Source organism: Aridibaculum aurantiacum (genome assembly GCF_017355875.1).
Taxonomy (GTDB): domain Bacteria; phylum Bacteroidota; class Bacteroidia; order Chitinophagales; family Chitinophagaceae; genus Segetibacter; species Segetibacter aurantiacus.
In genome coordinates this window covers 408,701-524,043 of the sequence record NZ_JAFEWC010000003.1, presented here as the reverse complement: position 1 = coordinate 524,043, position 115,343 = coordinate 408,701, and the positions used below count along the sequence as shown (strand labels likewise).

The following is a 115,343-nucleotide window of genomic DNA, read 5'->3' as shown; positions in this document are numbered from 1 at the left end:
TATACCTTTTTCATGTAAATACACACTGAACAGACGCGTACTTAATAATTCGCCTTGTGCAAGAATATCTTTATTAAGCGCTTCGCTGTAGGATATCTTAAAAATGATGTTGAGAAATTCAAAGTGCTCAGCTACTACGCGGTGACCTTCTTTTCTACCTTCTTCAGTAGCAAGCAGTTCATCTACAAATTTTGCATAATGCTGCTGCAGTTGTTCCACCTTTTCACGTGCTTCATCCCTATAGCTACTGCTCAGGGTTTCACTTATCTGAACCAATGCATTGGTGGTTCCACTTAATGCACTTAAAACAACGATAGCAGGTTCCTGCTGTTTGGTTACAAGATCAGCTACGCCAAACATACGCTCAGGCTTGCCAACGCTGGTACCACCAAACTTCATCACTTTCATAATAATCCAAATTTTTAAGGTTAGCAAAGATAGCAGACAACACAACACTGTCACTTTTATAAATCAATAACAATTGCATGTTATCTCTTTTGAAGTACGGGTTGATGTTCTGTATACTTTTGCCGCAAAGTGGAAAGTAATGATAAGATTGGCATTATGGTTAATATGCATGTGTTCACTGGTAGACCTTCAAGCTCAGAAACAACCTGCTGCAGCCAAACCTAAGCTGGTAGTGGGTTTGGTGGTAGACCAAATGAGGTGGGATTATTTACAACGTTATGCTGATCGCTATTCCAACGCAGGCTTTAAGAGATTGATGAACGATGGCTTTAACTGCAACAATACATTTATCAACTATACTCCTACGTACACTGCAGCCGGCCACGCTTGCATCTACTCAGGATCTGTTCCCGCTCATCATGGCATTTTGGGCAACTACTGGTATAGCAGGCAGTTGCAGCGAAACGTTTATTGTACAGAAGACACAACCGTACAAACCATAGGTAGCACTTCTACAGCCGGCATGATGTCACCTGCCAACATGTGGGCCACCACCATCAATGATGAATTGAGAATGGCTTCTAATTTTCAAAGTAAAGTGATAGGCATAGCATTGAAAGACCGAGGTTCTATACTGCCCGCTGGTCATTCGGCTAACGCAGCTTATTGGTTTGATGATGTATCAGGTGGTTTTATCAGCAGCAGTTACTACATGCAGGATTTGCCACAGTGGTTAAAACAGTTCAATAACCAGAAGCTGCCAGACAATTACTTATCTAAAAATTGGAATACATTATATCCAATAGAAACTTATAAGAATAGCTCAGCTGACAATAAACCTTACGAGAATAATCTACCTGGTGAAGACAATACATTCCCGCACATCACCAACAACATAAGCAAAAACAAATACAACAGCTTTCGGTATACGCCACATGCTAATAGTTATGTAGTAGAAATGGCGAAGGCCGCTATAGAAGGAGAAAAATTAGGTAAGGGTGCTCATACAGATGTACTGGCTTTAAGTTTTTCATCTACCGATTATATAGGTCATGAATTTGGACCTAATTCAATAGAAATAGAAGACACTTACTTGCGGCTGGATAAAGACATTGCAGAGCTGCTCTCCTACCTTGATAAGAATATTGGAAGCGGCCAGTATTTAGTATTTCTTTCTTCAGATCATGGTGCTACACATATACCGGGTTATTTAAAAGAAAATAAAATACCTGCAGGCTTAGTAAAAGCAAGAGAGGTAGAAACACTTATCAATAATTACTTGAAAGAAACATTCAACATCAGCAATGGTGTAAGCAAGGTTGTTAACTACCAGGTTTATTTAAATCATGCGGTAATAAAACCAGAACAACTGGAAAGAATAAGACCAGCAGTTGTACAGCAACTGCTAAACATACATGGTGTAGCCAATGCTTTTGTACTTAACGATCTGAATGCTGCACCAATTCCTGAAGTTTTGAAAAGCATGATGATTAATGGCTATAACCAGAAGCTTAGTGGCGACATTCAATACATTCCAAAGCCGCAGTTCTACGACGGTTGGGAAAAAGGCACCTCTCACGGCACCTGGAATCCTTACGATTCACGTATTCCACTTATCTGGTATGGCTGGGGCATAAAGAAAGGAAGCACATGGCGCAACACGTACATGACAGATATTGCCGCTACGCTTGCTGCAATATTGAAAGTACAAGTGCCAAGTGCCAGCATTGGTAATGTGATACAGGAAGTATTCAAGTAAATACTGATAAAGGGTTATTCTTTGTTAGTTGCAGGTAATGAAATAAAAGCTGATCATCATTATTAGATCTTACACTGCTTTTATATCTTGAGGTAGTACAGCAGCCATACGCTGGAAACAACATCAAAAACTACCTGTATGAGAACGCTTTACCTACTGTTATTCCTGCAGTTGATTTATTGTGCTGTTGATGGCCAAACTTCTGACAAAAAGAAGTTGTATAGCATAGCAGTATCCAATTCACACAGCAGCTATCCTTTTTCTACTGGTGTTGCTTTGGTCACTGGTCCTTACAACCCGGGCTTCGAGCTAGCATATAATCCCACATTACGCCAAAGACAAAAGCATGAGTGGGTAGCAAATTATGCTGCCTCCTATCTCTTCCACCGTTTCAATCAACATGCAATTTCATTGTATGCACAATTTGGCTACCGCTACAAGTTTACCAGCCGCTTTCATGCAGATGGAATGGTTGGTGGTGGATACTTGCACAGCATACCTGCCACTGCTCAACTAAAGCTGAACGAAGAGGGTGAGTATGAAAATGCAAAAGGCATTAGAAGAATGCAGGCGACGGTAAATGCTGCTCTTGGAATACGTTATTACCTCTCTACTTCGCCAGGCAATAAGAATGTATTTCTCCGTTACCAAACTTCTATTCAAACTCCTTTTGTAAAATCGTATGTGCCTATGCTTCCATACAACACGCTTTTACTTGGAGTTGCTTTTTCTATTCAACGTTAATCCTGCACAATGAAATACCTATTCCTACTTTTTGCTGCAATACTGTTAATGAACTTTGGCTGTAAAAAAGCCCAGGTTGTGGCAACAGAAGCTGTTACAATACCGGCACCATGGACAGATACAAGCACTGTTCATCCAAAGAATGCAGCGTTCAGATCTTTGATAGAAAAATATAGAGCTAAAGGATTACCGGGCATTTCTTTGCTGGTGACGGATGCAAGTGGTACCTGGATTGGCGCTACAGGAAAAGCAGATATTGAGAGAAACATCCCTTTTACAACGGGACAGGTCTCAAAAAGTGCCAGCATCACTAAACTTTTCATGGGTACACTCGTATTCAAAATCATAGAAGACTCAGCGCGTACAGGTGTTGGTTATAGTTGGCTTCAACAGCCTATCAGCCGCTATCTTCCAACTGCTATAACTTCTAAAATTGCTAACGGCAGTGTAGTAACATTAGGCCAATGTCTGAAACATGAAACAGGAATACCAGACCTGATAGAAGAGTCCAAATTTTACCTGGCGGTACTAAATCATCCCAACAGGAAGTGGAAACCTGAAGAATTGCTGGAATTTATTTACAACAAACCTGCGCTATTTGCACCGGGCGATACAGCTATATACTCTAACACCAATACTACTTTGGTGGCTATGGTTATAGAAGCTGCTACGGGTAAAAAACATGCTGACCTGCTAAGGCAATACATACTGCAGCCACTCAATCTAAAGAACACTTATTATCAACCACACGATGAACTACCTACTCATGCAGCACAAGGATATTACGACCTCTACAATAATCAAACGATCTTAAATGTTTCCAATCTTGTAACAGGCAGTGGAAATGGATATGGCGGAATGTATTCAAACATCTTTGACCTGAAAGTTTTCATAGAAGCATTACTAATAAACAAGACTCTGCTTTCTGCCAGATCATTAACTACCATGCAGACCTATGGCAAACAGGATGGACCCAATGAGTATGGCTATGGTATCATGAAGAAATTTGTTAGTCGCGGTGCTAATGCAGGCATTGGACATTCAGGCAGAGATCTTGGTTATTCAGCAAACCTCTTTCACTTCCCGGCGCGTGGCGTTACCCATATCTTCTTTATCAATTACGGCACTGATGCAGCAAGTACCCTACGCGACGTCTTCAATGCATTCCAGGAGGAGCTTTTAAATCTTACACTGCAGTAAGCATCAGTTGGGCTGAATTATTTCTTAGAAAAAGAGAAGCCATGCGTGGTGCATGGCTTCTCTTTTTCTTTCGAACCAGTTACTTGAATGTTTCCTGGTTATCTACTATCCTTACATTGCTGATCTTTAATTCATACTTAGCTATCTCATTATCCTCGGCCACCACTTCTTTTGGAAGCCCGGCCTTCACAAGATTAGAATAACTCATTGGCGACGGCGTGTTGTTCAACAAGGCATCAGCCAGCGGTTGCGCTTCGCTATCGTCTGTTACTATAGCAACGTGCATATTCTCTACCTGCCAATACTTTCTTATAGCACGATTTACATCATCTACAGTTAGTTTAGCAAGCAGTGCATCCATTTCTTTTATGTAGTCTTTCCTGCCATAGAATTTTGAGTCCATCAGGAAACCAAGTTGACGCTCTGGCGTTTGCGTATACAGTTTGTTGTAGCTGCGCAAGAAATCTCTTGTCAGTTCAAAATCCTTCTTTGTCATACCCTTCTTGATAAGATTATCAACTTCGCGAACAGCTAGACGCAATGCAAAATGTGCATGTCCTATAGGTATACTTCTAAGTTCTACATATTGGCTTCTTAGCCCTTCTCCGGTTTGCACAGGGCGTATCCACAGCGAGAAATAATTAGACCGACGAGGAACTCCGGGCACAGGCAGCATATTACTTCCACCTGCTTCATACCATTCTATATACGAGTAGTCACCATAGTTCATAGAGCGGATGGTGCGTATCTTATCGTACAACTGGCCATAGCTCTTACGGTGTTCACCGAGGAATGAATTAGCAACCATGAGCGCAGCGAACTCATCATTTTTGCGCGTTACAGGCATTGGAAAACCAGCAAAAATTGCAGAACCCAAAGCATCTGTTTTAGAGATGATCTGAACATTGATGCCTTCTGGCTTGGCAGGCACAACGGCTGCCGTTGTATTTGGTTTACCCGCTGGCAAGCGTTGCAGATCTTTCTTCAATTGCTCCAGGAATTCAGCAGGATAATTACCAGCAATACCGATAGAAAGATTGCTTAGCGTAAACTGGTTCTTGTAATACTGGCGTACATCTTCTAATGAAATTCCCTGTACAGTAGCCCTGTTGCCTGCTACCATGTGCTGGTAAGCTGTGCCTCTGAAAAGCAGATGCTCCAGCGCAAATTTGCTATAGTCTTCATCAGAAGAGGCGCGTATCACCTGGTCAACATAGTTCTGTTGATTTGATTTTACTCGGCTAAAATCTTCTTCAGCAAAAGAAGGTGTAAGTACCAATCCTTTCAACACAGGATAAAATTTTTGTAGAAAATCCCTGTGAACAGCAAAAGTAAAAGTGGTAACTTCTTTATCTACCAACGCCGAATAACTAGCAGCCATTGGGTAAATAAGTTCCTGTATTTGCTTACTGGTTAATTTATCTGTACCTCCACGTACCAATGTATTAGCGGTGGTATAGGTAATGCCTTCTTTTCCTGCAGGATCACTTACTGAACCATTCCTGAACATTAACTTGATAATGATCTTATTAGACTGTGGCAGTTTTAGTTCAGTTACTTCCTGGCTTGTTCCAATATTACTTACAGCCAGTAAAGCAATAAGAAATGTATACTTGATTATATTTTTCATGATGTAGGCTTCAACTTTAGATTAATGAACGCCACCTTCTTTGCCAGGTCCTATGGTAGCAACTGTAAGAGTGGATGGAATGAAATATTCATTGGCAACACGCATAATATCTTCTGCGGTCACTTTATCAAATAAGGCATAGAACCTGTTGATCGACTCCGGATCGCCGGTAAGCCATACAGCCTGCGATACTGCATTAGCTATCTGGTCAGGACTATCCATACTCATTGCAAAACTGTACTTGTAGCGCGACTTCGTATCAGCCAGTTTCTTAGCATCTACAGGCGTGGTTTTAGCTGCCTCTAAAGCAGCTACTATTTCATCTTTTACATATTGCATGTCTTCAGCTTTCTTCACCGAAGAAGTAATAGTGATCAACTGCGGATCGCGGGTCGAACTGGCGCCACCAAAAATATTACGCACCTTCTGCTCTTTTACTACCAGCTTCTGGTACAGGTCTGATGTTTCGGAGAATAATATCTGCGATAAGATATTCAATGCCGGCAGATCTACTGACTGATCAGAGAATGCAGGGCTCTTGTAGTGCAGCCTGAGTAATGGCGGGTAGGAAGCATGTTGTATATGAGCATACCTTGTAGACCTTTGGTCAGGCTCAGTTTCTATGGTTGGCTGGTATGTGCCTCGCTTCCACTTTCCAAAATATTTTTCAGCATATCGATTTACATCTTCCTGCTTCACATCGCCTACCACAATGATGGTGGTATACTCTGGCCTGTAAAAACGGTTGAAGAATTCAATAGAATATTCATACTGGTTCGGCATATCTACTACATCTTCGAAAAAACCCATGGTAGTATGCTTGTACGTGTGCTTATCAAAAGCAGTATTCAGCGCCTTCTCGTACAGCTGCTGCGTTACATCAGCATAGTTCTTTGTGTACTCTCCTTTTACTGCACCGGCTTCTGTTTTAAAGTCATGCTCACTGTAGTTCAGGTTTTGAAAACGATCGGCCTCAACCTCCATCATTTTCTCCAGCTTAGCAGCGTTACCAGTCATATGATAAACCGTACGATCTAGGGAAGTATTTGCATTGGCAGAAGCACCAATAGACTTCAGCACTTCGTCGTATTGTTCTTTAGAATATTTGTCGGTGCCTCTAAACATCATGTGCTCAAAGAAATGCGCAAAACCTGTTTTACCTTTCTCCACTTCTTCACGCGAACCTACACGCACCACCAGGTATAGCGAAGCAAGTCCGGGGCTATTGAAAGGAACAGTAACTACGTTCAGGCCGTTAGGCAACATCCGTTGCTGGATAGGATAAGGCAATATCTTTTGACCAGCATCCTTTTGTGCATCTTGTGCCTGCGCAGGCATTTGCACCACGGTAGTTTTACTTTTGTTCACCACAGGTTTTTTTGCCTGGGCAACTGCATTGCCTGCGGCTACACCCGCCACTATGGTGAGCAACCAGAATTTTCTTTTCATGTTAGGAATAAATTTAAAAGCCTCCCTGCATTTTTTGCAAGGAGGCTAATTTACAGCAAAGCCCTTCACTTACTGCACAAATAAGTTAAAGATGGACCTGTGCATTGGATAAGTGGCCAATCGTGCTTTCGCAGCTGCTAGATATTTGAAGTTTGCTTGTTACGTACGTAAACGTGTTTCACATTTCCTTTTCCAGTATCTCTTTCATCAATTTCAAAGAGGCCTATGCGTTTTATCAGTAACAGTAATTTTTTGAAGCCGTAATTACGTGGATCAAAATCAGGATGCTTCTTTAGGATCAGGTTGCCAAGATCACCTAAGAATACCCATCCTTCTTCGTCGGCAATATCGTTAATGCTGTTGGCAATCGTTCTTATCAAAGGATTGGTAACAGGCGCAAATCCTTTGGCTGTGGTCTCTTCACTCTTTATAGATTCTTCTTGTTTGGGTGCTTCCTCGGTTTTACCAGGTTGTTTCTTGATGTTCCTGGCAGCCTTCACCGGCTTTGGCTTCTGCTCTTCGTGTACATCTTCGCCGGCTTTTAGTATCTCCAGGTAGATGAACTTGTCACAAGCAGATATCATTGGAGTAAGCGTTTTTCTTTCTCCTATACCAATCACCTTCATCCCTGCTTCGCGTAGCCTGGTGGCAAGCCTGGTGAAATCGCTATCGCTGGATACAATGCAAAATCCATCTACCTTACCGCTGTATAGAATGTCCATAGCATCTATAATCATGGCTGAGTCAGAAGAATTCTTTCCGGTAGTGTAGCTATATTGTTGGATGGGTGTGATAGAATTCTCCAGGAGCACCTTCTTCCAGTTGGTCATCGAAGGCTTGGTAAAATCAGCATAGATCCTTTTGAAAGTTGGCGTCCCATATTTAGCAATCTCCTGCAGCATCTCTTTTACATAATGCGCAGGAATATTATCAGCATCTATCAGAACTGCAAGCCGCAGGTCTTTTATACTTTCCATTGTTCGTGTTCTTTTTTATGAAGGTAGTTAAACTGAACTTGTTCAGGCTGCACCTCATCGTTTGCCATTACATAAAAAAAATGCCCCGCGGTATGCGAGGCACTTTCTATTGATGTTGGTTTATTGTCCCAGTTTCGCTTTCAGGTTTTGATCCAGCGCCTCCAGGAATTCTTCTGTATATAAATAATCAGTTCCGTGCTCTACATTTGGCTTCACAGTTATAGCAAGGTCTTTGGTCATCTTACCACTTTCTACTGTTTCTATACAAACTTTCTCCAGTGTCTGGCAGAAGTTGATCAACTCCTGGTTGCCGTCCAACTTACCACGGAATTCCAAACCTCTTGTCCATGCAAAAATGGATGCAATTGGATTGGTAGATGTCGGCTTTCCTTTCTGGTGTTCGCGGTAGTGACGTGTTACTGTTCCGTGTGCAGCTTCTGCTTCCATCGTCTTTCCATCAGGAGTAACCAGTGTAGAGGTCATCAATCCTAGTGAACCGAAACCTTGTGCTACAGTGTCGCTTTGTACATCACCATCGTAATTTTTACAAGCCCATACGAAGTTACCATTCCACTTTAGTGCGCTGGCAACCATGTCATCTATCAGGCGGTGCTCGTAAGTAAGACCTGCTTCAGTAAACTTAGTTTTGAATTCTGTTTGGTAGATCTCTTCAAAGATGTCTTTGAAACGACCATCATACTTCTTAAGGATAGTGTTCTTTGTAGAAAGGTAAAGCGGCCAGCCTTTCATCAACGACTGGTTGAAACATGCACGTGCAAAACCTTTGATGCTCTCGTCGGTATTGTACATAGCCAGTGCTACACCATCACCTTTGAAGTTGTACACTTCAAACTCCTGTACAGTTCCGTCTTCACCTTCAAATTTTACAGTAAGTTTTCCTTTGCCTTTGGTTACAAAATCAGTAGCACGGTATTGATCACCAAATGCGTGACGACCAATACATATCGGTGCAGTCCAGTTTGGAACCAGGCGTGGTACATTGCTCATCACGATTGGCTCGCGGAAAACTGTACCATCAAGAATGTTGCGGATAGTACCATTTGGCGACTTCCACATTTGCTTCAGGTTAAATTCTTTTACCCTTTCTTCATCAGGAGTAATGGTAGCACATTTGATACCTACGCCATATTGTTTAATGGCATTAGCTGCATCAATGGTCACCTGGTCATTGGTCTCGTCGCGGTACTCAATACCAAGGTCATAATATTTTATATCAAGATCCAGGTAAGGAAGGATCAGTTTATCTTTTATGAAACGCCAGATGATTCGTGTCATCTCATCGCCATCCAGCTCTACAACCGGATTGGCTACTTTAATTTTCTCAGCCATGGTTTTGATTTTAAAAATTTAAAACGGCTACAAAAGTAAGCTCTCCTCTATTCCATGCGGTAAAAATTTTATATAGCCTTTGCATGCTTATAACATCTATTGCTACAGCGGGTACGTATGTTGTATAAATGCTTCTATGCGAGTTTTTTCAGTTATACAAGTCACCATTGTAACCTTACTAAGCGCAGCTTTATCCATGGGTTGCAAAAAAGCGGCTATCTCTGCTACGGTTGAGCAACCACCCGTTGTTGTTGCAGGTTCTAAAACTTACCTCGCCCTCGGCGACAGCTATACCATTGGACAGGGTGTAGCCACTGCAGATCGTTTTCCGCACCAGGTGGCCGCGCAGTTAAAACAGCAAAATATTCCCATACAAAACCCAGTGTACATAGCAGCCACAGGATGGACGACGGCTAAACTTCTTGCCGCCATCAATGCTCAAAACCTGGCTGGACCATATGACGTAGTAACCTTACTCATAGGTGTAAACGACCAGTACCAGGGTGTAGATACTGCTGTTTATCGAACAAGATTTACTGAAGCACTCAATAAAGCGCTCAGCCTTGCTGGCAATAAAAAGTCAAATGTATTTGTGCTATCCATACCTGATTATAGTGTAACACCCTTTGTACCGGCATCACAAAAAGAGAGAGTAGAACGGGAGATCAACTGGTTCAATGCCATCAATCTGCAGGTAACGCAGCAGATGGGAATAAGTTATACGGACATAACACCTTCTACCAGGCAAGCTGCAAATAATCCTGCTCTATTAGCTAATGATGGACTTCATCCTTCAGGACTGGAATATAAGAAATGGGCGGATATGGTGGTGCCAAAAATGCTGTCGGTACTGCGCTAGATGTTCACCTTTTCGCACTCCATTGTACAAAAGCGGCTGTATAGTTTTTCATATACCGGTATGACATTCTGAATATCAAACGTACACGCCAGCTCATAAGCCTGTGCTTTGAACTGCGCATGCTTTTCAGGATCGCTCAGTATTTCGATGGCAAAGGCACTCATAGATTCTACATCACCCACATCAGCCAGGAAGCCTGTTTTTCCATGAATATTTACTTCAGGCAAACCACCTGCATTGGTACTGATAACCGGCATGTGTGCTGCCATTGCTTCCAATGCTGCCAATCCAAAACTTTCATATTCGCTCGGCAAAATAAACAGGTCGCTCACCACCAGTATCTCCTCCATTTGCTCCTGCTTCCCTAAAAACCTTACATCATCAGATACGCCCAGTGCATCAGCCAGGTCTTCCATTGCCGGGCGTTCAGGACCATCACCTACCAGCAACAGCTTTGCAGGCATTTCCTTACGCACCTTAGCAAAAATCTTTACCACATCCTGTACCCTTTTCACCTTTCTAAAGTTCGATGCATGCACCAGTATCTTCTCATTATTAGGTGCTATCACTCGCCTAAATGCATCAATCGGTTTCTTGCTAAACCGCGCTACATCCACAAAGTTGTGGATCACATCTATTTCCTTCTTTATCTTAAATGAACGGTAGGTTTCATCGCGCAGGTTGGCACTCACCGCTGTTATTGCATCACTTTCGTTGATGCTGAACGTAACTACCGGCGCATAAGTTTTATCCTTGCCTACAAGTGTTATATCAGTGCCATGCAGGGTAGTGATAACAGGAATATTTTTCCCTTCTTTTGCCACTATTTGTTTGGCCATATAAGCAGCCGATGCGTGTGGTATGGCATAATGCACATGCAACAGGTCAAGATCGTGGTGCAGGATCACATCAACCATGGTGCTCGACAACGCTACTTCATAAGGCGGGTAATCGAACAACGGATACGTAGGTACCCGCACTTCATGATAGTAAATATTTGCATTGAAGACATTCAACCTTACCGGTTGCTGGTAAGTGATAAAATGTACCGAATGACCTTTATCAGCAAGCGCCTTTCCCAGTTCAGTGGCCAGTACACCACTACCTCCAAAGGTGGGATAACAAACTATTCCTATACGCATGATAGCAGGTAAGATTTTATGTTTCCGGCATAAGTATATGTTTCAGCATTTGTTGCGTCGCACACTTGTACCGCAGAAAGCAAATGCACCCCAGGTTTCCTGTGCTGCAGTTACCTCCATTCAAAAAGCCTGCTAAGTAACAATAATTATCCGGATTGGTTTTACCAGCCATGTAGAAATGACAATCACCTAACCTGTAGTTGATGATAAGAACAAGAATATCACTACAACTAAGAATAAATCCATCACATCCTCATGCAACTCTTCTTCTTTTTTATCATAAAGAATGTCCATTAAACTCTCTTCGCCTCCCTTTCCCATTGTTTGTATAAATTGCCACAAAAGCACATTGGATGAAAAAACTGTTATGCCTTATAGCTGTTATTCCTGCATTATCATTTGCACAAAAAGATGATTCGATCTTCATAAGAAAATTAGCCAACGAGATACTGGTGAATGGAACTGCTTATGAGAACCTGCGCCACCTGACAAAGAATATTGGTGGCCGCCTGGCAGGCTCACCACAAATGACGATGGCAGAAAATTGGGGCGCTGCGGTTTTAAAACAAGTAGGCGCCGACACAGTCATCATGCAGCCATGCATGGTGCCACACTGGGTTCGTGGCGGCACGGACAAAGCATCTATAACCAGCGTAAACAGCAAACGCACCAGGAGACCATTAGATGTAGTGGCATTGGGCAATACTATAGGCACAGGTAAAAAAGGAGTAACAGCACAGGTGATCGCTATATCTTCTTTTGATGAATTGGAAAGACGGAAAGATGAAGTAAAAGGCAAGATCGTGTTTTACAATGCGGCGTTCAATCCTGCTAATGTTCGACCATTCACATCCTACAGCGAGATGTCGGCATACAGAACCCGCGGCGCATCAAGGGCAGCAAAATATGGTGCGGTAGCAACCATCGTTCGCTCTATGAGCGAAGGCACCAATAATCACCCACACACCGGCTCCAATAACTACAACGACTCATTTCCTAAAATACCAGCTATTGCTATTGGATTAGAGGATGCTGATCATTTGTGGAATGTGTGCAAGAGCAATGCAAATGTGCAGGTATCAGTAACTACACACGGTTATTTTCTTCCTGATGCGCAGGCTTATAATGTTATCGGTGAATTGAAAGGTTCCGGAAAAGATGTGACCTATTTAACCGTTGGTGGCCACCTAGACAGCTGGGACAATTGCGAAGGCGCACACGACGATGGAGCAGGCATTGTACAAACCATGGAGATCCTTCGTGCATTTAAAGCCTTAGGATACAAACCAAAGAATACCATTCGCTTTGTACTTTTTGCCAACGAAGAAAATGGATTGCGCGGCGGCAACAAGTATGCTGAAGAAGCCAAAGCTAAAAATGAAAAGCATGTATTTGCGCTTGAAAGTGACGCAGGTGGTTTTACACCACGAGGCTTTGGTTTTACCATAGATGCAGAAAAGCTAAGGAAGATACAGCCGTGGGTAGCACTGCTAAAGCCTTATGGTGTATATGAATTATCCAGTGGCGGAGGCGGTGCCGATATAGGGCCATTGAACAGGGCTTTTGGTACTCCCCTTGCAGGGCTGCAGCCAGACCCGCAGCGCTATTTCGACTTGCACCATGCACGAAACGATGTATTTGAAGCAGTGAACAAAAGAGAACTTTTACTTGGCGCCATTAACATGGCTGCATTGGTTTACCTGGTAGATAAACATGGCTTGTAAAGACAACAGTTCACAACATACATCTACGCCAGTAAAAGGAAAATAGCCAGTCGCTTGTGAATATCAGGCAACTGCTTGTTCCAGTCGTTGATGGTTTTGGTAACAATGGTTTCTGCTGGCGCTGTAATATCCACGGCTATACATAGCTGCGTTTGCGGCTTGCAATGGGCTACTATGTCTTTTATCAGCTGGTTGTTCCTGAAGGGCGTTTCAATGAATATCTGTGTACATTTCTTTTTCGCAGACTCTAGTTCCAACTCCTTTATTGCCTGCTTGCGATCGTTGCCATCAATTGGCAGGTAGCCATGAAACTGGAACTGCTGGCCGTTCATTCCGCTGGCCATCAAAGCAAGTAATATAGAACTGGGACCGACTAGTGGCTTAACCAACGCACCTGCCTTTTGGGCCACATTTACCAATAGCTGACCAGGATCTGCCACGCCAGGACAACCGGCTTCGCTAATTATGCCAATCGTTTTATTTTGTTGCAGCAACTGCCTGAACTGCTGCTGCACTTCAGCTTCAGCCTTATGAATAGTAAACCATTGATAATCGTCAATCACCATTTCACGCCATAGCTTTTTCAGGTAGCGCCTCGCCGACCTTTCATTTTCTACAAAAAATACCTGGCACTGCTTTACCGCATCCAATACATACGGTGGTATGGTTTCAGGCGCATCTTCATGAAGTACAGTAGGTATAAGAAAAACGGTGGAAGACATTTTTAGATTTCGGATTTTGGGATTTCGGATTTTAGATTTAATGCACTTTGATTTCTAGTTTCTGTTCTCTGATCTCTGACCACTGATCTCTGACCTCTGCTTCAACTCACACTTTCTTCAATCCTCGCATGCTAAGGGTAGCCGCTATCACAGCGTATGATGGTGCCAGCACCCAGCCCAATACAGGCACCCAGTGCATCAGGTAAAACATGATGCCATTGCCTATGGCGAGACCTTTTCGATTACCAATGAATTCAATGCTTTCAGCTGCTGTTAGTTTATGTCTTTCGCAACTGTAATCCAGCATCGAGAAACCATAATAGTAACTTTCTATAAGCAAGGCAAAAACAGGTGTTATCCAACCAACAATTGGTATAAGCGACAAAATTAAAATAGCAAATAGGTAAACACTTTGCCACAGCATATTTCTTACAGATATACCAATTCCCCTGATGATATCTTTTGCCAATTGCCTGAAGCTGAAAGGAAAATCTTTACCCTCTAGTATTGCTTCCGTTTTTTCGCTTAAATAAGCAAACACAGGAGACCCAACGATCAACCACACATACTTAAACAGGGAGAAGTAAAACAACATTAGTATCAGCCAGAGTATCAAACCCGCCAGTGTAAAAAAGAAACCAAGCAGCTGGCTGCGCATGCTTTGTATCCAGGTATTGAGGCCAGAGCGCACGCCTAAATATTCAATAACTGACGTGGCGCTTTTTCCAAAAAAATACATGCTTACCACGAAAACGATCATGTAAATGATGCCGGGTATAATGATCCATTTCCAAAGATTGTGCTTGCGGATGAAACTATGAGCCTGCCCATACGCCTGTATTGCTATCACTATGTCTTTGAACAAAAGCTATTGGTTTTGAGGCATAAAATTAGCGTGTATAAATTGGTTTACAGGAACAAATAAACAAAACGATGAGCGAGGATATAAGAACAACATTATTACAAGAACCAACATTGGCAACCGGTTCTTCAGAAATGAAAAAACTTCCACCTGAATTTTACAGAAGAAGTGATGTAATAACTATAACAAGAGACCTGATTGGAAAATTGGTGGTGACCACCTTTGATGGGTTAACCACTTCAGGAAGAATAGTGGAAGCCGAAGCGTATAATGGTCCGCATGATAAAGCAGCGCATTCATACAATAACAGGCGCACCAACCGAACCGAAGTGATGTTTGCTGAAGGTGGTGTAGCTTATGTGTACTTATGCTATGGCATCCACCAAATGTTCAATATTGTAACGAACCAAAAGGATATACCAAATGCTATATTGATACGTGCACTAGAGCCGGTGGCAGGTATTGATACCATGTTGCTCAGGTCAGATAAAATTACTCATGGCTACGACCTCACCCGCGGACCAGGCAATGTGGCCAAAGCACTCGGCATATACACACGCCACTCAGGAATGAGCCTGCAGGGCAACGAAATATTCATTGCTGATGATGGAACAACCTATAGTGATGATGAGATTGCCATTACTCCACGTATTGGTGTAGACTATGCTGGCGAGGACGCACTTCTGCCCTACCGGTTTATATTGAAAAGCAGTAAATACTTAAGTGGTAAATGCAGCCTGAATGCGGGAAAGTAGAAAGAACAGCTTACTGGAAAGATAAAAAATGAATGCTTTGCTTTCCTCCTAATCTTTTGATCCCACAAATCGTGGTTCTCTTAAAACTTAGGACAAGGCATGCTTCGCTGCTCTGGTGGACGACGTGTATAGATGAGTGATATTTCCATACCGCCACGCGCCTGTGAGGCAGGTTTGAGTGAAGAAGTATTTACATCGTATGTAGCACCCAACCTAAAATCATTGAATTCTAAACCTACATATGGAATGATGGCATCATTCAACCTGTACCAGCTACCCAGGTAAAGGCTGGTTGGCTTTTCGCCGCTTTCATCCACCACGTATTGCCACGCACCACCGATAACAGCTTCCGATGCACCAGCCTGCATGCTGTACAATCCACTGAGGTGAATGGTTGATGATTGCCCTACAGGAAAGTAACCACCAGAATGGAAAGTAGTACGCGGGTTTAGCAAATACAATGCACCTGTAAACTGCTGCCTTGGCCTGTTGATGTGATACATAGACACGCCAGCATAAAAATGATTTTGGTCGCTGGTGCTGCCGGTATACAACAAACCTGCATTCAGATCCCAATACTTTGTTTGCAGTGTAGAATTGTCGAATAATTCAGTGGTAGTACCAGTAAATCCGAATGGAGTAAGTTGATCTTCAAATTTTAGATTAGCCACGTTCACCAGCATATTAGCATAAGTAGCCTGGAAGCCTGCACCAATCTGGTGATAGCCATCTTCATCCAATCCTTTATGATATGCAGTAGAAACAGTAAGGTAATTGAACTTAACTGTGCTATTGGCACTTTGATCGGAGAAACCCATGAAGCCCAGGCCCCAGATATCATTAACACCAATATGATTTCTCATGATTGGAAAATCTACAGAAAGTGTAGTGGTATTGAAAGCACGGTTGAACGCAGGCCATTGGTTACGATAATTTCCAGCAACCCTGTAAGTACCATCAATTTTACCGGTGAATGCCGGCGACAGTGTAAGAGGTGAAGCAAAAAATTGTGAGAAATGCGGATCCTGCGCAATTGCGGAGTGCATGCCCGAGCAAAATAGTACGACGAAGATTAAAAGTTTATGCATCTGCGACGAAATTAATTATAAGACACTTCACTTATTATAAATGTTGCGCATTTCACATCAATATGTGGTGCTTACTGCTGCATCTTGCTGCCAAATGCCAGGTCGCCTGCATCACCAAGACCTGGTACAATATAACCTTTTGCAGTCAGTTCTTCATCAATCTCTCCACACCAAATTTTTACATCAGGCTGTTCTAACTGTACGTATTCTATACCTACCGAACATGCTATGGCAGTAACCACATGAATTTGAGAAGGCGCACCTTCATTCTTCATATACTGGATCGTCTTTACCAACGAAGCACCGGTAGCCAACATAGGATCGCTGATGATAACTACACGACCTGCTATTGGCGGACAGCTCATATATTCTAAACTGATCTCAAATGTTCCGTCGCGGTGATGCTTGCGGTATGCAGAAATGAATGCGTTGTCTGCATGATCGAAATAATTCAGCATTCCATTGTGCATAGGCAAACCTGCACGTAATATAGTAGCTAATACAGGCTGATGCTTTAGTTTTTTACAAGTGGCAGTTCCAAGAGGCGTTTGTATCTCTGCTTCTTCCCATTCAAGCTCCTGGCTGATTTCATAGGCTGCTATCTCTGCAATCCTTTCCAGGTTGCGTCTAAAGCGCATCCTGTCTGTTTGAACTTCTATACTACGTAACTCACCCACCCAATTACTCACAAGGCTGTGGTTTTGGCTTAAATTAATGACCATAATTGTTTACAGATTTCTAAGTGTAGATTGCGGCGGGAAAATTACGCCAAATATGTTTTGGTAGCCGATAAAACTTGAACAATTATGATCTACAGAGTGATAGGTTTAATGAGCGGATCATCGCTTGATGGGTTGGATATCGCTTTCATTGAATTTGAAGAAATAAGAGGAACATGGAATTACGAGATAAAAGCAGCTGATTGTATTGCTTACTCTGATGAGTGGAAACAACAATTGGAAGGGGCCACTTCTCTTAATGCATATGATTATTTGCTACTGCACTCAGCATATGGGAAATATATAGGTGAGCAGGTAAATGCATTTATAGAAAAGCACAACCTGTATCACCAGGTACAGTTGATAGCATCGCATGGGCATACTACTTTTCATTCGCCAGCGCAAGGCACTACGGCACAATTGGGTGATGGTGCTGCCATAGCTGCCACTACTGAGATTAACGTGGTAAGTGATCTTCGTGCTATGGATGTTGCTTTTGGCGGACAGGGAGCACCTATAGTACCAATTGGTGAAAAATATCTTTTCAGTGAATATAGCTTATGCCTGAATATTGGCGGCATAGCCAACATCTCTCATCGTACTGGTGATAATTATGTAGCTTTTGATATTTGCGCAGCCAATCGTGTTTTAAACATGTTGGCGCAACAGGAAGGAAAAGAGTATGATGAGAATGGTGCACTAGCGGCTTCAGGAAGTATCATCACTCCATTGCTTACACAATTAAATGCTTTGGATTATTATGCTGCTTCGTTTCCAAAATCTCTTTCTAATACTTTTGGAACGGATACAGTCTTCCCGCTTATCCAATCATTCGAAGGATCCACTGCTGATAAATTAAGGACATATACTGAGCATATTGCCATGCAGGTTTCATATGCCATTCAAAACCTGCTAAAACGCCCATTGCAGGAACGTGGAAAAATGCTGATTACTGGCGGAGGCGCTTTTAATCAATTTCTCATCAAACGCATTCAGCAAGCAATTGATCTTTTTAATGTAACTCCCGAAGTACCGGATGCAAAGCTGGTGAATTTTAAAGAAGCCCTGGTTATGGGGCTGGTGGCTGTACTGCGCTGGCGCGAAGAATACAATGTACTTAGCACGGTTACCGGCGCAAGACGCAGCAGCATTGGTGGGGCTGTTTACATTGGCCAGGAAGCATAAGGATTAAAATTTGCGAAAGAAATTCAATTGAAAAAAAAGATCTTATTCTATAGTTTATAAAAGAAAAGCCGTGACAATTGCCACGGCTTTTTCATTTATGTAAGATGCTATTATTCCCAGATCTCGTCTTTACCTTCTAACCACGCTTTTACAAGCTCTGTGGTTACACTCTTAGGTCTTTCAAGCGGCATACCCAATGCTCTATCCCAGCAAAGGCTGGCAAGAACACCCAAGGCACGGCTAACACCAAATAGAACAGTATAAAATTCGTATTCTACCATTCCATAGTGTACCAATAGTGCACCGCTGTGTGCATCTACATTCGGCCATGGATTTTTTATTTTACCCAGCGACTGAAGGATCGGTGGAACTGCTTCATAAATGTTCCAAACAGTTTGCACTAACGGATCATCAGGCATGTGTTTCTTACCAAACTCCATTTGTGCAGTGAAACGTGGATCGGTTTTACGCAATACTGCGTGACCATATCCAGGGACAACTTTTCCTGATGTTATCGTTTTTTGAACATACTCTTCTATCTGCTCTTTCGAAGGACTTTCTGTACCCAGCTCTTCGCGCATTTCATATATCCACTTTATCACTTCCTGGTTAGCCAGTCCGTGTAGTGGACCTGCAAGACCATTCATAGAAGCAGCAAAGCTCAGGTAAGGATCGCTAAGCGCAGAGCCAACAAGATGCGTAGTGTGCGCACTTACGTTTCCACCTTCGTGGTCGGCATGGATGGTCATGTACAAACGCATCAATTCAAAGAAGCTCTCGTCTTTATAACCCATCATGTGCGCAAGATTACCGCTCCAATCCAGCAAACCATCCGGCTGAATGTGTTGGTTATTCTTGTACTTGCGACGATAGATATAAGCTGCTATTCTTGGTAGTCTGGCTATAAGATCCATAGCGTCGTCGAAAGTGGCATCCCAATAATCTTTTTTGTTCAGACCTTCTTTGTACCTACGGGCAAAGTTGCTTTCAGTTTGCAGTGCCATGATACCCACAACAAACATGGTCATTGGATGCGTATCTAAAGGCAATGCATCGATAGTAGCAAATACGTGGTTAGGTACGTGGCTGCGACGCTGCCATACATCTGTTATATGCTCCACATCAGCCTGCGTAGGCAATTCGCCGATCAGCATCAGGTAAAAAAGTCCTTCTGGCAGCGGCTCGTTTCCGCCTTCAGCTTTTGGAAGTTTTTCCTGCAATTCAGGAATAGAATAACCACGGAAACGGATACCTTCCTGGGCATCCAGGAGGCTTGTTTCTGTAACAAGGCCGGTAATACCACGCATTCCCTGGTATACCTGGGCAAGTGTTACTTCACCTATTTTCTTGCTTCCATGTTCCTTTAGTATTTCCTTGATCTCTACGTTAGCTTGTTCAGCTTTGGCCTTAAACCTGTCTTTGATAATTCCCATGACAAGACACTTTATTTGTTTTATGACAATGGATGAATAGTATCATTTCTTCTGTAGATGAAATGATGTAGGATGGCTAAGGTAAAACAACTTAGTATGAGCAACAAAAGTATTGTGAAAAAAGCAGTACGATTGATTGATGATCAACTACTTCGGTGCTTTCCTGTAAAACCAGACAGCAACAAAAAAGAAGATAATATTTGGCGTCCATGCCGCCAGCATTGGGTGCAGATTTCCTTTTGTAGAAAAGATGGTAGAGAACCTGTCTGCCAGTATAAACAACGCACAGGTAATAAATCCTACCGCAAGATGAGATCCACTTCCACCTCTTACCTTCCGACTGGCAACCACGGCACCAATTAGAGTAAGTAATATCACAGCGGCAGGTGTGGCGTCTCGTCTATACCTTTCTACTATCAATGCGTTCAATCCTTCTACCCCACGCTTTTCTTCCAGCTTTATAAACCTGTCAAGCTCCGGTGTGGTCAACTTGTCTTTTACATATTGATCGCGCTTCAGGTCTTTGGGAGTAAGATTAATATCGACATGCATGCTGGGGATCATGGTTACTGTTTCTTCAATGCCTTTAATCTTACGTTCAATCACATTTTCCAATAGCCATTTTTTAGCTGCCGTATCCCAACTGATAGACTCTGCACGCAGGTTGTAGTCAATCTTGTTGCCTCTTACATGCTGCAGGAAAAAATTGCCACCTGTCTTGCTCGTGGTGTCGTAGCTCATCCCTACATAACGTACCGGGTCTACCTGCAGGTAAATAGCTGTTCGTTGTCCAAACAAGCTATTGTACGACGAGTTCATATCTACATACCTGGCCTGAAAACTAACGCGTATATCATTGGCCATGGGAATGAACGTGCGGTTGCCGAACCACAACACCACAGCCAGCAAACAACCAGCTAAAAAGAACGGGCGCAGGTAACGGTTGAAACTGGTGCCGCTGGCTAAAATGGCTACAACTTCACTGCGGCCAGCCATTTTACTAGTAAAATATATAACTGCTATAAAAACGAACAGCGGAAAAAGTAAAGCCAGGATGTGCGGCACAAAACCAATATAGTATTGGCGAATGATCTCCATTGCACTCAGCTTGGAGCGGACGAAATCATCAGCTTTTTCGCTGATATCAACCACTACAGTAATGAATGTAAATAGCAGGATAGAAAAAACGAACGTAACGAGAAGGTTCTTAAAAATGTACCAATCTATTTTTTTCATGCTGCCTGATGGAGGCGCCAAAGATAGCAGTAAGCCCGCACAGAAGCAGAAACAAGTTGTTAATAGCAACAGGCATAAAAAGAAAAAAGTAGCCTTAACTACTTCTTTCTATGCAACTTAAACATCCATAGAGGATGGACGTGGGGGTTATTGGAAATCATAGATACAGGACCAGATCAGGGGGTGTGATACAGTAAATATAACCCGGCTGTCACGTTGATGGTGCAATAGCAACTGAAAGTGTATAATATCCTGATTATGAGATGATTTTCCACATTCAGCTAATATGTATCTTCTTCCCTTCAAGTTAATCCTGTAGCAGTATAAAAACGTACTATTCCTGCGAGAAACCTTACCCCGCACGGCAATCACTTCCAGCCTATAATCTTGTCTGCAAAACAGGTAAAATATCATCTTTCCAACTAGCAAAATCGCCAGCCAAGATATGCTCTCTTGCCTGCTTTACCAGCCATAGGTAAAATGAAAGATTGTGTATGCTGGCTAGTTGCAAGCCCAGTATTTCATCTGATACAAAGAGGTGGCGCAGGTATGCTTTCGTATAATAGTTACTGGCATTATTATCCAGTTCATCATCTAATAAAGAAAAATCAGAAGCCCATTTTTTATTACGGATATTGATAACGCCTTTCGTGGTGAAGAGCATACCATTCCTGCCGTTGCGGGTTGGCATAACGCAGTCAAACATGTCTACTCCCAGGTGAATACAATTCAGGATATTCCATGGAGTACCTACACCCATCAGGTAGCGCGGCTTATTTTCCGGCAGCTCTTCGCAGCAGAGCTGGGTGAACTCGTACATCATCTCCATTGGCTCGCCCACACTTAGTCCACCAATGGCATTTCCCACCGCATCTTTACTGGCAATATATTGGCACGATTCAACCCGCAGGTCCTTATATGTTCCACCCTGCACTATTGGGAAAAGGTTTTGCGTATAGCCATATTTATCCTCAGTAGAGTTGAACCTTGTGAAGCACCTGTCGAGCCAGCGATGGGTAAGGTGCATACTATTCTTTGCATACTTGTAGTCGCTTGGATAGGGCGGGCATTCGTCAAAAGCCATCATGATGTCGGCACCAATGGTGCGTTCTATATCCATTACTCTTTCCGGTGAGAACATATGCCTGCTGCCATCTATGTGCGACTGGAACATCACACCTTCTTCAGTGATCTTTCTACTGGCTGCTAAAGAAAATACCTGGTAGCCGCCACTATCAGTCAAAATGGGCTTGCTCCACCCGTTGAACTTATGAAGACCACCGGCAGCTTCCAGCACTTCCAGTCCGGGGCGCAGGTAAAGGTGGTAGGTATTTCCAAGAATGATCTGTGCTTTGATATCAGTGTTCAATTGCTGCTGGGTAACCGCTTTTACACTACCCACTGTACCCACAGGCATGAAAATAGGTGTTTCAATCTGGCCATGATCTGTTGTTATCACACCAGCCCTTGCCTTAGAATTATCATTGGTTTTTTGAAGCTCGAATGTTAGTGCCGCCATAAGCCGGCAAAAGTATTAGAATGAAATTTTACTTTCTGAAAATTAACAGAGGAAAGGAAGCAGACATGTAAGATTTGGGATTGTAGATTTTGGGATTTGGGATTTCGGAATGTAGAGATTTAGAGATTTCCATTTCGCTATTTCAGGAACAGCAAAGCCATTTCCCATGATCCTATTGCCTTGATTTTGCTTTTTACTTTTTGACTTTTGAATTTTGAATTTTGACTTCCAACTCCCATCTCCCTATCGCTGCTTTACACTTTTATCATAATAACCTGGTTCTTTTTTCTGCAGCCAGCGTACAAACTTCTTTATCTCATCATGTTCCAGCAGGCGATCGATTGTGTGGTAATAGCGCTTCAGTTCTATTTCAGCAAAAACGGCATGGATCTTATCGTGGCAGATTTTATGAAGAAGAATGGTAGGCGTGTTCTTCCCGCCTTTGCTCAACGGCATCAGGTGGTGCTTGTTGGCTGGCTCTGCTAATGGTCTTTTGCACAATGGACATTCCTCTGCTGATCTCATCTATCCCAATTCTGGTATAACAATGGAAACAAAAAAGTAAAAACTATACCATTAGCCAAAACAGCCAGTCATCATTATTGCTCGGCAGCATTCAGATCGCGCACATAACGTGCAGCCAGCGAATCGCCTGCTACCATAGCCTCTACTAATAGTTTAGAACCTTTTGGAAGATTTTTTGAAAAAGTACAACGTGCATAGTAATTGTTTTCTTCAAGTATGTAACGGTCTTCAGCAAAAACGTATAGAAAACCCAAAGTGCGCTTAGCCACTGTATGTCCTGCATTGCTAGCTTTCTGCAGCAGTTCAAAAGCAGATTTACAATCGATCCTTTTGTTTTCGTTGCGCAATGCAAGATCAGCGTAGTGATACATGGCTTCTGGTACATTTTCCTGCAACAGGTTCTCATATATTGGAAGCGCCTCCTGCACTTTGCTGCTATTGATGAGCTGCTGTGCGGTGCGCAGTTGCGCCTTCACGTCTTCATCATTAAGCGCCGGTGTAGTATTGGCATTATTGGCAGGCGGCGGCGAAGTAGTCCGACCTGCCTCCTGGACAGTTTTCAGATCTTCCTTTCTCAGCCAACCTTTGGAAACCTGGTTTCTATGGTTGGTGATCTCTGTATAGATAAATCCATTTCGTTCGTCTAAAGCTTTGATGGTAGAATCCGAAGGAATAGCCCATGCATTACGACGGGTTGTTTCATCTGGCTGATCGTGAAAATAAGCACGAGGAACTACCACTTTATATTCTGCTACCAGCGCCTTACCACTGCTTGTTGTAGCAGGTGTCCTTTCAGCCAAAGGCAATTCTTTTTCTTTAAAGAAGATAAAATACACGGCAACTGCAAGTCCTGCAAGCACCAATAGCGCAAACAGCCATGTACCGGAGGATGATTTTTTAGAGCGGTATGCAGTATAATAATCTGAATTCTCAGAACCTTGTAAAGTAGTGGGTGCAGCAGCAGAGGAAACGATTGCAGTGGAAGCCTTTTCCTGCTGCAATTTTTTCAATTGAAGTTGCAGCTGTTCATTCTCATGGCGCAAACGGCGGTTTTCCTGTGCCAAAGCATCTGCATTAGCACCTACAACAGCCAGGCTGGTAGAGCCTCCCAGGTTATGCCAAATGAAATCATGAAGCACATCGCCATTCTCAAACCGCTGCTGTGGCTTTTTCTCCAGGCACCGATAGATCATATTTACAAGCCATGCCGGCACCTGCATTTCCTGCACCTTCTTTTCATCGCTCCACGCTGCCGGAAGTGCCTGCTTACGCAGCTGCAGCATATCAGGAGGAGCTGTTTCTAAGTGCGCCACCATTACCTGGTTGCGCGATGTTTCACTCTTATCTTTTAATGGAAAAGGAACAGTGCCTGCCAGCAATTCGAACAGGATGACTCCAAAGCTGTAAACATCTGTTTCAAAAAGCGTTGTTCCTTCTGCCTGCTCAGGAGCCATAAACTCGATAGCACCTGCATGACGAAGACTTGTTCTTCTTTGTTCATCACTCATGACAGCAAGACCAAAATCCAGCAACATGTAATTGCCTGTGTGAATATTATATTTCACGTTGTTGCTCTTAATGTCACCATGCTTAATGCCGATCTTATGACAATGGGCCAAAGCATTAGAAAGATGATTGGCAACTTTTACTACTTCTTTTATAGTAAATAAAGGCTCGTGCGGAGGCTGCAGCAGTTCTTCCAGGTCAGGGCCTTCTATGTACTCCATTTCTATAAATGGAAGATTGCCGGTATCAGTTATCCCTGAGCTAAGGATCTTTACAACATTAGGATTGGGCTTTTCATTTACCTTTTTCAGCTTTTCTACTTCGTTGGTAAATGCAATAAAATTTTTATCGGCATCGCTCTCACTATGGATGGGTGTAGGCAATAACTTGATGGCAGTGATGATCTCACCGATCCTTTTTCCTTTATACACCGAACCCTGGCCACCAGTTTTCATGGCGCCCATGTTTTCAAGTCCTGCAGTAATAGTAAAAACTCTACTCATGATAAATTATTCAGAAGAACCGTTTGCTGGAAGTGGTGAATTTAATTCTTCTGAACAATGCAATTGCAGTGGTATCACCTGTAAGTACAGCAAACTGGTTACAACGCGCCAATTTACTTGATTGTTCTATGTGAGGCTTGTTAATTTGCCCTTGCCAGGTCTTTCTTTCGTATCCACCCTGTTGTGGTCTCTCCCTGGTCGTCTTTAAAATTCACCAATATAAATTCTCCTTTATCTTCTATAGCTCTTACAATAACATTTCCTGGAATTATAAATTCATTGGTACGGCTGCTTTCATCGGCTTTGCTGTGAAAATATGCTTTGGCAGCAACCCTATAGCGAGTGCCTGGTCCTGCTGGTTTATCTTGTTGATCTTTGGCAGTTTGCTCCTCAGGCTTTTCTACTTTTTTAGAGGTATCAGCTACGGGCGCTTGCGAAGTATCAACAACCGTTACATTGGTTTCTTCAGGTTTTCTTTCTGTAACCTGGACCGCATCTGCTTCCGTTAGCTGCTCCACAGGTTTATTCTCCACATCGTCTGTTTGTTCTGAAAATAATGGCGCACCACCTTGTACACTATCCAGCGAATCATTACCTACTGCATAGCTGGCAGCTACGGTGTCTGCATTTCCTTTACTAAAAAATGAATAAGCCGCAATGACTGCAAAAGCTATAGCCAGTACCAATACCACCATAAACGTACTGCGTGATACGCTGCGGCTGCTGTTGCCCTCATAACTATAGGAGGTTGCTTCGCTGGCACGAGCAGGAGCTATAATGGCTGCATCACTATGTGAATGTTCGCGGGCTGCCAGTTGTTTTTCGTACCGCGCCACTGTTTGCTTTAGCGAGCTTACTTCGTCGGTGAGTTGCTTGTTGACTTTCTTCATTACCACCAGCTGCGATGCAAGTACTTCATCCGTTTTGCTTGCATGGCGTTCGTGGACTATAAAGTCGTGTAGCAGCACGCCATCTTCAAAACGTTCCTTTGGATTCTTTTCGAGACATTTGTACACCATCGTCACCAGCCATTCTGGTATATGTAGTTCGCGTTCTTTCTTCGCCTCCGGCCACTCAGCTGGTATGTTTTGCGTACGCAACTCTACCAGGTCAGGTGCAGGAGTTTCTATATGTGATAGTCGAACGGTATTACGCGCCGACTCTGTTCTATCATTTAGCGGAAAAGGAACACGACCTGTCAGTAGCTCAAAAATGATTACACCAAAGCTGTATACATCAGTAGCGAAAAGTATCTCTCCATCATTTTGCTCAGGCGCCATAAATTCTATTGCACCTGCATTGCGAAGACTTGTCCGACGTTGTTCATCAGACATAACAGACAAACCAAAATCGAGCAACACGAAATTTCCTGTGTTAATGTTGAACTTTACATTGTTGCTCTTTATGTCGCCATGTTTTACACCATACTTGTGGCAATGCGCCAATGCATTAGAAAGATGCTCTGCTACTTTACATACATCCTTTATGCAGAATAGCGGGTCGTGTGGTGGCTTCAGCAACTCTTCCAGGTCAGGACCTTCTATATATTCCATTTCTATGAATGGAAAATTGCCAGTGTCGGAAACGCCTGAACTAAGTATGGTAACTACGTTTGGATGTGGTTCTTCATTTACCCGCTTCAGCTTATCTACTTCATTCTTAAAGTCGCGGTAACTGCGGTCATCATCAGTAGGATTGAAGATGGGAGTAGGCAGTAATTTAATAGCAGTAATAATTTCACCAGTTCTCTTTCCTTTGTACACGGATCCCTGGCCGCCTGTTTTCATGGCTCCAAGGTTTTCCAACCCATCTGTTATGGTAAAAACTTTACTCATTTCTATAAGTGTAAAAAATGATCATTCAATAAGTCGTTTTATTGGATATTATCAATGTTCAAGGACGGTTAGAAGAACGATTAGTTTAAGAAAATTAAAACCTGCTTTCAATTGCCAGTTAACCTTCTTCTCCTGTAGGAGGATTATATGTAAACTCTATAACAGCAGACTCTCCTATTATCACCTGGTCGCCTTCCTGTAGTTTATGCCCTATCTCCATTGTCTGTAACTTAAACTGGTTTCCATCGTTGCTACGCACCTTTACCTTGTTGAGTGGTGGCACCCCACCTTCATCTGCAAACAAATAAAATGCCCCTGTTTCAGGATTGTATTCTATGTGTGCATGTTGGCGGCTAATGCTACGGTTGCTCTCATGAGTGCTGTCTGTAGGAAAAGCGATATCATTTTTCCTGAAATATCCATCTGCTGTCTGCACACTCTTCTCACGGCCTATATTCAGTTTTCCAATGTTGGAAGTAAGCTTGTAATACGGCTTCTCTGCTTCACCATTTAGAACTTGTATATAAGCCTCCGAGTCTTTATGTACTGCACGCTTACTTTTAGTAGAAACAAACAATCCAGCATCTACTGTTGGAATTTTGGTAGCCTCTTGTGGCAGCGTTTCTTCAAAAATAATTTCCATCGTCCAATCAGCAGGAAGCGCAATTGCATAGTCATCTGCTATCCTTTGTACCTCGTCTTCTTTAAAACGATTATCCTCATCGGCATATACTGCTGATTCGTACAAATGCTTTTCTTCGGTGCTACAGTTAATGTACAAGCACAGTCCTTTTATATTCTTACCCTCACCACCTTCAGCTTTTTGCAGTTGTTCTTTTACGAACTGGAGTATCGCGCTACGAATACCTTTTACATCAGTGGGTTTTCCTGCTTTAAAAAAATCGAACATTAGGGCTTTTATTTTATTTTCTTCAATTGTAAATCTTTAAAAAGGAAGAGGTTGAAAACCTTCATCCAATAATTTCTACCTGCCAGTATCAACAGCAGGCTCTGCTGGTTCTGCTTCTACCATAGGTTGTGTACCATTACCATTATTAACTGGCACTTGCGCCTGAGTAACCGCTGCAGGTTTAGCCGCATTTTCAAATCCTTTTACATAACCTCTCTTTAGCAGGAATGGTATCACCGTCTGACCTGCAAGCCTTACCGCCTCGCTTGATCCTTTTGCGTCTTCCAATCGTACACACGCTACTATATGCCCGGTGCCATTGGCTTTAGGAGCGAAGAAAACATACCACCCATCTTTGATCCTGCGGCCTTTGAACACACGCTCAGGTGTACCCGTTTTACCGGCTACAGCTATTTGTGTACGGTGCACTTTTCCTGCACTTTGCTTTATCATATAATCTTTCAGGAAACCAGCATACGAAGGCGATTTAGCAATGGCAACACCTTCACGAACGGGTGTTTCAGCTCCACTTACCTTGTACAGGTACCTGTTGTGCATCATCGTTCCATTGTTGGATATACCTGCGGCAAGACGCGCTACAGAAGCAGGTGTTGCTATCAATTCACCCTGGCCCCACGACATGCCTGAAACACCACGGCCGCGTGTAGGTTTTATATTGTTAGGATTGTAACGCTGTACAGTAGCAAATTCTGTTCTGCGCCACAGGTCGCGCCACCTATCCTGCTGCGCTATATTATCCTGGTTGAATTCATAATAATATCCTCCCACACCACGCAGGAACATACCGGTTTGCAGGTAAAGGTTACCCATCTCCTCCTGCAACTGCCACTCATTTGCCAGGCGAATAAAGAACGAGTTATTAGATCGTACCAGGCCGCGCTCAATGCTGATGTTTCCAGCCTCATCAGGTTCGGGTCCTGCTACACGAATAAGATCTGCCGGGCGTACCTGTATAGTTCTTCTTGCAGCATCGTCACCTACTTTGTTGAAAGCCGCCAAAGCAGTAAGCACTTTAGCAGTAGAACCCGGCTGGGTAGCATGTGTGAAGCCGATATCGCTGTTACTGATCCATTCCTGCAGCCTGTTTTGTTCTACGGTTGAAAGCATCATCCGTTCCCAATCATTTATCTGTGGCAATGGATACATAGATGAAGCAAGAACATCACCATTAGAGCCATCCATTATCACTACAGATGCACGTTTCACCTTTACACTATCATCAGCTGCCAGTGCCTGGTTAATTTCTACCTGCAGGGCTGCATCAAGCGTAAGATGTACATCACGATTTTTTTGTTTAAATGCTTCTACCTGCTGGCTGTTGATACCGGCCAGCAGCAAGTGAGCAAGCGCACTATAATCGCGTTTCACCACAGTCATTTCTGTAGATGTTTGTGGCAGGAAGCGATCTTCTCTATACCTGTTGGCACTTACCTGGAACTTGGTAGTAGGTGTAGGAAATCCACGTAGTTCCGCAGCATGCGCATATTCAGCATAGTAGCCATTGGAGCTACCGTTGAAAATACCTGTATTGGCATCGCCTGTCCAGAAGAACATTTGCTCTGCAAATGGGTAATACCTGCTTTGACGTTTATAGGCAAGTGCATCAATATCTTCTCTTCGTACACCCAGCGTTACCAGGCTGTCCAGTTGTTGGTTGATGGTTTCAGCATTACTGGTTGCAAGTATTCTACCATCCCTGTCAAGCAGGTTGCCTGCCTGCAATTTGTTCATCAGGATGCTGATGCGCGGGTTGTAGCTAAACATCCTGGTTCCTGTTCTATCTGCTACCAATGAAGGTTGCACCACCCACTTCTGGTTGTTGAAAAGGTAACGCGATACGTTTACACTCAGCAGAACAATCCCTACACATGCAGCTACCAATGCAGGAAGCAGGTTCCTATCCTGCTGCTGTGTAATGAATTTCATTTGTGCAGGTGAGCCCTCTATATTAGACGCTGAAAGCAGGAAACCTGCAGCCAGCATATTCATCACCAGCGACGACCCGCCATAACTCATAAATGGAAGCGCCACACCCGATAAAGGCAGCGCACCTGTTGACCCTCCTGCTATCAGTAAAAATTGAACAAAGGTTGCTATGCCTATGCCTGCACAGAGGTAAAAAAGAAATGGCCGCCCGGAGTGCCTGCCAATCACTATTGACCGGTGCAGGTAAATTAAAAAGATGATGAAAATGCAGATGATACCAGCCCATCCGAATTCTTCGCCCATAGCAGGCAGTATCATATCAGTATGAGCTTCCGGGATGGATTTCGCAAAACCTTCGCCGGCACCCTGGCCTGTGATACCACCTGTGGCCATTGCCCAGATACTATTGGCAACGTGATCACCACCAAACACTTCATTATCCCACGCATCCTGCCATATTGCTTTCCTGTCTACCAGCCTTTGCATAGGGCCAGGAATGAGTTCTTCCAGGTAAGGAACTTTATCGAGCAGCATGAAACCTGCCATTACTACCATAGCCATAACAGCAGATTCGCTCAACTGCTTTTTCTTCACCAGCATGTATAGCAGCATAACTCCTATTGCTACACCTGTTGCTATCCAAACATTTTCGATGATCCAGAGACAGACGATGTATAACACAACTGCCGCAGCCATTGGAACAAAATCGCCACGGGAAAAAGAGAAGAGAATTATGAATGTAAAGCAGACTACCATTGCCGGCCCCAAGTCACCAATAATCAGGAATAAAAATATAGCTGCCAGTATAGCCGCAACAGCAAAAGCAAAAAATGAAGAACGTTTACGCCACGATGAGTAGGTAGAGATGAATTGTTCGTTGGTAGCAAAATAACCAGCCAGGAAAAACAACACGAGGAACTTCACGATCTCGCTGGGCTGAAAACCAAACAAGTTTACTTTTACTCCACTTCCTTCAGGACCTGTACCGAAGAACACCGTTAGCACCAGTAAGCCTAAAGCTGCAAATATCCATGGCCAGCCATTGGCGGCCCTCCTGTTGCCCTTGAAAACAAATGCACGGTAGAAAAGCGAATCGGTGGTAAACTGGCGCAGGTTGAAGAGCAGCATTAGTATGATGCCGGCTATACCTCCTCCGAAATAATAGAGCGTGTTCTTAGCCAGGAAGCGATCGCGAAGCGGGTCTTGCAGGCTAAGCAAAGTGATGAAAGAAAGCCCTATCAAAATCATCAGTACAGGCAACAGCAACTGGTCAGCCTGCGGAAACCTGATGCTTAGTATGATGTGCAATAAAAAGAAGCAGCCAAAGAATACTCCAACTATTATCCAAAACCAGCGCATCACTTCACCTGGTGTTCTTACTATCAAAGCACCTTCTCTTTTCAGGTTGTTGAAATCACGCGTGGAAAAAAGCTTCATGGTATGAGGAGCCTGTACAAATGCAAAGTTCACATCATTGTTGAGTGATGCTACACCTTTTGAACGGCCAAACTCAAAACCTGGCTGAAGTGGTAAAACATTATAACCTCTATCAGCTTGCAATCCTGTAAAAGAAAAATTCCCTGAACCATCCGTACGTGCATAAGCTATTACGCCCTGCAGTTGCCTGTTTCCGGCACTATCCAAAACATAACTGCGTCGAACACCACCTGCTGTTACCGTTTGTTCCCTGTCTACTTCTGTTACGTCCTCGCTATAAATGCTGTCTTGCGGCAGTATCAGCTGCAGCCTTACCAATACACCTGCTGCAGGAACTTCCTGTTTATTGATTATTCTACCACTGATGGTGCGGTTGCCCATACCTACACTGGTAGCGGAATTCACTTGTATCCCTTTCTGTACCTCGCGGTCAAAGAGTGTAGAGTCCTGGTCGGAGAAGCCGAGCAGTATGCGCTCCACCTCTACCCTCTTCTTAAAAGATTGACCGCCTTTTGTAAATGCTTCTGATACGTTTATATCATATTTATTCTTATTCAGCTCTCCTACATTATCTATTTCTAAGTCCTCTGCTGCATCACCTTTCTTCACCATAGATGCTATCAGGTCAATGTCTTGTTTATCCTGGAAATAGAAACCTTTCTCTAACAGCACCTGCATTTTCTCACCTGGCTTTTCATCGTTCAGGTTCATCATGGTGCCATTGGCAAGGCGTTTCCCTACATCGGCAAAATCACGCTGCAATACAGTGAACAACTGGTAAAACATTAAACCCAACACTACGCTGGTGAGTAGCAAAAACAACCGCTCTGTATTGCGGGCTGAAAAACGATTTCTAAACTGCGACATCCTTGTTTCTAATAATTGTTTTGTGTATTACCTATATAGAGAAATGCAGAATCAGTCAGCCTGCCGTTTACAACAGCATTAGCCGGGAACATCATCTGGTACTCCACCGGCACTTTACAATTTTTGAACTGCACGTTTTGCAGGTGTAAGCCCGGAGACCTCATCAGTACACCTACGTCGAAGCCCTGGAGTGTGATGCTATCTAATAAAAAGTAGCGGGTGTTAGCAGCTACAATAAATGCTGGACCTTTATAAGAAGTATCGGCCACCAGCGTCATCCCATTGCCTATAATGTGCAGGCTATCTTTATGAATGAGGATAGAATCAGTGATGACAAGTTGTTGACCTGGCGCTGTGGTCACAAGAAAAACTTCACCATTGGTAGTAGCATCTATATTATCTACAAATGCCTGCTCCTGTTCGCTGCGCTGTTTTACCTCAACACGCGACTGCACTTCCTGCCGGTGATTTTGATCTTTTACATAATCGCGGTAAAGCAGCCATGCAAGGGCCGCCACTACCAGTACAAGTAAAATGGATAAAATACTTACCGTAGGGTTTGCCTTCTTCTTTACTTCCGGCCGCCTGATGTCGTCGTGGTTTTCTTTAGCTGACAAAGCCACTCCTTCAGATTTTACATGATTATCCTGGCGGAGGCTTACAGCAGGTTTGGTGGCTTCTTGTTTTACAGGCTCTTTATCGTTCCATACAAGCACTACGGTAATATTGTCTTTACCGCCGGCATTGTTTGCAGCACTTATCAAAGTCTCTGCTTTTTTCTCTATTGTTTTACCTGAAACCAGTACATCTCTTAAACCGCTATTGCTTACCATATCGGTTAAGCCATCGCTGCATAGGAGTAGAATATCACCTGGTAAAAATGGCGAGTCTCCTGTTTCTATATATTCTGCATTACCAGCTATATCATCAAAACCAAGTGCCTTGTTTATTTCGTTGCGTTTTGGATGTTTCATGGCAGCCTCTTCACTCAAGCGGCCACTATCTTCTAAAAATCCAACAAACGAATGATCCTTGGTAACTTTTACAAGCGACTGGTCGCGGAGCAGGTAAAGGCGCGTATCACCTACGTGTGCATAGTAAAATTTATTCTCTTCAATATCGGCGAGTGCAAGTGTTACCACACATGCCATCTGGCCATTGCGCCTGTTCTCTATTTTCTGCTGGTATATCTGCTTATTAGCAGCAGCAACAGCATCTTTAAGTGATACAGCAATGTTGCCACTGTTATCAATTCGTTTCAGCTGATCAAGGATAGTTTCTCTTGCTATTTCAGCTGCTACTTCACCACCTTCATATCCACCCACACCATCAATTACACATGCAGCTATATAACGGCCGTTTCTCAATGTCTCAGCAATGAAAGTATCTTCATTGTTGCTTCGTTGTCTACCGGCATCCGTTAATCCGAAAAAGTTTGTAGCCATTATTCGTTGTTGTTGTGTGTCTTTTTAATGTCCCTGAAATTTGCCATGAGCAAAAGCAGGCAGATAACAAACAGAGCAGAAGATAATATTGCATTGATCATTGCCTACGACTTAAAAATGTTTACTCCTACAATACCGTTCAATACGATCTTTGAATTCACTGGCAACTCTACCCAACTTGGCGAATCAGGGGCACTTGGCCTCACCTCTCTTTCATTCAGCATTGTCTTCTCGCCGTAAGAAGCCAGGTAAAATTTTCCATCTGCTTTATTGAAACGTACAGAAAGATGTGGCGAACTAACCCATTCTGATGGAATGCGAAATTTATCCTCTGCCTCTTCCATGTCGTCTTTACCTGTTATGAGTATCTGCTCGGCGCGCATCAGGTATTCTATCTTCTTACCTATGTATTCTTTATCAGGAACTACTGTTTCAAAACGAGCAAGCAAAGATTTTTCGCCACTGGTGATCTCCTCATCATCCAGTTTCAGATCGTCTTTATATTCCACTTCATAGTAGCCTTCGCTGTAGTAAGTAAAGCCTTCCATCAACTCCGGATTTACATCCAAAGCTTCTGCAATACCTGTTTGGCGTGGAATAAATGTGACACGAAGATTTTCTTCTTTAGGTTGTGGAGTGCCGGGTAAAAGTTTTCCAATATAACTCTTATCGCCACGGGCATACTCAGGGTGCGATACAAAACGAAACACCCACTTGTTACTGGCAGGCTCTACTGTTTTACCCCGCTGCCTGTACTCATTAAGTATCTCATAAAACCGCTTCACCGACTCATGAATAATAATTCCGAAGATGCCCTTCTTATTATTCATAAACTGGTTGTAATCTTCCGGATTGAAGCAGATAATGTATTCGTGGAAAAAAACGATGCGATTGCCGAATGATAGCTGCGCAATTGATTCTTCAAATTTTTCAACTATGTATTTGAAAACATCATCGGGTGTAAGGGCGGTTGGCTCAACTACGGTAACTGTGGCTTCTTTTTTCAGAAACCAATCATGCAAACCCATGCGTTGCCAAAAAGATCCTTGTGAACTCATGTATAGTAGTAATTGTATGTTAGCTGGTTGATAGAAATTGGATAAGGCCCAGGAGCCATCAAATTTAGGTAACTCAAAATCAAATGGTGACGGCTGCTGCTACTGTTATTGCTGATCTTTGTTCTTCTTTTTGCCAAAGATGTTATTAAGAAATTTTCCTAAACCTTTTTTCTTAGGCTCCTCTACCGGTGCTGGTTTCGCTACGGTCTTTCTAGGCGTTTTCCTTTCACTTACTTCATTAGCTGCTGAAGCTACTACCGCTCCTCCACTAAGAACATTGTAAATAGTGCCATCGTGCTGTTGCCTGTGCTCCTCATTTTCTTTCCAAACCTGCTTTACGTCTGTATAAATAACTTTCCCTTCTCCTAAAGTAGCCGGCTGCTCCGTTGATGGTTCATTGATGGTTTGCCAGGTTCTTGCACTATCAATGGAAAAGAGGTATTGACCTGCAGCTACATCATAATACATATTCATATTAGGATAATAAATGAACTTGTACTTCCCCTTCTCTTCCTCAGCTTGCTGCGGTTGCTGCTGCGAACAGGAAGCAACAGCAAATACAAAAAGCATCAAAACCAGTTTCTTATTCATAAAATGGCATTCGGCAATAACCTTTTTGGTACATCTTATTCAAAGATTGTTCCAATAAGAAATCCAGCTGGCAAAGCAGAAGGATTGAATTACAACTTGATAACATATAAATAGCAGAAATCATCAAACAGGAAATGCAACTCGTTGTTGGTTTCCTGCTGGAGAAATAGTTATGCTGGTTGATTCGCCTTTTCTGCAGCTTGTTGCAGTTCTTCTGAATCGGCATGTGGTTTATCTTGCCTTGCTTCCAGTACCGGCATTAGTTCAAAATGGCTGAGCATAGGAAAGTGATCAGATCCGTTTTTCCCTAAACGTTTCATATTGATCAATCCAAAGTGGGCGGAGCAAAAAACATAATCAAGCGGGAAACGCATAAACCAATAGAACGCAGAGAATGTACTAAAGAAACCACGGCCACGGCGAGGATCAAGAAGGCCACTAGTCTTCCTGAATAAGCCGGTAACATAGCTCCAGGCTACATCATTCAGATCACCCAGCACTATCACTGGCAACTTCTCTTCCTTTGCTTTGAAGGCGATCTTCATCAATTCTTTGTCCTTTGCTGTGGATCTATCATCTTCACCGGGGACTGGCGGCTTAGGATGTAAGCCAAAGATCTTTATATGTTCTCCTGATGGCAATTCGATCACTGCCTCTACCGATGGCACATCATCTTCTACCAAATATTTCACTTCAGCAGAAACAAATTTGAATCGTGAATAGAACAATAAACCATAGGTATTATCCCTGGGCTCTTTCAGTATGTGAGGATAATCTTTATCAAGTTCTTTTACTGCCTGCTCCCATTTCTTATCCGTTTCTACAAGCATAATCACATCCGGGTCTTCTACTTTCACCTGGTCCAATAACTTGTGGTAAGCTGTATTTTCCTGGTAAACATTTGCAGCGAACAACTTTAGCTGGTTCTTTTTTTGATTTGGCTTTACCGTTGTCATTTCAATGCTAGAGAAAGCAGTGTAAGGCCAGATCTTATACCCAAGGTAAAGAACACATAAAGCAAGAATGACAACAGTGATGATGACGAAAGTTTGAGTGAGTGGCCGGTTGATAAACAGGGAAATAAGCGCCACAGTACAGAGAACAAATTTTTGGTAACGCGGGTACTCAAATACTCTAAACACCCAGTAATCGTTGTGCACCATAGGTAGTAACACAGCAACGATTAACAACCAGGAAAGAATAAGTTGGAGTATCTGTATATATTCATTCATAGGTATGGAATGGCGGTTAACACTGGTAAAAATAAAGTTCGGAAAAAGCAACTACCCGCTCATCAAATGTTTTTTCAATGCTCCAACTGCAATACTCTTGCCGCTGTTGCTGCTACACCTCCTTATCTTAAGATTTATTCCAGTTGCTAAATAAATAAGAACTTCCAATTGCTGCACAAAATGGAGATAAATCTAATATAAACAAAAAGCCTCCGGTAGAAACCTGGAGGCTTAGTATATGACCCTTATACCTATAAACTTCTAAAACAAAAGTCTTTACAGCTTTATAAATTCTACACGCCTGTTTTGCGCTTTACCTTCTGTGGTTTTATTATCACCCACTGGCTGGCTACCGCCTTTACCATCTGTAGTTAAGCGTGCAGCATCTATAGCATACTCTTTTACCAACACATCTTTCACAGCGGCAGATCTAAGTTTTGAAAGAGCAAGATTGGCATTAGCATCACCATCGTTACTGGTGTGCCCAATGATATTGATCTTGATGGCTGGGTTTTCTTTCAGAACACTACCGATTTCCTTGATCACACCATAAGATTCCGGGCGGATAGTAGCACTTTGAAAATCGAACAAGATACCGGTGGTACTGAACTTACCTTCTTCCACCAGCTTATGACGTGTATCAGGCAAGCCTGTAGCTACTTTGATATTGCTTACATAAAAACCAACCTCTTCATCTTTATAATTTGAGGATTCCATATGGAAGTAAATCTGGTTGAGGAGCGCATTGGTATTTACACCACGAGGAACATCGAAAACTTTATCCTGGTTGATCCACATACGGAAGCGTGTCTTTTGAATTTGGATAGCATAGTGCATCACTTTGTTATGGTACTTGCTATACTCGTTCAAAACAGACCTGTCGCTACCAAAGGTCCTGGCCCTGGTCTTATAACTGCTCATATATGCTCCACCTGCACCAGAAGGATGAAGATTGATGATTGCTGAATTCAGGCTGTTTTGATCCTGCAGGAATTTGTTCTCCAGGTTGTCTTCTTCACCTGTGCTGAACAAACCAAAGCTTATATCAGGCATTACATAACCTGACAATTTTGGTTGAAAGAAATAGATAGCATCAAACTCTACAGTGAAGTTCTCACCAAAGTCTTTCTTGTTACCAGACAGGTAAGTGTTGTTTTGAAAAACACGCAACCACTTTCCTTGTTTGCCATTAATGGTTTGTACCTCTCCTTTACCACTAGCATTCCATGTAAGCGGCAGTTCACCTATTACATCCTGTGCAAAGTCTTCGCTGTAAATGATACGCTCTCCAGGAACAAAATCAAACTTTGAGTTTACACTCATCTTAGCTGGCTGCCCTGACTCTTCTACTTCTTTTTCTTCACCATCACCATCTTTTGCTTCAGCAGGTTTTGATGAGGTAGCAGAACCAGGCTTTTTTACGCCAGCCTCTACTTTATCCAAGGCACCTTCCATACCCTGGTCTATTTTGTTGTTAGCCCTGCTATTGATTTTGCTTTTGGCTTTTTCAAGCAGGTTACCAAACTGCGCTTGCATAGTAAATGGCATTGTAAATACTGCAATTGCCAGCATAAGTTTTTTCATGATCCTTTAGTTATAGTTGTTTTGGAGATGATTGATTTGAGAAGCAAAAATATCATTGGCTATCTCCTCTCACAATCGCATAAAGGGGTAGCAATTGGTTCTGCTTAATTATGAATTCGAGCATTAAGTGAAGGATGAGTGGCAGATAACAAGGATGGTATAAAAGAGGATAGAAACACATCACATAAATATGTGAATGAGCTAATTCTTTATTGAATATTACTTATTTGATTTCGCTTTACTGAAGATCATTTTATTGATAAATATTTCTATTGGAACATTCAAAATAGAAGGAAACATGAAATAATTCCTGTTATCATTTTTAAATTATCATGCTGTATTACACAACATGAGTTAGTTGAAAAATACTTCTTCACTATTCGTCATCAATATCTACCACACATCCCATTCACATACTTATGCTATTGAACAGGTAGTAGCTAAACAACACTTTTGCCCAGCAAAAAAGCAACAAAACTGCTGATACCAATTCAACTGTAAAAAAATGTGTAACAAAATTTCCTTCTCAATTATCTTATTGTTTGCAGCCATGGGGGTGACTGCACAACAAATGAACCTTAAGATCTACAACAAAGCAAACACGCCAATTTTCGCCAGCAATGAATTTAAGGCTGTAGGCGTAGGCAAGGATGGCGTAGTATGGGTAGGCACCTGGAATGAAGGTGTACACCAGTTCACCGGCACACGCTGGAAAAAACTTGCCAATCTTACCAACCACGACATTAACGATATTAAGGCTGATAAATTTGGCGCAATTTGGATTGCTCAATCTGGACGCAATGGAGGACAGACCATTGGCGGCGGATTGTATTATTTTCCTGACACGCTGTACCGCGATGAAATGTATAGCCGTGATGAAGGTTTACCAAACCGCAACCCGCGCAGTTTATACATAGATAATAATGCTCCTGATAATGTACCTGCACGCTATAGAGTATGGACAGCCCACATGGCTGATGTAACAGCAGGAACTACTTCTCCTGGTGGTATTGGTCATGGTTACCTGAACCTTCCCTATAGCAACAAACCATTTTATAAAATAACAGACAGCATAGATGTAAGCAATTATGGAAACGTGCAGGTAATTGCAGGTAAAGACAATGAAAGATGGATAGCAGTTACAGAGAACTTCAATAGAAGCGAAGTAATTCGCTACAACAGCACCAACGATAAGTTCATCGAAAGATTTAACAGCACCAACTCAGGACTTCCTTCAAATTTTGTTGGTCGCGCTATGCAATTTGACAAGCAAGGCAGGTGCTGGTTTGGAACGCAGCTGAATGGAGTGTATGTATGCCAGGGCGGCCTATGGCAGAGGATAAATGAACCAATCAATTTCCCGTCAAATCTTATAGTATATCAAAACGCTATCACCACCGATAAAGAGGGTAATGTATACATCGGCACCAACATAGGCTTGATCGTTTATAATGGTGGACCATTACAAAGTGCATCATCTTACAAAAGATATACAACTGCCAATGGACTTCCATCTAATGCTATTAGAATGATAGCCATTGATACCATCAGCACCAATCCTTACTACCGCATTTTAGCTACAGACAACGGTATGGTATTTTGGAATCCTGATACCGTTCGCATAGATGCTTACAAGATTATTCACAACGACATCAACAACAGGCTGCAGGCACCTTACAACAGCACAGAGAATATAAAAGTAGCGGCTGACTCTTCACATGCTACCTTATTCCGCTTTACTAGCACCTATGCTAAAAACTGCATAGTGCGTATAAAAGAAGATATCAACTGCAGCAACAAAAAAGAGTATGGAAGTTTCTTTGACTACGAAAGATATGATGACAGCCTAACCGTAAAATTTCATCATCCATGGTATCCAAATATTCCAACTACATCGTTTAGCAGGCTAATGCATTTCCAGTTGTACGATACAGTAGAAAACAAGATCAGGTATGAAAAGAAGGTAGAGATAGTTCGTCCACCGGTATTGTTTGTACATGGATTGTTCTCTAATGGTAATGACGCTTTTGGTGAATTCAAGAATAAACTGGTTGCTGAAGGGATCTACAGGCAAGGGCAAATAAAGCTGGTAAATTATCCTGCTGACCAGGCATTTGCTATCACTATGCCAAAGATAATTAGCGACAAGAATGAATTATTGGAAGAGGTGATACTACAAGAAAGAATTTTAGCAGGCAAAATGGATGTAGGCGGACATAGTATGGGTGGTGTGCTGCTAAGAAGATACCTTCAGAGCTTGCAGTATGCGAACGATGTAAACAAATATGTTTCGTTCAACACACCACACAGCGGCTCACCTATACCGAACTTCGTATTGAAATATGACTGGACCAAGAACATCGTTAGGGACCGTATGGGTTATGATCCTGATGGAGGCGCATTGAGAGACCTGCGACTGAACAGTGTAGAAGTTGATCTGTACCTGAACATGGTGAACCTGAACAGGGAGAAGGTGCCTTCGCATGTTATCGTTACTACATACAACATCACATCCATCACACAAGTACTGGGGCCAAATCTTACAGCGCTTGCTGCGGCATTCAATGTACTTGGATACCTGATGATCGCAGACCAGGGAATTGCATTTGTGAACAACGATCTATACCAGGGCATACACCACGATGGTGCAGTATCAGAAGTAAGCCAGAAGGCAGGTCTGCAACCACTGTATTATACATTTGTACCTAACCAACATCATAGCTCTACAGGTGAACCACATCCAGCTGTGTATGCTAAGTTCGTTCAGCTAACAAGTGGCGATCCTGATGATGATCTAACATTTACCCGCAGCGGCTTTAACCCTCCTGACATCGATCCGCCAACAGGATATGAAAGAAGGAGAAGCAACCCAGGCACCTTAAACATTACGTCACCAACAACAGGTGCAGCTGCCAACACCGGAACACCTGTAACATTGAATTTCAACTATACAAATGTTGATACCATAGTGGCAGTTGTAAGCAACAGGAGCAACAAACTGTATGGAAGCTATATCGCAGCACCTTCTAATAATTTCACATTTAATATTCCTAGCGAATTCATAGGCAATACTAAGATCACGTTGTTAGGGTTTAACAGCAATGGATATGTAACGGAAGACTCCGTTGCTCTGACAGTAAATACAACAGCCACTTTACAGTCCCTTTCTGCAGATCCGGGCAAACTAACTATTCCTCAAAATCACTATGGCATGTTTAACTGGAAAGGAAACTTCAGCGATGGCATAACAAGAGACCTTACAGGTATAGCTGGCGCTACTTATTCTTTTAAAACCAACAAAGCAAGCTATAGCGCACCAGGCAGTATAAATGGTTTAGCGCTGGGTGCAGATACATTAGTGATCGCTTATGGTGGTAAAACAGTAGCGTTACCGATAGTTATAACAGACTCAACAAGATGGGGCAACATAGAACATTACAACACCACACTTCCTGTTCGCATAAGCCAGTTAGAAGCAGTGGCAAGAGGAAATGATGCGGCTCTTGAGTGGACTTCATTTGACGACAGGGACGTGGCTCGTTATGAAGTGCAGTTTAGCACCAACGGCATTGGGTTTACAACAACAGGTATGGTGCCTTCAAAAGAAACCGCGAATTCACACACCTATAAATACACCCATACAAACCTTGCTGAAGGAAAGAACTTCTTCAGGGTAAAATATATAAGACTTGATGGCACTGCAGGATACACTAATGTAGTGATGCTTGGAAATACCAAAGCAGCTAACATGGTTGTAAAACCTAATCCTGTAGCTGAAAATTTGAATCTGGAATTGACAGCAACATCAAATGAAACTGTGAGCATAAAAATCATAGATGCTGCTGGCCGAATGAAGATGATCGAGATGCGCCAGGTACGTAAAGGAAGCAATACATTATCGTTTAATGCTGCAGGTCTTTCACAAGGAGTTTATGCTTTGGAAGCACAGACCGCTGCTGGTAAGATCTCCACAACTTTCATTAAGAAGTAACACTTCAAAACTTGCATAGGTTTCCAGGTGATTGGCAGTTGCTTTTCTAAGCGACTGCCTCCCTGGATTATTATGACATCATTCGCCGATACCAACTGACCTCCATACCACCACTACCTGCACACACCATGTTACGCTTCATTATTTTTCTATCGTTGCTTATCACTACATCTTCAGCTATAGCACAGCCAGCAAACGATGATTGTGCCAATGCAAAAGCTATCACTATATCAGATAATGGATACGGCTTTGGTGTGTTCAATTCTTCTACAGATGATATATCATCAGCAACTGTTCAACCAACAGAAACATTTGCCCCTGCTATACTGGTAGCCGGCCAAAACAAAAAATCTATATGGTATAAATTTACGCTTGCTACACACCGTTCCATACGGGTAACACTACAACAACCAGGTATAGCCATTGCTGCGGGTAACGCAGGTTTTGCCGTTTATAAAACTGATAGCTGCTTACCCATCAACAACCAACTGAGCTCTAAACTTACGCCTATTGCCACCTTTGGCAATACCTATCATCCATGCGTTGAGCCGGGCGAATACCTGATACAAGTTTCCTCAAATCAATTAGCAAACGGACCACTTTCGGTAAGGCTGCAAGTATCTGACTCTAGCGGGGCATTATATGATCATCCTTCCAATGCTTATGCCTTTGGTACGCTTACTACACCTACTACAGGTGTTAGCTACTATGTAGGCTGCCAGTCCATCCAAAATGCTGAAGAAAATTGCACGCTACTGCCCAACTACCAGGCTTATACAAAAAGCACCTGGCATACGTTTAAGACACCTGCTTACTTCGATTACCTGAGCGTATTGTTTGCTTCACCAAACGGCAGCTTCCCCGGTGGATTTAACAGGTTTGGCTACAACCTTTATGAAGGCGATGTAAAAACAAATGGCACAAGTGGTTTGAACTTAGTAGATGGCTGCGATACATTTCGCACCAATGGATACACACCCGATCACAGGATGTATAAGTGTGGTCAACTAAAACCGAATACAGTTTATACTGTTCAGCTGTTCTTTCACCAGAACTTTTACAGTGATGTGCGCTTAGCCATATCCATGAGTGGCCCAGCTCCTACCAATGCACCAGAGCCAATACTATCAAACATACCAACAACCAATGCGCTTGGAAATTTAGCGACCAGTCCATCAGGCGTAACAACAAATGCTTTCGATCATCTCGCGTGCAACAGCCGTATCAATACGCATCCTTGTGATCCTTCTATACCAGCTGCTGGCGTTCGGCACAACAACATCAATTATACGCTAAGCACCTTCTTTACTTTTACACTTACTACTGCTTCCAATATCACTATCACTGGTGCCAATGCACAATGTGGCCCCAATGTTTTGCTGCGCTTATTTAAGCAAGGTGTTACAAATAACTGTTCTGACCTGGACACAGCTAATATCATTAATCAATTTCTCTATTCCGGCAGTATGGATTGTTTACCTGCAGGCAACTATACGCTACAGGTATTGGGAAGAGACGATGTTGTTCCTATCACCAACTATCACTATGGCCACCTGATGGGAAGCAGCAACCTGTGTATGCTCACCAACTTAGGACAAAGGGTAAACGTGAGCTTTCGCGTAACGCGGGTAAACGACATCAACAAATTTTCATTGAAAGCACCGGGTGCATATGATACCATAAACTCAGTGAATGGGGTAATGCGTCCACTGGTTCCATTCGTAACCTACAATGCAAAGATTGATACGTTTGGTTGTGAGAATACTGTTCGTCCTGCTGGTGTTCTATGTGCACCTAACATTACCAAAGCCATGTATCGCCAGTTTGCTGTAATGGATAGTGGCATTGTTACCATCAGCAACCTGCAGTCTTCCCTGTGGTATAGAATGTATAACAACGATGCAAATGCTATGGCCACTGCACAGGCAGCACATGGATTTCCTGATTCAATTACCGGACTAACCCCGGTAACACCTTGCATGGATTATTATGGTGATTGCGCAGGAGACAAAGTCTGTATTGTTCCCGGCACTTATACCTTTGCCACGTTTGCATCTCAAACGCATGTTGGCTGGACAGACAGGCCATCGCTACGTTTTACAAATGCAGCCAAAACCAAGTTTCATGATTTTGCCAGTGCACAGAATATGGGCAGCATATTGGATACAGTTGCACTACAAGGAGGTACACAAGTAGCAAGTGCAGTAGATACATTTTCTTGTCGTGACAATGCAGTGCCTATCAATGGATACATGCCGTGCACTATGGGTGGCAAGCCGGCAACAAAAGCCATCTACAGGCAGTTCTACTTAAGTGAGGCTGCTATTGTTTCCATCAGCAATGCACAGGTTTATTGTAATAAAGGAATAATGACTTTATTCTCTGGCAAAATAACGGATGGCGCTGCAGGGTTAACACCAATGGGAGCACCCTGGAATTGTTTCACATCAGCACAAGTTAGCAATGCATGTAACCCATTGCCGGCTGGATGGTATACAATTGTTTCTTATGGCACCGGCCCTTCGTTTGAAAACCCGCTACAAAACACTTCTACCTATGGCAATGGCAATGATGTAGGTATGAGCAACCAAATTATCATCCGCGTTACTAAAGCTTGCCCTGGTCCTAAATACAACAGGCCTTACAAAGCAGCCATTGATACCATTACCAAACAACCATTTTTGATAGAGTGGGCTCCGCGCACAGGACATACCAATGCTTATCCTAAAACCGACACTACTTATAAACTCTACACTGAATACTTTAATTGTACGATAGATACACCGTTTGCTTCTCATCCTTTACCTACTTGCGCTACGGGACTAAACCGGGTTGTGTATTATGTTTTCAAAACAACACAGGAGAGTTATGTAACCATTGATACTAAAAATTATTGGGCGCAGGTATTTGCCCACGATGTACGATTTGATTCTACTCTTAATTCATCAGCTACTCCTATTCAAACATGCCTGAAAAGCGAAGGCTATATACAGCTTTGCAGGCTGCAGCCCGGCACATACACACTTGTGCTATATGCTACCGATGCAAATTCATGCAGCAGTGTACAACCTACTATTTACATTGATAGAATTGGCTACTCAAGATTTGATCATGCGAAGAATGCGTATGACTTTGGTGTAGTGCCTGCCGATAGTACATTTTACAATGGAAAGCCAGGAGATGTAAATCCTTTGGATGCATCACGGGCACCAAGTAATGATTTCTTTTATTGTACCACCGGCGCACAACCTAACGATCCTGCGCAATCCGGGTGTTATGCAAAATATAATCCGGCGATCTACAACAATACAATCAACAATGCACTTTATACAGCAGCCAATCCTCCAACTACGAATATGATTGCACGGAGAAACCTGTGGTATACGTTCGTTGCTGATAAGCCTGGTTACATAACAGTGAGAGTAACCAATAAAACAACAGGTAAGCAATATCAATATCCTTTTGCAATTTTTAAAAGCGATGTAGATGGCAGCCTGCCTTTTTCTACCGTGGTGAGTAGCGGATTGATCGACTCCACTACTGCTCAAGGATTGAGTTTAGTGTCATATACAACCAGCAATACTTACTTCTGTGGCGGCACCGATAAGCTAACTTTTTACCGCGACCCATGTACGCAAACCATGCCTGAGCGCTATTACATTGTTGTTGATAATCGTAATCCAATTGGATACACGGATATACACGCTATGAACCCAAACAGCCAGGTAGAAGTAGCTATTCTTATAGATACCATCGATCTGGTTCCTACCAAGTTCGACCACTACAGCTTTGCATCAAATATGGGCACGCTGGCACCAGGTACTCATACGGGAGTAACAGATAATTTTTCTTGTGCCACACGCGATGTAAAAGATCCTATCAATGGAATGAACCATTGCACAAAAACCTTGTGGTATAAGTTCAGTACAAATGTTACCGGACATGTACGTTACCGCATAGCGGTTAATGGAACCAGGATGTATCACAGCGACAACATCCGCCTGTTCAGGGAGACCATTCCAGGAGATTCAATCAATGGCCTAAGCTACATTAATCCTGGTACCGGGTTTGACACGCCAACGAATAGTTGGTGGAGCCAGAACTGCGTTTCGCCTGGTACTTATTACATTTTACTACCTGGATGTAATAGGGTAAATGAAAATGTGTTTCCGGAAATAAAAATATTAGAACAGGCTGGTGATTTTTGTAGTGCGCCTGTAACATCTGCTTTGAATGGACCGGGTGTAGCTGTATCTACTGTAACTGTGGACTGTCACACCATTGGAACGGATTATGGCGAATTCAATCCTACACTTACTTGTCCTGCCAATGCAGTACGCGATCAATATAAATCTTCATGGTTCAGGATTGATATTACAGGCAACGACACGGTGGATGTAACTGCTTTCTTAACAGAGAACACAACAGTAAATCCTGCCGATATTCAATACAGGTTGATGACCGGAAACTGTGGTGCTATGCAGGAACAAAGTTGCGTACAGGATGCACAAACGCAGAATACTTACAAATGTCTATCGCCCGGCAGTTATTATATCCAGGTATTCACTCCGGTTTCGCGCAATGGCCAACCTGTAACGGGTACAATTAATCTTAATCTGTCGGCAGTGATACATGCGGATACCTGTGCGCCGGTTAATGATTGTTTTGCAAACGCCAATTTTGTTCCGCAATTCAACTGCAACACCAGCGACTCTGTCACCTTCCACAATTATTCTACTTATGGTTCATCTATAGAGTACAGCTGGGACTTTGGTTATAACGGGCAAACATCCACTGCAGTTGCACCAAAATTTTATTACCCTGCATTAGCTACCAGTGCTACGTATAATGTGACCCTGACTGTAAGAAATACAGAATGTGGACTGACCAATACCACTACAGTACCAGTCACCATTCCTGCACGTCCGTCTGTTAATTTAGGTAAGGATACAGTACTATGTACAGCATCCTCTATTTTGCTGGATGCTACTTCATACCCCGGCGCCACTTATCTATGGCAAAACAATTCAACACAGCCAACCTTTGTTGCTAATACAACTGGTGTGCGTAATTACCATGTAAAGGTGACGTATAACGGATGTTCAAAAGCTGATACCATACAGGTCAGCATCAACCCAATTTCAGCAAGGCCATTGCAGCAGAGAATGTTTTGTGGTAACGACTCGGTACAGCTTGTAGCTTCACGTGGTTACAGTGAAACGTTCCGCTGGAATACAGGTGCTACCAGTTCTTCTATCTACGCAAAAGCAGCCGGAACATACTGGGTTGACATTACATGGAATGGGTGTACTGTGCGTGATTCATTCAATGTTGTACATAATACTTCACCTCTTGGAAATGATACAGCTGTTTGTTTAAGTCAACCACTTCCTCTTAATGCTACTGTGCCTGGTGCTACCAGTTACCTCTGGCAAAACAATAGCACCTCTCCTATCTTCAATGTTACTACACCAGGGCAATATTGGGTGAGGATCAATTTTGGAAGTTGTTCACTCAGGGATACAATCAATGTGTCGGCTATAGCTCCGCTTGTTACTACCGCCATCGCTACCATCTGCAATGGACAATCGTTTACTTTACCCTCTGGTGCAATCATAACAGCGGCCGGCATATACAAAGACACAGCAAGAACAGCTGGCGGCTGCGACAGTCTTATCACCACTTTCGATGTAGGCACTTATCCATTAATACGGGAAACAATCACAGCATCCATATGCCCGGGTGACACTTATGTTCTTCCTTCAGGAGCTACCGTAAGCGCTGCAGGAATATACAATGATACCATAGCTTACGCAGCAGGTTGTGATAGCCTAATCACCACTGTTGACCTGCAACTGAAAGCAGTTAACAAAATTACTTCCAATGCGGTAAAATGTGAAGGTGAACCATATACTTTACCATGGGGACAAGTGGTATTAGTTGCAGGTAGCTATAGTGATACGTTGCGTTACCAGGCAGGCTGCGATAGTGTGATAACTGTTGTAACTATAACAGAAAAGCCAGCAATACGAGAAACAAAGAATGTAAGGATTTGTGCTGGACAGGATTATACTTTACCATCTGGTGTTGTTGTTAGTATTACTGGAGTTTATACTGATACACTGCAGTATGTAGAAGGCTGCGACAGCCTCATCACTACCACAACCATTACAGTCTTACCAGTTACACGAGTAACTACTACAGCATCTATCTGCGATGGTGCATCCTATACTTTACCATCAGGAACAGTCGTAAGTGCAGCAGGCACTTATACTGATACATTGCGTTACACTTCTGGCTGCGACAGCCTCATTACCACTACAACATTATCTATAAAGCCGGTAGTAAGAAATACAGTAAATGCTTCTGTTTGTGCAGGTGCTTCCTATACATTACCATCGGGTGTGGTAGTGAGTGCGGCAGGTACTTATACCGATACATTGTACTACACAGCAGGTTGTGACAGCTTGATTACCACTACCAACCTTTCTGTTGGTACCGTTGATCGGGAAACAAAATCAGCGATTATTTGTGAAGGAGCATCTTACACTTTACCATCAGGCACAGTAGTTACACTGGCAGGAACTTACGTTGATACTTTACAACATGCTTCAGGCTGTGACAGTGTCATCATCACTACTAACCTGGCTGTACAAACTGCAACAAAAGCAACTGCCTCTGCCACTATATGTGAAGGAGCAAGTTATACCTTACCATCTGGTGCAGTAGTGAGTGCTGCGGGTACATATACTGACACCTTACACTACAACATTGGCTGCGACAGCCTCATCACTAATACAACGATTACTGTCTTACCAGTTACAAGAGTAACTACTACAGCATCTATCTGTGATGGTGCATCTTATACTTTACCATCAGGTACCGTGGTAAGTGCAGCAGGAACATATATTGATACATTACATTACACTTCTGGCTGCAATAGCCTCATTACCACCACTACATTGTCTATAAAACCAGTAGTAAGAACTACAGTAAATGCTTCTGTTTGCGCTGGTGCTTCCTATACTTTACCATCTGGTGTTGTAGTGAGTGCGGCAGGTAGTTATACTGATACATTGTACTACACAGCAGGTTGTGACAGTGTGATTACAACAACCAATCTTTTTATCGGTACTGTTGATCGTGAGACTAAAACAGCAGTTATATGTGAAGGAGCAAACTATACTTTACCATCAGGTACAGTAGTTACACTGGCAGGAACTTATGTTGATACACTACAATATACCTCAGGCTGTGACAGTTTGATCATCACAACCCACCTGGCTGTACAAACTGTAACAAGAGCAACTGCATCTGTTACTATATGCGAAGGCGCATCCTATACATTACCAGCGGGTGCTGTAGTGAGTGCTGCGGGTACATATACCGATACGCTGCATTACACGTCGGGTTGCGACAGCCTCATCACAACCACAACTATTACTGTCTTACCAGTTACACGAATAACTACTACAGCATCTATCTGTGATGGTGCATCCTATACTTTACCATCAGGCACAGTGGTAAATGCAGCGGGAACTTATACAGACACGCTCCAGTACACTTCTGGCTGCGACAGCCTCATTACCACTATCACATTAACCATAAAACCAGTTATACGAAATACAGTAAATGCTTCTGTTTGCGCCGGTGCTTCCTATACGCTTCCATCAGGTTTGATAGTGAGTGCGGCAGGAACTTATGTAGATACATTACATTATTCAGCAGGTTGCGATAGCGTGATAACAACCACCAACCTTTCTGTTGGTACTGTTGATCGGGAAACAAGATCAGCGGTGATATGCGAAGGAGCAAGCTATAATTTACCATCAGGTACAGTAGTTACACTGGCAGGGACCTATATAGACACACTACAACATGCTTCAGGCTGTGACAGTGTCATCATCACAACCAACCTGGCTATACAAACTGTAACAAGAGCAACTGCTACTGCCACTATATGTGCAGGAGCAAGTTATACCTTACCATCGGGCACTGTTGTTACGCTGGCAGGAACTTATGTTGATACACTGCATTACACCACCGGTTGCGATAGCCTTATCACTACTACAACAGTAACAGTGCTGCCAGTTACACGAGTAACTACATCAGCATCTATTTGTGATGGTGCATCTTACACTTTACCATCAGGCACAGTGGTAAGTGCAGCGGGAACTTATACTGACACATTGCGTTACAGTTCAGGTTGCGACAGCCTCATTACGACCACAACATTGTCTATTAAACCGGTTATAAGAAATACAGTGAATGCTTCTGTTTGCCCTGGTGCTTCCTATACATTACCATCGGGTGTTATAGTAAGTGCGGCAGGTAGTTATACCGACACATTGTATTACACCGCAGGTTGTGACAGTGTCATAACAACCACCAACCTTTCTGTTGGCACTGTTGATCGTGAGACAAAATCAGCGGTGGTTTGCGAAGGAGCAAGCTATACTTTACCATCAGGTACTGTTGTTACGCTGGCAGGAACTTATGTCGATACACTACAACACGCTTCAGGCTGTGACAGTGTCATCATCACAACCCAATTGGCTATACAAACTGTAACAAGAGCAACAGCCTCTGCAACAATATGCGAAGGCGCATCCTATACATTACCATCAGGTGCAGTAGTAAGTGCAGCAGGTACATATACTGATACGCTGCATTACGCTACAGGCTGCGATAGCCTCATCACTACCACAACGATCAATGTATTACCACTCACAAGAGTAACTACTACAGCATCGATCTGTGATGGCGCATCTTATACTTTACCATCAGGCACAGTGGTAAGTGCAGCGGGAACATATACCGATACGCTCCACTACACTTCTGGCTGCGATAGCCTCATTACCACCACTACATTGTCTATAAAACCGGTAGTAAGAAATACTGTAAATGCTTCTGTTTGTGCCGGTGCTTCTTATGCATTACCATCAGGTGTGGTAATAAGTGCGGCAGGTATTTATAGTGATACATTGTACTACACAGCAGGTTGTGACAGTGTCATAACAACCACCAATCTTTCTGTTGGCACTGTTGATCGTGAGACAAAATCAGCGGTGGTTTGCGAAGGTGCGAGCTATACTTTGCCTTCTGGTACTGTGGTTACGCTTGCAGGGACTTATATTGATACGCTACAACATACTTCTGGCTGTGACAGTGTGATCATTACAACTAGTCTGGCTGTACAAACCGTAACAAGAGCAACTGCCTCTGCCACTATATGTGAAGGAGCAAGCTTTACTTTACCATCAGGTGCAGTAGTGAGTGCTGCAGGTACATATACAGATACGCTGCATTACAATACAGGCTGCGACAGTCTCATTACAACCACAACGATTACTGTCTTACCAGTTACACGAGTGAATACCACAGCAGCTATCTGTGATGGTGCATCTTATACCTTACCATCAGGTACAGTGGTTGGTGCAGCGGGAACTTATACTGACACATTGCACTACGCTTCTGGTTGTGACAGCCTCATCACCACCACAACATTGTCTATAAAACCAGTAGTAAGAAGTACAATAAATGCTTCTGTTTGTGCAGGTGCTTCTTATACGCTTCCATCAGGTGTGGTAGTGAGTGCGGCAGGTACTTATTCCGATACATTGCACTACACAGCAGGTTGTGACAGTGTGATAACTACTGCTACGATCAGGATCAGGTCGGTTGAATACAGAACTACTTCAGCAGCGATATGTGCAGGCGGTTCTTTTGTTCTTCCATCAGGACGGTCTGTTACTACTGCCGGAACCTATACCGATACGCTCCGTTACCAGGCAGGCTGCGATAGCTTGATAACAACATTGGATCTTCGCACACTCAATGTAACCCATACCACAACATCGGCAACTATATGTGCAGGCTCGTTCTATATTTTGCCATCAGGAAGACAAGTAAGCAGCAGCGGAACATACATAGATACTACCAGGTATGCTTTAGGCTGCGACAGCCTCATCACTACCATAACACTTGTAGTACGTACCGTTACCACAAATAACACTAGTGCTGCCATTTGCGAAGGTGAAACCTATACTTTGCCAAATGGCCAGGCAGTTACACATGCAGGTGTCTTTAGCAGCATTATCAGGAGCAGCGCGGGTTGTGACAGTATCATTTACACCACAACATTACGTGTACATCCAAAACCAGTTCTTAGATTATCGAAATCGAATGATGTGGATTGTATGATAGGAACGGTGAAATTAACCGCAAGTGGTGGAAGATCGTATCAATGGTCTCCAAACACATCATTAAGCAGTACAGACAGTTACAATCCCATAGCCACGCCATCCACTACTACTACGTATAAAGTGAAAGCAACTTCGCAACAAGGCTGTGTGGCTGAAGACAGCATACAGGTAGTGGTAAACAAAGGCAATGGTGAAGATGGCTTCCTTGTTCCGTCTGCATTTACTCCAAACAACGACGGCAAGAATGACTGCTTTGGCGTGAGACATTGGGGAGCCGTATCAAATTTCAACATGATGATATACGACCGCTGGGGAAATATTGTATTCAGTACAACTGATCCATCTAAGTGTTGGGATGGCAGGTACAAAGGAGTAGCCGCCGCAACTGCTGCCTATGTTTACCAGATAAATGCAGTGACGAATTGCGGACCTGTCTTCAGGAAAGGAACGGTTGTATTGATCAGGTAAGGCTTAGCGCTTTACCTGCAGATCGCCATGACCTTTGTAGTATAAACCATCAGCCTGGCTGAAGAAAGCATAGTACATACGATAGTTAATGTTGTTGATGTACTTTTCTTCATCCAGTTCAAAAGTGAAAGAGCTGCTTCCGGGAGTGGTGGTAAAGAAAAATCTATCTTTCACCTGCAGGAAGCGATCAACAATAACGATCTGCAGAAGTGACTGACGGGTATTCTTAAAAGAGAACGTTACTTTATCGCGCAGCGGGTTAGGATACGCCGGGTAAATACTTACAACACCAGTTTCCATATTGGCAAGTTGTGCTGCTAATGGATTTGTAATAACAGCTCTTTCATCTGCTGCCCATGTAGTGTCGTAGGTCCAATCCGTGGGGTCAATGTCATGAGTGATATTACCTAGTGCATCAGTAGTTGTTATTCTGCTAGCATCTATCTTGTCAGTTATCCCGGTGCCATCGGCAGGAGTTTCTTTACGGCAACTGCTTTGAGCAACTAAAACAAACATCAGGATAGGAAGGAAATAACGATACTTCATGAGCTTTTAAAATGGCTGGTTCGGGGCTAAAATTAGACATTGAGCCTATACAAGCCACAAATAAATTTTTAATTGCATAGTAAGCGCTAAAGCCACAGACGTTCATCAATGGAAAAGAATTTACAACGACATCCTGGTAAAATTTACATCAGCAGCGGGTGCTTTTTCCACTGAAGTAGATAGCAAAGACTTTTTATCTATTTAAATTCTTAACTAACAATGATAAGTGCAGGTAAATTCCGCCTGCTTCTAAAGTTGTAGCAGGTCATTTATCGCATTGTATACAGGTTGCGGATGCGTAACAAGCGTAAAATGATCTCCGGGCACTTCTACAAAATCTGTTCTGGGATAAGCCACTATATGATCTGCTTTGGCATGAATGCGCAATTCAGGAGATACTGTCACAGGCAGATGCAGGGGATTGAAGATCAGTTTCAGCTGCTTTACTACCAGCTCTTTGCTGCGTGTACGCAGGTTACTAAAAACCTCTTCAAAAACAGGTTTAGAAGGTTGATTCTTATAGTGCAGCTTTACCATCATCATTTGGGTTAGTTTATTAAAGACTAGCCCGCTCCTCGTAAAAGCATAGATAATTTTCGGATTAATAGGAAGCGGCATCACGCGCCTTACATCTGTCCATGATCCTATTTGTACCACCCTACAACCCGTTAGCTGCTTTATGTTTATTGCCACCCATCCTCCTAATGAATGACCAATCACAACATCAGCATTCGTTATATGGAACAAGGCCACCAGGTATTGAGCATATACTGTGGCAGAAAAACCTTCACCTGTCACATCTGCCAGCAACTTCCAGTTATCTACAAATATTTTCTCACCCGCAATATGAGGATGTATTTTGTCGAACATGGAAGGCTCTTCACCAAAACCGGGTATGTAAATAACACGCATGGGTGGAAGTGGTTTCTCGATGCCTGTTGCAAAAGCCTCACCAGCCAACAGCACTGTAAGCAGAAAATATAGCTTAAGCATTGGCAGGCGATTTAGAAAAGCTAAGAAATATTAGGCTGAATACTGCCGCTGCTGGTATGCCTGTTTGCAAGAAATTTTCTTCGAATAACATTGGCCACCGGCACGCCAGAAATTTTACTCTCCAACCATGAAGGCACATCCAGGTAAAGAAAAGCTCTTGTTTCGTAAGGGTTTTGTTTCAGCGATGTAAGCTTATTCAAGAGGTTCTCAAACTCAGGCTTAAGCTTGCGGTAGCTAAGCTGGAAAGAGTGCCGTAGAAATTTAAATATTTCCTCTTCCACTACACTAAGGCTTTCCATCTTGGCCATGAAACGGTAAACTGATTTGATCAGGTATTCTAAGATATCAGCATTTCCTAATTCATAATGTGCAATAAGATGAAGCAGCCTTGCATAACACTGCAGGTCGGTGCGAAGGTCTACCTTCCAATTGATGATCTTATTCAGGTACACGATGGTGTTATCGTAGTCACCACTACCGAAGTACAACGAAGCGATCTTATAATAGAACACCAGCGACCGGTGCCTGTCAAGGTAAAGTGTATATTCCTTCAGCTTTTCTTCTATGTAAGGCACCATCATCAGGCCTTCAGCAAAGGTTCCTTCCAGGAAGTGCTGGTTCAGCTTAGAGATATAGAAGTATACGAAGGTTTGAATGCGGTTGTTATCATTTTGCAGAACAAGCTCGGTATTAGCAAACTCCTGGAAACGCGCCAGCTCTTTCTTGAACTTGCTATAATTCTGCAGGTCGAAATGTGCACCCAATAAATTGTGCATACCCTTTATATAATGTGCGGTCTCCACCTCAATCATGAATGGATCCTTTTCAAAAAGGTCAACCCACTTTTGACAATAACGATAGTACATCAGGAAGTCCTGCCGGATGAATGCCATCCAGCAATAGCTTTGAAACAGGTAAAGCTTTTCATAAAATCCTGTTGCTTCTGCCAGCGTAAAAGGCAGTTGCTCATCAAAGTATTGTTTTACTGCTCGTGAGTCATCTTCATTTCTTGCATGCCCGTGCTTGATGTACCAGCTATACAATTTCAGCGACAGGTTAGACAACTTCGTGATCAACTGCAGGTGCTGAATGGCTCCTTCAGATTCATTAGCCAGCACATCAGCACGATCTTCCATACTTCGGGTAATGTGCAACGACTCTATCTTTTTTTCTAAGAATAATACCTGCGGTAGCAGGCTCACCTGGTGATGCGCCTTTGCCAGGTCCTTTATCTTATCCAATATGCGCAGGCTTTGGTGATATAATCCTTTGTTGTAAAGTATATGTGCATAATCCAATTGCTCGTGCAGTTGAATTTCAATATTCTCCTGGCTTTTTAGTAGCCGCAGGCTTGCCAGCAGTTGCTTGTACAAAGCAGCTTTGATATTAGAAAGTTGCAGCTTGGTAATGGAAGGAGCCTTCTTCAACAACAGGTCTTCGTCATACTCACTCATCTTATCCAGCACATCAAAAAGTTGCAGGACTTTCAGGTCGGCACTACTGGTATTGCGGGTAACATAAAGCCTGAAACTTCTCTTTTCACTCTTTTCCAGCGAATGAACCAGTTGAAATAATGCGTCTGTTGACCGGTTGGGCATTGTAAAGTTTTTACGCGCAAATGCAGTAATATCAATGGTTTCAGCGTCTTTGCCTGCATTTCTATCCTGTAAAACCTTTTCTATTTTGTTTACAAGCGGCTATTGTGCATGGCTACATTCGTATAGCTGCTGCAGAAGCTAAAACCATTGCGACAAATATAACAGCAACTCATTTCAACTTAAACAAATTTATCATGGCCGCGAAGCAGGTGTTTATTTTCGATACAACGCTCAGAGATGGAGAGCAGGTTCCAGGTTGTAAACTGAACACACCTGAAAAAGTAGAACTGGCAGTTAAACTCGAAGAGTTAGGTGTTGATATCATTGAAGCAGGTTTTCCTGTTTCAAGTCCTGGTGATTACCATTCTGTAAACCAGATATCACGCACTATTAAAAATGCTGTTGTTTGCGGTCTTACACGTGCTGTGCAAAAAGACATAGAGGTGGCTGCGCAGGCACTAAAGTATGCAAAACGTCCACGCATACATACCGGCATCGGCACATCTGATTCTCATATCAAAAGCAAATTCAACAGCAACCGCGAAGACATTTTACAACGCGCTATCCAGTGTGTAAAATGGGCGCGAAATTATACAGACGATGTAGAGTTTTATGCTGAAGATGCAGGCCGCACCGATAATGAATATTTAGCAAGAGTAGTAGAAGCTGTTATAAAAGCAGGCGCTACTACCATAAACATCCCTGATACTACCGGCTATTGTTTGCCGCACCAATACGGTGAGAAAATAGCTTTCCTGAGAAACAATGTTTCCAACATAGACAAAGCAATCATCTCTTGTCATTGTCATAATGATCTTGGTCTTGCTACTGCCAATGCCATTGCTGGTGTATTGAATGGTGCACAGCAAATAGAATGTACCATCAATGGTTTGGGCGAACGCGCAGGCAATACATCATTAGAGGAAGTAGTGATGATCCTTAACCAGCACAAGCACCTTGGCTACTATACGCAGGTTAATCCTAAGCAACTAAATCCAATGAGCCGCATGGTATCGGATGTGATGCGGATGCCTGTTCAGCCAAATAAAGCGATCGTTGGCGCCAATGCATTTTCTCATTCATCAGGCATACACCAGGATGGCTTCTTAAAAGATGCAAGTACTTACGAGATAATAGCACCAGAAGAAGTAGGTGCAGACTCAAGTAAGATTGTTCTTACTGCACGCAGCGGAAGAAGTGCCCTTGCATTCCGCCTGCAAAAGATCGGTTATTCATTTACAAGAAATGATGTAGATGCACTGTACGAGAGCTTCCTGAAAATGGCGGACTCTAAGAAAGAAGTAACCGAAGAAGACCTGCATCAACTGGCTGCAGAATATCAACCTGTATTGGTCGAAGCTGTATAAATAAGCGAAGTCAAAAGTCAAAATTCAAAAAGTACTACACCAAAAGGTAGTCGTTAAAAGAAATGGCAACAACATTATTTGATAAAATCTGGAACAAGCACGTGGTGAAGTCCATTCCCAACGGACCATCTGTGTTATACATCGATAAGCATTTCATTCATGAAGTAACCAGCCCGCAAGCATTTAGTGGAATTGAAAAACGTGGATTAAAAGTTTTTCGTCCTAAGCAGGTAGTGGCTACAGCAGATCATAACGTACCTACTGTTGATCAACATTTACCTATTAGAGATCAGCTAAGCAAACTGCAAGTACAGCAACTGGTAGATAATTGTGCAAAGCATGACATCGAGCTATATGGTCTTGGACATCCTTACCAGGGTATTGTGCATGTTATTGGACCAGAGCTTGGCATCACACAACCAGGTATGACCATTGTTTGTGGCGATAGCCATACCTCTACACACGGCGCCTTTGGAACCATTGCATTTGGCATTGGTACCAGCGAAGTTGAAATGGTATTTGCATCTCAATGTTTGCTGCAAAGCAAGCCAAAGCAAATGCGCATCAACATCAATGGCAGGCCGAATAAAGGCGTTGTTGCAAAAGATATCATCCTTTACATCATAGCGAAACTAACTTCTGGCGGCGCCACAGGTTATTTTGTTGAGTTTGCTGGTTCTGTCATTCGCAGTCTTTCTATGGAAGCGCGCATGACCATCTGCAACATGAGTATAGAAATGGGAGCAAAAGGTGGCATGATAGCTCCTGACCAAATAACGTTTGATTATTTAGAAGGTCGTGAGTTTGCACCTAAAGGCGACGCATGGAAAAATAAAGTTGCTGAATGGAAAACGCTACGCTCTGATGAAGAAGCGGTGTTTGATAAAGAAGTAAACATCAATGCTGCCGACATACAACCAATGATCACTTATGGAACTAATCCTGGTCTTGGTATAGCCATCAATGCACTGGTACCTACTACCGAAGCAATAGCTGACGAAGGTGAAAGAAACAACCTTGTAAAAGCACTTGCTTACATGGGCCTTGATGCAGGCAAGCCACTGTTGGGAACACCTGTTCAACATGTATTCATTGGCAGTTGCACCAACTCAAGAATAGAAGACCTGCGCATGGTAGCCAATGTAGTAAAAGGAAAAAAGAAAAGTCCTAAGGTGAACGTGATGATCGTTCCCGGATCGCAGCAGGTAGCAAAGCAGGTTTATGCTGAAGGCTTGGATAAAATATTCACAGAAGCAGGATTTGAAATTCGTCAGCCGGGATGCAGTGCATGCCTTGGTATGAATGAAGACAAAATCCCAGCAGGTGAATATTGCGTAAGCACCAGCAACAGGAATTTTGAAGGCCGTCAAGGTGCAGGCGCAAGAACATTATTAGCCAGCCCGCTAACAGCAGCAGCGGCAGCACTTACAGGTGTAGTAGCCGATGTAAGAGAGATACTTCAACCAGCCATTGTTGGTGAAGGAGAAGAATAACATTGTCTACTAAAAATTACAGCACCCGAACAGCATACTAAGAATGGAAAAAGTAAATATCATAAAGAGCACGTTTTACCCGCTACCGATTGAGAACATCGATACCGACCAGATCATTCCTGCACGTTATTTAAAAGCAACTACCAGGGAAGGATTTGGTAAAAATTTATTTCGTGACTGGCGTTATGTAAACGATGACGAGCACCAACCGAAGGCAGACTTCGTTTTGAACCAGCCACAATACAAAGGATCTATACTGGTTGCAGGTAAAAATTTTGGCTGCGGCTCTTCAAGAGAACATGCAGCATGGTCTTTACTTGACTTTGGTTTCAAGGTGATCGTCTCCAGCTTCTTTGCGGATATCTTCAAGAACAATGCATTGAACAATGGGGTGCTGCCGGTACAGGTTCCGGAAGCTTTCCTTCAAAAAATATTTGCACTATCACCTGAGTCTACGCTTACTATAAATCTTGCTGCACAAACCATCACCATTGATGAGTTAAGCCTGCAGGAAACATTTGACATCAACAACTACAAGAAAACATGCCTGCTAAATGGCTATGATGACATTGACTATTTGTTGAGTGTGAAAGAAGAGATTGAAGCATTTGAAAACAGCTACTAATAAAGCAGAAATATGATCAAGAATATAACCATCATTTTAGGCGACGGCATTGGACCAGAGGTTACCAAGCAATCTATCAATGTACTGAATGCAGTAGCACGCAGGTTCAGGCACAACTTCCACTACAACTATGGATTGATGGGCGCTGATGCCATTGATAAAACAGGCAACCCGCTTCCTGATGAAACGCTGCAGCTATGCCTCAAAAGTGATGCTATATTGTTTGGCGCCATTGGTCATCCTAAATATGATAATGATCCTTCTGCTAAAGTACGCCCGGAGCAAGGGCTGCTGAAACTGAGAAAAGAATTAGAACTTTTTGCCAATATCCGACCTGTTGCAACTTATCCTGCGCTTCATCATTTGTCTCCTCTAAAGACCGATCGTTTACAAGATGTTGACTTTGTCATCTTCCGTGAACTTACTGGAGGAATTTACTTTGGAGCAAAGCATTTGAGTGAAGACAAAACACAAGCCTCCGACGATTGCATTTACAGTAAGGGTGAGATTGAAAGAGTATCTCACCTTGCTTTTCAACAAGCACAGAAGAGAAGGAAACACCTTACGCTGGTTGACAAAGCAAATGTGTTGGAGACTTCCAGGCTTTGGAGAAGTGTTGTACAGGAGATAGCACCACAATATCCTGATGTAAGAGTTGACTATATGTTTGTTGATAATGCAGCCATGCAGATCATCATCAACCCAAAGCAATTTGATGTAGTACTTACAGAAAATATGTTTGGCGACATCATCAGCGATGAAGCAAGTGTACTGTCCGGCTCATTAGGTTTGCTACCATCTGCATCTGTTGGTACTAAGTTGGCTTTATTCGAACCTATACATGGAAGTTACCCGCAAGCTGCAGGTAAAGACATAGCAAATCCTATAGGCTCCATTCTTTCCGCTGCTATGATGCTCGATTATTTTGAGATGCATGAAGAAGCAGCACTGGTAAGACAAGCAGTAGAATGGACCATTGAAAATGGTTTTGTTACCAAAGACATTGATCCATCTAATTTCTATTTCACAACAACCATTGGTGAAATGATCAGTGACTTTATCAGCAGCACATCACAACAAGAACAAGTGAACCCGGGTCATGTGCAATTGAGAAAATCAACGATCATCTAAAGAAAGACATTACCTCTTTTTGATAAGAGCTATATATACTGGCGCTGGTACCACTATGCTCAGTTGATCCAATATCCTAAAAGATTTCTTGCCATTGAGGCTACAGTATGCGCTGTGGCTTGTCTCCTATTGCTTTTCAAAACATAAAAGAAATCATCTAAACTATAACAGCTTCTATCATGTACTACAACGACGACACGATCATTTATTTCAACAACAAATTTGTGAGAGCTGCAGATGCAACAGGCAATGTCTACAGCCAATCGCTGCATTATGGCTATGCCGTTTTTGAAGGCATACGTGCGTACAAAACAAACAACGGTGTCAAAATCTTTAAAGCGGTAGAACATTTTGAAAGGATGAAATTCTCTTGTGAGGCTGTAGGCATACCTTATCCTTACGAGACACAGGAATTGATAGACATCTCTTATGCTGTATTAGAAAAAAACAATTTCACAGATGCATACATACGCCCATTGGTTACCTGCACGCCAAACATGCAGTTAACGAAAGGCAAGAGTTCTGAATTACTGATTGCCGCATGGGAATGGGGTGCATATCTAGGTCATCAATTGCTACGCTTAGTTACATCTTCTGTACGTCGTCCTAATCCTGGTGCTTTTAAAATAGAAGCGAAGGTTTCGGGCCATTATGTAAATTCTATCATGGCCTCGCAGGAAGCAAAAGATCTTGGATATGATGAAGCACTTTTATTAGATAACAAAGGCTTCATTGCTGAAGGCCCGGGAGCAAACATTTTCATTGAACGCAATGGCGTTTTATATACTCCGCAGCGTGGTAATATTCTGCCAGGCATAACACGCGCTACCATAATTGAAATATGCCAGGAGCTAGGCATACAGGTAGTAGAAACACAACTGACACCTGAAGAAGTAAAAGGAGCAGATGGTGCATTTTTCTGTGGTACTGCCGCCGAAGTAATAGGCATTGCTTCTTTAGATGATGTGCCTTTCACTTTTGCATGGGAGAAAACACTGGGTGCTGTTCTACAGAAAGCATACAAAGACAAAGTATTGGAAAGAGAAACAAAAACAGCATTGGTAGCCTAATGGAATTGAATAAATATAGCAAGACAATCACACAAGACACAACGCAACCTGCTGCGCAGGCGATGTTGTATGGTATAGGACTAACAGACGAAGATCTTGCAAAAGCTCAGGTAGGTGTTGTAAGCATGGGCTACGATGGCAACACCTGCAACATGCACCTGAACGACCTGGCAAAGCTGGTGAAGCAAGGTGTATGGGATAATGAATTGGTAGGCTTAATCTTTAATACCATTGGCGTAAGCGATGGCATCAGTAATGGTACCGAAGGCATGCGCTACTCGCTGGTAAGTCGCGATGTAATTGCCGACTCTATAGAAGCTGTATGCGGCGCGCAGTATTATGATGCAATCATAGCATTGCCTGGTTGCGATAAAAATATGCCCGGCTCATTAATAGCAATGGGAAGATTGAACCGTCCTGCCATCATGGTATACGGTGGCACCATTGCCCCCGGAAAATATAATGGACAAGACTTAAATATTGTTTCTGCTTTTGAAGCATTGGGACAAAAGCTTGCCGGCAGTTTAACGGAAGAAGATTTTAAAGGAATAGTAAAACATTCTTGCCCTGGTGCAGGCGCATGTGGCGGAATGTATACTGCTAATACAATGGCCAGTGCTATAGAAGCACTCGGCATGAGCCTTCCCTACTCTTCTTCAAATCCTGCACTGAGTGAAGAAAAGAAAGCTGAATGCCTGGCTGCAGGTAAAGCAATACGCCTGCTGCTAGAGAACGACATCAAGCCTTCAGACATCATGACGCGTAAAGCATTTGAAAATGCAATTACTGTTATCATGGTGTTGGGTGGAAGTACCAACGCAGTGCTGCACCTGATAGCAATGGCAAAGAGTGTGAACGTTGCACTTACACAAGATGATTTCCAAAGCATCAGTGACAGGGTTCCTGTGCTTGCAGATTTCAAACCTAGCGGAAAATACCTGATGCAGGACCTGCACCAATATGGTGGCGTTCCTGCGGTAATGAAATATTTATTGAAAGAAGGTTTGTTACATGGCGATTGTTTAACCGTAACTGGTAAGACCATTGCAGAGAACCTTGCTAATGTCCCAGATCTTGATTTTGACCAACAAAAGATCATTCTTCCGCTAGAGTCGCCGGTAAAAAAGACAGGGCACCTGCAGATACTATACGGCAACCTTGCAGAAGGTGGTAGTGTAGCAAAAATCAGCGGTAAAGAAGGTGAACAATTTGAAGGAACAGCCAGGGTATTTGATGGAGAATTTGAACTGATAGCTGGTATTCATTCCGGCAAAATAAAAGCAGGCGACGTAGTGGTTATTCGCAATGTAGGACCAAAAGGTGCACCTGGTATGCCTGAGATGCTAAAGCCAACATCAGCAATTATTGGTGCAGGATTAGGTAGCTCTATCGCCCTTATCACTGATGGAAGATTTAGTGGCGGCACCCACGGTTTTGTTGTAGGACACATTACACCTGAATCATACGAAGGTGGACTGATAGCATTGGTAGAGGACAATGACATCATCGAGATAAACGTAGCTGATAAAGCCATCACACTTAAAGTAGATGAAGCAACCATAGCAGCACGTCGTGCTAAATGGCAACAGCCGGAACTAAAAGTAAAGAAGGGCCTTTTATACAAATATGCAAAGCAGGTAAGCAGTGCAGCAGAAGGCTGCGTAACAGACGAATGATAAAACCAACAGAATTAGTATTTGTCTAAACAAGGATATCCAGGAACAAGAAACCAGGAACAAAACATATTACCATGAGCGAAACACTTGACATACTGGTAGAACCAACTTTGAAAACTGCAGTAGCAACAACCACTGCAGAAGAGGTCAGCCTGAGCGGTTCACGTGCTGTGCTGGAAGCATTCGTAGCTGAAGGCGTAGACACGATTTTTGGATATCCTGGTGGCGCCATCATGCCGATATACGATGCATTGTACGACTATCACGATAAGCTAAAACATATCCTTGTTCGCCACGAGCAAGGAGGCATACATGCAGCACAAGGTTATGCACGTTCATCAGGTCGTGTAGGTGTTGTGTTTGCAACCAGTGGTCCTGGTGCAACCAATCTTATCACAGGCCTTGCCGATGCAATGATCGACAGCACTCCACTAGTTTGTATCACCGGCCAGGTGTTCGCTCACTTACTTGGCACCGATGCTTTCCAGGAAGTGGATGTACTCAATATTACTACGCCTGTTACCAAATGGAACTACCAGGTAACAGACGCAAAAGAAATTCCTGCTGTACTTGCTAAAGCATTTCATATTGCTAAAACAGGCAGACCCGGACCAGTACTTATTGACATCACAAAAAATGCACAGCTGGATAAGTTTGCTTACCACGGCTATACAAAGTGCAATCATATACGCAGCTACAGGCCTAAGCCTATTGTTCGCAAAGAATACATCCAACAGGCTGCGCAACTGATCAATGAGGCGAAACAACCTTTTGTATTATTTGGTCAAGGTGTTATTCTTGGTAAAGCAGAAAAAGAATTCAGAACATTTATAGAAAAGTCAGGCATTCCTGCTGCGTGGACCATACTTGGCGCTGGCGCATTACCTACAGATCATCCACTGAATGTTGGTATGCTGGGTATGCACGGCAACTACGGCCCGAACGTACTTACGAACGAATGCGATGTTCTGATTGCTATTGGAATGCGCTTCGATGATCGCGTGACAGGCAGACTTGATAAATACGCCAAGCAGGCGAAGATCATTCATCTTGATATCGATCCTTCTGAAATTGACAAGAACGTAAAAGCTACTGTAGGCGTTTGGGGCGATTGTAAGGAAACGCTTCCCTTGCTTACTGAACTGGTAACACCACGTGTATACCCGCAGTGGGTAGAACGCTTCTATACCTACAGGAAAATTGAAGAAGAATCATTGATAGAAAAAGAGCTGAACCCGCTGGTAGGACAGCTAACCATGGGCGAAGTGGTGCATCAACTGAATGCACTCACAAAAGGCGATGCCATCATTGTATCAGATGTGGGACAGCACCAGATGATAGCCTGCCGCTATGCTAAGTTCAATCAATCAAGAAGCAATATTACATCGGGTGGTGCAGGCACTATGGGCTTTGCTTTACCCGCTGCCATCGGTGCAAAGTTTGGCGCCGAAGATCGCCCGGTAGTAGCCATCATAGGTGATGGTGGTATACAAATGACGATACAGGAATTTGGCACCATCATGCAGAGTGGCGTGAACGTAAAGATCATCATACTTAATAACCAGTTCCTTGGCATGGTGCGCCAGTGGCAGCAACTGTTTCATGATAAGCGTTACTCTTTTGTTGACATTGCCAGTCCTGACTATGTGATGGTAGCAAAAGGCTATGGCATTCCTGGCAATAAAGTAACTGAAAGAGATGAGTTGCAAAAAGCGCTTCAAACAATGCTTGATCATGATGGATCTTATTTGCTGGAAGTAATGGTAGGCAAAGAAGACAATGTATTTCCTATGGTGCCGCAAGGCTGCAGCGTAAGCGAGATCAGGTTGAAATAAATTTCTGATGTCGGATGTGATGATGTCGGATGTGTTATACCTCAAACCCCATACGTCACACCTGACAGCTAAAAATATTTAAATGAGCACACTAATTCATAAAGCAGATCAGATAGTGGCTGCACCCACAAAGCAGGAATTCACCATAACAGTTTATGCTGAAAACCAGATCGGCTTGCTGGTGCGTATCGCCATTATTTTCTCTCGCAGGAAGATTAATATCGAAAGCATCAACAGCTCCCCTTGTGAAATAGAAAGCATCTCCCGCTTTACATTGGTGATACACGAAACCGAAGAGGTAGTGAGAAAGGTATGTCGCCAGATAGAAAAGCAGGTGGAAGTACTGAAAGTTTATTACAACACCAACGACGAGATCATTTGGCAGGAACTGGCGCTGTATAAAGTAAGTACTAACGAAATAGCTGAAAAAGTAAAAGTAGAAAGACTGCTACGCGAATACGGTGCAAGAGCAGTGGTAATAAGGAAAGACTACACCGTGTTTGAAGCAAGTGGTCATCGTGAAGAGACAGATAAGCTGGTGGATGTATTGAGCGAAGTTGGGCTGATAGAGTTCGTTCGCAGTGCAAGAGTAGCCATCATCAAAGCGAGTGCAGGCTTCCACGAAAAACTAAGAGAGTTTGAAGCCGAGCAACCATCAGAAGAGGTAGTAGAGAATGAGTATTTGAATAGGAATGAAGAAGTATTTACGATGTAAGGTATGAGGTATGAGGCGTGAGGTATGAAGTGTGAGACGTGAGAAGAGAGACGTGAGACATGAGAAGAGAGCCGTTAATGTGAGTTTATTATTTGCATCAGATGCTTCTTATCATTATCGTACAGTCAGAAATGTTACCCTTAGCTGATAAAAGATATCACAGTACAAGAGTGCGACGCAAGTAAAGATGCACAAAGAACTATAGCTGGAAACAAAAACAAGAAACTAGAAACCAGAAACGTATTACTTATTACGTACAACTTAAAACTCAAACAATGGCAAAACTAAATTTCGGCGGCGTTGAAGAAAACGTTGTCACCCGCGAAGAATTTCCTTTATCAAAAGCACAAGAGGTTTTGAAAGATGAGGTGGTAGCAGTAATTGGATATGGCGTGCAGGGACCAGGACAAGCACTTAATCAAAAAGAGAATGGCGTGAACGTAATCGTTGGTCAGAGGAAGAATTCTAAGTCGTGGGATAAAGCAGTGCGTGATGGTTTTGTGCCGGGCGAAAGCTTGTTCGAGATTGAGGAAGCATTGAAACGTGGCACCATCATTTGCTACCTGCTTAGCGACGCTGCACAAATTGCTATGTGGCCAACTGTTCAGAAGCATCTAACGCCAGGCAAAGCATTGTATTTCTCTCATGGCTTTGGCATTACCTATAAAGACCAAACAGGTATTGTACCTCCTGCTGATGTAGACGTTTTTCTTGTTGCACCAAAAGGTTCAGGCACTTCGCTAAGAAGGATGTTCCTGCAGGGCCGCGGTCTAAACAGCAGCTACGCCATCTTCCAGGATGCAACAGGCAGAGCGTTTGAAAGAGTTGTAGCATTGGGTATTGCCATTGGTAGCGGCTACTTGTTTGAAACTGATTTTAGAAAAGAAGTGTACAGCGATCTTACAGGTGAACGTGGTACTTTGATGGGTGCTATACAAGGCATCTTTGCTGCACAGTTTGAAGTACTGCGTGCTAAAGGCCACTCTCCTTCTGAAGCTTTCAACGAGACAGTAGAAGAGCTGACACAGTCGCTGATGCCGTTGGTAGCAGAGAACGGTATGGACTGGATGTATGCTAACTGCAGCACTACTGCACAGCGTGGTGCATTGGATTGGTGGAAGAAGTTTCGTGATGCTACCAAACCCGTGTTTGAAGACCTATATGAAAGCGTAGCAACCGGTAAAGAAGCTGCAAAATCTATAGAAAGCAACAGCAAGGAAGACTACCGCGAAAAGCTGGAAGAAGAACTGAAAGAACTGCGCGATAGTGAACTATGGCAGGCAGGTAAAACAGTAAGAAGTCTTCGTCCTGAGAACCAGGCGCCATCTATCCCGCTTAAGCCTGCACCAGCGCCTAAACAAACTGAAGAAAAAATAAGATTTACATCACCGCTTTATAATGATTAATAGCGTATCACCATATACGTCGTTGAACTATAGCGCTGCTGTAGAAAGGTTGAAGCCGGTGGTGAACAAAACACCACTGGTATTACACCCTTCACTCAGCAAGAAGTATAAGTGCAACGTATACCTAAAGCGGGAAGACCTGCAGGTAGTACGATCGTATAAGATACGCGGCGCTTACAACATGCTGAGCAGCCTGCCGGCAGATAAGCTGGCAAAAGGTGCAGTATGTGCCAGTGCAGGTAACCATGCGCAAGGCTTTGCATGGTCGTGCAAAACATTGGGTGTAAAAGGCGTGGTCTTCATGCCTTCTATCACTCCCATGCAAAAGATCCAGCAAACAAGAATGTTTGGTGATGATCATATAGAAGTGGTACTGATCGGTGATACCTATGATGATTGTGCACATGCAGCCAAAGATTATTGCAAGGCGCATCACATGACCTTTATACCACCCTTCGATGATGAGAAGATCATAGAAGGACAGGCGACGGTAGGAGTAGAAATATTTGAAGAACTACCTACTGCTGATTTCATATTTATACCAGTAGGCGGCGGTGGACTTTCAGCAGGTATAGGAAGTTATTTTAAAACGGTAAGTCCATCTACTAAGATCATAGGTGTAGAGCCAGAAGGTGCACCATCTATGACTGCTGCGCTTAAAGCTGGTCATGCCATAACGCTTGAAAGCATAGAACGTTTTGTAGATGGTGCTGCTGTAAAACGTGTGGGCGATCTCACATTCTCCATCTGCAAAGACGTGCTGGATGATATGCAGCTGGTAAGCGAAGGAAAAGTATGCTCCACCATACTGAAGCTATACAATGAAGATGCAATTGTAGTGGAGCCTGCAGGAGCACTTACCATAGCTGCACTGGATGCTTATTCTGATCAATTGCAAGGCAAGAACGTGGTGTGCATTGTTAGCGGAAGCAACAATGACATAGACCGGATGCAGGAAATAAAAGAACGTGCACTGCAGTACGAGGGTCTGAAGCATTACTTCCTGATCAGGTTTGCACAGCGTCCTGGTGCACTGAAGGAATTTGTAAATCATGTACTGGGACCAACAGATGACATCACCCGGTTTGAGTACATGCAAAAACACAACAAAGAATCTGGACCAGCACTTGTGGGTATAGAACTGCAAAGCAGGAAGGATTACGAACTGCTGCTACAGAACATGGAGCGTTACCAGATAAACTTTACGGAGCTCAATAAGAACAATACGTTGTTTGAATACCTGGTGTAGGAGAAGAGGTATGAGGTGTGAGGTATGAGGTACGAGGTACGAAATGAAAGTTTGAGGTAGGAAGTCTTCCTGAATACCAGTAGTGGACGCTGTGAAATTTTTGACTTTTGACTTTTGACTTCGAACGCTGACCACTGACCTCTGATTTCTGATCTCTGACCACTAATCACTGATCACTGATCTCTTTTCTATCGATTGCTACAGCCGAAGCCTTAACAATTAAACTATACATTATGGCAGGCCACGGTTTATATTCTTCCGAGTTTGAACACGATGCGTGTGGGATCGGTTTTGTTGCCAATATCAAGAGCAACAAAAGCCACCAGATCGTTTCCGATGCGCTGACCATATTGGAAAATATGGAGCATCGTGGCGCCTGTGGTTGCGAAAATAATACAGGCGATGGCGCAGGTATCACTATTCAAACTCCGCACGAATTCTTCTTTGATGAATGCCTGAAACAAGGTGTGCACCTGCCTGCCTTTGGAAGGTATGGCGCCGGTATCATCTTTTTTCCCAAAGATGTACCGCTACGCGAAGAATGCCGCGCCATCTTTAACCGTGCAGCTGAAAAGCTTGGGCTGGAAGTATTGCTTTATCGCTCTGTACCAGTCAACGAGGATGGCATTGGACCATCGGCCCTGGAAGTAGAGCCGGAGATGGAACAGGTATTCATTGGCTGCCCCGACCATATAACAAGCCGCGAAGAGTTTGAACGCAAACTTTATGTGCTGCGCAACTACGCCAGCCACACCATTAACAGCACCATCAAGCAGGATGCTATTGGCTTCTACATTGCCTCCCTCTCCTACAAAATAATCATCTATAAAGGCCAGCTATCGAGCAACCAGCTGCGCCACTATTATCCTGACCTCGGTGATAAGCGAGTGGTTTCTGCTTTTGGTCTTGTTCACTCACGTTTTGCTACCAATACCTTTCCTTCCTGGAAGTTGGCGCAGCCTTTCCGCTACATTGCGCACAACGGCGAGATCAACACCTTACAAGGAAACCTGAACTGGCTTCGCACCAGCGAAAAAATATTCTCCTCTCCTTTCTTCAGTAAAGAAGAAATGGATATGCTGCTGCCGGTTGTTACATCGCAACAATCGGACTCAGCATGTTTAGATAATATGATAGAGCTGCTCACCCTCACCGGCAGATCATTACCACATGTAATGATGATGCTGATACCTGAGGCATGGGATGGCAACGAAAGCATGGACCCGGTAAAGAAAGCCTTTTACGAGTTCCATGCATGTTTCCAGGAACCTTGGGATGGACCAGCTTCCATATCTTTTACTGATGGCAAGATCATAGGCGCTACACTTGATCGTAATGGTCTTCGTCCTTCACGTTTTTGCATCACAACAGACGACCGTGTTATCCTTGCTTCTGAAACAGGCGTACTCCCTGTTGATCCTGCGCTTATAAAAGAGAATGGAAGACTGCAGCCGGGAAAGATGTTCGTTGTAGATCTTGAAAAAGGCAAGATCATCAGCGATGAAGAACTGAAGCAAAGCATCTGCTCGCAAAAGCCGTATGCTGACTGGCTGAATAAATACAAGATCAGGCTGGAGGAACTACCGGAGCCAAGGGTGATGTTTACACACCTGGAGCACGATGCTATTGTAAAATATCAAAAGGCTTTTGGCTATACGCACGAAGACATCTCCAACATCATTGCACCCATGGCGCTTGATGCAAAAGAGCCTATTGGTTCAATGGGCACCGATGTGCCACTGGCCGTCCTCAGCGATCAGCCGCAGCACATCAGCAACTACTTCAAACAATTGTTTGCACAGGTTACCAATCCACCCATTGACCCAATTCGCGAAAGGCTGGTGATGTCACTTTCTACCTTCGCCGGCAGCAATGGAAATCTACTGGCAGAAGAACCGCTTGCTTGTCATACCGTAGCGCTCAAGCACCCGGTGCTCAGCAATCATGAGCTGGAAAAGATCCGCAGTATAGATACAGGCATTTTCCAGGCTAAAACATTGCAATCTTATTTTGTTGCAGACGGAAAACCAGGTTCGTTATTGCGCGGTCTCGACAGGCTTTGCCGTTATGCAGCCGATGCCGTAGAAGATGGTTTTGAAGTGATCATTCTCTCTGATCGCGCTATTGATTCTGAACACGCGCCTATTCCTTCACTACTTGCCACAGCCACTGTTCATCACCACCTGATACGCAAAGGTTATCGTGGTAAAGTGGGCTTGATAATAGAAGCCGGTGACGTTTGGGAAGTGCATCATTTTGCCTGCCTGATCGGATTTGGTGCAACAGCCATCAACCCATATTTACCGCTCTCTACCATACGCGATCTTAAGCTGTCCGGCAAGTTGGAAACATCACTTGATGATATACAACTGAAAGAAAATTATAAGAAGGCTGTCAATGATGGCTTGCTGAAGGTCTTCTCTAAGATGGGCATCTCCACGCTGCAATCTTACCAGGGTGCGCAGATATTCGAGATCATTGGCATCAATAAGAAAGTAGTAGACAAATGCTTTACAGGCGCCACATCAAGAATAGCAGGAATTGGACTGGATGAGTTGGCAAAAGAAACCTTGGCAAAACATGCCTTAGCCTTTAGCAAGAAGGCAATGCCACACCAGCGCCTTCCCGAAGGTGGTGTATATGAATGGCGGAAGAAAGGCGAGTTTCACCTGTTCAACCCGCAGACGATACACCTGCTGCAGTACTCTACGCGGTTAAACGATTACAACACGTTCAAGAAGTACAGTAAGCTGGTGAATGATCAAAGCGAAAAAGCCTGCACACTAAGAAGCCAATTTGAATTCAAACCTACACGCCCTTCTATTTCTATTGATGAAGTGGAACCGGCTGAAAACATCTACAAGCGCTTTGCTACCGGTGCCATGAGCTTTGGCTCTATATCGCACGAAGCACATTCAACACTTGCTATTGCCATGAACCGCTTAGGCGGCAAGAGCAATACAGGTGAAGGTGGCGAAGATGAACTTAGATACCAGCCACTGCCGAATGGCGACTCTATGCGCTCTGCTATCAAGCAGGTAGCGTCTGCACGCTTTGGTGTTACCAGCTATTACCTTACTATGGCTGATGAGCTGCAGATTAAAATGGCGCAAGGAGCAAAGCCCGGCGAAGGTGGTCAGCTACCTGGACATAAAGTAGATGAATGGATCGGAAAAGTACGTCATGCTACACCGGGTGTAGGACTGATCTCTCCTCCTCCTCACCACGATATTTATTCCATTGAAGATCTTGCACAGCTCATCTTCGACCTGAAGAATGCAAACCGTGCAGCACGTATTAATGTGAAGCTGGTAAGCAAGGCTGGTGTAGGAACCATAGCAGCCGGTGTGGTGAAAGCCAAGGCTGATGTGGTGCTGATTGCTGGTCACGATGGTGGTACCGGCGCCTCTCCCCTCAGCTCTATCAAACATGCAGGTTTACCCTGGGAACTTGGTCTTGCTGAAACACATCAAACACTGGTAAAGAACAAACTCCGCAGCCGCGTGGTAGTACAAACGGATGGCCAATTAAAAACAGGAAGAGACGTTGCCATAGCTACTTTGCTAGGTGCTGAAGAATGGGGCATTGCAACAGCAGCCCTGGTAGTAGAGGGATGCATCATGATGCGCAAATGCCATTTGAATACCTGCCCTGTTGGTATTGCTACACAAGACAAAGAATTGCGCAAACGTTTTAAAGGTGATGCAGATCACGTGGTGAACTTCTTCAAGTTCATTACACAGGAGCTGCGCGAAATAATGGCGGAGCTTGGCTTCCGCACTATTGATGAAATGGTGGGGCAGGTAGATTGCCTGTACCAGAAGCCTAACAGCACGCACTGGAAATACAAGAACCTCGATCTTTCGCCGATACTATACAAGGAGCCTGCTGCACCTGAAACAAGATTATACAACCAGGAAGCGCAGGACCATGCACTTGATAACCTGCTGGACTGGCAATTACTGGAAGCAGCACAACCTGCACTATTGCATCAACAAAAAGTACAGGCAAGTTTTACAATTAAGAATACAGACAGAACAGCAGGCACCATATTATCCAACGAGATCACGAAGCTTTATAAAGCTGAGGGTCTTGCTGATGATACCATTCATTTCAAGTTCAATGGTACTGCCGGTCAAAGCTTTGCCGCCTTCAATACACGCGGTGTAACACTGGAGCTGGAAGGTGATGCCAATGATTATTTTGGTAAAGGTCTCTCTGGTGCCAGGCTTATCGCCTATCCGTCTAAGGATGCGAAATTCACGCCTGAAGAAAACATCATCATTGGCAACGTGGCATTCTATGGTGCTACTGCCGGTCATGCTTACATACGCGGTAAGGCAGGCGAACGCTTTGCCGTGCGCAACTCTGGTGTGCATGCAGTTGTAGAAGGCGTAGGCGATCATGGATGCGAGTATATGACCGGTGGCCGCGTGGTAATACTCGGCGATACAGGAAGAAACTTTGCTGCAGGTATGAGTGGCGGTATTGCTTACGTGTACGATGTGAAAGGCAACTTTTCATCGCTCTGCAACCACGAGATGGTGGACCTGGATGAAGTGGATGATACTGACGCAACAGAGTTACGAACCATGATAGAGCAGCACCTGCACTATACCAACAGCACAGTCGCAAGTTTTATCATCAACGACTTCGACAACCAGTTGAAAAATTTTGTAAAGGTGTTTCCAAGAGATTATAAGAAGGTGCTTGCTGCAAAGCACGTGGCAATGCAGGAGGTAAAGAAGTAGGTCGCAAGCAGTAGATCGCTGCTCAACATCGTTGTGTCACTCACTTGTACTGTAGGACATAAATGATCACTTCTGAGCCACCAAGACACGAAGACACTAAGGATCGCGAAGATTATACTTATTGCCTTAGCGCCACTTTGTGCCTTAGCGCCTTAGCGGCCAATGCAGCATAGAAAACTTACAGCACAAGTGTGCGACCTGCCTGCCGGCAGGCAGGCGCAACGAATGCATCAACAAAGAACAAATGCTGGTAACATAAAAAGATACACATGGCTAAACCAACAGGCTTTTTAGAATTTGCACGAGAGCTGCCAACGAAGCGGCCGGTGGAAGAGCGCAGGTACGACTACAAAGAATTTGTACATGCATATGAAGCGGAAAAGCTGAACCAGCAATCGGCGCGCTGCATGGATTGTGGTGTGCCTTTTTGCCACAATGGTTGCCCGCTTGGCAATGTCATACCCGAGTTCAACGATGCGGTGTACCGCCAGAATTGGAAAGAGGCTTACGAGATCCTGGCATCTACCAACAATTTTCCTGAGTTTACAGGCCGTGTATGTCCTGCACCATGCGAAAGCGCTTGTGTATTGGGCATTAACCAGTCGCCTGTAGCAATAGAAGAAATAGAAAAACACATCATAGAAAAAGCCTTTGAACTAAACCTGGTGAAGGCACATAAGCCGCTTACGCGTTCAGGTAAATCGGTGGCTATTGTTGGTTCAGGACCTGCAGGCCTTGCAGCCGCAGCGCAACTAAATTATGCTGGTCATACTGTAACGGTGTACGAAAGAGACGATGAGCCGGGTGGCCTGCTGCGTTATGGCATTCCTGATTTCAAACTGGAGAAGTGGGTGGTAGAGCGCCGGGTAGAAGTGATGAAAGAAGAAGGTGTACAATTCATCTGCAATGCAGAGGTGGGCGTGAATGTTCATTACAATGAACTGCTGCGCAAGTACGATGCAATTGTATTAGCTGGAGGTTCAACTATTCCACGCAATCTTCATGTGGAAGGACGAGAGCTGAATGGAGTTGCTTTCGCCATGGATTTTTTGAAGCAACAGAATAAAGCGGTAGGTGGCAAAGCGCCAATCAATAATTTGAACGCTGCAGGCAAACATGTAGTGGTAATAGGTGGCGGTGATACAGGCAGCGACTGTGTCGGCACATCCAACAGGCAAGGCGCTTTATCAGTAACACAACTTGAATTGTTACCGCAGCCGCCTGCAACACGTACCGCTAACATGCCGTGGCCTACTTACCCGATGTTGTTGAAAACAACTTCATCGCACGAGGAAGGCGCGGAGAGAAAATTTGCGATTACTACCAAAGCATTCATTGGCGATGAAAATGGAAACCTGAAAGCGCTAAAAGTAGTGGACCTGGAGTGGAAACTATCAGCAGATGGCAAGCCTTTCCAGTTTGTTGAGATACTCGGCACTGAAAGAGAAATTCCTTGTGAGCTGGCATTGCTGGCTATGGGTTTTGTTCACCCGCAGCATGAAGGCCTGCTGAATGGAATGGGTATAGAACTGGATGAACGTGGTAATGTTAAAGCAACAGATAAACACTACCAAACCAACATCAGTAAAGTCTTTTCTGCAGGCGATATGCGTCGTGGCCAGTCACTGGTGGTGTGGGCAATAAATGAAGGACGTGAATGCGCGGAGCGGGTGGATGCATTTTTACAAAGCTAGAAATGGTTTTTGTTAAACACATAGGTACATAGGAAATAGGGAACATAGAAGAAGCTAACTGCTTATCTATTTGCTATGTATCCTACTGCTCCTATGAACCTATGTGTTATTGTCCTACTGTTCCTATGAACCTATGTGTTATACAACCTCGTCAAGTACATAACGGTAGAGATAAGACAAGGAGACAAATTTTATGTCCCCTATTTTTCCTATGAACTTAAATGTTTGAAATTCTCATTAAGCTGAGTTCCTGCCTGCATTGATGATACCAAATGAACAACGAACAACTAGTCGCTCATACTTTTCTTTCAATCCATTTTCGGAGCCATTGCTTTCAATTTCGCGTATGCGATGAATAGCGTATTGCTGGATGGTAGTTAATGGCAACACAATCCGTTCACGCATTTCTATAGATGCTGTTTCTACAGGATAGTTCTCCATTAATTTATGTCCTGTGATCTTGAAGAGGTATTGTTGTGTCAATTTAAATTCTTCATATACCTGCTTCCATAGTTCACCATATTGCGGGTGATCTGCAAGATGAGCTGTAAGTGGGAAAAAGCATTTCTTCATCGCCATCTCGCAATTATCTATAAGCGTGCGAAAGAACAAAGAAGAATGATACAGTTCAGTAAGCGCCGGAAGATTTCCTTCCGCTTCTGCTGCTTTTAGCGCTGTACCCAAGCCGTAGTAACCAGTAACATTTTGCTTTAACTGGCTCCATGCACCAACGAACGGAATAGCACGCAATGATTTTAAACTTAAAGCTGAAGAGCTTCTTCGTGTAGGCCTGCTTCCAATATTGGTTTCGCCATAAAAATTCAGCGGGCTAACATCGGCCAGGTAAGGCAGGAATGAAGGATGGTTCTTTAGTTTTTTATAGCTTTCGTAGCTGGTGGCAGAAAGCTTTTGCAACAATTCATCTGCTGCAGGTTCCAGCGTAAGTTCATTCTGCTCAAACAATCCATTAGTTATACCGGCATGCAGCAACTGCTCCATGTTATAACGCGCTGTATCTACTGTTCCAAAACTTGAACTAATGGTCTGGCCTTGTATGGTAAGCTGTATCTCTTTGTTTGAGATATTCTCACCCATAGAAGCATAAAACTGGTGCGTTTTACCACCACCACGTGCAGGAGGTCCTCCCCTGCCATCAAAGAAGATAACGTCTACATCATATTCTTTGGATATGCGTGTAAGTTCCTCTTTTGCTTTGTAAATGCTCCAGTTAGCCATCAGGTAACCACCATCTTTTGTACCATCAGAAAAACCAACCATGATGGTTTGCTTGTTGCTGCGCTGGTATAAGTGTTGGCGGTAAGTTTTGTTTTCATACAACGATTGCATGATGGCTTTAGCATTCACCAGGTCATCAACAGTTTCAAACAAAGGAACAATATCAACAGTCAACTCTTCTTTCTTCCAGCCGTTGAGTAAGAATAACCCATACACTTCAAGCACATTCAAAGCTGAATTGCACTGGCTTATGATATACCTGTGGCAGCCAAACTCACCATTGTACTGCTGTATCTTTTTTACCGCTTTCACTGATGCATTGGTATCCGCAACTATGGCATCTTCAAACTCTCCTTCTTTATTGAATGGCTTTGCAGAAATAAGCGCTTCAATTTTTCCTGCCTCATCAAGATTTGCATAATCACCTAACACAGATTGATCTGCTGCCGCAATGGCTTGCAATACCTGGCCATGAACAGTGCTTTCTTGCCGGATGTCAAGCGAAGCAAAGTATAATCCGAACACCTGCAACTTGCAAAGCAGGTTATCTACCAACCCGATGAACATCTCGTTATGATCGCGAACTATGATCTCTCTTACCTGCACCAGTGGCTCATATATTTCTTGGATAGTAAGTCCAGCGTTTTGATGCAGCACATAAATATGATCATACAGCTTTTGCTCAAGGTCCAGCAGGATGGTATCAACTCCTTTGAAGGTCAGCCTTCTCTTTATATTCCGTACATCATTGTAATAGCATTTGATAATAGTGGACCGCAGCGCATTGGCAACTTTCAAAGTGATGTCTGTTGACACATTTGGATTGCCATCTCTATCGCCGCCGGGCCAGAAGCCAACAGTAACAACAGGATTGGCAGGTGAGATTGCTTTTGGAAAATACGTTTGTAAAGAGGCAATAATATTTCCTGCTGCGGCGTAAAATACATTCTCCAAATACCACAGCAAGCTCATTGCTTCATCATATGGTGTTGGCTTTTGCTTTTTGTAAAAAGGTGTTTTACCTAATTGTTGCAGGTACTGGTTTACAAGAGCAGTATTATCCTCTGCCAATGCTTTACTGAGATCATTGATGATACCTAAAACAGAGCCCGGGTAAAATTGTGTAGGGTGCGCAGTTAAAACCAACCTGATGGAAAAATCTTCCAGCTTTCTAGCAAGTTTCTTCTCTGCATTTTCCATCTTCACTTCCATCTCCAGGCTTTTCAATGAGCCCATCCCTTCCAGGTCATTTACATGTTTAAAAGCTGCATCTTCCAATGCATCGAACAATACAACCTGCCGCTCTACATACTGTACAAAAAGGAATAGAAGATCTGCTTTATGTTGTTCATCTTTTTCGGAGAAAAACCTGGAGAAATAGCCTTCAATTATCTGCACAGGCCCTTGCCCTTTAGCATATCCTTCTTCACATTCATTTAAAAGCAGCGCCAGTTGAATACCTGTCTTTTCTATTCTATGAAAAGGCAACGCTGTAAATAAGCTGTTGTAAAGCTGAAATTTCAAACCAACATAGCTATTGAAATGCTGCAAGTTTTTCGACTGGTGATATTGATTACCCATTTTGAAGTGTGATTACGAATTATTAAAAGCAGCAACATGAACGATCATAAAAATAAGCATCATCCTTTGAAGAATATTTAATGATATTGCTCTTCTGATTAAACTTTTGGTTATCTTGGAGCTTCAGCAGATGAAACTATCAATCATCCATATCGCTTCACATACATCATGCCATGCGGTTACCACATTTGTGGGAACCACATTTACTACAATTATTACAACCCTTTAAGGGTTGTACATTACTATATCATCCACTGGGCTGCTTGCCGCACATCTCTTACCAGGAAATATTTCATATCACATTCTTCAAACTAACAGGTTCATGCAAGTTTTAAAATTTGGCGGAAGTTCTGTTGCCAACGCTCAGAATATTGAGAAAGTAATATCTATTATTCAGCAGAAGGTACAGGCAGGAAAAACAATTGTTGTTGTATCTGCACTGGGTGGCGTTACTGACCTTTTACTAGATAGTGCTACCATGGCCGCTGGTGGCAATGAGGCATATAAAGAGAAACTTCAGACCATTGAGTCGCGACACATGGATACGGTAAAGAACCTGCTCCCGGTAACGCACCAAAGCCGCATGTTGAGCCTTGTAAAAACAACCCTTAATGAGCTGGAGGATATTTGCAACGGCATATACCTGCTGGGTGAATTATCGAACAGGACCAAGGACCGCGTGGTGAGTTATGGTGAACTTTTATCGTCGCAGATAATAGCAGCACGCTTACAAACATTAGAAATAAATGTAGCGTGGAAAGATGCAAGGGCACTGATAGTAACAGATAGCAACCACACATTTGCTGCTGTACAATTCTTTGTTACTTACGAAAAGATCTATAGTTGGAACAAGAGCAATCAACACCAACTATCCATATTGCCTGGCTTTGTAGCAAGCGATGCAAAAGGCACAGTTACTACCCTTGGCAGAGGAGGATCTGATTATACAGCTTCCATTATTGCCGCTGCTATCAATGCAAAAACATTCGAAATATGGACTGATGTATCAGGCATGATGACCGCAGACCCAAGAATAGTAGGCACTGCCAAAGTAATTCCCCGCATCTCGTACCAGGAGGCGATGGAGCTATCTCACTTTGGTGCTAAGGTGATCTATCCGCCAACTATACAACCGGTAATGAAGAAGCACATACCGGTTTGGATAAAAAACACATTTGCCCCACAAGATGAAGGAACCGTAATAGAGAGTACTGCACCCATCAATGGCAGCAGTATCAGGGGCATTTCCAGTATTAATTGTGTAGTACTGCTAAGTCTTGAAGGAAGTGGCATGGTAGGTATACCTGGCTTCAGCAAACGTTTGTTTGAGGCGTTAGCCAACGAAAAGATCAATGTTATACTGATAACACAAGGCTCATCTGAACATTCAATTTGTGTAGGCATAGATGAAGTGAATGGACCAGCTGCAAAGGCAGTTGTAGATACAACTTTTGCCGATGAGATACGTGCAGGCAAAGTAGAGCCGTTGATAGTAGAAGAAGAATTGTCCATTATTGCACTGGTAGGTGATAACATGAAAAGTCATCCAGGCATCAGTGGTAAGATGTTTCATTCATTAGGACGCAATGGTGTGAACATAAGAGCAATTGCACAAGGCGCCTCCGAAAGAAATATTTCAGCAGTCATTGCTAACCGCGATGTAAAAAAAGCTTTGAACATCCTGCACGAAGAATTCTTTGAAACCACCTATAAACAGATCAACCTGTTTATAGCAGGTGTGGGAAATGTAGGTAAAAAACTGTTGGCCCAACTGCAACAACAACAGGCATACCTGCAAGAACACTTACGGATGCAAATACGAATTGTGGGCATGGCTAACAGTAAAAAAATGTTGTTCAACGATGAGGGTATAAACATAGCTGAGTGGAAAGAACAACTGGAACAAGGAGAACAGATGAACCTTGATGCATTCATTAGCACCATTGTTCAAAAGAACTTACGCAACAGCGTGTTTGCTGATGTTACTGCAAACAATGATATTGCTTCTATCTACGATCGTTTGTTAGAAAAAAGTATATCAATAGTGGCATGTAATAAAGTAGCATGTTCCTCTTCTTTCGAATATTATAAGAAGCTGAAACATCTTGCACGTGAATACAATGCGCAGTTCCTTTTTGAAACCAATGTAGGTGCAGGCTTGCCTGTGATAGGAACATTGAACGACCTGATGCGCAGTGGCGACAGTATAAACCGAATGGAAGCAGTACTAAGTGGAACATTGAACTTTGTTTTCAATAACTACGACGGTAGCAGGCCATTTGCCGGGGTAGTAAAACAAGCACAGGACGAAGGTTATACAGAACCTGATCCACGCCTTGACCTGAGTGGTACTGATGTGATGAGAAAGATAATGATACTTGCGCGTGAAGCAGGCCAGAAACTGGAGATGGATGATGTGAGCAATAACAGCTTCATGCCCGAAGCATGCATGCAGGGAAGCGTGGAAGATTTTTACAATGAAATGCCTAAGCATGAAGAGCACTTCAAGAGATTGTTTAACGAAGCAAACAATGCAGGCAACAAGCTGAAGTTCGTTGCTAAATATGAGAATGGTAAAGCCTCGGTTGGCCTGCAACATATTCACCCGCAACACGATTTGTACCACCTTTATGGCAAGGATAATGTAGTGCTGTTTTATACCAACAGGTATATTGAACAACCGCTGGTGGTAAAAGGAGCTGGTGCAGGCGCTGAAGTAACTGCATCGGGTGTATTTGCCGATATCATACGCGCAGGCCAGAGCTAGTCATCATTTCAATCATTTCTTCAACAACAAGAGAACGACAAAATGTACAGGATAGAAAACCTGGAATATAACAAGCGAGTTACTGTACATGCGCCGGGCACTGTAGCCAATTTGGTTTGCGGCTTCGACATACTCGGGCTTTGCCTGCACGAGCCACACGATGTAATGCATGTAACGTTACTAGACGAACCTAAGGTTGTAATAGAAAGTTTAGATGGTTATCCTTTGCCTGCTGATCCACAACTGAACACTGCAGGCGCTCCTCTTTTAGAAATGATTCATGAGGTAGACGCTACTGTTGGGTTTCATGTTTCTATACAAAAGAATATTAAGCCCGGCAGTGGTGTAGGCTCAAGTGCTGCAAGTGCTGCCGGTGCCGTGGTGGCAGCAAATCATTTGTTGGGAAACATCTTTTCACCTACCGATTTAGTACGCTTTGCTATGGCAGGAGAAAAAGTGGCAAGCGGTGTAAAGCATGCTGATAATGTTGCTCCATGCATCATTGGTGGCGTTACACTTATCCGTTCCATCTTTCCTTTGGATATCGTCTCCATTCCTTCACCTGAACTATTTGTTACGGTTGTTCATCCGCAGATAGAGATACGAACTGCTGATGCGCGGCAGATACTAAGGAAAGAAGTGTTGCTGAAAGATGCCATAAAACAATGGGGCAATATAGCCGGGCTGGTAGCAGGTTTTATGCAAAACGACCTTTCCCTTATTGGCCGCTCACTAGAGGATGTTATTATAGAACCAGTACGAAGCATTCTCATTCCTGGCTTCAGCGATGTAAAGCAGCAATGCAAAGAAGCCGGTGCTTTAGGTGGCGGCATATCCGGCTCAGGTCCTTCTATCTTCATGCTTAGCAAAGATGAACCAACGGCTACTGCTGTTGAGCAAGTGATGAAAGATGTTTACAACAAGCTTGGCATTCCTTACCATACATATGTTACCACCATCAATCAACAAGGCGTTACCAAAGCATCGTAACAGCCACTCCAATTCAACAACATGCACTACTATAGTACCAGTCAACAATCGCCCTTTGTAGATTTTAAAGAAGCCACCATAAAAGGCCAGGCTCCTGATAAAGGATTATTTTTCCCCGAACACATTCCTACGCTTCCACCCGGCTTTATCAACAACATAAAAAAGCTATCGAAAGAAGAGATAGCACTTACTGTTATTCAACCCTATGTTGGCGATACCATACCTAAAGAAAAATTAGAAGCAATTGTTGCTGAAACCATCAACTTCAATATTCCTGTAGTTCCTGTTACTGATAACATTTATTCACTTGAATTATATCACGGCCCTACATTCGCATTTAAGGATGTTGGTGGACGATTTATGAGCAGGTGCCTTGGGCATTTTGTGAAGGATCATGATAAAGAAGTAACTGTGCTGGTTGCTACATCGGGCGATACGGGTGGCGCTGTAGCAAGTGGTTTCTATAATGTAGAAGGAGTGAATGTGGTGATACTGTATCCATCAGGTAAAGTGAGTAGCGTGCAGGAATTGCAACTAACTACGCTTGGAAAAAATATTACCGCCATAGAAGTTGATGGCACTTTTGATGATTGCCAGCAAATGGTAAAGCAAGCTTTTACCGATGCAGAGCTCAATAAAAAACTGTTTCTTACATCAGCCAATTCAATCAATGTAGCACGGTGGCTGCCACAACAGTTCTATTATTTCTTTTCTTACCAACAATGGCATCAAGAACAGCCGCCGGTTATCTCTGTTCCCTCCGGCAACTTTGGAAATATCTGTGCTGGCTTGTTGGCTTACAGATCAGGTTTACCTGTAAAACATTTCATAGCAGCGTGCAATGCCAACGATGTAGTACCGCAGTTTTTACAAAATGGAAAATATACTCCTCAACCTGCTGTTCCTACTTTATCAAATGCAATGGATGTTGGCAGTCCAAGCAACTTCATTCGTATCATGGAATTGTTTCAGCACGACCTGCAACAGCTACAGCAAATACTATCAAGTGTTAGTATATCTGATGCAGAAACAACAGCAACAGTAAAACAAATTTTTACGGATCACAATTACCTGCTCGACCCGCATGGAGCTGTGGCTTATGCAGCGCTTGAAAAGTATCTACAAAAACACCAGGATGAAAAAGGGATATTATTGGAAACAGCGCATCCCATAAAATTTTATGATGTGGTAGAGCCAATGATCGATCAAAAAATAGCTGTACCTGCCAGCATTGAAGCCATTCTACAAAAAGAAAAACAGCGCGTAAAAATGGAGGCTGACTATACTTTTTTAAAAGATTTTTTATTGCAATAACATTTTTTAGAACCAGCAGAAGCGCATTGTTTATCAAATCATTATTTCACAATTGCATCCTTTGCAATCATCGCGAACAATAATTTTTTTAGAAGCTGCTGTTGCTGATGTTATTCAAACATCATTATATTTGAACCCGATGACAACAAACAAAGGATATCGTTACTTCTTTTTTTATTACTTCTTTACGAAAGGAGCCGGGATGCTTTTGTTGAAACCATAGAAAAATTAAAAAACTCAACATAGATAATCCCGGCTCACAAGGCCGGGATTTTTTGTTGCACAAAATCATGAGTTTAAAAATTGCAATACAAGGCTTTGAAGGAAGCTTTCACCAGGTGGCAGCTCAACAATTTTTTGATGACGTGGAAGTTATCCCATGTGCTACTTTTAGGGAGGTTGTAAAAATTGCTGCCAACAAAAAAGAAAGTGATGGCGGCGTAATGGCTATTGAAAATTCTATAGCCGGCAGCATTCTTCCCAATTACAATCTCCTGCTAAAAAGCAACCTAAAAATTGTAGGCGAGGTTTACCTGCAGATCAGGCAAAACCTTTTGGTTAATCCAGGTGTTCAATTACAGGATATCCGCGAGGTGCACTCCCACCCTATGGCGCTGTTGCAGTGCATCGATTTTTTTGATAAGTATAAATGGAAACTGGTGGAGACCGAAGACACTGCTTTGAGTGCTAAGCATGTACACCAGAACCGCAGTAAACACATAGCTGCAGTGGCAAGTAAACTGGCTGCGCAACTGTACAATCTTGATGTGATTGCACCCAACATTCACACCATGAAAAACAACTATACACGCTTCCTGGTATTGAAACGCGAAGGAACAACAGCGAAAGTGGAAGATGCAAACAAGGCTTCAGTTAACTTTTTTACAGACCACTCAAAAGGAAGCCTGGCGAAGGTTTTGAGTAAAATAGCATCCGCTGGCATAAACCTTAGCAAGCTACAAAGCATGCCTATCCCCGGCAGCGACTGGAAGTATAGCTTTCATGCAGACATGGAATTTGACAACATAAAGAAGTTTGACAACGCTTTGCAAAAAATACAACCACTTACACAAGAGCTAACAGTTCTTGGTTTATACAAAAAAGGTAAAACGATCTAAATGAAAGTATCAAGCAGGTTGAACGGCATTGGAGAATATTATTTCTCGCAAAAACTGAAAGAGATACAGGAAATGAATAAGTCAGGCACAGCTGTTATCAATCTTGGTATTGGCAGCCCCGACCTGCCACCTAATCCCGAAGTGATAGAGGCTTTACAACAAGACGCAGCCAAACAAAATGTGCATGGCTACCAAAGCTATAAAGGAGTGGATGCATTGCGACAGGCATTTGCAGACTGGTATCGCCAGTGGTATCATGTAACGTTAGATCCTGCAACAGAAATTCTGCCGCTCATTGGTTCCAAAGAAGGCATCATGCATATATGCATGACCTACCTGGAACATGGAGATGAGGCGCTTATTCCTAATCCCGGCTATCCTACTTATAGAAGTGCTGTACAATTGGCCGGTGGTACTTGTGTAGAATATGAACTGCAAGAAGAGAATGATTGGCAAATAGATTTTGATGCGCTCGAACAAAAAGATCTAAGTAAGGTAAAACTGATGTGGGTGAATTACCCGCATATGCCAACAGGCCAATTACCAACTAAAGCATTGTTTGAAAAGCTGATCGCTTTTGGTAAAAAACATAACATCCTTATTTGCCACGACAATCCATACAGTTTTATACTAAATGAAAACCCTGCAAGTTTACTTGCTGTTGATGGTGCTAAAGAAGTTGCAGTAGAATTGAACTCACTGAGCAAATCGCATAATATGGCCGGGTGGCGTGTAGGTGTATTGAGTGGTGCTAAAGAACGAATAGATGAGATCATACGTTTTAAAAGCAATATGGACAGTGGCATGTTTCTTCCGCTACAGCTGGCTGCAGCAAAGGCTTTAAGCCTTGGCGCTGACTGGCACCAGCAAGTAAATGAAGTTTACAGCAAGCGAAAAGAAAAAGCATTTCAGCTTTTAGACCTTCTTGGATGTAGCTATTCAAAACAACAGGTAGGCTTATTTGTATGGGCAAAAATACCAGCTGCATATAAATCAGGATTTGAGCTGAGTGATGAAGTATTGTATAACGCAAGAGTATTTATAACACCCGGTGGCATCTTTGGATCTGCCGGCGAAAAGTATGTACGTGTGAGCTTATGTAGCACGGAAGAGAACTTTACACGATCAATAGAAAGCATAACTACACATTGTAAAATAAAATGACAACTACAATTATAGGCGTCGGTCTTATTGGTGGATCATTGGCTCTTACTCTAAAAGAAAAAGGATTAGCCAGCAAGATCATAGGCGTAGATAGCAATGAGATCCACCAGGCAAAGGCTTTACAGCTTGGACTGGTGGATGAGATGATGGAATTGGATGAAGCTATTAAACAATCACAACTGGTAGTGCTGGCAGTGCCGGTAAGCGTGGTCATGCAAATGTTACCAAGCATTTTGGATAAAGTAGACCAACAGGTTGTGATGGATGTTGGCTCTACGAAAGAAGGTATTATAGATGTAGTAAAAGATCACCCAAAGCGAAGCAGGTTTGTGGCTACGCATCCTATGTGGGGAACTGAATTTAGTGGCCCTGAGGCTGCAGAACGACAAGCATTTGCCAACAAGGCTTGCGTGATCTGCAACAAAGAAGAAACAGATAAAGACGCAGAAGAATTAGCTGAAAGAATATACAGAACATTAGGTATGCACATCGTATACATGAATGCAAAAGAGCATGATGTGCACGTGGCTTATGTTAGCCATATTTCACACATCACATCTTTTGCCTTGGCCAATACTGTACTGGAAAAAGAAAAGGAAGAAGATGCCATTTTTGAATTGGCAAGTGGTGGTTTTGAAAGTACCGTAAGGCTTGCGAAAAGTAACCCGGCAACATGGAGTTCCATCTTTAGAGAAAACAGGGAAAATGTTTTGGATGTTTTGAATGAACACATCAGCCAGTTACGCAAGTTCAAGGCAAGTCTTGAAAAAGAGAATTATGAATACCTGGAATCGCTGATGACACATGCGAATGAAATAAAAAGGATATTGAAGTGAGATGGTGAGTAGTGAATGGTGTATAGTAAGTAGTGAGGTAGTGCATTCCGATTTTGACTTTTGACGTTTGAATTTTGACTTTGACTTAAATAAATAATTATGAATACAACAGCAACTAAAGAAAATAAAACAATCGACCAGGTATGGGCTAAGCGTCCGCTGATAATTTCTGGTCCGTGCAGTGCAGAAACTGAAGAGCAGGTAATTGAAACGGCGAAGCAACTGGCACAAACAGGTAAGGTAGATGTACTACGTGCAGGTATATGGAAACCTCGTACAAGGCCAGGAAATTTCGAAGGCATTGGCACCAAAGGACTGCCCTGGTTGCAACAGGCAAAGAAGCAAACAGGATTACTTACTGCAGTAGAAGTTGCTTCAGCCAAGCAGGTACAAGATGCACTGCATTTTGATGTGGACATTGTTTGGATCGGTGCACGAACAACCGTAAATCCATTTAGCGTACAGGAAGTAGCAGATGCACTTCGTGGTGTAGATATTCCTGTTTTAATAAAGAACCCTATCAATCCTGATCTTGAACTATGGACAGGTGCAGTAGAGCGTGTAGCTAAAGCAGGTATCAAGAATATTGGCTTGATACATCGTGGGTTTTCCTCTTATGGTAATACAGAATTTCGTAATGCTCCTATGTGGCATCTTGCTATCGAGATGAAGCGCCGAAACCCAGGGCTAATGATGATCAATGATCCGTCGCATATATGTGGCCGCAGAGATACATTGATTCATGTAGCACAGAAGGCTATAGATCTTGATTATGATGGATTGATAATAGAAAGTCATATTGATCCAGACAATGCATGGAGCGATGCAAAGCAGCAGGTAACACCTACACAGCTAAATGAATTGCTCGACATGATCATCTGGCGTAAGGAAGACATCAACTCAGAAGAGTATCACAATGCATTAGATCAGCTGCGTAATAAGATAAACCACCTGGATGATGAACTGATGCAGATACTTGGACAACGTATGCTTGTAGCAGAACAAATTGGTAAGTACAAAAAAGAAAACAACATCACCGTACTGCAAACCAACCGCTACAACGAGATATTGGAAAGAGCGTATATAAAAGGTGAATTATTAGGATTGAGTAAAGAATTTATTACTAAATATTTTGATGCTGTACACATAGAAAGTATCAACCACCAAACGAAGGTTTTGAATTCCTAATAAATACTTAATGCATCGGCATTAAATGTATAATTTAAAAGACATAGAAACTATTCCTCATAATGAAGAATAGTTCTATGTCTTTTTTATTTGATTAATGATCTATAATTAATGTAAGTAAATTAATGAATTGTTAAGTGGAGGGTCAAGTCAAAGCCTGTTTTTCGGTTGGGCATCATACAGCTATTCGCTTGAAACGCAGTAATAGCAAGGGTTTCAGAAAATCACATTGAAGTTTAAGAGCAGAGAACGAACATGAATCTGTTATTTGGCGTTCATTCTACGGCACTACTTTTACATCATCAAGTCAGAATACACTACTAGGCTTCACATCCTCACGATACTTGTCATAGCCATTTTCTTTTGTTTGCCACACGGTTGCCACTACCATTTAACTTTTTTTACAACAATTGAAATACAATGATTATGAAAACTATGATCAACAAATTACCGGTACTAGCAATCCTTATGATCCTGTTCAGCTTTAGCGCTGCAAACACAGCTACTGCAACAGACATCAGCAACAAGGCAACTAACGTAATCAGCTACCTGGGCAACATCGGTTCTTCCCCTGTTTTCGAGCTTAAGCTGGATAACGTTATTGAAGATGAATTTGAAGTAAGGATCACAGATGTGAACAACCACATCCTTCACTCAGAAACAGTAAAAGGAAATTCTATTTCTAAGAAATACAAACTAGATGTTGACTCAGACGATCTGAAGAACATCAGGTTCGTGGTAAAAAGTAAGTCTACTAAAGAAGTTAAAACATACCAGATCATCAACAACAGTTATGTTGTTTCTAACCTGGTTGTAGCTAACCTATAATATTTTTCTGCGTGATTAGATGGGCTGTCGGTTATCCGGCAGCCTTTTTTTGTACCTAATAATCTCACTATCGTATTACTTCTTTTACCTCTATAAAGTGATGCTTTAAAAGTTAAATGCTTTCTTAAAGGAGCAGCATTCAATCATCTTGTTTTTAGAATGATTAATTTGCCGCCCATGGGAGTAAAGCAAAGTGTAACAACAGTATTTTTATGGATAGTATTTACAATGTGTAGTGCTGTGGCTAAAAGCCAGGATACAACTACTATTGTTCCTGACACTGCAACAGTTATTTATGGTGATACTTTCCCGGTAGTAAAAAAAGATACTGCCTTACGCATCATTAATCTTAATCCTTACTTCACTTTACATGTAGACTCTTCGCTTAGTTACCAGCTACAGGTTAATAAAAATCCTGATGATTATTTCTGGTACCTGAAGAACTCGCCGGTAGGATTGCGTATCAACAAAGACAATGGTCTCCTTACTTTCAACGCGCAAAAATCATTTTTTCTGTCAGGCAAATTGAAGTACGACGTTAACTACAAAGTACAACTAGGTGTTCAAAATCTAAAGGATCCTACTGATCGTATCGATACTACTTTCACTATTGTGTTTTACAACCTGGAGATCGTGCCTTCTAAAGTAAAGCCTGCAATCAGCAGTACCATATGGGCAGAAGAAGGTGAAACAATTTCGTTCAAAGTGCTATGCGAAACAGGAAGCTTCCCAATTGAAAATATTCTCACGTTTGCTAATATGCCTATACATAATTATGCAGATGTACAGCAATGCGGCAATGAGTTCAAATGGGTTCCGGATTATGACTTTGTAAAAGAAACGGATTCAGGTAAAGTAAAGATTGTGCAGGTATTCTTTGTTGGCTCTACACGCTTCCAGGTAAAGGATACTGCTTCAGTAAAAATTATTGTACGCAACGCGCTCAATTATCCTTTAGCAAAAGAAGAATACAACCAGGTAGTAAGAAATATACAGCGTTATGTGCTGCAACTGAAGTTCACATTTTTACAATTAGATAAAAAACTTAAGCGTACACGTACAGCCCGTACCACCTTCGATCTTACTGCTGCCACCACTTCACTTACCGGAACAATTTTAGGCACATCGAGCAGCCAGGAAGCACAACGTACAGGTAAGATTTTACCAAGTGTAGGTCTTGCAATGGTGCCTATAAAAGAAGCTTCTGTACCAAGTAAGTCGATCGACCAGAACCAAGCATCCTCTATTCGTTCTTCTATAAAAAGGCTGGAGTATGTGCTTACTGACAATATGCTGCTGGGTGAAAAAGATTGGGATATTACCCGTAAAACCAACAAGCTGAAAGATGAGCTGAAGCAAATACAGGTACAACTGATTGATGTACCGGTAGAGCTTACCAACGAACTGACAGAAGAAGAATTGAACAGGTATTTCAATAGCCCAAGAGTAAACAAGAAATACAGGCTCTCTACCCGCTAAGCAGTTCTGGCAGCACTTATAAATGAAGCCTGCACGCTGCGGCGTAGAAGATTAGCTCCTATCGCTACCTGCGCAGCACCGAACATCGCCAGCACCAAAAGTACCAGCGTACCCCGTCCATAGCCAAGCACCTTGTTCACCAGCAGTCCGCCTGCCATGGCAACCAGGAATGCTGCCGTAGCGAGTATCAATGGCAGGCGCGACACGATCTGCAGCCGGCGCAAGCCATCGGCTAGTATGGTTGTACCAACGAAGAATGGCAGCAGTAGCGGCACCAGGAAGCGTAACCCTTTTGTTTGCATAGATGTCATCACCTGCACCACGCCCTCTTTCATGTGAACAGCATCGTCCGTCATGAAATAGGCAAGCAGATGGAAGAAGGCATCAGCACACATACCCATGGCGCCAATAGCCAGCAGCACCACACCTACTAAAGAAGGTCCTTTGAACGGTAGCGCGTGAACCATCAGGAACAAGGCAGGGATGTACAACACCGATGAGATGATCTGTACTATTACAGATGCCAGCACCCATTGCCTCTCTTGTTGTACAATGGATAAGATATGAGCCGTGTCAGCAGTACCCTGGTCGGGCATGAGCGCCCAGCTGGCGAAGTAAGTAACCGCGGCGAAGATCAATAATATTCCGGCGGTAGAGGATTGTCGCATAATCAACAGTTAGTTGAGCAAAATTATATGCTCATATGTTCGGCCGCCTCACATAAACATGTTGAAATCATCCGGCGTCATCTACTTTAAGAGGTGCTTTTTCCACCACGCTTTTCTTGTGTTTGTCTCGGTACAGTTTAACTGCACCAGCTATAACGAGTAATGCTACAAGTCCTGTTGTTATGTAAAGCCATAGCCTCCCGGTTCGCGGCTCCTCCGACACGATGGATGATTTCAGCGCGCCAAGGCGTATTTCAAAACGATCAAAAAAAGCAAATTCATCTGTGTTACCTTTGGCTACAATACCTACGAATGGCGGGCTATCCCACGGCGGCAGGTAAGCGCCGCGCAGCGGCGTGTTGTTGATGCGGATAAACTTTTTACCATCGATGCTGTAGAGAAACGTGGTTCTATAAGGCCCTTCGATACTAATCTGCAGGTACACCTTCTCTACCACCGGAATGCGAAAAAGTTCCCGAATTGAGTCTTTGCCATTCTGCACCTTCAATATCTGAAGCTGGAAGTCTTTGACGAGTAAGGCCAGCATGTTGTCTTCATCGCCTATAGCAGCAATACCACCATAGGCTGTAGAACGCGTGGCAGCTACCACCGTAGTCGCCGTATAGTTAGCACTGGGTATCTTCTGCGCAAGAAAAGCACCCGATGGTATTGGCATCCCAAACAGTCGCACAGCGCCGTCCTGCAGTTGATATTTTGCCTTATGAAAAACACTCGTCTGCCACTTATGAGGCAGCGCTTCCTCGTTGAATTCATCGGTGATAACATCGCGGCGAATGACACTATCTGTTACCGGGTTGATGAATTCCACCCAGTCATCTTCAGTGAAACGAAACTCCTGCAACAGCCCTTCTCTACCCGTGTAAGCACTCGATTGAGAGTGGTAACCATGATACAGGAAGTAGTGCCGTCCGTTCATCTCCACCGGTGTGCCATGACCTTTGCACAGCCAGTTCTTATCGTCGGTAAGTATGGGATTGCGTTCATATTTCTCCCATGGCCCCAGCAGGTTGGTAGCACGTGCAATGCCGGTTACATAGGTACACCTATCGCCGCAGCAACCCGCGGCTGCATAGAAAGCATAATAGTACTCGCCGTGCCGCATCATCGATACGCCTTCCACCAGGTCGTGCTCCCATGGTTGATCGTTTCTAAAAAGTTCGTATCGTTCACCTAGCAGCTGCGTACGTTCTTCATTCATTTGTTGCGCCCATATGATCGTCGGCTTGTTGACACTGTTGGCATCCTCCTTCCAAACCAGGTATAATACACCAGCCGTATCTCTTATAGGAAAGCCATCGATAGAACCATACTCCTGGCATACGATAGGCCCATGATCAATATATGGCCCCTCAGGCGAAGCAGCGCTGGCGATACCAACACATAGCGGACCACCCTTCTTCTTTGCGGTATAGTATACGTACACGCGGCCACTGTCATAGCTCACCTCGGGCGCCCACGTATACTTCTCTATCCATGCCGGCAGTTCGTTAAACACATAGCCTTCTTCTTTCCAGTTGATGAGGTCTTTGGAGCTGAATAATGGAAACGCCGGAAACCAATTGGAAGACGTGGCACTTGCCCAGAAGGTATTGCCCACTTTGGTCACTGAAGGGTCGGGATGTGACCCGGGCAACACTAATATTTGCGCGTATGAACAAAAAAAAGTGCTGGCAAAAATCAGCAGGAGGCTAAGCCTTCTATTGATGTTTTTACCAGCACTTCGTTTTACTATCTGTTCCAGTCTATGATGTATTTACCTGGGTTATTTTGCTTCAGCAGCTTTAGAGCGTGCTGACTTATCTATCATGAACATTACAATATCGTACCAAAATCATTAACCCCTCGTCTTCTTCTCCTGCTTAGTTCTTCGTTGCTCCACTACCGGGAAGCCACGCTTTTTCATTAGCGCATCTACCTGCGGATCACGACCTCTGAACTGGCGATAACCTTCTGCAGGATCAATGGTATTACCTACGGAAAATATGTACTGCGTTAGTCGCTTCGCTACCTCCTTATCGTAAGGGCCACTACCTTCTGTAAATGCACCAAACGCATCAGCAGTTAGTACATCGCTCCATAGGTAACTGTAATAGCCGGCAGAATAACCATCGCTGGAGAATATGTGTCCAAACTGCGGCGTGCGATGACGCATAACAATTTCTGATGGCATTCCCATTTGCGCCAGCGTTTCTCTTTCAAAAGCATCCGGGTCAATTTTGGTATCGCCGGCCAGGTGAAGCTTCATATCAATAAGTGCACTAGCCAAATATTCTGTGGTTTCAAAACCTTCATTAAATGTAGATGCACTTTCTATTTTGTCGACCAAAGCTTGTGGTATTGGCTTACCGGTTTGGTAATGCAAAGCAAAACGCTGCAACACTTCTGGAGTAGATAGCCAATGCTCCAGTAGCTGCGATGGGAACTCTACATAATCCCTGAAAACTGCCGTTCCTGCCAATGAAGGATAGGTAACGTTAGAAGACAATCCATGAAGCGCATGACCAAATTCGTGGAACAAGGTATTAGCATCATCCCATGAAATCAGCACTGGCTCGCCTGGCTGTCCCTTTACAAAATTTGAGTTGTTAGATACAATAGTAGTAACCTCTTTATCCAGTCGTTCCTGGTTGCGGTATGCATTCATCCATGCACCAGAACGTTTTCCCTGCCTTGCATATGGATCAAAATACCATAGGCCTATATGCTTGCCAGAAGTTTTATCTTTTACTTCCCACACCTTTACGTCAGGGTGAAAAACCGGCACATTGTTTACCGGAGAAAAGCTGAAATTGAATAATTCACCAGCAACCCAAAACATGCCTTCACGCAGCTTATCCAGTTGCAGGTATTGTTTTATTTCGTTTTGATCAAGATCATACTTCTCTTTCCTTACCTTCTCTGCATAATACTTATAATCCCAAGGTTCAATCTTTATGTTAGCACCTTCCTTTGTTGCTACAGCCTGCATATCTGCTACCTCTTCACGTACTCTTGCTACGGCAGGTTTCCACACTGCTTCCAGCAATTCCATGGCGCGCTCAGGAGTTTTAGCCATAGTATTTTCAAGGCGCCAATGAGCATGTGTTTTATAACCCAGCAGCTTAGCCCTTTCTGCACGCAGCAGTAATATTTGCGTGATGATAGCATTGTTATCATTGTCGCCGCCATTGTCACCACGGTTTACAAACATGCGCCACGCTTTCTCACGCAGGTCGCGTCTGTCAGCATAAGTAAGAAAAGGATCAATAGAAGAACGGGTGTTGGTGATCAGCCAGCCCGGAAGATTTTTTGCCCTTGCAGCATTGGCAGCGGCATCTTTTACCGAAGCAGGTAATCCAGCTACATCAGCCTCCTGGTTCAATGACAGGAACTGCTCCGATTCGTCAGCCAGCAGGTTTTGACTAAAGCGCGTAAAAAGACCAGCCATTTGCTGGTTGATAAGTGACAAACGTGCTTTGGCTGTTGCATCCAGTCTTGCTCCCGCTCTTACAAAGTTGGTATAGTAGCGCCATGTCAGCCTCTTCTGTTCAGGCGTCAGGCTAGCAGTATCAGGTGAATTATGTACAGCTTCTATCCGCTTGAACAGTGCTTCATTCTGCGTGATCTTATCTGCAAAAGCAGCAAGCTTTGGCGCCATATCACGCTCCACAACCTGGAACTCCGGCGTGTTCATGTTAGAGCTCCAGATGCCATAGATCGTTCTTACCCTGTCCAAAGTCTTACCTGATCTTTCAAGCGCAGCAATGGTATTGTTGAAAGTAGCTTTACCGGCTGTTGCAGTTATACGATCTATCTCAGCAAGATTTTCAGCCATTGCAGCTTCCAGTGCCGGCCTGAAATCAGCTACCTGCACCTGGTCAAATGGTGGTATACCACCATAAGGTCCTGTCCAATTTGCCAATAAAGGATTAGTAGTAGTTGCTGATGCCACTGTAGTGGTTTGATTATCCATGGTAGTAGTAGTCGTTTTTTTTCGTGAAGCGCCACAGCCTGCGGCCAGCGCTGCCACCACCAAAAGTGAGTATGAAAAATTATTATGTGCCATAGGAACTTTTTAGGAAAAGCAAAGGTATATGATACTATTTACATGCTGCCTCTGATGAAGTGTTCAGGCTATGCTAAAGCGGGATGGAATGATTACTTAGGCTGCAGAAAAAAGCAATCAAAGCACAACGATGTTCACCACCGGGTCTACATTTTTAAACTTGCTTTTTACTGTATGTATGATCCTTGCCTGCAGCTCTTGCTTTATTTGTTCAGTTGAAAGGCCAGGCTGCATTTGCTGAACGTAAATAATGCACAGCAGCGTATTCTTTCCAGGAATATTGGCTCGTGTAAAACGCGCACTGGCTTCTACCAGCCCAACGCCTTTATACGCATTCACTGTTTTTTGTATCTCAGCCTCTGCCCTCTTTGATGTACTGCTGCGTTCCAGCTCTAGCGGTGTAGAGAACTGCCACGCCAGCACACCAGCAAACAAAACCAAAGTAACAGCCATGCTGGCTGCTACTACCATTTTATTACCACGTGGAAAACGTGCTCCTTTGGGCCGTAATCCAGCCAAGCGGAAAATGATACTACCGGTAAGGTTCATCCCAAGCAACTGGAGCACCAGCAGGAATATGCCGCTTTTCACCAGGTTCCATTCGCCTATAGCCATTGCCATACCCACCACACCTGCTGGTGGCGCAAGCGATGCAGCTACCAACATACCTGTAGCAGCACCCGATACAAGGCTATCACGTTCGCTTTGTATTAAATTGATGGCACCGGCAGCACCCGCAGCAAGTGCCAGCAGCACTGCTACAGAAGAAACCTGGCTTCGTTCTACCATCATAGTTGTAGCTACTTCTTGCTGCAGTAACAGGCTTAGCAGGAAACACGAACAAACTGTAAGAACAATGGCAATAGCATAGCGCAGCATTGACCGCCGTAGCAGCAACATATCTCCTCGCGATGTAGCAATGGCAGCATTCATGGCAGGACCTGCAAAAGGTGCTATTAGCATGGCGCCCACTAATAAGTAAGAAGTATTGGTAAATAATCCTATCCAAACCACTATACCCGCAATGATGCAGTAGCTGATGAAGCCTTTCCACGAGCCAATGCTCTGCAGGCCTGCCATGAAGATCTCGATCGGGCTCCTGTTTTCTATGTTCGTCACCTGTTGCGGGGCATCATTGGCAGGAGGATACATAGCCATTACGCCCTGCGGAAACAAAGTGATCTGCGCCTCCTCTATCTCGCTTACATCAGCTATAAATTTTTCGACATTCTTATTAGATACATAAGCCACCACCACATCCATTGGTTTAGAAGAACCAGATGCACGCCAGGATGAGATATTTTTTGCATCTACAGAGTCCGCTATAGACATAACCTTTTTCCCGTTTCCTTCATTTACCTGGACAAAGAGTGGACGCATAGCTATAGTTGATTTACCTGATTGCTTCAAAAACAAAACCATTGGAACGGGCTTTATCAACTGCATCAATCAAAACAAGGGAAGGCACAAAAGTTGAGACCTTAATAGAAAACAATTTGCCATGAAGTACACTTATAAAACAAACATCAACTGCATGGGCTGCGTAGGACAGGTAAAACCACATCTTGATAAGCTGGAACAGGAACAGGACATTGACCATTGGCATATTGACGTAGACAACCCGCAAAAGATCCTGACCATTGAGACAAACAGCTTAAGTTCTGAAGAAGTAGAGACCATTATCCAGGATGCTGGTTTCAATGCAATACCTGTAGCAAGCTAACCTTAAAAAAAATTAAGGTAATCTGGTAAAACAATAACAGGAATATAAGTGGCTTAAACAGGTATGTACGGCTAGCAATGCTACTTTTGTATTTCTATGCCCACCTGTACAAAGATCATTCTTATTGCCGAAGATGACCTGGATGACCAGGAACTTATTGCTTTTGCATTTTCAAAAGCAGACCCGACCCTTGAGCTTCGCATGGTAAGAGACGGCATGGAAGCAGTTGAATACCTTGAAAATTCTAATGAACAGAATCTTCCTTGTTTGATACTGCTTGATTACAATATGCCCGAGCTAAATGGTGCACAGGTTATTCAACGGCTTATGCCCAACGAACGTTATTCCTCTATTCCTAAGGTTATATTAAGCACTTCCAACAATCCTCTTTTTGTAAATGAATGCTTGCAAAAAGGCGCACTTGATTATAAAGTGAAGCCTACCAATTTTGCTGAGCTGGTTCATATTGCAAAAGAGATGGCATCGTTGTGTAATCGTGCCGCTTAGGAATTTCCTTCGGATTTACACAAATCACTCATTTTTGCAGCTAAACAAAATTCAGCATGCCCCAACTGGATCATCTTGTTCATTTAGCACAAACTATAGCCAATGATGTTGCTTCAAAAGAAGCAATAGAGGCAGATAAAAAGGGGCAGTGGATGGTGCAGACCATGCAGGCTCTTAAAGACTCTAAACTTACCGGCCTAACCGTACCAAAAGCTAATGGAGGTTTAGGTGGAGGCTTATTCGCTCTTGTAAGAGTATGTGAAGAACTAGGTAAAGGTTATTCTTCTGCTGGGTTATGCTTCGGTATGCATTGCGTAGGCACTGCAGTTATTGCATCTAAAGCAACTCAATGGCAGCAGGCAAATTACCTGGAGCCAATAGCACAGGGTAAACACATCACCACACTAGCACTAAGCGAGCCAGGAACAGGAGCTCACTTTTATTTCCCGCAAACATCTTTACTGCCCATTACGCCAGAAGAATTCCAGGTTAATGGCAGCAAAACATTTGTTACCAATGGTGGCTATGCCGACTCGTATGTAGCCTCAACTCTTGGCGCCAGCGAAGATGCAAGTGCCGAACAATTCTCTTGCATTCTTCTTGATGCAAATACCAAAGGCATGGAATGGGGTGATGAATGGAATGGGCTGGGCATGAGAGGAAATTCTTCGCGTGCTGTTCATTTCAACAATATTCATATTTCTGATAAACATATACTAGGCGAGAAGGGCGACCAGCTGTGGTATATTTTCAATGTAGTAGCTCCTTATTTTTTAATGGCAATGGCTGGCACTTACCTTGGCATCGCAGAAGCTGCACTGCAGGAAGGCAAGAACACATTACTTAGAAGAACTTACCTGCACAACGGAACCAATCTTGCACAAGTCTCGCTGCTACAGCACCGCATTGGCATGTTGTGGTCTAATGTAGAACGAACCCGCAGGCTGATATACCATGCAGCGCATCTAGGAGACAATAACGATCCCGCAGCTATTACTTCCATACTGGCTGCCAAGGCTGAAGTAGCACATTGTACAGTAGATGTAGTGAATGAAGTGATGACACTTGCCGGTGGAATTGGATACCGTGAAAATGGCTTGCTGGGTATGTACCTGCGCGATGCAAGGGCTGCACACATCATGTCGCCTACCACAGATCTCTTGTATACATGGCTTGGGCGGGCACTGCTCGATCAGCCTATTTTATCAGATTAATATTCCAACCAAACTAACTTGTTCCAGGCTCTACATATCGATCTAAATGAAATCCTGCTTCCTGTTCAGCAAAAGCTGGAAGCAGATAGTTTTTCACTTGTACAGGTAAACGAGCAAGACCTGGTAGCTCATCTTTCTTCTGCCGAACTGGTTATTATTGGACCGGCTCACAACCAGCCAATAAAACTGGTACAAGCTATCAATGGCGCAGATAAGCATATCTCTGTTATTGTGCTTGCAATGCCTGCTCAATTTGCCAGGGTGAAGCAAGCGCTTCAGTTTGCTCCCTTTGTTGGAAAAAATAGTTTGTGCATTGCATATACTCCCAATCTTGACATAGCCAGCGCATGCAAGCAGGCAGCATTGCGCACCAGGCAACGCAGGAGTTTCAGTAAAATAAATATCAACCCTGCGCCTGTTGCATCTATTGCATCAAGTGCAGTAAAAGTGGAGGATTTTGGGATTTTCCTGGAACAGGCGCCTGTAGGTGCATTACTGGTAGATGAAAACCAAAACATCATTGCCTTCAACCTAAAGGCACGTGAGATCTTCTCTGTTGATCACCAGAAGCACCCTGCACTTACTGACCTTTTTCCTAACCTTTCGCTCCAGCAACTAAAACTGTCATTAGGTGCAAATGCCACTAAGGTGGTGCAGGCACACAACCTTTACCTTGAGCTGAATATAGCCGAGGTAAAAAATGAAGAAGGCAAAGCACTTAACATCATCCTGCTAAATGATATTACTGAGCAAAAAAAGAAAGAAGCAGCACTGGTAGAAAGTGAAGCACTGTTTCGTTTTATGGCTGAAGCCATGCCGCAAAAAGTATGGACAGCAGATGCAAATGGTGACCTCAATTTCTTCAACCAACATTGGACTACCTATACTGGTAAAACAATGGAAGAACTAAAAGGCTGGGGTTGGATAAGCAGCATTCATCCTGATGATGCAGAGCAGAACAGGGAAGTGTGGCAACACGCTATTGATACCGGCACCGACTTCCAGTTTGAGCAAAGGATACAGCAATACAACAATGAATACAGGTGGCACCTGGTGCGTGGTGTAGCCAAAAAAGATGCTGCAGGAAAAGTAACCATGTGGATAGGTACCAATACCGATATACATGAACAGAAAGCTTTTGCAGAAGAGCTGGAGAGGCGGATAAAAGAACGAACATTTGAGCTGGAAAAAAGTAATAGCGAACTGGAACAGTTTGTATATGTTACCAGCCACGACCTGCAGGAGCCATTGCGTAAGATCAGGATGTTCAGTGATATTTTGCAAAGCACCAACTTATCAATGGATGCAGCTGCAGCAAGACAATTGGAAAAGATAAATGCTACTGCACTCCGAATGAGTACACTGCTCCAGGAGCTGCTCAACTTTACGCAGATGAGTAAAGAGGAGCAATTACAGGAAATTGATCTTAATGAAATTGTAGCGCGTGCCCTGGTAGACCTGGAACTTGTGGTAAGCCAGAAAAATGCAGTTATAGAAGTAGGTGATTTACCTGTACTACGCGCCATACCTGTACAGATGCACCAGCTATTTTACAACCTGCTGAATAATGCCCTTAAATTTTCGAAGCCTGGCATAGCACCGGAAGTAAAAGTAACAGGCAAGGTGGCTGGTATAGAAACACTAGCCAAACATCCGCAACTACTTCATGATGTAGAATATTACGAGATAATAGTAGCAGACAACGGCATTGGATTTAGCCAGGAATTTGCAGAGCAGATCTTTAATATCTTCCAGCGGTTACACAACCGCAGCGAATACAGTGGCACAGGTATAGGCCTGGCGCTTTGCAAAAAAGTGGTCACTAACCATTACGGCATCATCTATGCCGTATCAGAAGAAAACAAGGGTGCTTCTTTTCATATTCTGTTACCAAAGTTTCACCGGCAGGATTAGTTGTGTTTACCTCACTCCTTCTGCGGCAATACAACTGTTCTATAACAACTTCATGTAACCATACGACTGACCTTTGCGCAGATGCATAACGAGGATCTACAATTCATTGTAAATACGATTGCAAAAGGTGACACCACTTTTGCAGAAGAATTTTTCAGGAAGCCTGGAGGACGTAAATACCTCGAGAACATCACACTCATCCTCATCAACACATTGCCTTATAAGCACGAAGAAAAGGAAGAGCTTTATTTTGCTTTTGTGCAGGTATTGAATAAAATAGAAAAGCGCATCAAGCGGCAAAAAGATGGGCAGCGCATTCTTGAAGATGTGTTTAGCTAGTCATCATTCAGCTTTCGATGATTACATCGTACCTGGTGAATAATCCCGCAACATTATCTATAGAGAATTTAGCTTTCTTTACCCGTGTCTCTTCAGGGTGAATAGTGAAATGGTATGAAGTGCGTAGGTCAGCTTTTTCAAGACTGGCCATAGCAAAATTTGCACGGCTAAGATCACATGCATCGAACACCGCCTCACGCAGATCACATGCTGTAAAATCTACTTCTAATAACCGGCAGTTTGTGAATTTTGCTTTTTTCAATTCCATTTTAGAAAACACAGAATTATCAAGCGAACAGCCTATACACGAAATGCTCCAGTTAAACTTGTTGCACCTATCGAACTGGAGGCCCAGCATCTTACAGTCAACAAACTTTACATCTTGCATTGATGTGTCGCGCAAGGAGGCCAATGTAAGATTGCAATCGTTAAAACTGCATTCAATAAACCTGCAGCCTGAAAGATCTACTTTTTGAAGATCACAATGTGCAAAAGAGCAATACTCATAGTCTCCTTTAGTAAAACTGGTTGATGTGAAATCCTTCTTTTCAAAAACTATTTCTTCAAACAAAGGCTGCTCCATACTGATGAAGATAAACAACGTATACAAAAGAAGAGGTAATGCTGATCAATCACACCTCTTTAGTTCGCTTAATTTGTAAAAACGGTCACTCCAATAAATGCCCTGGTGGCGAAGTGTGCGGAAAGCAGAACGCGCTAAAATGTAAGCCATCACGCAGGCACTAAAAGGAATAAGCAGCGCGTACCACCATCTGCCTTTGGCCCCACGAAAGCGAATGAATAAAAGGGATTGAATAGATAAAACAGCAACAGAAACGAGCACCAGTAATGGATCAGCAGATAAAAGGAAGATGGGTATGGGTAGCACAAAAAATAACATAGTACCCACTATATTAAAAGCCACTTTACCAATATCATAGTTCATGGAAGAGAATGCATTTTTTGTTAGTCCCTCTATAAAAGCATGAACCGTTTCATACCATTCATATTTCACAGCATCTTTACCATATAACACCTGCTGATGGGCACCGGCAGCTTTTACAGCCTCTCCTAATTTCAGATCATCATTGGGATGCAGTGCAATGTGCGCATGTGTTCCCATTGTTTTGTAAGCCTCTCTACTTACCAGGTTAAAAGCACCCATTCCTAATGATGCAGTTGACTGTGGATTGCTCGCAGACCACGGCCTATACCTGAGATGAAATAATACCTGGAAAAATGAATGCAGGCAGTTTACCCATGCCGAGCCGGAGCGCACTTCAGGCAAAACGGTTAAGTGATCAGCCTTTGTTTGGCGGCAGAATGAAATAGCTTTTAGTAATGCATCTTCCTTCAATTCAACATCAGCATCTGTAAAAAGCAACCACTCAGCATCTGACTGTAAATACCCCTGGTACAGCGCATAGCTTTTACCCAGCCAACCTACCGGAAGGTGATCTATATTGACGACTTCTACATGTTTGAACTGTGCACAATATGATTGAATTATTTCTGCTGTCCCGTCCGTTGACCGGTCATTGACCATTATTATTTTATAACCAGGATAATTGAGCCGGCATAAAGTGCTTAATGCCTGCTGAAGATTTTTTTCCTCATTACGAACAGGAACTATGATAGCTACTGACGGTAAAGAAGCACAGCCGCCAGGATCAATATCCTTCAATCGCTTGATCCTGCTACTGCTAATCAATAAGTAAAAGCTAATAACCAGCCAGGTACCCAGTAATAGTATGGCATCTACATACATCCACATGCTGTACAAAAGACTAACAATAGTGCCATGCAAAACAGGTTGCTGAACGGGGAAGAAGAGGATCATTCCTCAGCCCATTTTCGTCATTCGTCAGTTAATGAACCGCGTTCTTCCACTATCAATTTTCAACCGCCGACTGCGAGGGTACTTTTGGTTTATCAAATCAAAACAACCAATCAAAACTTAAACATTACCATTATGAAAAAGATGATCTTAACCCTGGCAATTGCTTTCACAGCTTTATTTGCTTCAGCTAATTCACCCTTTGTTAGCCGCCCGGTTGAAAATGCTTTCAACACAGAATTCAAAGGCGCAACAGATGTAGCCTGGACAATAAAAGCTAATTATGTACAGGTATCATTCCTACAGCAAAATGAGCGCATGGTTGCCTACTACAACAACGACGGCGAACTGATCGGCACCAGCAAACACATTTCATTAGCAAAGGTGTCAAACACTGTAAAAAGATTGCTGGCGAAGAAATTCACGAACTACAGTGTTACTGAAACCATACTGATGTCTGCCCGTGGTACTGATGATATTTACCTGACTATAAAGAACGAACAGGAGACACTTGTATTGAAAGCAGCTGATAACAACCTTTCTGTAGTAGAGGCTTTATAATACCGTTCCAGCACCTGGACTGATCGTTGGTTTTCTTTCCAAAGAAGTGTTTTACAGGCATAGTTTTTTATTCTGATGATGAAAAATCATTGCTATGTCAGAAACAAACAACAACATGGAAGAAAAAGATCCGTCAAGAATAGATAGCCATGATGAGGCAGCTATTGAAGACCTGGTAAAAAAGTATCCTAACCTCTCTGCCGATAAGGTAGTAACCATTATAAAACAGGCAGGTCCGCAACGGACAGATATTGAATCGGAACTGGAACTTTTGAATCAAAATCTAGGTTCATAATACAGACTTAAATACTTGAATGAAGATGTAGAGGTCCCGCAAGGGACCATTTTTGTTTTGGTTGAAAAGCATTGAGAATGCTTTTTCCTGCCGCCTGCCGAGCTAATATTTTAATTTTTATGTATTTGGAAAGTTTATAATTTCAACGACTTTAAAATCAAAACGAAAAACACTATGAGAAAATTTTTACTCTCTCTCAGCATTCTTGTATCCACTATTTCCTTCGCTCAAACCATCAGTTATCCAGGCAATGGAAAAAACAGCTTTGGAGGCGCTGTAGGTTTGGGAACTTTATCTATCACTGACGCCGGCGACACGTTACTTTTCAGTTTACAAAAAGGACCCGGGCTTTTTGATAGCCTACTGGTTTTTTACATTGATGAGCCATCTACTACTTCCGGTATCTCTTCTACAGGAGGATTAATTTATACAGGGGTTCCTGATAAATATTCAACTGCCGCTTCAGGAAGATTTTCTTCATCGCAGGAAGCAAGGCTTGATTTTCCTGCCAACTTCAAACCAGACCTGGCTGTAGTTTTCGATAAAGATGGAGGCAGGTTATTTTTCCTGATTGATACATTAGGCACCAGGTTTATGCAAGAACAGGGCTCTTTCCCGGTATTCCCTACAGGAAATAATTCGGCGCCAACTTACACCGCTTATACCTTCAAGTCCCAGTTTGGTTTACTGCCAACAGATACAGTCAACTTCAACTTTATGGGCACCTATATTGGCCAGACAGCATTCAGATCAAACGAAGGATTTGGTGATCCGTTCACTGGATATTCTCGTGTGAGTGCCTACAATCCATACACTGTTCAAGAAACCTTTAATTTTTCAACATCAGCAGCCTTACCTGTTTCACTGGTAGATTTTGCTGCTTCGGCACAGCAAGGAAAAATAGAGGTAAAATGGAGCGTAGCACAGGAGATCAATATTGATGAATACCAATTGGAACGTTCTGCTAACGGTCGTGACTTCGCTACCATTGCAAGCGTAAAAGCAAGAAATGCTTCAGGCAATACAACCTATACTTCAGTGGATGCACTGCCAATAAAAGGCAACAACTATTACAGGTTAAGAATAAAAGAAAGAGGTGGATCACAGGTGAGTAGAGTGATCGTGATTAAGAACGCCTCGCTAAAAAGCAATTTTGCAGTTACACAAGTTGGAAGTGCACTTAATATTCAAATGCAGGATATGGTTGCAGGAGATTACCGGTTAATGGTCATCAACAATAATGGTCAACTAATTCAGTCTACCAACATCGTTCATGATGGTGTAGATGGAATAAAACAAGTGGATCTGAAATCAACTCCATCAAGGGGAATTTACCGGGTAGTGCTACAATCTAATAGTGGTAGCGTTACACAGAGCATCTTACTTCAGTAAATAAAAATGCATAATCAGGAAGAGCTGCTTGCATAAAGGCAGCTCTTTTTTTTTGCGGTTTCTCCGGCCAAAAAACATGTAAAATTGATTGCATATAACAGTAGATGATGCTAACTTTAAGCTACTCCACTATCTTCTTTTGCCAACTCTATCAAAACATCAATATGAAAATTTTCATTAGCTACAGCAGGTCTACACAGAACGAAGTAAGAATGCTGGTAAAGGACCTGGAAGAACTCGATCATGAAGTTTGGTACGACAATGACCTGAGTGGCGGGCAAAGCTGGTGGGATAGGATTTTGATGCAAATAAGGGAGTGCGATGTTTTTCTATTTGGGCTTTCAGTGGAAGCTTTGGACTCTACAGCTTGCATCAGGGAAATGAAATATGCTGAAGCCCTGGGTAAACAACCTTTTCCAGTATTATTAAAACAAGGTGTTTCAATTTCAATTATACCCCGGTATCTCTCCCACCTGCATTATGTAAACTATACTGACCCAAACAACAAGCAAGCGGCATTAGACCTTCACAAAGGACTTCGGAAATTACCTCCATCACCTCCGCTACCCGATCCGCTGCCAGAGCCACCTGCTGTTCCCATTTCTTACCTGGATACACTGAAAGAAAAGATAGACACACCTAATCTTGGTAAAAATGACCAAGCAATAATAGTACGTGAACTACGAAATAAACTAGCTGATAAAGAAGTGAACAAAGAAGATGTGGTAGGCTTACTTTACCGGCTAAAAAAACACGACGACCTGTTTGCTTCCGTTGCAGTAGAAGTAGATGAAATGATTAAAGAAGTTTCAACCAATACACCACCGAAGCCAGCCCCAATAAAGGAACACAGGCCTCACATCCCTCCAATCAAACAGAACGAACACCAACATACTTTCATTCCTAACCATCACAATCACCAGGATAGGATAGCAATACCAGAAAAAGATACAAGCTGGAGTATTGGCACGATGGCAGCCTTATTGATTGGTACCCTCATCTTCCCTATTGTAGGTATAGTTGCGGGTATTATGCGTCTTGTTAATGGTAGCGTTACCCAAGGCATTGTCCTCTTAGGTACAGGTCTTTTTATGGCACTAGTTTATGGACTAATGTACCTGTAGAAAAAGATACTAAGATATTCTCTAAAGCCACCTCTACTACTAACAAATCAGGTTGTTACCTGCTGGCCTTGTATAACATACCTTCTACTGGCAGTAAGTGCTGCACAAATAAAACATGCCGCAGAAACAATAGCTGCGCCATACACTCCTTGTCCATAGAAAGCACCGTTGGTAGTTTCATCTACCGGAACAGTGCCTGAAGGAAACGTTCTATGAGCTATCAATGTCTCAGTGTTACTGTTTGCAAATACAATTACGCAAGCGCCAAATGCTATTCCCAGCACCAGGAATATCAAAGGCAGTGCATTGTTTAATCTGCTGGAAAAACCGTTTTTCATGGATGTAAAATTTAAAAAGATTGGTGTGTTTTCAATTATCAATATACCAATATCAGGCCTTGTGGCACGATAGTTTTACTTCATCAGTCAAAAAATAACACATATGAAAAAGCAATTCATGGTACTTGCATTTGCTGCTTCGCTATCATTTGTAGCGTGCAACGAATCAACTACTGAGACATCTACAGAAGACTCCACAGCAAATAACACTACTAATACAGGAGCAACAACATCTGGTACTGATCAAAATCAATCAGGACGTTCTATCAACAGTTCATTTGACGAAAGTGGTTCTTATATGGATTTGAGGACAAATAAACCAGTAAGAATAACTCGCAATACACAGTCGCAAACACTGATGAATAGCGAGACAAATGAACCATTATCATATTTCTTCTACAATCCTTCTACCAGGGACACTTTCGACATGTATGGTTATAGAGTAAACAATTACCTCATCAGGGGCAATGACAACACGTATACTTTAGATGAAGAAAGATGGAGAACTAAAATGGACAGCGATGGTGATATGAAAATGAAAGATGGTGATGAGACTAAGGTAAAGTATGACGCAAGCAGCGGCAGAACAAAGATTAAAACAGAGGATACAGTTATAAAAAGACAATAACATCGATAGCTGAATTTTAACTTGAATGAAATAAGGAAAAGGGTCACTACAGGTGACCCTTTATTTTTTGTATACAATGCACTAACAGTTTCAAAATGTCGTGTGGCATGGAACTTTGGTGAATAGGAAAAATACCTTGCATGGCTAGTATAAAAAAGAACATCATTAGAACTGCATCTGCTATAGAAGATAGGTGGGATGAATTGCGTTTCAACATAAAAAGAAGATTGGGTTTGAATGACCCGGTGCAGATCGTGCCATATAGAACTTATGGCACAGCAGATCGCGTGTATATAAAAGGCCGAGTACTGGAAGATAAAAAAATAGCAAGTGCTGATGACAAAGACACTGTGTGGAACAACCTGCTGAATATGTACAAGCGCTTTGAAAGTGATGAAGTGCCTGATGCAAAATTGAAAGCCATTTTACCAGGTGAAGAATACGAGGTTACCACCGATAAAGAAGGTTATTTCGTTTTGAACATTCACCCCAAGACCAGCATTATCAACGAAGACCTGTGGCATCCTATAACGGTTGAACTATTACATGCACCTATACCCTATAAACAAGGTCTTCAAGCTACAGCAGAAGTAATGATACCACCTATAGATGCTGAATATGGCATCATAAGCGATATAGATGATACCATAGTAGAAACCACTGCCACCAACCTGCTGGCCATGAGCAGAACAACATTTCTGAACAATGCAAAAACAAGATTACCGTTTGCAGGTGTTTCAGAATTCTATAGATCGTTGCAATTAGGCCGCAATGGCAAGAAGAACAACCCGTTCTTTTATGTCAGCAGCAGCCCATGGAATCTTTACGACCTGCTAACAGATTTTCTTGACCTGAACGATATACCAGAAGGGCCGATCATGCTTCGCGATTTTGGATTGGATGAAGACTCGGTAAAAGGTAACGACCACCTCGGGCATAAATTGAAAGAGATCCGGCAGATCATGCACTCGTACCCGCAGCTGCAGTTCATTTTAATTGGTGACAGTGGCCAGGAAGACCCGGTTATATATCGTGAAGTAGTGAAGGAATTTCCGGGACGGATACTAGCCATCTATATCCGCGATGTAAAACTGGAAAAGCGAAAAAAGGTAGCAGTGGAAGTTTCTGCCTCAGTAAAAGAACACGAGGTGGAAATGCTGATAGTAGCTGATACAGTAGAGGCTGCAGAACATGCGGCACAAAATGGTTTGATATTTACAGAAGCTATTCCTGCAATAGAACACGATAAAGAAGAAGACAAAGGAGAAGCGCCGGGAAAAGAAGAGGCAACTATTCTTTAGTAACTAAAACATCCTTTGCTAGCTCTATTTGTTAAAGCTGGATGGCAGCAGCAGTCATTTGCTAGTTTAGCCTTCATTATTGCTCATGTTGTAACCGTTTCTATGAAGCTACTCCCTGTGTTCTTCCTGTTTATTTCTATTGCTGCATATGCGCAGCCTGTTACTAATGATCTTGCTTACCAGCAATCTTTTGTTACAGCTTATGATTACGCTTATATCCCTCCCATCTTTGGCAGAAAACTATACCAGCGCAACACGGGGATGATACTTGGCCTGCAGCGCGGAAGGTTCACTTCAATAGAACTTGGTGGAGAAGCGCACTGGCGAAAAATAAGTCTGCTAAAGCCACATATTATAGGCGCAACCACCAATCTTGAATATAACATTAGTAGCAACGTGCTGGGCTATAAAGCCGGCATGTGGATGAAACGCGGCAGGATAAATCTTACCTATGGCGCCAACTTAAATTATTTTACCAACTTCCAAAATGGACATCGCTTTGGCTTTGGACCATCCGTTGGATTTCGCATACTGGGGCTTCACCTGGTGAATGGTCTTACCATACTTACTAAGGATAAAACAGCTCCTGGTGAAAAGCCGGTTGAAGCAAACACCCTGTACATGTCGTTGCGCTACTATTTTCCTGTGGAGAATAAATTTACCTGGGACCGCAAAACAATGCAGAAAAAGAAGGAGCGGAAACGTGAACGAGAGAAGCGAAAGAGAGAACGTGAAAAGCAAAAAGCAAGCGGCGAAAACAAAGGCTTCTGGAATATTTTCTCCAACGATAAGAAAAGCAAACAATAGGTTCTTACCTGCAACTTGTCATTGTAAAAGGCTCGTTTAGCGTATTATGAAATTGTTACCTGCAGACTAATGGGTGGCAAAGGCATAATTTTTATGCTGCTGTAGTACCTGAAGAACCAGATGCAGGTGCAACAATATACCTATGGCTTTCATAAAAGCATTAACTGTCTTTGTTTTAGTTGTTCTACTAACGACAGGTTGCTTCAAACAATACAACGGCCGCATATCAATTGATGGTTCCAGCTCAGTATACCCAATCACCGAAGCCGTTGCAGAAGAATACAGGAATGATCACAGCGATATCAGGATAACAGTAGGCGTTTCCGGAACCGGTGGCGGCTTCAAAAAATTTGCCCGTGGAGAAACCGATATCAGCAATGCATCTCGCCCTATTTCAAAAAGTGAAATAGAAGCCTGCAAAAAAAACAACATCCAATTTATTGAAATACCTGTGGCATACGATGGCCTTGCTGTGGTAGTTAGTCCTGCCAATGATTTTGTGGATTACTTATCAGTAGATGAATTGAAAAAAATATGGGAACCCGCGGCACAGGAAAAAATAAAATCGTGGAAACAGGTACGTTCTTCTTTTCCTGATGTACCGCTGCGGCTTTATGGTGCAGGCACATCTTCGGGTACTTATGATTATTTTACAGAAGCTATTGTAGGCAAATCCAAATCATCGCGTGGCGATTATACAGCAAGCGAAGATGACAATGTATTGGTACAAGGTGTTTCGTCAGATAAAGGTTCGCTCGGCTATTTTGGTTTGGCGTATTACGAAGAAAATAAACAGCGACTTCGTTTGGTACCTATTGACAATGGAAAAGAGCGGGTATTGCCAAATGACTCCACCATCAGCAATGGCAAGTACATTCCGCTGTCCAGGCCCGAATTTATTTATGTAAATGCACGGTCTGCGGGCTCACAGGTCATCAAAGATTTTATCAGGTTTTATATGGAGCAGGCTCCGGCGTTGGTTCGTGAAATTGGTTATGTACCATTACAGCCGGAGGCTTACCAACTTTCGTACGAAAGGTTTTTAAAAAATAAACAGGGATCTATGTTTGCTAATCGCTCTACTGTAGGTGCCGACCTGGTAGCATTGTTAAAAGAAGGGCTTTAACTACAAGGCATGCGCACAAAAGAAAAAATGATCGAATGGGTGATGATGGCCTGCAGCTTCATTACCGTTCTTACTACCATTGGTATCATACTCGTACTTGCCATTGATACGGTAAAATTCTTCCAGGAAGTTTCCATTGTTGAATTTTTTACCGATACCCAATGGACACCTCTTTTTGCTGATAAGCACTTTGGAATTTTGCCCCTGCTCTCAGGCACTTTACTTACCACAACCATTGCTATACTTTTTGCAGTACCACTAGGCCTTACCATAGCTATCTATTTAAATGAATATGCTACATCCAAATTCACTTCTATGGTAAAACCTATACTGGAAATACTGGCTGCTATTCCCACTGTAGTGTATGGTTTTTTTGCACTGCAGTTCGTAACACCATTCTTACAAACTTTCATCCCCGACCTGCGGGGCTTCAATGCCCTGTCTCCCGGTTTGGTAATGGGTGTAATGATCATCCCTTACATAACTTCTTTTAGCGAAGATGCACTGCGTGCTGTTCCGGGTTCTCTTCGTGAAGCATCGTATGGTATGGGTGCCACAAAATTTCAAACCGCGTTTAAAGTAATGATACCTGCTGCATCGTCAGGCATCATCATCTCTGTAATATTGGCTATATCGCGTGCCTTAGGCGAAACCATGATTGTAGCCATAGCTGCAGGACAAGAACCCAATCTTACATTCAATCCAAAAGAATCGGTAGAAACAATTACCACTTATATAGTACAGGTAAGCATGGGCGATGTACCACAAGACTCGCTGGAGTACCGCACCATCTTTGCCGCAGGAATGACCTTGTTCCTGTTTACGTTCATATTAAATAACATTAGCTTCTGGATGCGCCGGAGGTTTCAAAATAAGTATGAATGAGTAAGCGTAAAAAAAGTCCGGCACGAACAAAGGATAAAGCATTTAAGATTGTGGCCTTTTGCCTCACAATATTTGCCTTATCTATACTAGCTGTATTATTAATAGACATCTTCTCCAGGGGAATGAGCCGCATCAACTGGAGCTTCTTTACAAATCTTCCTTCAAGGCATGCAGAACGGTCGGGTATTCTTACTGCGCTTGCAGGAATGCTAAGCCTACTTTTTTTTACCATCATTATAGCTTTACCTATTGGTATAGCTGCTGGTGTATACCTTCAGGAGTACAGTGTAAAAAACCGTTTTGCAAAATTTGTAGAGATAAACATTGCGAACCTGGCCGGTGTACCATCTGTTATTTATGGTATTCTTGGCCTGCAATTGTTTGTTCGACTGGCAGGCTTTGGCAACAGCCTTATAGCTGGAGCGCTCACTCTTGCATTACTGATTTTACCAATCATAATAGTTGCTACCCGCGAGGCCATCAGGGCTGTACCTAATTCGCTCCGCGAAGCATCTTATGGAATGGGCGCTACCAAATGGCAAACAACAAAACGTGTTGTCTTACCATCAGCATTGGGAGGAATTCTTACAGGCATCATTTTATCGATTTCACGGGCAGTGGGCGAAACGGCTCCATTATTGGTGATAGGTGCTTTAGTATATGTACCTTTTATTCCTGAAGGACCACGAGACCAATTTACCACGCTGCCCATACAGGTGTTCAATTGGGTATCGCGGCCACAACCGGGATTTGTACTGAACGCTGCAGCAGGTATTATTGTATTGTTATTGATCACATTCCTGTTGAATGGCATAGCCATTTACATACGCAACAAGTGGTATAAAAGAATTAAGTATTAATACATCATGTATAAACTGGAAACAAAAAATGCAAATCTCTGGTACGGCGAAAAGCAGGCGCTGAAAAATATATCATTGGGTATAGAGCCAAATGCTGTCACAGCTTTCATTGGGCCTTCTGGTTGTGGGAAGTCTACGCTGCTGCGCTGCTTCAACAGGATGAACGACCTGATAGATAATACCAGGATAGAAGGCAGTTACCTGCTTGATGGCGAAGAGATTTATGGGGATGAAATGGATGAGTATGAATTGCGCAAGCGCATCGGAATGGTGTTTCAAAAACCCAATCCTTTTCCAAAAAGCATTTTTGAGAACGTGGTGTATGGACTGAAGATAAAAGGCTTGAACAACAAGCAGCTGTTGCAGCAAAAAGCAGAAGAGTCGCTACAAAAAGCAGCACTGTGGGACGAGGTAAAAGACAACCTGCACAAGTCTGCATTATCACTTTCGGGCGGGCAGCAACAGCGTTTATGTATAGCTAGAGCACTGGCTGTAGAGCCTACTGTACTGCTTATGGATGAACCTGCATCCGCTCTTGATCCTATATCTACCGCTAAAATAGAAGACTTGATCTATAGCCTGAAGAGTTCATTTACCATAGTAATAGTAACGCATAACATGCAGCAGGCAGGACGAGTGAGCAACAAAACTGCTTTCTTTTATTCGGGAGAATTAATAGAATTCGATGATACACGTAAGCTGTTTACAAACCCTGAAAAGGAAAGAACACAGAATTATATAACCGGCCGCTTTGGATAAAAAGGAACATCATGACACATTTAAGCGATCAACTACGCGATCTGCGTAAAACACTTTCGGAAATGGTGGAACTGGTAAAAGGCCAGCTGAATAAAAGCATGCACGCCCTGTTTGATAAAGATGAAGATCTTGCCAGCGAGGTACTGCACACCGAAAAACTGGTGAATGCAATGGAGCTACGGATTGATAGAGATTGCGAAAACATTTTTGCTCTACTTACACCCGTTGCACACGATATGCGTTTTGTATTTGCTACACTTAAAATAAATGGTGACCTGGAACGTATTGGCGATTATGCAGAAGGCATTTCCAAACTGGTGATACTTGGCGAGAAACAGTTTGATGAAGAATTGGTGGAACAGATAAGCCTGCGCAAGATGTACGATATGAGCTGTCATATGCTTGACGACGTGGGCAACGCCTACATAAATGATGACACTAAGCTTGCACGTTCTGTTTTCTCACGCGATAAATTCCTGAATGATATCAACAGTTCCGTTACACCTATTGTAGAAGAATATTGCAGGAACCATCCTGACAAAATCAGGCAGGCACTACTGCAATTGTCCATCATTCGTAAACTTGAACGTGTAGGTGATCATATCACTAATATTGCCGAAGAGATCGTTTTTTATAAAGAGGCCAAGGTGCTGAAGCATGGCAACAAAGGAACAGACAATGAAATATAATACGGGCTGCTGATCGGCAATTATTAGATTTTACGTGGTTCATGCTTTTTCTTTTTAATAAAAAACCAGCTCCTAGTCTTTCCATCCCCACGGTGCTGCTGGTGAAGGGATAGTATCCTTCAGATCGAAACGTATACTGAACAACCTGTCGGTTCCCAGCCGCCTTAAGTTGTAGGTAAAATATTCACCCGGAACCAGTTCCACCCACCATACATTGCCATAGGCAGCTGGCAATATCCGCACAGTCTGCTCATCAGCAGGAAATACCTGTACAGTAGCCGAGCCTGCATTGGTAGTACTTCCACCATATTGTGTTACCGCATCTTCACTTCCATCTTCGTGGCGGTGATCGTGGTGAAGAGAAAGACCGTTTTCTTGTTTTCTAAACACCCACGTCCGCGACCTGTTCTCACCTACTACAAAAGGAATGCGTATCAATCCTTCGCCGCAGCTGCGCACGTGCATCACCAGCGTCTTGTTCTTGAAAACTGTATCATTGGCAGGTGCGTTGATTACCTTACCCGCGTAAGCCTTACCGCATAGTGACTGTAGCGCCGACCAAAACGCCGTTTGATTACCTGTAGAAGCAGAAGTTTTTGCAGCGGTAACTTTTGGCGTGCACGAGGTAAACCAAAGGCAGCTAAACGTCAGCAAGCTGCTATAAATAGTTTCAACATCTTCAAATATACGGCAGTCGCCAGCTATTGCAGTCTCACCACAATGCCTTCATCACCGCTCAGGCAAATTGTGTTATGAACCTGCTCTCCCTCTAATTCTGGAGAAGTGGACAGTTCAATGACACCGCGCAAGTTGCCTGCGTTAAAATAGCATGGCCTGTGCGACAGGTTGAGCACAATAAGGAAACTCATGTTTTCAAAGCTGCGCTTATAGGCCAGTATTTGCTGATCGCTAAACACAGTGACATAATCGCCCACATGCAGCGCTGACTCCTGCTGTCGCAAGTGCACCAGCTTCCTGTACAGCGTTAGCATAGAAAAGGGATCATCTTTGGCTGCAGCCACGTTCACACGTTTATAAGCCTTATCTACCCTTAGCCATGGTTGACCTTTAGTAAAGCCCGCATTTTGGCTGTCATCCCACTGCATTGGTGTACGACATGGATCCCTGCTCAGGTTCTTATCCGGCATGTTTAGCCCCTGCGGATCGCGTACCTCATCAAATGGAATGGGCACATCTGTCATCCCTATCTCATCGCCATAATAGATGGTAGGAGTGCCACGTAGTGTTAGCAACAGCATAGCTGCCACCCGTGCCTGCTGCACGCCAACCCTGCTGGTGATACGCGGCTGATCGTGGTTGCCCAGCACCCAATTAGGCCACCCTGAATCAGGCAATGCACCCTCGTATTCGTCTATTGCATTTGCTAGCTTAGCAGCATTCCACGGTAGCGACAATAGCTGAAAGTTGAAAGGGAGATGCGCACCCTTATTATCTACCCCATAATAGGTCACCAGTTTGTGAATGGGCAGGTAGATCTCGCCGATCATCATGCGCTCGTCGTAGCTATCCAGTACCGCCCGCATTTTGTGGACTATATCGTGCACCTCCGGCTGATCGGTAGAGAACACAGGCAACAGCTGTTCGTAAGTAGCCATGTGCTGCTGGTAGTCAGGGTTCACCGGGTTGTCGCGCAGCTTCTCGTCCTTTATCATATGCCACATCACATCCACCCTAAAACCATCCACACCTCTATCCAGCCAGAAACGCATTACATTGAACATAGCCTCCTGCACCTCAGGGTTGCGCCAGTTCAGGTCTGGTTGCTCTTTTAAAAATGCATGGTAATAATATTGTCCTGTGGCTTCATCCCATTCCCAGCCACTACCGCCAAACACACTTAGCCAGTTGTTGGGAGGATTACCATCTGCCGTGGCATCGTGCCAGATGTACCAGTCTCTTTTGGGATTGTTTCTTGAAGAACGTGATTCAAGAAACCATGGATGTTTATCAGAAGTATGGTTGGGCACCAGGTCAAGAATAAGCTTCATGTTTCGCTTGCGCAGCTCCTGCGACAGTTCATCAAAATCATCCAATGATCCAAACATGGGATGTATACCTGTGTAGTCGGCAATGTCATATCCAAAATCTGCCATAGGCGATGGGTAGATGGGCGACAACCAGACTGCTGTTACACCCAACCATTCCAGGTGATCAAGACGGCTGATCACCCCTCGCAGGTCACCTACTCCATCACCGTCACTATCCTGGAAAGAACGCGGGTAAACCTGGTAAATAACACCTGACTGCCACCATAGATAGCGTGATTGATCCATATGCTGAAGCTTATATTTTACCGAAAAGAAACTGTAGAGCGATAAAAACGATGCCATTGGAAAAACTGCAGTTGCATAAATAATTCCCTATGCACTTACTGCGATGGATGGCTGTTCTGCTCTACACCTGGCACTGCAGGATGCATGGTATTTCTTTTGCTGCCGTACGGGTCATTCACACAAAAAATGCACTCATGGAAGATGAATTATGGTATAAAAACGCCGTTATCTACAGCCTGGACTTAGAAACTTTTATGGACGCAAACGGTGACGGCACAGGTGATTTTGAAGGGCTATCGGCGCGCCTTGATTATCTCCATGCATTAGGTGTGGATACCATCTGGCTGGCACCTTTTCAGCCTACGCCCAACAAAGACAACGGCTACGACATATACGACTATTATGGTGTGGACGAAAGGCATGGCTCCAGTGGCGAGTTTGTTGACTTTATTTATAAAGCCAAAAAGCTAGGAATTAAAGTGATCATAGACCTGGTGGTAA

At 43.2% G+C, this 115,343-nt stretch carries 84 protein-coding genes (2 of these 84 running past the window's edge); 48 read left to right on the top strand and 36 right to left on the bottom strand.

What is annotated here, in order from left to right; genetic code table 11:
• Positions 1-408, bottom strand: the 5' end (the start) of a protein-coding gene (locus J4N22_RS15785) for an aspartate kinase (protein ID WP_207496182.1). 915 nt of this gene lie to the left of the window's left edge; only the first 408 of its 1,323 coding nucleotides appear in the window; the start codon lies at positions 406-408; its stop codon lies beyond the left edge, outside the window.
• 139 nt (positions 409-547) lie between these two features.
• On the opposite strand from J4N22_RS15785, the gene pafA reads away from it, so the two are divergent.
• The 3 genes from pafA (at position 548) to J4N22_RS15770 (ending at position 4,111) form a co-directional block, all read left to right on the top strand.
• Positions 548-2,167 (top strand): alkaline phosphatase PafA, encoded by a 1,620-nt coding sequence (pafA, locus tag J4N22_RS15780; protein WP_207496180.1) that lies wholly within the window; start codon positions 548-550, stop codon positions 2,165-2,167.
• Between the two features lie 138 nt (positions 2,168-2,305).
• Entirely contained in the window at positions 2,306-2,911 is a 606-nt protein-coding gene (locus J4N22_RS15775) for a hypothetical protein (protein ID WP_207496179.1), read from the top strand.
• Positions 2,912-2,920: 9 nt separating this feature from the next.
• A complete protein-coding gene (locus J4N22_RS15770; RefSeq protein WP_207496178.1) occupies positions 2,921-4,111 on the top strand; it encodes a serine hydrolase domain-containing protein in 1,191 nt (396 codons plus the stop codon).
• Between the two features lie 79 nt (positions 4,112-4,190).
• Here J4N22_RS15770 and J4N22_RS15765 read toward each other — a convergent pair whose 3' ends face one another.
• From J4N22_RS15765 to J4N22_RS15750, 4 genes are all read right to left on the bottom strand, one after another.
• The gene (locus J4N22_RS15765) at positions 4,191-5,741 is read right to left on the bottom strand and encodes a M16 family metallopeptidase (protein WP_207496177.1); all 1,551 of its coding nucleotides are present in this window, start codon (positions 5,739-5,741) and stop codon (positions 4,191-4,193) included.
• 21 nt (positions 5,742-5,762) lie between these two features.
• Positions 5,763-7,190, bottom strand: a complete 1,428-nt coding sequence (locus J4N22_RS15760; RefSeq protein ID WP_207496176.1) for a M16 family metallopeptidase — start codon at positions 7,188-7,190, stop codon at positions 5,763-5,765.
• A 137-nt stretch (positions 7,191-7,327) separates the two neighbouring features.
• Complete coding sequence (locus tag J4N22_RS15755; RefSeq protein WP_207496175.1) at positions 7,328-8,167, bottom strand: NYN domain-containing protein; 840 nt, start codon at positions 8,165-8,167, stop codon at positions 7,328-7,330.
• Between the two features lie 120 nt (positions 8,168-8,287).
• Positions 8,288-9,517 carry an NADP-dependent isocitrate dehydrogenase gene (locus J4N22_RS15750; RefSeq protein ID WP_207496174.1) on the bottom strand — a complete coding sequence of 410 codons (1,230 nt, stop codon included), beginning with the start codon at positions 9,515-9,517 and terminating at the stop codon, positions 8,288-8,290.
• Between the two features lie 136 nt (positions 9,518-9,653).
• On the opposite strand from J4N22_RS15750, the gene J4N22_RS15745 reads away from it, so the two are divergent.
• A complete protein-coding gene (locus tag J4N22_RS15745; protein WP_207496173.1) occupies positions 9,654-10,376 on the top strand; it encodes an SGNH/GDSL hydrolase family protein in 723 nt (240 codons plus the stop codon).
• Here the strand turns inward: J4N22_RS15745 and bshA are convergent.
• Positions 10,373-11,518 (bottom strand): N-acetyl-alpha-D-glucosaminyl L-malate synthase BshA, encoded by a 1,146-nt coding sequence (gene bshA, locus J4N22_RS15740; RefSeq protein WP_207496171.1) that lies wholly within the window; start codon positions 11,516-11,518, stop codon positions 10,373-10,375. The genes J4N22_RS15745 and bshA overlap by 4 nt on opposite strands.
• A 353-nt stretch (positions 11,519-11,871) precedes the next feature.
• Here bshA and J4N22_RS15735 point away from each other — a divergent pair, with 353 nt between their 5' ends.
• Complete coding sequence (locus J4N22_RS15735; RefSeq protein ID WP_207496169.1) at positions 11,872-13,242, top strand: M20/M25/M40 family metallo-hydrolase; 1,371 nt, start codon at positions 11,872-11,874, stop codon at positions 13,240-13,242.
• A 23-nt stretch (positions 13,243-13,265) separates the two neighbouring features.
• On the opposite strand, the gene J4N22_RS15730 is transcribed toward J4N22_RS15735, so the two are convergent.
• Both J4N22_RS15730 and J4N22_RS15725 read right to left on the bottom strand, forming a co-directional pair.
• Positions 13,266-13,964, bottom strand: coding sequence for an SAM-dependent methyltransferase (locus J4N22_RS15730; protein WP_207496167.1), 699 nt, complete (start codon positions 13,962-13,964; stop codon positions 13,266-13,268).
• Between the two features lie 106 nt (positions 13,965-14,070).
• Positions 14,071-14,829, bottom strand: a complete 759-nt coding sequence (locus J4N22_RS15725) for an EI24 domain-containing protein (protein ID WP_207496165.1) — start codon at positions 14,827-14,829, stop codon at positions 14,071-14,073.
• Between the two features lie 68 nt (positions 14,830-14,897).
• Here J4N22_RS15725 and J4N22_RS15720 point away from each other — a divergent pair, with 68 nt between their 5' ends.
• Entirely contained in the window at positions 14,898-15,581 is a 684-nt protein-coding gene (locus tag J4N22_RS15720) for a DNA-3-methyladenine glycosylase (protein ID WP_242692258.1), read from the top strand.
• A gap of 80 nt (positions 15,582-15,661) precedes the next feature.
• Here J4N22_RS15720 and J4N22_RS15715 read toward each other — a convergent pair whose 3' ends face one another.
• Positions 15,662-16,669 carry a PorP/SprF family type IX secretion system membrane protein gene (locus tag J4N22_RS15715; protein WP_207496163.1) on the bottom strand — a complete coding sequence of 336 codons (1,008 nt, stop codon included), beginning with the start codon at positions 16,667-16,669 and terminating at the stop codon, positions 15,662-15,664.
• A 71-nt stretch (positions 16,670-16,740) separates the two neighbouring features.
• Positions 16,741-17,391: a uracil phosphoribosyltransferase gene (upp, locus tag J4N22_RS15710; protein ID WP_207496161.1), complete on the bottom strand. Its 651-nt coding sequence runs from the start codon at positions 17,389-17,391 to the stop codon at positions 16,741-16,743.
• Positions 17,392-17,475: 84 nt separating this feature from the next.
• Between upp and J4N22_RS15705 the strand changes: the two genes are divergently transcribed.
• Entirely contained in the window at positions 17,476-18,573 is a 1,098-nt protein-coding gene (locus J4N22_RS15705; protein WP_207496159.1) for an anhydro-N-acetylmuramic acid kinase, read from the top strand.
• Between the two features lie 110 nt (positions 18,574-18,683).
• Here J4N22_RS15705 and J4N22_RS15700 read toward each other — a convergent pair whose 3' ends face one another.
• The 13 genes from J4N22_RS15700 to J4N22_RS15640 all read right to left on the bottom strand — a co-directional run bounded on the left by J4N22_RS15700 (position 18,684) and on the right by J4N22_RS15640 (position 38,201).
• Positions 18,684-20,006, bottom strand: coding sequence for a citrate (Si)-synthase, eukaryotic (locus tag J4N22_RS15700; RefSeq protein WP_207496157.1), 1,323 nt, complete (start codon positions 20,004-20,006; stop codon positions 18,684-18,686).
• A 147-nt stretch (positions 20,007-20,153) separates the two neighbouring features.
• Positions 20,154-21,242 (bottom strand): LptF/LptG family permease, encoded by a 1,089-nt coding sequence (locus J4N22_RS15695; RefSeq protein WP_207496155.1) that lies wholly within the window; start codon positions 21,240-21,242, stop codon positions 20,154-20,156.
• Between the two features lie 379 nt (positions 21,243-21,621).
• The gene (tgt, locus tag J4N22_RS15690; RefSeq protein ID WP_207496153.1) at positions 21,622-22,761 is read right to left on the bottom strand and encodes a tRNA guanosine(34) transglycosylase Tgt; all 1,140 of its coding nucleotides are present in this window, start codon (positions 22,759-22,761) and stop codon (positions 21,622-21,624) included.
• Between the two features lie 243 nt (positions 22,762-23,004).
• Complete coding sequence (locus J4N22_RS15685) at positions 23,005-23,286, bottom strand: HNH endonuclease (RefSeq protein WP_207496151.1); 282 nt, start codon at positions 23,284-23,286, stop codon at positions 23,005-23,007.
• A gap of 74 nt (positions 23,287-23,360) precedes the next feature.
• Entirely contained in the window at positions 23,361-25,295 is a 1,935-nt protein-coding gene (locus J4N22_RS15680) for a serine/threonine-protein kinase (RefSeq protein WP_207496144.1), read from the bottom strand.
• Between the two features lie 140 nt (positions 25,296-25,435).
• Positions 25,436-27,130, bottom strand: a complete 1,695-nt coding sequence (locus J4N22_RS15675; RefSeq protein ID WP_207496142.1) for a serine/threonine protein kinase — start codon at positions 27,128-27,130, stop codon at positions 25,436-25,438.
• A gap of 118 nt (positions 27,131-27,248) precedes the next feature.
• Positions 27,249-28,040, bottom strand: a complete 792-nt coding sequence (locus J4N22_RS15670) for an FHA domain-containing protein (protein ID WP_207496140.1) — start codon at positions 28,038-28,040, stop codon at positions 27,249-27,251.
• 75 nt (positions 28,041-28,115) lie between these two features.
• Positions 28,116-32,291 carry an FtsW/RodA/SpoVE family cell cycle protein gene (locus J4N22_RS15665; RefSeq protein WP_207496138.1) on the bottom strand — a complete coding sequence of 1,392 codons (4,176 nt, stop codon included), beginning with the start codon at positions 32,289-32,291 and terminating at the stop codon, positions 28,116-28,118.
• 8 nt (positions 32,292-32,299) lie between these two features.
• Positions 32,300-33,736 (bottom strand): PP2C family protein-serine/threonine phosphatase, encoded by a 1,437-nt coding sequence (locus J4N22_RS15660; protein WP_207496136.1) that lies wholly within the window; start codon positions 33,734-33,736, stop codon positions 32,300-32,302.
• A gap of 104 nt (positions 33,737-33,840) precedes the next feature.
• Complete coding sequence (locus J4N22_RS15655) at positions 33,841-34,794, bottom strand: hypothetical protein (protein WP_207496134.1); 954 nt, start codon at positions 34,792-34,794, stop codon at positions 33,841-33,843.
• Positions 34,795-34,899: 105 nt separating this feature from the next.
• Entirely contained in the window at positions 34,900-35,364 is a 465-nt protein-coding gene (locus J4N22_RS15650; RefSeq protein ID WP_207496132.1) for a hypothetical protein, read from the bottom strand.
• 191 nt (positions 35,365-35,555) lie between these two features.
• Positions 35,556-36,617, bottom strand: coding sequence for an endonuclease/exonuclease/phosphatase family protein (locus J4N22_RS15645; protein WP_207496130.1), 1,062 nt, complete (start codon positions 36,615-36,617; stop codon positions 35,556-35,558).
• A gap of 276 nt (positions 36,618-36,893) precedes the next feature.
• Positions 36,894-38,201 carry an OmpA family protein gene (locus tag J4N22_RS15640; RefSeq protein WP_207496128.1) on the bottom strand — a complete coding sequence of 436 codons (1,308 nt, stop codon included), beginning with the start codon at positions 38,199-38,201 and terminating at the stop codon, positions 36,894-36,896.
• Between the two features lie 505 nt (positions 38,202-38,706).
• Between J4N22_RS15640 and J4N22_RS15635 the strand changes: the two genes are divergently transcribed.
• Both J4N22_RS15635 and J4N22_RS15630 read left to right on the top strand, forming a co-directional pair.
• On the top strand, positions 38,707-42,192 hold the full coding sequence (locus J4N22_RS15635; protein WP_207496126.1) for a two-component regulator propeller domain-containing protein: 3,486 nt from the start codon (positions 38,707-38,709) through the stop codon (positions 42,190-42,192).
• 128 nt (positions 42,193-42,320) lie between these two features.
• Positions 42,321-52,865: a T9SS type B sorting domain-containing protein gene (locus J4N22_RS15630; protein WP_207496124.1), complete on the top strand. Its 10,545-nt coding sequence runs from the start codon at positions 42,321-42,323 to the stop codon at positions 52,863-52,865.
• Positions 52,866-52,868: 3 nt separating this feature from the next.
• On the opposite strand, the gene J4N22_RS15625 is transcribed toward J4N22_RS15630, so the two are convergent.
• The 3 genes from J4N22_RS15625 to J4N22_RS15615 form a co-directional block, all read right to left on the bottom strand.
• Positions 52,869-53,411 carry a hypothetical protein gene (locus J4N22_RS15625; protein ID WP_207496122.1) on the bottom strand — a complete coding sequence of 181 codons (543 nt, stop codon included), beginning with the start codon at positions 53,409-53,411 and terminating at the stop codon, positions 52,869-52,871.
• 249 nt (positions 53,412-53,660) lie between these two features.
• Positions 53,661-54,404: an alpha/beta fold hydrolase gene (locus tag J4N22_RS15620; protein ID WP_242692256.1), complete on the bottom strand. Its 744-nt coding sequence runs from the start codon at positions 54,402-54,404 to the stop codon at positions 53,661-53,663.
• A 20-nt stretch (positions 54,405-54,424) separates the two neighbouring features.
• On the bottom strand, positions 54,425-56,002 hold the full coding sequence (locus J4N22_RS15615) for a hypothetical protein (RefSeq protein WP_207496120.1): 1,578 nt from the start codon (positions 56,000-56,002) through the stop codon (positions 54,425-54,427).
• Positions 56,003-56,196: 194 nt separating this feature from the next.
• On the opposite strand from J4N22_RS15615, the gene J4N22_RS15610 reads away from it, so the two are divergent.
• The 12 genes from J4N22_RS15610 (at position 56,197) to J4N22_RS15555 (ending at position 75,014) form a co-directional block, all read left to right on the top strand.
• Positions 56,197-57,369, top strand: a complete 1,173-nt coding sequence (locus J4N22_RS15610; RefSeq protein ID WP_207496118.1) for a 2-isopropylmalate synthase — start codon at positions 56,197-56,199, stop codon at positions 57,367-57,369.
• 62 nt (positions 57,370-57,431) lie between these two features.
• Positions 57,432-58,862 (top strand): 3-isopropylmalate dehydratase large subunit, encoded by a 1,431-nt coding sequence (gene leuC, locus J4N22_RS15605; RefSeq protein WP_207496116.1) that lies wholly within the window; start codon positions 57,432-57,434, stop codon positions 58,860-58,862.
• Positions 58,863-58,905: 43 nt separating this feature from the next.
• The gene (gene leuD, locus J4N22_RS15600; protein ID WP_207496114.1) at positions 58,906-59,487 is read left to right on the top strand and encodes a 3-isopropylmalate dehydratase small subunit; all 582 of its coding nucleotides are present in this window, start codon (positions 58,906-58,908) and stop codon (positions 59,485-59,487) included.
• Between the two features lie 12 nt (positions 59,488-59,499).
• A complete protein-coding gene (leuB, locus tag J4N22_RS15595; RefSeq protein WP_207496112.1) occupies positions 59,500-60,618 on the top strand; it encodes a 3-isopropylmalate dehydrogenase in 1,119 nt (372 codons plus the stop codon).
• 179 nt (positions 60,619-60,797) lie between these two features.
• Entirely contained in the window at positions 60,798-61,688 is an 891-nt protein-coding gene (locus tag J4N22_RS15590; protein WP_207496110.1) for a branched-chain amino acid transaminase, read from the top strand.
• Positions 61,688-63,364, top strand: a complete 1,677-nt coding sequence (ilvD, locus tag J4N22_RS15585; protein WP_207496107.1) for a dihydroxy-acid dehydratase — start codon at positions 61,688-61,690, stop codon at positions 63,362-63,364. The genes J4N22_RS15590 and ilvD overlap by 1 nt, the downstream gene beginning before the upstream one ends.
• A gap of 74 nt (positions 63,365-63,438) precedes the next feature.
• Positions 63,439-65,199: a biosynthetic-type acetolactate synthase large subunit gene (gene ilvB / locus J4N22_RS15580; protein ID WP_207496105.1), complete on the top strand. Its 1,761-nt coding sequence runs from the start codon at positions 63,439-63,441 to the stop codon at positions 65,197-65,199.
• Between the two features lie 82 nt (positions 65,200-65,281).
• Positions 65,282-65,914 carry an acetolactate synthase small subunit gene (gene ilvN, locus J4N22_RS15575; RefSeq protein ID WP_207496103.1) on the top strand — a complete coding sequence of 211 codons (633 nt, stop codon included), beginning with the start codon at positions 65,282-65,284 and terminating at the stop codon, positions 65,912-65,914.
• A 275-nt stretch (positions 65,915-66,189) separates the two neighbouring features.
• Positions 66,190-67,320 carry a ketol-acid reductoisomerase gene (ilvC, locus tag J4N22_RS15570; RefSeq protein WP_242692255.1) on the top strand — a complete coding sequence of 377 codons (1,131 nt, stop codon included), beginning with the start codon at positions 66,190-66,192 and terminating at the stop codon, positions 67,318-67,320.
• Positions 67,313-68,569 (top strand): threonine ammonia-lyase, encoded by a 1,257-nt coding sequence (gene ilvA, locus J4N22_RS15565; RefSeq protein WP_207496101.1) that lies wholly within the window; start codon positions 67,313-67,315, stop codon positions 68,567-68,569. The genes ilvC and ilvA overlap by 8 nt, the downstream gene beginning before the upstream one ends.
• A 233-nt stretch (positions 68,570-68,802) precedes the next feature.
• Positions 68,803-73,320, top strand: a complete 4,518-nt coding sequence (gene gltB / locus J4N22_RS15560) for a glutamate synthase large subunit (protein WP_207496099.1) — start codon at positions 68,803-68,805, stop codon at positions 73,318-73,320.
• 269 nt (positions 73,321-73,589) lie between these two features.
• Positions 73,590-75,014 carry a glutamate synthase subunit beta gene (locus J4N22_RS15555; protein WP_207496097.1) on the top strand — a complete coding sequence of 475 codons (1,425 nt, stop codon included), beginning with the start codon at positions 73,590-73,592 and terminating at the stop codon, positions 75,012-75,014.
• Positions 75,015-75,251: 237 nt separating this feature from the next.
• Here the strand turns inward: J4N22_RS15555 and J4N22_RS15550 are convergent, their stop codons facing one another.
• Positions 75,252-77,831 (bottom strand): phosphoenolpyruvate carboxylase, encoded by a 2,580-nt coding sequence (locus J4N22_RS15550; RefSeq protein WP_207496095.1) that lies wholly within the window; start codon positions 77,829-77,831, stop codon positions 75,252-75,254.
• Between the two features lie 322 nt (positions 77,832-78,153).
• On the opposite strand from J4N22_RS15550, the gene thrA reads away from it, so the two are divergent.
• From thrA to J4N22_RS15505, 9 genes are all read left to right on the top strand, one after another.
• The gene (thrA, locus tag J4N22_RS15545) at positions 78,154-80,598 is read left to right on the top strand and encodes a bifunctional aspartate kinase/homoserine dehydrogenase I (RefSeq protein WP_207496093.1); all 2,445 of its coding nucleotides are present in this window, start codon (positions 78,154-78,156) and stop codon (positions 80,596-80,598) included.
• A gap of 42 nt (positions 80,599-80,640) precedes the next feature.
• Positions 80,641-81,588, top strand: a complete 948-nt coding sequence (locus J4N22_RS15540) for a homoserine kinase (protein WP_207496091.1) — start codon at positions 80,641-80,643, stop codon at positions 81,586-81,588.
• Positions 81,589-81,609: 21 nt separating this feature from the next.
• The gene (gene thrC, locus J4N22_RS15535) at positions 81,610-82,902 is read left to right on the top strand and encodes a threonine synthase (RefSeq protein WP_207496089.1); all 1,293 of its coding nucleotides are present in this window, start codon (positions 81,610-81,612) and stop codon (positions 82,900-82,902) included.
• Between the two features lie 290 nt (positions 82,903-83,192).
• Positions 83,193-84,020: a prephenate dehydratase gene (locus J4N22_RS15530; protein WP_207496088.1), complete on the top strand. Its 828-nt coding sequence runs from the start codon at positions 83,193-83,195 to the stop codon at positions 84,018-84,020.
• The gene (locus J4N22_RS15525; RefSeq protein ID WP_207496087.1) at positions 84,021-85,184 is read left to right on the top strand and encodes a pyridoxal phosphate-dependent aminotransferase; all 1,164 of its coding nucleotides are present in this window, start codon (positions 84,021-84,023) and stop codon (positions 85,182-85,184) included.
• Positions 85,181-86,020, top strand: a complete 840-nt coding sequence (locus tag J4N22_RS15520) for a prephenate dehydrogenase (RefSeq protein WP_207496086.1) — start codon at positions 85,181-85,183, stop codon at positions 86,018-86,020. The genes J4N22_RS15525 and J4N22_RS15520 overlap by 4 nt, the downstream gene beginning before the upstream one ends.
• A 99-nt stretch (positions 86,021-86,119) precedes the next feature.
• Positions 86,120-87,208 carry a chorismate mutase gene (locus J4N22_RS15515; RefSeq protein ID WP_207496085.1) on the top strand — a complete coding sequence of 363 codons (1,089 nt, stop codon included), beginning with the start codon at positions 86,120-86,122 and terminating at the stop codon, positions 87,206-87,208.
• 435 nt (positions 87,209-87,643) lie between these two features.
• Positions 87,644-88,036 (top strand): hypothetical protein, encoded by a 393-nt coding sequence (locus J4N22_RS15510; RefSeq protein WP_207496084.1) that lies wholly within the window; start codon positions 87,644-87,646, stop codon positions 88,034-88,036.
• 177 nt (positions 88,037-88,213) lie between these two features.
• Complete coding sequence (locus tag J4N22_RS15505) at positions 88,214-89,515, top strand: hypothetical protein (RefSeq protein ID WP_207496081.1); 1,302 nt, start codon at positions 88,214-88,216, stop codon at positions 89,513-89,515.
• Here the strand turns inward: J4N22_RS15505 and J4N22_RS15500 are convergent.
• From J4N22_RS15500 to J4N22_RS15485, 4 genes are all read right to left on the bottom strand, one after another.
• Positions 89,512-90,183 (bottom strand): hypothetical protein, encoded by a 672-nt coding sequence (locus J4N22_RS15500; RefSeq protein ID WP_207496080.1) that lies wholly within the window; start codon positions 90,181-90,183, stop codon positions 89,512-89,514. The genes J4N22_RS15505 and J4N22_RS15500 overlap by 4 nt on opposite strands.
• A 67-nt stretch (positions 90,184-90,250) precedes the next feature.
• The gene (locus J4N22_RS15495) at positions 90,251-91,837 is read right to left on the bottom strand and encodes a family 43 glycosylhydrolase (protein WP_207496078.1); all 1,587 of its coding nucleotides are present in this window, start codon (positions 91,835-91,837) and stop codon (positions 90,251-90,253) included.
• A gap of 201 nt (positions 91,838-92,038) precedes the next feature.
• Positions 92,039-94,249: a M3 family metallopeptidase gene (locus tag J4N22_RS15490; protein WP_207496076.1), complete on the bottom strand. Its 2,211-nt coding sequence runs from the start codon at positions 94,247-94,249 to the stop codon at positions 92,039-92,041.
• A 117-nt stretch (positions 94,250-94,366) separates the two neighbouring features.
• Positions 94,367-95,629: a DUF389 domain-containing protein gene (locus J4N22_RS15485; protein WP_207496074.1), complete on the bottom strand. Its 1,263-nt coding sequence runs from the start codon at positions 95,627-95,629 to the stop codon at positions 94,367-94,369.
• A gap of 121 nt (positions 95,630-95,750) precedes the next feature.
• Here J4N22_RS15485 and J4N22_RS15480 point away from each other — a divergent pair, with 121 nt between their 5' ends.
• The 5 genes from J4N22_RS15480 to J4N22_RS15460 all read left to right on the top strand — a co-directional run bounded on the left by J4N22_RS15480 (position 95,751) and on the right by J4N22_RS15460 (position 99,946).
• A complete protein-coding gene (locus J4N22_RS15480; protein ID WP_207496072.1) occupies positions 95,751-95,972 on the top strand; it encodes a heavy-metal-associated domain-containing protein in 222 nt (73 codons plus the stop codon).
• Between the two features lie 96 nt (positions 95,973-96,068).
• Positions 96,069-96,479 (top strand): response regulator, encoded by a 411-nt coding sequence (locus J4N22_RS15475; RefSeq protein ID WP_207496070.1) that lies wholly within the window; start codon positions 96,069-96,071, stop codon positions 96,477-96,479.
• Between the two features lie 56 nt (positions 96,480-96,535).
• A complete protein-coding gene (locus J4N22_RS15470) occupies positions 96,536-97,693 on the top strand; it encodes an acyl-CoA dehydrogenase family protein (protein WP_207496068.1) in 1,158 nt (385 codons plus the stop codon).
• Between the two features lie 18 nt (positions 97,694-97,711).
• Positions 97,712-99,607 (top strand): sensor histidine kinase, encoded by a 1,896-nt coding sequence (locus tag J4N22_RS15465; RefSeq protein WP_207496066.1) that lies wholly within the window; start codon positions 97,712-97,714, stop codon positions 99,605-99,607.
• A gap of 81 nt (positions 99,608-99,688) precedes the next feature.
• Positions 99,689-99,946, top strand: a complete 258-nt coding sequence (locus tag J4N22_RS15460) for a hypothetical protein (protein ID WP_207496064.1) — start codon at positions 99,689-99,691, stop codon at positions 99,944-99,946.
• A 7-nt stretch (positions 99,947-99,953) separates the two neighbouring features.
• Here J4N22_RS15460 and J4N22_RS15455 read toward each other — a convergent pair whose 3' ends face one another.
• Positions 99,954-100,556, bottom strand: coding sequence for a pentapeptide repeat-containing protein (locus J4N22_RS15455; RefSeq protein ID WP_207496062.1), 603 nt, complete (start codon positions 100,554-100,556; stop codon positions 99,954-99,956).
• An 18-nt stretch (positions 100,557-100,574) separates the two neighbouring features.
• On the bottom strand, positions 100,575-101,786 hold the full coding sequence (locus J4N22_RS15450; RefSeq protein ID WP_207496060.1) for a glycosyltransferase family 2 protein: 1,212 nt from the start codon (positions 101,784-101,786) through the stop codon (positions 100,575-100,577).
• A 132-nt stretch (positions 101,787-101,918) separates the two neighbouring features.
• On the opposite strand from J4N22_RS15450, the gene J4N22_RS15445 reads away from it, so the two are divergent.
• The 4 genes from J4N22_RS15445 (at position 101,919) to J4N22_RS15430 (ending at position 105,155) form a co-directional block, all read left to right on the top strand.
• Positions 101,919-102,344: a hypothetical protein gene (locus J4N22_RS15445; RefSeq protein WP_207496058.1), complete on the top strand. Its 426-nt coding sequence runs from the start codon at positions 101,919-101,921 to the stop codon at positions 102,342-102,344.
• 94 nt (positions 102,345-102,438) lie between these two features.
• Positions 102,439-102,639, top strand: coding sequence for a DUF3606 domain-containing protein (locus tag J4N22_RS15440; RefSeq protein ID WP_207496056.1), 201 nt, complete (start codon positions 102,439-102,441; stop codon positions 102,637-102,639).
• A 174-nt stretch (positions 102,640-102,813) separates the two neighbouring features.
• Positions 102,814-104,031, top strand: coding sequence for a hypothetical protein (locus J4N22_RS15435; RefSeq protein WP_207496054.1), 1,218 nt, complete (start codon positions 102,814-102,816; stop codon positions 104,029-104,031).
• A 164-nt stretch (positions 104,032-104,195) separates the two neighbouring features.
• Positions 104,196-105,155, top strand: coding sequence for a toll/interleukin-1 receptor domain-containing protein (locus tag J4N22_RS15430; protein WP_207496052.1), 960 nt, complete (start codon positions 104,196-104,198; stop codon positions 105,153-105,155).
• Between the two features lie 47 nt (positions 105,156-105,202).
• Here the strand turns inward: J4N22_RS15430 and J4N22_RS15425 are convergent, their stop codons facing one another.
• Positions 105,203-105,493 (bottom strand): hypothetical protein, encoded by a 291-nt coding sequence (locus tag J4N22_RS15425; protein WP_207496050.1) that lies wholly within the window; start codon positions 105,491-105,493, stop codon positions 105,203-105,205.
• A 103-nt stretch (positions 105,494-105,596) separates the two neighbouring features.
• On the opposite strand from J4N22_RS15425, the gene J4N22_RS15420 reads away from it, so the two are divergent.
• The 8 genes from J4N22_RS15420 to phoU all read left to right on the top strand — a co-directional run bounded on the left by J4N22_RS15420 (position 105,597) and on the right by phoU (position 112,548).
• A complete protein-coding gene (locus tag J4N22_RS15420) occupies positions 105,597-106,121 on the top strand; it encodes a hypothetical protein (RefSeq protein WP_207496048.1) in 525 nt (174 codons plus the stop codon).
• Between the two features lie 140 nt (positions 106,122-106,261).
• Positions 106,262-107,422: an App1 family protein phosphatidate phosphatase gene (locus J4N22_RS15415; protein ID WP_207496047.1), complete on the top strand. Its 1,161-nt coding sequence runs from the start codon at positions 106,262-106,264 to the stop codon at positions 107,420-107,422.
• Positions 107,423-107,524: 102 nt separating this feature from the next.
• Positions 107,525-108,229 carry a hypothetical protein gene (locus tag J4N22_RS15410; protein ID WP_207496045.1) on the top strand — a complete coding sequence of 235 codons (705 nt, stop codon included), beginning with the start codon at positions 107,525-107,527 and terminating at the stop codon, positions 108,227-108,229.
• Between the two features lie 142 nt (positions 108,230-108,371).
• A complete protein-coding gene (locus tag J4N22_RS15405) occupies positions 108,372-109,355 on the top strand; it encodes a PstS family phosphate ABC transporter substrate-binding protein (RefSeq protein ID WP_207496043.1) in 984 nt (327 codons plus the stop codon).
• Between the two features lie 9 nt (positions 109,356-109,364).
• Positions 109,365-110,240 (top strand): phosphate ABC transporter permease subunit PstC, encoded by an 876-nt coding sequence (gene pstC, locus J4N22_RS15400; protein WP_207496041.1) that lies wholly within the window; start codon positions 109,365-109,367, stop codon positions 110,238-110,240.
• Positions 110,237-111,100 carry a phosphate ABC transporter permease PstA gene (gene pstA / locus J4N22_RS15395; RefSeq protein WP_207496039.1) on the top strand — a complete coding sequence of 288 codons (864 nt, stop codon included), beginning with the start codon at positions 110,237-110,239 and terminating at the stop codon, positions 111,098-111,100. Before pstC ends, pstA begins: the two co-directional genes overlap by 4 nt.
• Before the next feature lie 6 nt (positions 111,101-111,106).
• Positions 111,107-111,859, top strand: coding sequence for a phosphate ABC transporter ATP-binding protein PstB (gene pstB, locus J4N22_RS15390; protein WP_207496037.1), 753 nt, complete (start codon positions 111,107-111,109; stop codon positions 111,857-111,859).
• An 11-nt stretch (positions 111,860-111,870) separates the two neighbouring features.
• Complete coding sequence (phoU, locus tag J4N22_RS15385) at positions 111,871-112,548, top strand: phosphate signaling complex protein PhoU (protein ID WP_207496035.1); 678 nt, start codon at positions 111,871-111,873, stop codon at positions 112,546-112,548.
• Positions 112,549-112,620: 72 nt separating this feature from the next.
• Here phoU and J4N22_RS15380 read toward each other — a convergent pair whose 3' ends face one another.
• Positions 112,621-113,202 carry a hypothetical protein gene (locus tag J4N22_RS15380; protein WP_207496033.1) on the bottom strand — a complete coding sequence of 194 codons (582 nt, stop codon included), beginning with the start codon at positions 113,200-113,202 and terminating at the stop codon, positions 112,621-112,623.
• A gap of 47 nt (positions 113,203-113,249) precedes the next feature.
• Complete coding sequence (locus tag J4N22_RS15375) at positions 113,250-114,842, bottom strand: alpha-amylase family glycosyl hydrolase (protein WP_207496031.1); 1,593 nt, start codon at positions 114,840-114,842, stop codon at positions 113,250-113,252.
• 194 nt (positions 114,843-115,036) lie between these two features.
• On the opposite strand from J4N22_RS15375, the gene J4N22_RS15370 reads away from it, so the two are divergent.
• Positions 115,037-115,343: the beginning of an alpha-amylase family protein gene (locus J4N22_RS15370; protein WP_207496029.1), read on the top strand. The gene runs 1,352 nt beyond the window's last position; only the first 307 of its 1,659 coding nucleotides appear in the window; the start codon lies at positions 115,037-115,039; its stop codon lies off the right edge, out of view.

Bases quoted from the DNA above. Each gene is read 5' to 3' on its own strand.
- J4N22_RS15530 (WP_207496088.1), top strand. From the start codon at position 83,193: ATGAGTTTAAAAATTGCAATACAAGGCTTTGAAGGAAGCTTTCACCAG.
- J4N22_RS15670 (WP_207496140.1), bottom strand. From the start codon at position 28,040: ATGTTCGATTTTTTTAAAGCAGGAAAACCCACTGATGTAAAAGGTATT.
- leuC (WP_207496116.1), top strand. From the start codon at position 57,432: ATGGCAACAACATTATTTGATAAAATCTGGAACAAGCACGTGGTGAAG.
- J4N22_RS15660 (WP_207496136.1), bottom strand. From the start codon at position 33,736: ATGGCTACAAACTTTTTCGGATTAACGGATGCCGGTAGACAACGAAGC.
- J4N22_RS15480 (WP_207496072.1), top strand. From the start codon at position 95,751: ATGAAGTACACTTATAAAACAAACATCAACTGCATGGGCTGCGTAGGA.
- J4N22_RS15620 (WP_242692256.1), bottom strand. From the start codon at position 54,404: ATGCTTAAGCTATATTTTCTGCTTACAGTGCTGTTGGCTGGTGAGGCT.
- J4N22_RS15680 (WP_207496144.1), bottom strand. From the start codon at position 25,295: ATGAGTAGAGTTTTTACTATTACTGCAGGACTTGAAAACATGGGCGCC.
- leuB (WP_207496112.1), top strand. From the start codon at position 59,500: ATGATCAAGAATATAACCATCATTTTAGGCGACGGCATTGGACCAGAG.
- ilvN (WP_207496103.1), top strand. From the start codon at position 65,282: ATGAGCACACTAATTCATAAAGCAGATCAGATAGTGGCTGCACCCACA.
- J4N22_RS15735 (WP_207496169.1), top strand. From the start codon at position 11,872: ATGAAAAAACTGTTATGCCTTATAGCTGTTATTCCTGCATTATCATTT.
- J4N22_RS15435 (WP_207496054.1), top strand. From the start codon at position 102,814: ATGAGAAAATTTTTACTCTCTCTCAGCATTCTTGTATCCACTATTTCC.
- thrA (WP_207496093.1), top strand. From the start codon at position 78,154: ATGCAAGTTTTAAAATTTGGCGGAAGTTCTGTTGCCAACGCTCAGAAT.
- J4N22_RS15430 (WP_207496052.1), top strand. From the start codon at position 104,196: ATGAAAATTTTCATTAGCTACAGCAGGTCTACACAGAACGAAGTAAGA.
- J4N22_RS15755 (WP_207496175.1), bottom strand. From the start codon at position 8,167: ATGGAAAGTATAAAAGACCTGCGGCTTGCAGTTCTGATAGATGCTGAT.
- J4N22_RS15630 (WP_207496124.1), top strand. From the start codon at position 42,321: ATGTTACGCTTCATTATTTTTCTATCGTTGCTTATCACTACATCTTCA.
- J4N22_RS15425 (WP_207496050.1), bottom strand. From the start codon at position 105,493: ATGAAAAACGGTTTTTCCAGCAGATTAAACAATGCACTGCCTTTGATA.
- J4N22_RS15405 (WP_207496043.1), top strand. From the start codon at position 108,372: ATGGCTTTCATAAAAGCATTAACTGTCTTTGTTTTAGTTGTTCTACTA.
- J4N22_RS15515 (WP_207496085.1), top strand. From the start codon at position 86,120: ATGAATACAACAGCAACTAAAGAAAATAAAACAATCGACCAGGTATGG.
- J4N22_RS15715 (WP_207496163.1), bottom strand. From the start codon at position 16,669: ATGCATAAACTTTTAATCTTCGTCGTACTATTTTGCTCGGGCATGCAC.
- J4N22_RS15500 (WP_207496080.1), bottom strand. From the start codon at position 90,183: ATGCGACAATCCTCTACCGCCGGAATATTATTGATCTTCGCCGCGGTT.
- J4N22_RS15475 (WP_207496070.1), top strand. From the start codon at position 96,069: ATGCCCACCTGTACAAAGATCATTCTTATTGCCGAAGATGACCTGGAT.
- J4N22_RS15745 (WP_207496173.1), top strand. From the start codon at position 9,654: ATGCGAGTTTTTTCAGTTATACAAGTCACCATTGTAACCTTACTAAGC.
- J4N22_RS15415 (WP_207496047.1), top strand. From the start codon at position 106,262: ATGGCTAGTATAAAAAAGAACATCATTAGAACTGCATCTGCTATAGAA.
- J4N22_RS15765 (WP_207496177.1), bottom strand. From the start codon at position 5,741: ATGAAAAATATAATCAAGTATACATTTCTTATTGCTTTACTGGCTGTA.
- J4N22_RS15625 (WP_207496122.1), bottom strand. From the start codon at position 53,411: ATGAAGTATCGTTATTTCCTTCCTATCCTGATGTTTGTTTTAGTTGCT.
- J4N22_RS15640 (WP_207496128.1), bottom strand. From the start codon at position 38,201: ATGAAAAAACTTATGCTGGCAATTGCAGTATTTACAATGCCATTTACT.
- J4N22_RS15525 (WP_207496087.1), top strand. From the start codon at position 84,021: ATGAAAGTATCAAGCAGGTTGAACGGCATTGGAGAATATTATTTCTCG.
- J4N22_RS15420 (WP_207496048.1), top strand. From the start codon at position 105,597: ATGAAAAAGCAATTCATGGTACTTGCATTTGCTGCTTCGCTATCATTT.
- J4N22_RS15730 (WP_207496167.1), bottom strand. From the start codon at position 13,964: ATGTCTTCCACCGTTTTTCTTATACCTACTGTACTTCATGAAGATGCG.
- bshA (WP_207496171.1), bottom strand. From the start codon at position 11,518: ATGCGTATAGGAATAGTTTGTTATCCCACCTTTGGAGGTAGTGGTGTA.
- J4N22_RS15760 (WP_207496176.1), bottom strand. From the start codon at position 7,190: ATGAAAAGAAAATTCTGGTTGCTCACCATAGTGGCGGGTGTAGCCGCA.
- phoU (WP_207496035.1), top strand. From the start codon at position 111,871: ATGACACATTTAAGCGATCAACTACGCGATCTGCGTAAAACACTTTCG.
- J4N22_RS15505 (WP_207496081.1), top strand. From the start codon at position 88,214: ATGGGAGTAAAGCAAAGTGTAACAACAGTATTTTTATGGATAGTATTT.
- ilvD (WP_207496107.1), top strand. From the start codon at position 61,688: ATGGAATTGAATAAATATAGCAAGACAATCACACAAGACACAACGCAA.
- J4N22_RS15675 (WP_207496142.1), bottom strand. From the start codon at position 27,130: ATGAGTAAAGTTTTTACCATAACAGATGGGTTGGAAAACCTTGGAGCC.
- J4N22_RS15450 (WP_207496060.1), bottom strand. From the start codon at position 101,786: ATGATCCTCTTCTTCCCCGTTCAGCAACCTGTTTTGCATGGCACTATT.
- J4N22_RS15775 (WP_207496179.1), top strand. From the start codon at position 2,306: ATGAGAACGCTTTACCTACTGTTATTCCTGCAGTTGATTTATTGTGCT.
- J4N22_RS15470 (WP_207496068.1), top strand. From the start codon at position 96,536: ATGCCCCAACTGGATCATCTTGTTCATTTAGCACAAACTATAGCCAAT.
- J4N22_RS15555 (WP_207496097.1), top strand. From the start codon at position 73,590: ATGGCTAAACCAACAGGCTTTTTAGAATTTGCACGAGAGCTGCCAACG.
- J4N22_RS15615 (WP_207496120.1), bottom strand. From the start codon at position 56,002: ATGCCCAACCGGTCAACAGACGCATTATTTCAACTGGTTCATTCGCTG.
- thrC (WP_207496089.1), top strand. From the start codon at position 81,610: ATGCACTACTATAGTACCAGTCAACAATCGCCCTTTGTAGATTTTAAA.
- upp (WP_207496161.1), bottom strand. From the start codon at position 17,391: ATGGTCATTAATTTAAGCCAAAACCACAGCCTTGTGAGTAATTGGGTG.
- ilvA (WP_207496101.1), top strand. From the start codon at position 67,313: ATGATTAATAGCGTATCACCATATACGTCGTTGAACTATAGCGCTGCT.
- J4N22_RS15590 (WP_207496110.1), top strand. From the start codon at position 60,798: ATGTACTACAACGACGACACGATCATTTATTTCAACAACAAATTTGTG.
- pstA (WP_207496039.1), top strand. From the start codon at position 110,237: ATGAGTAAGCGTAAAAAAAGTCCGGCACGAACAAAGGATAAAGCATTT.
- J4N22_RS15720 (WP_242692258.1), top strand. From the start codon at position 14,898: ATGAGCGAGGATATAAGAACAACATTATTACAAGAACCAACATTGGCA.
- J4N22_RS15460 (WP_207496064.1), top strand. From the start codon at position 99,689: ATGCATAACGAGGATCTACAATTCATTGTAAATACGATTGCAAAAGGT.
- J4N22_RS15665 (WP_207496138.1), bottom strand. From the start codon at position 32,291: ATGTCGCAGTTTAGAAATCGTTTTTCAGCCCGCAATACAGAGCGGTTG.
- J4N22_RS15410 (WP_207496045.1), top strand. From the start codon at position 107,525: ATGAAGCTACTCCCTGTGTTCTTCCTGTTTATTTCTATTGCTGCATAT.
- J4N22_RS15700 (WP_207496157.1), bottom strand. From the start codon at position 20,006: ATGGGAATTATCAAAGACAGGTTTAAGGCCAAAGCTGAACAAGCTAAC.
- J4N22_RS15445 (WP_207496058.1), top strand. From the start codon at position 101,919: ATGAAAAAGATGATCTTAACCCTGGCAATTGCTTTCACAGCTTTATTT.
- J4N22_RS15770 (WP_207496178.1), top strand. From the start codon at position 2,921: ATGAAATACCTATTCCTACTTTTTGCTGCAATACTGTTAATGAACTTT.
- J4N22_RS15645 (WP_207496130.1), bottom strand. From the start codon at position 36,617: ATGAATGAATATATACAGATACTCCAACTTATTCTTTCCTGGTTGTTA.
- J4N22_RS15635 (WP_207496126.1), top strand. From the start codon at position 38,707: ATGTGTAACAAAATTTCCTTCTCAATTATCTTATTGTTTGCAGCCATG.
- J4N22_RS15485 (WP_207496074.1), bottom strand. From the start codon at position 95,629: ATGCGTCCACTCTTTGTCCAGGTAAATGAAGGAAACGGGAAAAAGGTT.
- J4N22_RS15705 (WP_207496159.1), top strand. From the start codon at position 17,476: ATGATCTACAGAGTGATAGGTTTAATGAGCGGATCATCGCTTGATGGG.
- pafA (WP_207496180.1), top strand. From the start codon at position 548: ATGATAAGATTGGCATTATGGTTAATATGCATGTGTTCACTGGTAGAC.
- J4N22_RS15375 (WP_207496031.1), bottom strand. From the start codon at position 114,842: ATGGATCAATCACGCTATCTATGGTGGCAGTCAGGTGTTATTTACCAG.
- J4N22_RS15520 (WP_207496086.1), top strand. From the start codon at position 85,181: ATGACAACTACAATTATAGGCGTCGGTCTTATTGGTGGATCATTGGCT.
- ilvB (WP_207496105.1), top strand. From the start codon at position 63,439: ATGAGCGAAACACTTGACATACTGGTAGAACCAACTTTGAAAACTGCA.
- pstC (WP_207496041.1), top strand. From the start codon at position 109,365: ATGCGCACAAAAGAAAAAATGATCGAATGGGTGATGATGGCCTGCAGC.
- J4N22_RS15685 (WP_207496151.1), bottom strand. From the start codon at position 23,286: ATGAGATCAGCAGAGGAATGTCCATTGTGCAAAAGACCATTAGCAGAG.
- J4N22_RS15695 (WP_207496155.1), bottom strand. From the start codon at position 21,242: ATGAAAAAAATAGATTGGTACATTTTTAAGAACCTTCTCGTTACGTTC.
- J4N22_RS15510 (WP_207496084.1), top strand. From the start codon at position 87,644: ATGATCAACAAATTACCGGTACTAGCAATCCTTATGATCCTGTTCAGC.
- ilvC (WP_242692255.1), top strand. From the start codon at position 66,190: ATGGCAAAACTAAATTTCGGCGGCGTTGAAGAAAACGTTGTCACCCGC.
- J4N22_RS15750 (WP_207496174.1), bottom strand. From the start codon at position 9,517: ATGGCTGAGAAAATTAAAGTAGCCAATCCGGTTGTAGAGCTGGATGGC.
- pstB (WP_207496037.1), top strand. From the start codon at position 111,107: ATGTATAAACTGGAAACAAAAAATGCAAATCTCTGGTACGGCGAAAAG.
- J4N22_RS15655 (WP_207496134.1), bottom strand. From the start codon at position 34,794: ATGAGTTCACAAGGATCTTTTTGGCAACGCATGGGTTTGCATGATTGG.
- J4N22_RS15610 (WP_207496118.1), top strand. From the start codon at position 56,197: ATGGCCGCGAAGCAGGTGTTTATTTTCGATACAACGCTCAGAGATGGA.
- J4N22_RS15550 (WP_207496095.1), bottom strand. From the start codon at position 77,831: ATGGGTAATCAATATCACCAGTCGAAAAACTTGCAGCATTTCAATAGC.
- J4N22_RS15540 (WP_207496091.1), top strand. From the start codon at position 80,641: ATGTACAGGATAGAAAACCTGGAATATAACAAGCGAGTTACTGTACAT.
- J4N22_RS15440 (WP_207496056.1), top strand. From the start codon at position 102,439: ATGTCAGAAACAAACAACAACATGGAAGAAAAAGATCCGTCAAGAATA.
- J4N22_RS15490 (WP_207496076.1), bottom strand. From the start codon at position 94,249: ATGGCACATAATAATTTTTCATACTCACTTTTGGTGGTGGCAGCGCTG.
- gltB (WP_207496099.1), top strand. From the start codon at position 68,803: ATGGCAGGCCACGGTTTATATTCTTCCGAGTTTGAACACGATGCGTGT.
- tgt (WP_207496153.1), bottom strand. From the start codon at position 22,761: ATGGCGGCACTAACATTCGAGCTTCAAAAAACCAATGATAATTCTAAG.
- leuD (WP_207496114.1), top strand. From the start codon at position 58,906: ATGGAAAAAGTAAATATCATAAAGAGCACGTTTTACCCGCTACCGATT.
- J4N22_RS15650 (WP_207496132.1), bottom strand. From the start codon at position 35,364: ATGCTTTTTGTATTTGCTGTTGCTTCCTGTTCGCAGCAGCAACCGCAG.